General features: G+C 71.1%; 102 protein-coding genes and 3 pseudogenes (2 of these 105 running past the window's edge). 42 read left to right on the top strand and 63 right to left on the bottom strand.

The genetic code is table 11. From position 1 onward, the window contains the following. The 5 genes from RM704_RS18110 to RM704_RS18090 form a co-directional block, all read right to left on the bottom strand. Positions 1-36: the 5' portion of an RNA polymerase sigma factor gene (locus RM704_RS18110; protein WP_033529156.1), read on the bottom strand. The gene continues 573 nt to the left of window position 1, outside the view; only the first 36 of its 609 coding nucleotides appear in the window; the start codon lies at positions 34-36; the stop codon falls past the left edge of the window. 54 nt (positions 37-90) lie between these two features. Next, entirely contained in the window at positions 91-1,140 is a 1,050-nt protein-coding gene (locus RM704_RS18105; RefSeq protein ID WP_033529155.1) for an aminotransferase class V-fold PLP-dependent enzyme, read from the bottom strand. Between the two features lie 110 nt (positions 1,141-1,250). Beyond that, on the bottom strand, positions 1,251-1,967 hold the full coding sequence (locus tag RM704_RS18100) for a DsbA family oxidoreductase (RefSeq protein WP_033529154.1): 717 nt from the start codon (positions 1,965-1,967) through the stop codon (positions 1,251-1,253). A 90-nt stretch (positions 1,968-2,057) separates the two neighbouring features. Beyond that, entirely contained in the window at positions 2,058-2,666 is a 609-nt protein-coding gene (locus tag RM704_RS18095) for a DUF1349 domain-containing protein (protein ID WP_033529153.1), read from the bottom strand. A 79-nt stretch (positions 2,667-2,745) separates the two neighbouring features. Further along, complete coding sequence (locus tag RM704_RS18090) at positions 2,746-4,275, bottom strand: aldehyde dehydrogenase (NADP(+)) (protein ID WP_078937250.1); 1,530 nt, start codon at positions 4,273-4,275, stop codon at positions 2,746-2,748. A gap of 154 nt (positions 4,276-4,429) precedes the next feature. On the opposite strand from RM704_RS18090, the gene RM704_RS18085 reads away from it, so the two are divergent. Beyond that, positions 4,430-5,203, top strand: coding sequence for an IclR family transcriptional regulator (locus RM704_RS18085; protein ID WP_033529151.1), 774 nt, complete (start codon positions 4,430-4,432; stop codon positions 5,201-5,203). A 95-nt stretch (positions 5,204-5,298) separates the two neighbouring features. Next, a complete protein-coding gene (locus tag RM704_RS18080; protein ID WP_033529150.1) occupies positions 5,299-6,750 on the top strand; it encodes a peptidoglycan D,D-transpeptidase FtsI family protein in 1,452 nt (483 codons plus the stop codon). 103 nt (positions 6,751-6,853) lie between these two features. On the opposite strand, the gene RM704_RS18075 is transcribed toward RM704_RS18080, so the two are convergent. Beyond that, positions 6,854-8,305 carry an NCS2 family permease gene (locus tag RM704_RS18075; RefSeq protein ID WP_033529149.1) on the bottom strand — a complete coding sequence of 484 codons (1,452 nt, stop codon included), beginning with the start codon at positions 8,303-8,305 and terminating at the stop codon, positions 6,854-6,856. Positions 8,306-8,575: 270 nt separating this feature from the next. On the opposite strand from RM704_RS18075, the gene RM704_RS18070 reads away from it, so the two are divergent. From RM704_RS18070 to RM704_RS18060, 3 genes are all read left to right on the top strand, one after another. Further along, complete coding sequence (locus RM704_RS18070) at positions 8,576-9,178, top strand: SigE family RNA polymerase sigma factor (RefSeq protein ID WP_033529148.1); 603 nt, start codon at positions 8,576-8,578, stop codon at positions 9,176-9,178. Beyond that, a complete protein-coding gene (locus RM704_RS18065) occupies positions 9,175-10,056 on the top strand; it encodes a hypothetical protein (protein WP_033529147.1) in 882 nt (293 codons plus the stop codon). The genes RM704_RS18070 and RM704_RS18065 overlap by 4 nt, the downstream gene beginning before the upstream one ends. Positions 10,057-10,180: 124 nt before the next feature. Next, complete coding sequence (locus tag RM704_RS18060) at positions 10,181-11,011, top strand: pectate lyase (protein WP_033529146.1); 831 nt, start codon at positions 10,181-10,183, stop codon at positions 11,009-11,011. 379 nt (positions 11,012-11,390) lie between these two features. Here the strand turns inward: RM704_RS18060 and RM704_RS18055 are convergent, their stop codons facing one another. Beyond that, positions 11,391-12,545 carry a right-handed parallel beta-helix repeat-containing protein gene (locus tag RM704_RS18055; RefSeq protein WP_033529145.1) on the bottom strand — a complete coding sequence of 385 codons (1,155 nt, stop codon included), beginning with the start codon at positions 12,543-12,545 and terminating at the stop codon, positions 11,391-11,393. 248 nt (positions 12,546-12,793) lie between these two features. Here RM704_RS18055 and RM704_RS18050 point away from each other — a divergent pair, with 248 nt between their 5' ends. Then, entirely contained in the window at positions 12,794-15,031 is a 2,238-nt protein-coding gene (locus RM704_RS18050) for a family 43 glycosylhydrolase (protein WP_033529144.1), read from the top strand. On the opposite strand, the gene RM704_RS18045 is transcribed toward RM704_RS18050, so the two are convergent. From RM704_RS18045 to RM704_RS17950, 20 genes and pseudogenes are all read right to left on the bottom strand, one after another. Continuing rightward, the gene (locus RM704_RS18045) at positions 15,009-16,628 is read right to left on the bottom strand and encodes a lipase family alpha/beta hydrolase (protein WP_157856731.1); all 1,620 of its coding nucleotides are present in this window, start codon (positions 16,626-16,628) and stop codon (positions 15,009-15,011) included. The genes RM704_RS18050 and RM704_RS18045 overlap by 23 nt on opposite strands. A 118-nt stretch (positions 16,629-16,746) precedes the next feature. Beyond that, the gene (locus RM704_RS18040; protein ID WP_033529143.1) at positions 16,747-17,859 is read right to left on the bottom strand and encodes a right-handed parallel beta-helix repeat-containing protein; all 1,113 of its coding nucleotides are present in this window, start codon (positions 17,857-17,859) and stop codon (positions 16,747-16,749) included. 34 nt (positions 17,860-17,893) lie between these two features. Further along, a complete protein-coding gene (locus RM704_RS18035; RefSeq protein WP_052146205.1) occupies positions 17,894-19,111 on the bottom strand; it encodes a dienelactone hydrolase family protein in 1,218 nt (405 codons plus the stop codon). Then, the gene (locus RM704_RS18030) at positions 19,098-20,126 is read right to left on the bottom strand and encodes a pectinesterase family protein (protein ID WP_033529142.1); all 1,029 of its coding nucleotides are present in this window, start codon (positions 20,124-20,126) and stop codon (positions 19,098-19,100) included. The genes RM704_RS18035 and RM704_RS18030 overlap by 14 nt, the downstream gene beginning before the upstream one ends. A gap of 1 nt (position 20,127) precedes the next feature. Further along, positions 20,128-21,273, bottom strand: a complete 1,146-nt coding sequence (locus tag RM704_RS18025; RefSeq protein WP_033529141.1) for a pectinesterase family protein — start codon at positions 21,271-21,273, stop codon at positions 20,128-20,130. Beyond that, positions 21,273-22,580, bottom strand: coding sequence for a pectate lyase family protein (locus RM704_RS18020; RefSeq protein WP_033529140.1), 1,308 nt, complete (start codon positions 22,578-22,580; stop codon positions 21,273-21,275). The genes RM704_RS18025 and RM704_RS18020 overlap by 1 nt, the downstream gene beginning before the upstream one ends. 85 nt (positions 22,581-22,665) lie before the next feature. After that, complete coding sequence (locus RM704_RS18015) at positions 22,666-23,472, bottom strand: rhamnogalacturonan acetylesterase (RefSeq protein ID WP_033529139.1); 807 nt, start codon at positions 23,470-23,472, stop codon at positions 22,666-22,668. 153 nt (positions 23,473-23,625) lie between these two features. Further along, on the bottom strand, positions 23,626-24,969 hold the full coding sequence (locus RM704_RS18010; protein WP_033529138.1) for an ABC transporter substrate-binding protein: 1,344 nt from the start codon (positions 24,967-24,969) through the stop codon (positions 23,626-23,628). Between the two features lie 71 nt (positions 24,970-25,040). Next, a complete protein-coding gene (locus tag RM704_RS18005; protein ID WP_033529137.1) occupies positions 25,041-27,050 on the bottom strand; it encodes a pectinesterase family protein in 2,010 nt (669 codons plus the stop codon). 32 nt (positions 27,051-27,082) lie between these two features. Further along, entirely contained in the window at positions 27,083-28,645 is a 1,563-nt protein-coding gene (locus RM704_RS18000; protein ID WP_311590814.1) for a glycoside hydrolase family 43 protein, read from the bottom strand. After that, complete coding sequence (locus RM704_RS17995) at positions 28,642-29,490, bottom strand: DUF6807 domain-containing protein (protein ID WP_192829730.1); 849 nt, start codon at positions 29,488-29,490, stop codon at positions 28,642-28,644. The genes RM704_RS18000 and RM704_RS17995 overlap by 4 nt, the downstream gene beginning before the upstream one ends. After that, positions 29,487-30,677 (bottom strand): Gfo/Idh/MocA family protein, encoded by a 1,191-nt coding sequence (locus RM704_RS17990; RefSeq protein WP_033529136.1) that lies wholly within the window; start codon positions 30,675-30,677, stop codon positions 29,487-29,489. The genes RM704_RS17995 and RM704_RS17990 overlap by 4 nt, the downstream gene beginning before the upstream one ends. Then, a complete protein-coding gene (locus RM704_RS17985; RefSeq protein ID WP_033529135.1) occupies positions 30,674-31,999 on the bottom strand; it encodes a pectate lyase family protein in 1,326 nt (441 codons plus the stop codon). The genes RM704_RS17990 and RM704_RS17985 overlap by 4 nt, the downstream gene beginning before the upstream one ends. Then, entirely contained in the window at positions 31,996-32,898 is a 903-nt protein-coding gene (locus tag RM704_RS17980; protein WP_033529134.1) for a carbohydrate ABC transporter permease, read from the bottom strand. Before RM704_RS17980 ends, RM704_RS17985 begins: the two co-directional genes overlap by 4 nt. Next, complete coding sequence (locus RM704_RS17975) at positions 32,895-33,830, bottom strand: carbohydrate ABC transporter permease (protein WP_033529133.1); 936 nt, start codon at positions 33,828-33,830, stop codon at positions 32,895-32,897. The genes RM704_RS17980 and RM704_RS17975 overlap by 4 nt, the downstream gene beginning before the upstream one ends. Before the next feature lie 186 nt (positions 33,831-34,016). Further along, positions 34,017-35,756: an L-arabinonate dehydratase gene (gene araD / locus RM704_RS17970; protein WP_033529132.1), complete on the bottom strand. Its 1,740-nt coding sequence runs from the start codon at positions 35,754-35,756 to the stop codon at positions 34,017-34,019. Continuing rightward, positions 35,753-36,664: a dihydrodipicolinate synthase family protein gene (locus tag RM704_RS17965; RefSeq protein WP_033529131.1), complete on the bottom strand. Its 912-nt coding sequence runs from the start codon at positions 36,662-36,664 to the stop codon at positions 35,753-35,755. The genes araD and RM704_RS17965 overlap by 4 nt, the downstream gene beginning before the upstream one ends. 178 nt (positions 36,665-36,842) lie before the next feature. Then, on the bottom strand, positions 36,843-37,499 hold the full coding sequence (locus RM704_RS17960) for a GntR family transcriptional regulator (protein ID WP_033529130.1): 657 nt from the start codon (positions 37,497-37,499) through the stop codon (positions 36,843-36,845). A gap of 178 nt (positions 37,500-37,677) precedes the next feature. Further along, positions 37,678-38,428, bottom strand: a pseudogene (locus tag RM704_RS17955) (MBL fold metallo-hydrolase). Positions 38,429-38,518: 90 nt separating this feature from the next. Next, positions 38,519-39,112 (bottom strand): TIGR03086 family metal-binding protein, encoded by a 594-nt coding sequence (locus tag RM704_RS17950; RefSeq protein WP_033529239.1) that lies wholly within the window; start codon positions 39,110-39,112, stop codon positions 38,519-38,521. A 155-nt stretch (positions 39,113-39,267) separates the two neighbouring features. Between RM704_RS17950 and RM704_RS17945 the strand changes: the two genes are divergently transcribed. Next, entirely contained in the window at positions 39,268-40,824 is a 1,557-nt protein-coding gene (locus RM704_RS17945; protein ID WP_311590809.1) for an MFS transporter, read from the top strand. A 21-nt stretch (positions 40,825-40,845) separates the two neighbouring features. Then, complete coding sequence (locus RM704_RS17940; RefSeq protein WP_033525857.1) at positions 40,846-41,451, top strand: dihydrofolate reductase family protein; 606 nt, start codon at positions 40,846-40,848, stop codon at positions 41,449-41,451. Positions 41,452-41,484: 33 nt separating this feature from the next. Here the strand turns inward: RM704_RS17940 and RM704_RS17935 are convergent, their stop codons facing one another. Continuing rightward, on the bottom strand, positions 41,485-42,651 hold the full coding sequence (locus tag RM704_RS17935; protein ID WP_033525856.1) for a hypothetical protein: 1,167 nt from the start codon (positions 42,649-42,651) through the stop codon (positions 41,485-41,487). Further along, positions 42,648-43,604, bottom strand: a complete 957-nt coding sequence (locus RM704_RS17930) for a 5-dehydro-4-deoxyglucarate dehydratase (RefSeq protein ID WP_033525855.1) — start codon at positions 43,602-43,604, stop codon at positions 42,648-42,650. The genes RM704_RS17935 and RM704_RS17930 overlap by 4 nt, the downstream gene beginning before the upstream one ends. A 264-nt stretch (positions 43,605-43,868) precedes the next feature. Here RM704_RS17930 and RM704_RS17925 point away from each other — a divergent pair, with 264 nt between their 5' ends. The 6 genes from RM704_RS17925 (at position 43,869) to RM704_RS17900 (ending at position 50,097) form a co-directional block, all read left to right on the top strand. Beyond that, positions 43,869-44,678: an NAD-dependent epimerase/dehydratase family protein gene (locus tag RM704_RS17925; protein WP_033525854.1), complete on the top strand. Its 810-nt coding sequence runs from the start codon at positions 43,869-43,871 to the stop codon at positions 44,676-44,678. A 299-nt stretch (positions 44,679-44,977) separates the two neighbouring features. Continuing rightward, positions 44,978-45,748 (top strand): DeoR/GlpR family DNA-binding transcription regulator, encoded by a 771-nt coding sequence (locus tag RM704_RS17920; RefSeq protein WP_033525853.1) that lies wholly within the window; start codon positions 44,978-44,980, stop codon positions 45,746-45,748. 161 nt (positions 45,749-45,909) lie between these two features. Continuing rightward, positions 45,910-47,277, top strand: a complete 1,368-nt coding sequence (locus tag RM704_RS17915) for an ABC transporter substrate-binding protein (protein ID WP_033525852.1) — start codon at positions 45,910-45,912, stop codon at positions 47,275-47,277. Next, positions 47,274-48,212, top strand: coding sequence for a carbohydrate ABC transporter permease (locus tag RM704_RS17910; RefSeq protein WP_033525851.1), 939 nt, complete (start codon positions 47,274-47,276; stop codon positions 48,210-48,212). Before RM704_RS17915 ends, RM704_RS17910 begins: the two co-directional genes overlap by 4 nt. A gap of 17 nt (positions 48,213-48,229) precedes the next feature. Next, positions 48,230-49,111 (top strand): carbohydrate ABC transporter permease, encoded by an 882-nt coding sequence (locus tag RM704_RS17905; protein ID WP_052145892.1) that lies wholly within the window; start codon positions 48,230-48,232, stop codon positions 49,109-49,111. Then, positions 49,108-50,097: a zinc-dependent alcohol dehydrogenase family protein gene (locus RM704_RS17900; protein WP_033525849.1), complete on the top strand. Its 990-nt coding sequence runs from the start codon at positions 49,108-49,110 to the stop codon at positions 50,095-50,097. Before RM704_RS17905 ends, RM704_RS17900 begins: the two co-directional genes overlap by 4 nt. A gap of 39 nt (positions 50,098-50,136) precedes the next feature. Here the strand turns inward: RM704_RS17900 and RM704_RS17895 are convergent, their stop codons facing one another. Next, positions 50,137-51,015 carry a thermonuclease family protein gene (locus RM704_RS17895; protein ID WP_033525848.1) on the bottom strand — a complete coding sequence of 293 codons (879 nt, stop codon included), beginning with the start codon at positions 51,013-51,015 and terminating at the stop codon, positions 50,137-50,139. Positions 51,016-51,280: 265 nt separating this feature from the next. Here RM704_RS17895 and RM704_RS17890 point away from each other — a divergent pair, with 265 nt between their 5' ends. Further along, entirely contained in the window at positions 51,281-52,498 is a 1,218-nt protein-coding gene (locus RM704_RS17890; RefSeq protein WP_311590837.1) for a TerD family protein, read from the top strand. A gap of 82 nt (positions 52,499-52,580) precedes the next feature. Here RM704_RS17890 and RM704_RS17885 read toward each other — a convergent pair whose 3' ends face one another. The 5 genes and pseudogenes from RM704_RS17885 to RM704_RS17865 all read right to left on the bottom strand — a co-directional run bounded on the left by RM704_RS17885 (position 52,581) and on the right by RM704_RS17865 (position 59,542). Next, positions 52,581-53,600, bottom strand: a complete 1,020-nt coding sequence (locus RM704_RS17885; protein ID WP_033527136.1) for a 1-aminocyclopropane-1-carboxylate deaminase — start codon at positions 53,598-53,600, stop codon at positions 52,581-52,583. A 214-nt stretch (positions 53,601-53,814) separates the two neighbouring features. Continuing rightward, positions 53,815-54,453 (bottom strand): annotated as a pseudogene (locus RM704_RS17880) (GntR family transcriptional regulator); the annotation flags it as partial. Positions 54,454-54,839: 386 nt separating this feature from the next. Then, entirely contained in the window at positions 54,840-56,051 is a 1,212-nt protein-coding gene (locus tag RM704_RS17875) for an LAGLIDADG family homing endonuclease (protein ID WP_157856689.1), read from the bottom strand. Between the two features lie 110 nt (positions 56,052-56,161). After that, positions 56,162-57,646, bottom strand: a complete 1,485-nt coding sequence (locus tag RM704_RS17870; RefSeq protein ID WP_033527137.1) for an alkaline phosphatase PhoX — start codon at positions 57,644-57,646, stop codon at positions 56,162-56,164. A gap of 402 nt (positions 57,647-58,048) precedes the next feature. Further along, on the bottom strand, positions 58,049-59,542 hold the full coding sequence (locus tag RM704_RS17865; RefSeq protein WP_033527138.1) for a hypothetical protein: 1,494 nt from the start codon (positions 59,540-59,542) through the stop codon (positions 58,049-58,051). Positions 59,543-59,936: 394 nt separating this feature from the next. Between RM704_RS17865 and RM704_RS17860 the strand changes: the two genes are divergently transcribed. Further along, a complete protein-coding gene (locus RM704_RS17860) occupies positions 59,937-61,760 on the top strand; it encodes a DUF8508 domain-containing protein (RefSeq protein WP_033527139.1) in 1,824 nt (607 codons plus the stop codon). A 58-nt stretch (positions 61,761-61,818) separates the two neighbouring features. Here the strand turns inward: RM704_RS17860 and RM704_RS17855 are convergent, their stop codons facing one another. The 3 genes from RM704_RS17855 to RM704_RS17845 all read right to left on the bottom strand — a co-directional run bounded on the left by RM704_RS17855 (position 61,819) and on the right by RM704_RS17845 (position 64,010). After that, the gene (locus RM704_RS17855) at positions 61,819-62,562 is read right to left on the bottom strand and encodes an SRPBCC family protein (RefSeq protein ID WP_033527140.1); all 744 of its coding nucleotides are present in this window, start codon (positions 62,560-62,562) and stop codon (positions 61,819-61,821) included. A 20-nt stretch (positions 62,563-62,582) separates the two neighbouring features. Next, positions 62,583-63,227 carry an ArsR/SmtB family transcription factor gene (locus RM704_RS17850; RefSeq protein ID WP_033527141.1) on the bottom strand — a complete coding sequence of 215 codons (645 nt, stop codon included), beginning with the start codon at positions 63,225-63,227 and terminating at the stop codon, positions 62,583-62,585. A gap of 72 nt (positions 63,228-63,299) precedes the next feature. Beyond that, a complete protein-coding gene (locus tag RM704_RS17845) occupies positions 63,300-64,010 on the bottom strand; it encodes an antibiotic biosynthesis monooxygenase (protein WP_033527142.1) in 711 nt (236 codons plus the stop codon). Positions 64,011-64,162: 152 nt separating this feature from the next. On the opposite strand from RM704_RS17845, the gene RM704_RS17840 reads away from it, so the two are divergent. Further along, complete coding sequence (locus RM704_RS17840; protein ID WP_033527143.1) at positions 64,163-65,206, top strand: YihY/virulence factor BrkB family protein; 1,044 nt, start codon at positions 64,163-64,165, stop codon at positions 65,204-65,206. Positions 65,207-65,563: 357 nt separating this feature from the next. Here RM704_RS17840 and RM704_RS17835 read toward each other — a convergent pair. From RM704_RS17835 to RM704_RS17825, 3 genes and pseudogenes are all read right to left on the bottom strand, one after another. Continuing rightward, positions 65,564-66,050, bottom strand: a pseudogene (locus tag RM704_RS17835) (hypothetical protein). Between the two features lie 311 nt (positions 66,051-66,361). Further along, the gene (locus RM704_RS17830; protein ID WP_033527144.1) at positions 66,362-66,628 is read right to left on the bottom strand and encodes a DUF3618 domain-containing protein; all 267 of its coding nucleotides are present in this window, start codon (positions 66,626-66,628) and stop codon (positions 66,362-66,364) included. Beyond that, a complete protein-coding gene (locus tag RM704_RS17825; RefSeq protein ID WP_033527145.1) occupies positions 66,625-67,086 on the bottom strand; it encodes a phage holin family protein in 462 nt (153 codons plus the stop codon). The genes RM704_RS17830 and RM704_RS17825 overlap by 4 nt, the downstream gene beginning before the upstream one ends. Positions 67,087-67,266: 180 nt before the next feature. On the opposite strand from RM704_RS17825, the gene dapA reads away from it, so the two are divergent. Beyond that, positions 67,267-68,175, top strand: coding sequence for a 4-hydroxy-tetrahydrodipicolinate synthase (gene dapA / locus RM704_RS17820; RefSeq protein WP_033527146.1), 909 nt, complete (start codon positions 67,267-67,269; stop codon positions 68,173-68,175). Positions 68,176-68,180: 5 nt separating this feature from the next. On the opposite strand, the gene RM704_RS17815 is transcribed toward dapA, so the two are convergent. The 8 genes from RM704_RS17815 to RM704_RS17780 all read right to left on the bottom strand — a co-directional run bounded on the left by RM704_RS17815 (position 68,181) and on the right by RM704_RS17780 (position 74,276). Beyond that, positions 68,181-69,413 (bottom strand): hypothetical protein, encoded by a 1,233-nt coding sequence (locus RM704_RS17815; RefSeq protein WP_033527147.1) that lies wholly within the window; start codon positions 69,411-69,413, stop codon positions 68,181-68,183. Next, positions 69,410-69,967, bottom strand: coding sequence for a SigE family RNA polymerase sigma factor (locus tag RM704_RS17810; protein WP_033527168.1), 558 nt, complete (start codon positions 69,965-69,967; stop codon positions 69,410-69,412). The genes RM704_RS17815 and RM704_RS17810 overlap by 4 nt, the downstream gene beginning before the upstream one ends. A 174-nt stretch (positions 69,968-70,141) precedes the next feature. Next, positions 70,142-70,366 carry a hypothetical protein gene (locus RM704_RS17805; protein WP_033527148.1) on the bottom strand — a complete coding sequence of 75 codons (225 nt, stop codon included), beginning with the start codon at positions 70,364-70,366 and terminating at the stop codon, positions 70,142-70,144. Between the two features lie 104 nt (positions 70,367-70,470). Next, positions 70,471-71,460, bottom strand: coding sequence for a 2,3,4,5-tetrahydropyridine-2,6-dicarboxylate N-succinyltransferase (gene dapD / locus RM704_RS17800; RefSeq protein WP_033527149.1), 990 nt, complete (start codon positions 71,458-71,460; stop codon positions 70,471-70,473). 150 nt (positions 71,461-71,610) lie between these two features. Continuing rightward, positions 71,611-72,612 (bottom strand): CU044_5270 family protein, encoded by a 1,002-nt coding sequence (locus tag RM704_RS17795; RefSeq protein ID WP_033527150.1) that lies wholly within the window; start codon positions 72,610-72,612, stop codon positions 71,611-71,613. A 1-nt stretch (position 72,613) separates the two neighbouring features. Further along, entirely contained in the window at positions 72,614-73,231 is a 618-nt protein-coding gene (locus tag RM704_RS17790) for an RNA polymerase sigma factor (protein WP_033527151.1), read from the bottom strand. Between the two features lie 188 nt (positions 73,232-73,419). Next, positions 73,420-73,956, bottom strand: a complete 537-nt coding sequence (locus RM704_RS17785) for a TetR/AcrR family transcriptional regulator (RefSeq protein ID WP_033527152.1) — start codon at positions 73,954-73,956, stop codon at positions 73,420-73,422. Next, positions 73,956-74,276 (bottom strand): DMT family transporter, encoded by a 321-nt coding sequence (locus tag RM704_RS17780; protein ID WP_033527153.1) that lies wholly within the window; start codon positions 74,274-74,276, stop codon positions 73,956-73,958. Before RM704_RS17780 ends, RM704_RS17785 begins: the two co-directional genes overlap by 1 nt. A 296-nt stretch (positions 74,277-74,572) precedes the next feature. Between RM704_RS17780 and RM704_RS17775 the strand changes: the two genes are divergently transcribed. Beyond that, positions 74,573-75,499 carry an AbfB domain-containing protein gene (locus RM704_RS17775; protein ID WP_192829649.1) on the top strand — a complete coding sequence of 309 codons (927 nt, stop codon included), beginning with the start codon at positions 74,573-74,575 and terminating at the stop codon, positions 75,497-75,499. 72 nt (positions 75,500-75,571) lie between these two features. On the opposite strand, the gene RM704_RS17770 is transcribed toward RM704_RS17775, so the two are convergent. From RM704_RS17770 to RM704_RS17735, 8 genes are all read right to left on the bottom strand, one after another. Beyond that, complete coding sequence (locus RM704_RS17770; protein WP_020130530.1) at positions 75,572-75,904, bottom strand: metal-sulfur cluster assembly factor; 333 nt, start codon at positions 75,902-75,904, stop codon at positions 75,572-75,574. Further along, a complete protein-coding gene (gene sufU / locus RM704_RS17765; RefSeq protein WP_033527154.1) occupies positions 75,901-76,371 on the bottom strand; it encodes a Fe-S cluster assembly sulfur transfer protein SufU in 471 nt (156 codons plus the stop codon). Before sufU ends, RM704_RS17770 begins: the two co-directional genes overlap by 4 nt. A gap of 16 nt (positions 76,372-76,387) precedes the next feature. Continuing rightward, positions 76,388-77,644, bottom strand: a complete 1,257-nt coding sequence (locus RM704_RS17760; RefSeq protein WP_033527155.1) for a cysteine desulfurase — start codon at positions 77,642-77,644, stop codon at positions 76,388-76,390. Beyond that, positions 77,641-78,405 (bottom strand): Fe-S cluster assembly ATPase SufC, encoded by a 765-nt coding sequence (gene sufC, locus RM704_RS17755; protein ID WP_033527156.1) that lies wholly within the window; start codon positions 78,403-78,405, stop codon positions 77,641-77,643. Before sufC ends, RM704_RS17760 begins: the two co-directional genes overlap by 4 nt. A 7-nt stretch (positions 78,406-78,412) precedes the next feature. Continuing rightward, the gene (locus RM704_RS17750) at positions 78,413-78,733 is read right to left on the bottom strand and encodes a non-heme iron oxygenase ferredoxin subunit (protein WP_033527157.1); all 321 of its coding nucleotides are present in this window, start codon (positions 78,731-78,733) and stop codon (positions 78,413-78,415) included. Next, positions 78,730-79,923, bottom strand: coding sequence for a Fe-S cluster assembly protein SufD (gene sufD / locus RM704_RS17745; RefSeq protein WP_033527158.1), 1,194 nt, complete (start codon positions 79,921-79,923; stop codon positions 78,730-78,732). Before sufD ends, RM704_RS17750 begins: the two co-directional genes overlap by 4 nt. Positions 79,924-79,984: 61 nt before the next feature. Next, on the bottom strand, positions 79,985-81,409 hold the full coding sequence (gene sufB, locus RM704_RS17740; protein WP_033527159.1) for a Fe-S cluster assembly protein SufB: 1,425 nt from the start codon (positions 81,407-81,409) through the stop codon (positions 79,985-79,987). Beyond that, positions 81,406-82,140, bottom strand: coding sequence for a helix-turn-helix transcriptional regulator (locus RM704_RS17735; protein WP_033527160.1), 735 nt, complete (start codon positions 82,138-82,140; stop codon positions 81,406-81,408). Before RM704_RS17735 ends, sufB begins: the two co-directional genes overlap by 4 nt. 160 nt (positions 82,141-82,300) lie before the next feature. On the opposite strand from RM704_RS17735, the gene RM704_RS17730 reads away from it, so the two are divergent. The 4 genes from RM704_RS17730 to RM704_RS17715 all read left to right on the top strand — a co-directional run bounded on the left by RM704_RS17730 (position 82,301) and on the right by RM704_RS17715 (position 85,924). Next, complete coding sequence (locus RM704_RS17730) at positions 82,301-83,134, top strand: AAC(3) family N-acetyltransferase (RefSeq protein ID WP_033527161.1); 834 nt, start codon at positions 82,301-82,303, stop codon at positions 83,132-83,134. Between the two features lie 10 nt (positions 83,135-83,144). Further along, complete coding sequence (locus RM704_RS17725; protein WP_033527162.1) at positions 83,145-84,068, top strand: ABC transporter ATP-binding protein; 924 nt, start codon at positions 83,145-83,147, stop codon at positions 84,066-84,068. Then, positions 84,065-84,844 carry an ABC transporter permease gene (locus RM704_RS17720; RefSeq protein ID WP_033527163.1) on the top strand — a complete coding sequence of 260 codons (780 nt, stop codon included), beginning with the start codon at positions 84,065-84,067 and terminating at the stop codon, positions 84,842-84,844. Before RM704_RS17725 ends, RM704_RS17720 begins: the two co-directional genes overlap by 4 nt. 69 nt (positions 84,845-84,913) lie before the next feature. Then, positions 84,914-85,924, top strand: a complete 1,011-nt coding sequence (locus RM704_RS17715) for a COX15/CtaA family protein (protein WP_033527164.1) — start codon at positions 84,914-84,916, stop codon at positions 85,922-85,924. Position 85,925: 1 nt separating this feature from the next. Here the strand turns inward: RM704_RS17715 and RM704_RS17710 are convergent, their stop codons facing one another. The 4 genes from RM704_RS17710 to RM704_RS17695 form a co-directional block, all read right to left on the bottom strand. Continuing rightward, positions 85,926-86,693 carry a nucleotidyltransferase domain-containing protein gene (locus RM704_RS17710; protein ID WP_033527165.1) on the bottom strand — a complete coding sequence of 256 codons (768 nt, stop codon included), beginning with the start codon at positions 86,691-86,693 and terminating at the stop codon, positions 85,926-85,928. Between the two features lie 45 nt (positions 86,694-86,738). Continuing rightward, a complete protein-coding gene (locus RM704_RS17705; RefSeq protein WP_311590788.1) occupies positions 86,739-87,845 on the bottom strand; it encodes an amidohydrolase family protein in 1,107 nt (368 codons plus the stop codon). A 57-nt stretch (positions 87,846-87,902) separates the two neighbouring features. Further along, positions 87,903-88,265, bottom strand: a complete 363-nt coding sequence (locus tag RM704_RS17700) for a hypothetical protein (RefSeq protein WP_033526600.1) — start codon at positions 88,263-88,265, stop codon at positions 87,903-87,905. A gap of 90 nt (positions 88,266-88,355) precedes the next feature. Next, on the bottom strand, positions 88,356-89,312 hold the full coding sequence (locus RM704_RS17695; RefSeq protein WP_033526601.1) for a heme o synthase: 957 nt from the start codon (positions 89,310-89,312) through the stop codon (positions 88,356-88,358). Positions 89,313-89,685: 373 nt separating this feature from the next. Between RM704_RS17695 and tkt the strand changes: the two genes are divergently transcribed. The 5 genes from tkt to pgl are packed head-to-tail and all read left to right on the top strand — an operon-like array spanning position 89,686 to position 96,546. Next, the gene (gene tkt, locus RM704_RS17690; RefSeq protein WP_033526602.1) at positions 89,686-91,773 is read left to right on the top strand and encodes a transketolase; all 2,088 of its coding nucleotides are present in this window, start codon (positions 89,686-89,688) and stop codon (positions 91,771-91,773) included. A gap of 33 nt (positions 91,774-91,806) precedes the next feature. Further along, complete coding sequence (gene tal / locus RM704_RS17685; RefSeq protein ID WP_033526603.1) at positions 91,807-92,925, top strand: transaldolase; 1,119 nt, start codon at positions 91,807-91,809, stop codon at positions 92,923-92,925. Between the two features lie 5 nt (positions 92,926-92,930). Next, positions 92,931-94,469: a glucose-6-phosphate dehydrogenase gene (zwf, locus tag RM704_RS17680; protein ID WP_033526604.1), complete on the top strand. Its 1,539-nt coding sequence runs from the start codon at positions 92,931-92,933 to the stop codon at positions 94,467-94,469. After that, positions 94,466-95,767 carry a glucose-6-phosphate dehydrogenase assembly protein OpcA gene (gene opcA, locus RM704_RS17675; RefSeq protein WP_033526605.1) on the top strand — a complete coding sequence of 434 codons (1,302 nt, stop codon included), beginning with the start codon at positions 94,466-94,468 and terminating at the stop codon, positions 95,765-95,767. The genes zwf and opcA overlap by 4 nt, the downstream gene beginning before the upstream one ends. Next, complete coding sequence (gene pgl, locus RM704_RS17670; RefSeq protein ID WP_033526606.1) at positions 95,764-96,546, top strand: 6-phosphogluconolactonase; 783 nt, start codon at positions 95,764-95,766, stop codon at positions 96,544-96,546. The genes opcA and pgl overlap by 4 nt, the downstream gene beginning before the upstream one ends. A 143-nt stretch (positions 96,547-96,689) precedes the next feature. Here the strand turns inward: pgl and RM704_RS17665 are convergent, their stop codons facing one another. Then, positions 96,690-98,063, bottom strand: a complete 1,374-nt coding sequence (locus tag RM704_RS17665) for an MFS transporter (RefSeq protein ID WP_033526607.1) — start codon at positions 98,061-98,063, stop codon at positions 96,690-96,692. A 458-nt stretch (positions 98,064-98,521) separates the two neighbouring features. On the opposite strand from RM704_RS17665, the gene RM704_RS17660 reads away from it, so the two are divergent. The 14 genes from RM704_RS17660 (at position 98,522) to fabG (ending at position 114,288) form a co-directional block, all read left to right on the top strand. Then, the gene (locus RM704_RS17660) at positions 98,522-99,346 is read left to right on the top strand and encodes a 2-amino-3,7-dideoxy-D-threo-hept-6-ulosonate synthase (protein WP_192829623.1); all 825 of its coding nucleotides are present in this window, start codon (positions 98,522-98,524) and stop codon (positions 99,344-99,346) included. Beyond that, positions 99,343-100,554 (top strand): 3-dehydroquinate synthase II family protein, encoded by a 1,212-nt coding sequence (locus tag RM704_RS17655; RefSeq protein ID WP_033526609.1) that lies wholly within the window; start codon positions 99,343-99,345, stop codon positions 100,552-100,554. The genes RM704_RS17660 and RM704_RS17655 overlap by 4 nt, the downstream gene beginning before the upstream one ends. Before the next feature lie 6 nt (positions 100,555-100,560). After that, positions 100,561-101,976: a class I adenylate-forming enzyme family protein gene (locus RM704_RS17650; protein ID WP_033526610.1), complete on the top strand. Its 1,416-nt coding sequence runs from the start codon at positions 100,561-100,563 to the stop codon at positions 101,974-101,976. Between the two features lie 62 nt (positions 101,977-102,038). Then, a complete protein-coding gene (locus RM704_RS17645; protein ID WP_177261679.1) occupies positions 102,039-102,323 on the top strand; it encodes an acyl carrier protein in 285 nt (94 codons plus the stop codon). Then, positions 102,320-102,655, top strand: coding sequence for an acyl carrier protein (locus RM704_RS17640; protein ID WP_033526612.1), 336 nt, complete (start codon positions 102,320-102,322; stop codon positions 102,653-102,655). The genes RM704_RS17645 and RM704_RS17640 overlap by 4 nt, the downstream gene beginning before the upstream one ends. Further along, positions 102,645-103,970, top strand: coding sequence for a beta-ketoacyl-[acyl-carrier-protein] synthase family protein (locus RM704_RS17635; RefSeq protein WP_033526661.1), 1,326 nt, complete (start codon positions 102,645-102,647; stop codon positions 103,968-103,970). The genes RM704_RS17640 and RM704_RS17635 overlap by 11 nt, the downstream gene beginning before the upstream one ends. Further along, on the top strand, positions 103,967-104,938 hold the full coding sequence (locus RM704_RS17630; RefSeq protein ID WP_311590785.1) for a hypothetical protein: 972 nt from the start codon (positions 103,967-103,969) through the stop codon (positions 104,936-104,938). The genes RM704_RS17635 and RM704_RS17630 overlap by 4 nt, the downstream gene beginning before the upstream one ends. Then, a complete protein-coding gene (gene avaA6, locus RM704_RS17625; RefSeq protein WP_033526613.1) occupies positions 104,925-106,748 on the top strand; it encodes a 3-aminoavenalumate diazotase in 1,824 nt (607 codons plus the stop codon). The genes RM704_RS17630 and avaA6 overlap by 14 nt, the downstream gene beginning before the upstream one ends. Beyond that, positions 106,745-107,332 (top strand): hypothetical protein, encoded by a 588-nt coding sequence (locus RM704_RS17620; protein WP_052145961.1) that lies wholly within the window; start codon positions 106,745-106,747, stop codon positions 107,330-107,332. Before avaA6 ends, RM704_RS17620 begins: the two co-directional genes overlap by 4 nt. Positions 107,333-107,335: 3 nt before the next feature. Continuing rightward, positions 107,336-108,256 carry a 3-diazoavenalumate denitrifying reductase gene (gene avaA7, locus RM704_RS17615; protein WP_033526614.1) on the top strand — a complete coding sequence of 307 codons (921 nt, stop codon included), beginning with the start codon at positions 107,336-107,338 and terminating at the stop codon, positions 108,254-108,256. Continuing rightward, positions 108,253-110,433, top strand: a complete 2,181-nt coding sequence (locus RM704_RS17610) for an FAD/NAD(P)-binding protein (RefSeq protein ID WP_033526615.1) — start codon at positions 108,253-108,255, stop codon at positions 110,431-110,433. The genes avaA7 and RM704_RS17610 overlap by 4 nt, the downstream gene beginning before the upstream one ends. Positions 110,434-110,435: 2 nt before the next feature. Next, on the top strand, positions 110,436-111,923 hold the full coding sequence (locus RM704_RS17605; RefSeq protein ID WP_052145962.1) for a nitrosuccinate lyase: 1,488 nt from the start codon (positions 110,436-110,438) through the stop codon (positions 111,921-111,923). After that, complete coding sequence (locus tag RM704_RS17600; RefSeq protein ID WP_078937058.1) at positions 111,920-113,575, top strand: MFS transporter; 1,656 nt, start codon at positions 111,920-111,922, stop codon at positions 113,573-113,575. Before RM704_RS17605 ends, RM704_RS17600 begins: the two co-directional genes overlap by 4 nt. Then, on the top strand, positions 113,572-114,288 hold the full coding sequence (gene fabG, locus RM704_RS17595; RefSeq protein WP_033526616.1) for a 3-oxoacyl-ACP reductase FabG: 717 nt from the start codon (positions 113,572-113,574) through the stop codon (positions 114,286-114,288). Before RM704_RS17600 ends, fabG begins: the two co-directional genes overlap by 4 nt. An 88-nt stretch (positions 114,289-114,376) precedes the next feature. On the opposite strand, the gene pgi is transcribed toward fabG, so the two are convergent. Next, positions 114,377-114,390 carry the 3' end of a glucose-6-phosphate isomerase gene (pgi, locus tag RM704_RS17590; protein WP_033526617.1) on the bottom strand. It continues 1,639 nt past the right edge of the window, so only the last 14 of its 1,653 coding nucleotides appear in the window; its start codon lies beyond the right edge, outside the window; the stop codon is at positions 114,377-114,379.

The following is a 114,390-nucleotide window of genomic DNA, read 5'->3' as shown; positions in this document are numbered from 1 at the left end:
CGGCTGTTCGAGCGTCGGCTCCACCGGCACCACCACCTCGTGATGCCTTCCTAGCGTCCTGGCGCGGTCCGCGCCAGTGGGTCGGGGAAGTCAGCCGGACAGGACGTCCAGCAGCCGGTCGACGTCCGTTCGCGTGTTGTACAGGTGGAAGGCGGCACGCAGATTCCCGGCACGGTCGGAGAGCTCCACCCCCGCCCGGCTCAATTCCGCCTGCCGCCGCCCCAGTCCGGGCACCGACACGATCGCCGAGCCGGGCGCGGGCACCGGCTCGTGGCCGAGGCGGGCGAGGCCGGCGCGGAAGCGGTCGGCCAGCGCGAGGTCGTGCTCCCGTACGTTCGCCACGCCCAGCTCCTCGATCAGCCCGAGGGAGTGGCGGGCGCCGGCGTACGAGAACAGACTGGGGCTCTCGTCGAACCGGCGGGCGGAGTGGGCGAGTTCCTCGACCGGGCCGTAGCAGCTGTCCCACGGCTCCTCCCCCGCGACCCAGCCGGCGAAGACGGGCGTGAGACCGCCGAGGTCCTCCGGGACGACGAGGAAGGTCACTCCGCGCGGGCAGACGAGCCACTTGAAGGCGACGGCGACGACGTAGTCGTAGGCGTCCGCCCGGATCGGCGACCAGCCGGCGGACTGCGACGCGTCGACGTAGGTGCGCGCCCCGTGCGTCCGCGCGGCCTCGCGGACCGCGTCCAGGTCGGCGAGGCGGCCGTCGGCGGACTGGACGGCGCTCACCGCGACGAGTGCCGTGCCGGGACGCACCGACTCGGCGACGCGCTCCAGTGGCACCTGACGCACCTTGAGGTCGCCGCGCACATGGAAGGGGTTCACGAGGGACGCGAACTCGCCCTCGGCGGTCAGCACCTCGGCGCCCGCCGGCAGCGCGGCGGCGATCAGCCCGCTGTAGACGGCCACGGAGGCACCGGCCGCCACGCGGCGGTCGGACACCCCGACGATCCGCCCGAACGCGGCGCGCGCGGCCTCCACGTCGGCGAACATGTCCTGCGGCCGGCCGTCCGCCACGGACTGCACACCGGCTTTCATCGCGTCGACCGCGCGGGCGGGCAGCAGCCCGGTGCTGGCGGTGTTCAGGTAGGTGTTCTTCGGGGCGAACTCGGCGCGAACGAGGCTCTCGAAGGTCTCCATGCGACCACTGTGGGGCCGGGCCGACCCCACGTCCATTGAGACGTTGTGCGCCATGCCCCCAAGCAACGCTTATGCATGGGGGCTGACCTGCGCCTCGGCGTCCGGTCCCCCTACTGAGGCACGGCACACCCGTCCGGCCCGCAGGCCTCCGCGTCCTGCCCCGCCACGACCTGCAACGGCGCGGGCCGCTCCCCCCATGCCTGCGCGAGCGCCTTCTCGAAGACCTCCGCGGGCTGGGCCCCGGAGACCCCGTACTTCCGGTCCAGCACGAAGAACGGCACCCCGTTCGCCCCCAGCTCCGCCGCCTCGCGCTCGTCCGCGCGGACGGCGTCCGCGTACGCGTCGGGGTCGGCCAGCACCTTGCGCGCGGCCTGCTCGTCGAGCCCCGCCTCGACGGCCAGCTCGACCAGATACTCGTCCGCGTCGACGTACACGGACCGCTCCTCCGCGAAGTTCGCCCGGTAGAAGGCCTGGAGCAGCTCGCTCTGCCGTCCCTGGTCCTTGGCGAAGTGGATCAGTCGGTGCATGTCGAAGGTGCTGCCGTGGTCGCGGCCCTCGGCCCGGTAGGCGAGCCCCTCGGCCGCCGCCTGCTCCCGGAGGTTGTGCTCACCGGCCTGGGCCTGCGCCATGCTCATCCCGTACTTCTTGGTCAGCATGGTGAGCACGGGCTGCACGTCGTCCTTGGCACGTCCCGGGTCGAGCTCGAAGGAGCGGTGCACCACCTCGACACCGTCGCGGTGCGGGAAGGCCGCGAGCGCCTTCTCGAAGCGGGCCTTGCCCACGTAGCACCAGGGGCAGGCGATGTCGCTCCAGATCTCGACGCGCATGGTGTCAGCTCTCTCCAGGTCGTACGGGTACGGAGGCGCCCTCCGCCTCCTCGGTCGATGAACGTTCAAGCAGCGCGGCTCATTCCCCGGTCAGCTGCCGTTGCGCAGGTCCTTCGGCCAGTTCGGGCGGAACTCGATCTCGTCATAGGTGACCACGCAGCCCTCGCCCATCGGGGACTGCGTCATGAAGCCGACCAGGGCGGCGCCGCTCTCCCGCTCGCCGGCCAGGGTGAAGAGGCGGACGAAGGTCCACCGCTTGCCGTCGCGGGAGGCGTGGAAGGCGAAGGCGCGGCCGGTGCGGCTCACCCTGAGCCAGACCGAACTGCCCTCGACGGTGAAGGAGTTGGCGTCGTCCGAATGCCCACGGGTGACCACCGTGCACACGGTCGGCACGTCGGGTGAGTTCTCCAGGCAGAGCTTGGCCCAGGCCCGCTCCCCCACGTGCACGTACAGCACGCCCGCGTCGAACCCGGCGGCGAAGCCGACGGTGACGCGGGCGATCAGCTGGAAGTCCCCCTCCGGCGCCCCCAACAGCCGGGGCGCGTCCGATTTCGGGTCGAGCCCCTCGTCCGTGGGCGGCACGAAACGGTCCTGCCGGGCACCGGCCCACCCGGTGAGCACGCCGTCCTCGTAGGACCAGTGCCCATCGGGGCCATATGTGCGAAGAGGGAAAGGGAGTTCGGGAATTTCGACGTCCATCGGGGGATTCTCGCAGCTCCCGGCCCCCGCCCGCGCCCCCTTCGGAGGCGCGGGCCCGGGGTGATGTGCGGCTGCGCCGCTACCGCTCCAGAACGCCGTTGAACCGCCGCGGCAGCCCCAGCGGGTTCTCGTCCCGAAGCTCCGGCGGCAGCAGAGCCTCGGGCGCGCCCTGGTACGCCACCGGCCGCAGCCACCGCTCGATCGCCGTACCGCCCACCGAGGTGGACGTGGAGGTCGTCGCCGGGTACGGCCCACCGTGGTGCTGGGCCGCCGCCACGGCCACACCCGTCGGCCAGCCGTTGACGAGGACACGCCCGGCCAGCGGCGTCAGCTCGGCCAGCAGCTCCGGTCCGCGCCCTCCCTCGGCCGCCTCCTCGCCCGACACGTGCACCGTCGCGGTGAGGTTGCCCGGCAGCCGGGACAGCACCGTCTTGGCCTCGTCCTCGTCCTCGTAGCGGGCCACGACCGTGAGCGGCCCGAAGCACTCCTCCAGGAGCAGATCGTGCTCGCCCTCGACCGCCAGCTTGCCCGCGGGGACGGTCAGGAACCCGGGGCTGACCGTGTGGTCGCCGCCCGCGCCCGCGGTCACCGGCGACTCCACGTCCGGCAGTTCGGCACGCTCGGCGACCCCGGCGAGGAAGTTGTCACGCATCCGGTGGTCCAGCAGGACCCCGGAGCCGACGTCGCTGACCGCGTCGGTGAGCGACTTCAGCAGCCGGTCACCGGCGTCGCCGGCGGGCGCCAGCACCAGGCCCGGCTTCACGCAGAACTGGCCGACACCGAGCGTCATCGACCCGGCGAGCCCGGCGCCGATCGTCTCGGCGCGCTCGGCGGCGGCGGCCTCGGTGATGAGGACGGGGTTGAGGGAGCCCAGCTCGCCGTGGAACGGGATCGGCACGGGGCGCGCGGCCGCCGCGTCGAAGAGGGCACGGCCGCCGCGTACCGAACCGGTGAAGCCGGCGGCGCTGACGAGCGGGTGCTTGACCAGCTCGACGCCCGCCTCGAAGCCGTGCACGAGGCCGAGGACGCCCTCGGGGATGCCGTGCTCGGCGGCGGCCCGGCGCAGCACGATCGCGACCAGCTCGGACAGGGCCGGGTGGTCGGGGTGGGCCTTGACGACGACCGGGCAGCCGGCGGCCAGCGCGCTCGCGGTGTCACCGCCGGGGACGGAGAAGGCGAAGGGGAAGTTGGAGGCCGAGTAGACGGCCACGACGCCGAGCGGGACCTTGTAGCGACGCAGGTCCGGGATGGGCGGGGTGGCGGTGTCGTCGGGGTGATTGATCACCACGTCGAGGAAGGCGCCCTCGTCGACGATGTCGGCGAAGGCCCGCAGCTGGTAGCAGGTGCGGGCGAGTTCGCCGGTGAGCCGGACCGGGCCGAGCGCCGTCTCGGCGTCGGCGACCTCGACGAGCTGGTCCTTGGCCGCCTGTAGCTGATCGGCGGCGGTGCGCAGGAAGGCCGCGCGGACCGTGCGGTCGGCCAGGGAGGCGCGGGCGGCGTGCGCCGCCCGGACGGCGGCGTCCACCTCCTGGGCTGTGGCCTCCACCGCAACCTGCTCGCGCTGCTTCCCGGTACGGGGGTCGACACTCCAGACTGGTGCTGCTGCCACCGCGGGTTCCTCCACGTATTTCTGGATCGATTCCCAGGGGTATATCTGGGTCATTCACCAGCGTCGTTCGATATGCTGAACGCCGTCTCTGATGATGAATATTCTGTCGGAGACTATATCTTCAGCTTCTCGCCGAACGAAGGGGTCAAGGGCGATGACGGCAGTGGAGACGGGCGGCGGAGCACAGGTCAAATCGGCGGTAAGGACCGTTGAGCTGCTCGAATACTTCGCCGGACGCCCCGGTATGCATTCCCTGGCGGCGGTCCAGGAAGCCGTCGGATATCCCAAGTCGAGTCTGTACATGTTGCTGCGCACCCTTGTGGAGCTGGGCTGGGTGGAGACCGACGCGACGGGCACGCGGTACGGCATCGGCGTCCGGGCGCTGCTCGTGGGCACGTCGTACATCGACGGCGACGAGGTGGTGGCGCTGGCCCGGCCGACGCTGGACCGGCTGTCGGACGACACCACCGAGACGATCCACCTGGCCCGGCTCGACGGCACCAACGTCGTCTATCTCGCCACCCGCCAGTCGCAGCACTATCTGCGCCCCTTCACCCGGGTCGGCCGCCGGCTGCCCGCCCACTCCACCTCGCTCGGCAAGGCGCTGCTGGCCACCCACACCGACGAGCAGGTCCGCAAGATGCTCCCGGAGACCCTGCCGGCGCTGACCGAGCACACGATCACCGACCGGGAACGGCTCATCGAGGAGCTGCGCCAGATCCGCGAGCAGGGGTTCTCGGTGGACCGCGAGGAGAACACGCTCGGGCTGCGCTGCTTCGGGGTGGCGATCCCCTACCGCACCCCGGCCCGCGACGCGATCAGCTGCTCCGTCCCGGTGGCCCGGCTGACCCCGGCGCACGAGCAGCTGGTCAAGGACGCCCTCTTCGACGCCCGCGACCGGCTGACGCTGGCGACCCGCAGACTCTGATCCGGGCTTGTGGCAACCCCGGCTTCATGAGGACCCCATGAGAAAGCCGGGCCGATGGAACGATCGATCGCATCCCGCTCGTCCTTCCGGGTGCGATGAACAAGACGATCAGGCGCTCCGCCGTCCTCACCCTGCTGCTCGTGCTCGCCCTGCTGGTCAGGGCGACATGGGTGCAGTTCTACGACGGCACGGCACTCGCGGACGACCAGAACAACCGGCGCAACGCGATCAAGACGTACGCGGACCCGCTGGGGAACATCATCGTGGCCGGCGAGTCGATCACCGGCTCCGCCCGCACCAAGGGCAGCGACCTCGCGTACAAGCGCACGTACACGGACGGCGAGCTGTACGCGGCGGTCACCGGATACGCCTCGCAGGCCTACGCGCCCACGCAACTGGAGGGCGTCTACCAGGACCTGCTCGACGGCACTGATCTCCGGCTGCGGACCGTGATGGACACGGTGACCGGTCAGCGCGCCGACCCGGGCAATGTGATCACCACGATCGACCCGGCCGTGCAGAAGGCCGCGTTCGAGGCGCTCGGCGACAAGAAGGGCGCGGCCGTCGCGATCGACCCGGCCACGGGGAAGATCCTCGCGGTGGTGTCGACGCCGTCGTACGACCCCTCCTCCCTCACCGACGCGGGCACCGCCGGTACGGCCTGGAAGAAGCTCAACGCGGACGAGGACAAGCCGCTGACCAACCGGGCGCTGCGCCAGCCGCTGCCGCCGGGGTCGACGTTCAAGCTGGTCGTGGCGGCGGCCGCGCTGGAGGACGGGCTGTACGGGTCGGTGGACGAGAAGACGGTCAGCCCCGACCCGTACACGCTGCCGGAGACCGAGACGGAGCTGTCCAACGAGAACCCGAGCGCGCCCTGCGAGAACGCCACGATCCGTACGGCGCTGCAGTACTCGTGCAACAACGTCTTCGCGAAGATGGCCGTCGACCTCGGGCAGGACAAGGTGCGGGCGACGGCCGAGAAGTTCGGCTTCGACGACGAGACGCAGGACGTGCCGGTGCGGGCGTACGAGAGTGTCTATCCGTCGGACATGAACAAGTCCTCCACGGCCCTGACGGGTATCGGCCAGTACGACGTCACCGCGACGCCGCTGCAGATGGCGATGGTGTCGGCGGCGATCGCGAACGGCGGCAAGCTGGTCTCGCCGCACATGGTGTCGCAGATCACCGACGGCGGCGGTGACGTCCTGGAGGACTACGACTCCGAGGCGGGCACGAAGGAGATCATGAGCTCCGACACGGCCGAGCAGTTGCAGTCGGCGATGCGGACGGTCGTCGAGGACGGAACGGGCACCAACGCGCGGATCGGCGGGGCGACGGTGGGCGGCAAGACCGGTACGGCCCAGCACGGCGAGAACAACAGCAAGACGCCGTACGCCTGGTTCACCTCGTACGCGAAGGCCGACGGCAAGGAGGTCGCCGTCGCGGTCGTCGTCGAGCAGTCGAACGCGGCGCGGTCGGAGGTCAGCGGCAACGGGCTGGCGGCGCCGGTGGCGAAGGCGGTCATGGAGGCCGCGCTGAAGAACTGACGGCCGGAGGACCGAAGAGCCGAAAGGCCGAAGGACCACCTGAATGAGAAGGGCCGCCCTCACTCCCCCCGGAGGGCGGCCCTTCGTCCTCGTCCGCGGGCCGTTACCGCACGCCGAACAGCTGCTGGATCGGGTTGATCGCGAAGTACACCAGGAACAGCGCCGAGGTCGCCCACAGCAGCCAGTGGATCTCCTTCGCCTTGCCCAGGACCGTCTTGATGAGGACGAAGGCGAGGAAGCCGGCGCCGATGCCGTTGGTGATGGAGTAGGTGAACGGCATCACCGCGATGGTGAGGAACGCCGGGATCGCGATCTCGTACCTGTCCCAGTCGATGTTCTTGACCTGGGTCATCATCAGGAAGCCGACGGCGACGAGCGCGGGCGCGGCGGCCTGCATGGGGACGATGGTCAGCAGCGGGGTGAGGAAGAGCGCCACCGCGAAGAGGCCGCCGGTGATCAGGTTGGAGAACCCGGTGCGGGAGCCCTCGCCGACGCCGGCCGCGGACTCGATGTAGGAGGTCGCGGAGGACGAGGAGGCCGCGCCGCCCGCGACGGCGGCGGCGCCGTCGATGAGGAGGACCCGCCCGAGGTTCGGGACCTTGCCCTCCTCGTCGAGCAGGCCCGCCTCGGCGGTGATGCCGACGACCGTGCCCATGGTGTCGAAGAAGTCCGAGAGCAGCAGGGTGAAGATCAGCAGGACGACCGTGATGACGGTGGTCTCGCCGAACGACCCGAAGAGGCTGAAGTCGCCGATCAGTCCGAACTCGGGGGCGGCGACGATGTCGTCGGGGACCTTCGGGGTGGTCAGGCCCCAGCTCTTGATGTCGGCCACCGAGTTGATCACGATCGCAACGACCGTCATCGTCAGGATGCTGATCAGGATCGCACCCTTCACCTTGCGGGCGAGCAGCGCGACGGTCAGCAGGACACCGGCGCAGAAGACCAGGATGGGCCAGCCGGACAGCGCGCCGCCGGCGCCGAGTTGCACCGGCACGGTGGTGTTCGCGATGTCCGGGATACGGGTGACGAACCCGGCGTCGACGAACCCGATGAAGGCGATGAACAGGCCGATGCCGACACTGATCGCCTGCTTCAGCGGCTGCGGAATGGCGTGCATGACGGCCTCGCGCAGGCCGGTCACCACCAGGACGCAGATCAGCAGGCCTTCGAGGACGACCAGGCCCATCGCGTCGGACCAGCTCATCAGCGGGGCTATCTGGAAGGCGACGACGGCGTTGAGGCCGAGGCCCGCGGCGAGGGCGAGCGGGAGGTTCCCTCCGACGCCCATGATGATCGTCATCACGGCGGCCACGAGGGCGGTCGCGGTGACGAGTTCGGCGCCGTCGAGGGTGTGGCCGTACTTGTCCTTCGCGCTGCCGAGGATGATGGGATTCAGGACAAGGATGTACGCCATCGTGAAGAACGTGGCGAAGCCGCCGCGTATCTCACGGGCGAAGGTGGACCCCCGGGCGCTGATCTTGAAGAAGCGATCGACGCTGTTCGCCCCGGGTGGCTCGGCTGCGGGCCGGTCGGCCACCTTCTGTGCGTCGGACATGAACGGTGCTCCTAGTGACATGCGTGGTCTACGCGCGGATGCTGGCTGGATTGTTCCCCTGTTGAACCCGATTCAGGTTTTCACCGTGTTACGGAATCGGAGTTCGCCCTGCAAGACGGCGTTCGAAGCCTCGTACGAACCCCCTTCACGATCACTGCTACTCTTCCGGATCTCGTCGGGGGTCGACCCCGGACGACCACATGTCATTCACATGACACGCACAGTGAGCCGGCTCGGCCGCTGTGGGCCGCAGCGAGAAGAGAGGTCCCCGTGGGCACTGTCGTCGACGACGCAGCCTCCGTGGAGTTCCACGCCTTCTTCGAACGGCACTATGCCGAACTGTCGCGTCTGGCACACCTGTTGACGGGTGAGGCCGACGCCGCCGACGACCTGGCCGCGGACGCGTTGCTCGCGATGTGGCACCGCTGGGACCGGGTCCGAGCGGCGGACCACCCGGTGGCGTACGCCCGTGGCGTCGTCGCCAACCTGGCCCGCACCCGGATCCGCAGCGCGGTCCGTGAGCGCCGCAGGATCACCCTGTTCTGGTCGCAGCGCGAGGAGAAGACCGAGAATCCCGACGTGGCCGGCGTGGTCGACGTCCAGTCGGCGCTGCGCAGGCTGCCGTTCCGCAAGCGGGCCTGTGTGGTCCTGCGTCATGCCTTCGACCTCTCGGAGAAGGACACGGCGCTCGCCCTCGGCGTCTCGGTCGGTACGGTGAAGAGCCAGACGTCCAAGGGGATGGCCGAGCTGCAGAAGCTGCTCGGCACCGAGAACGCGCCGAATCGGATGCACGCGGGCATCACGGGCGCGGGCGTCACGGAGGCACGCGTGACCGGCGCGGGCGTGAGCGGCACCGGAGGAAGGGACCGATGAGGGACGTGCACGAGGAGCTGCGCGCCCGGCTGCGCGAGTCGGCCGAGGCGCACGAGCCCGACCGCGCCCGCATCCTGGCCCGGATCGAACGCGGTATGGCCGCCCCCGAGGAGCGCCGGAGCCGCGAGGCGACCCGGCCGCCGCTGTGGGGCTGGGTGCGGGTGGTCACCGCCACCGCCGGGGTCGCGGGCGTGCTCGCGGTCGGCGGCTACGCGGTCGCCTCCGCGGTGAAGGGCGAGGAGACGACGCCGGCCGACCGGACGGTCGTGGTCTCCCCGACCCCGGTCGACTCCCCCGCCGCCACGAGCCGGGCCCCGAGCCGGCCGGACCGCCCGAGCCCGAGCACCGGCGGGGAACGCGAGGAGAACCCCGGCCCGACGCCGTCGAAGAGCCCGTCGACCGAGGACACGACGGCGCCGAAGCTGCCCACCGCAGGGAACGAGGAGGACGGCCCGCTCTGGTCGGACGGCTCCGTCGACCCGCACAGCAACGACTTCTGGGCGCAGAGCAACCTCACCCTGAAGACCAGTGAGCAACTCACCGAGTTGACCGTCCGGCTGACGATCGCCCAGACCGGCGGGGTCTCCTCGGCCGGCGCCTGGCGGTCGTTGCCGGAGCAGGACTTCGACCTCACGGTCGCGTCCGACGACGGGTTCCTGGTCTACACCTGGGTGCTCAAGGACGGACGCACGGTCCCGAAGGGCGAGTTCGTCTTCGCCGGGCAGTACAACCACGAGCGCGGTGGCCGTGACGCGGGCGACGACCGCTACACGATGACCGCGAGGGCGGGCGGCGAGGACCTCACGGTGGGCGGGGATTTCGAGGGCCAGGGCGACGGCGACGACGACAACGACTCCTCGGACGAGGGCGATTCGTAGCGGATCCTCACGGGAGGGATCCGTGAAGAAGTTCTCGTGAAAAAGATCTGTGGGCGCGGCAACCCTTTCTCCACCGGTGGCGACCAGTAGGCGCAAGAGTCACCATCATCGAGGGATCGGGTACATGACCGCACCTGCAGAACAGCGCGTCCGGCACCGCCGTCGGGTCACGGGCCGGAGGGCCGTGATCGGCTCGGTGGCCGCCCTCGCCCTCACCGGCGGGGCGCTCGTCACGACGTCGCTGCTGTCCCCCGCCGACGCCGCCGCCACCTGGCCGACGGCCAAGGGCAGCAAGGCCGTCTCCTCGACGATCAAGGTGAAGGGCACCTACGACGGCAAGCTGAGGAAGTTCTTCGGCAAGGGCGCGCTCGGCGGCGGCGGCCAGGACGAGGGGCAGGACCCGGTCTTCGAGCTGGCCGACGGCGCCGTCCTCAAGAACGTGATCATCGGTCTTCCGGGGGCGGACGGGGTGCACTGCAAGGGCAGTTGCACCCTGCAGAACGTGTGGTGGCTGGATGTCGGCGAGGACGCGGCCAGCTTCAAGGGCACGTCGTCGAAGGCCGTGTACAAGGTCGTCGGCGGGGGCGCGAAGAAGGCCTCGGACAAGGTGTTCCAGTTCAACGGCGCCGGCAGGCTCAGCATCACCGGTTTCCGGGTGCAGGACTCCGGCAAGCTGGTGCGCTCCTGCGGCAACTGCAAGAAGCAGTACAAGCGCACGATCGTGCTGAGCGACATCGACGTCGTGGCGCCCCTGAAGGCGATCGTCGGCGTGAACGCCAACTACCGCGACACCGCGACGCTCTCGAAGATCCGCATCCACGGTGACCCGAAGAAGAAGGTCAAGACCTGCGTGCGCTTCAAGGGCAACAGCTCGGGCAAGGAGCCGACCCAGATCGGCGTCGGCGCGGACGGGACCACCTGCAAGTTCCCGTCATCCGCCATCACCTACAAGTGAGCCCTTCGCCAAGAAGGGGACGGGGGCGTGCGCGTTCGCGGGCGGGCGGGCGCGGGTATCCATCAAGGACTGGGTCTCGCCGGTACCGGGCGGACAACCACACCCTCCTCCACGGCGTCCCTGCAAGTGCGTGGAAGTCGAACACCAGTGAGGACGACGTACTGACACTCGACATCGTCAGTGGTTCGAGCGGCACGGGCCTCCTCGGTCCGGGCTCCTCGTTCGACTGCGTGGGCCTGCCGGCCCGAGCCCCCCTCGGCCGGCAGCTGGTGCCGACCGGAGCCCCCCTCGGGGTCGGCACGAAGAACGCCCCCCGCCGGTGACGACCGGCGGGGGGCGCCTTCTTCTCGCCCTGCGCGTTCCTTCCTCGCGCGGCGGGTCAGTTCATCGTCGCGCCGATGGCCTTGGAGCCCGTGGTGAGGAACGTCGTGATCGGCAGGGACCCGTCCGTGCGCCGGGCGGCGTAGGCGGTGGCCGCGTCCGTGGAACGGAAGGCCGGCGTGGTGATGCCGCTGTCCCAGTTGTTGGCGGCCGAGACCGTGGCGGAGCCCTGCTTCGCCTTCCCCGTCCCGTTGCCCACCGCGAGGTTCCGCGCCAGCCGGGCCTTGCCGGTGGCGAAGTAGAACCCGTTGGCCTTGTTGCCGTACGCCGTGTTCCGGTTCAGCAGGATCGCGCCGGTGTTGGAGTTCTCGGTGAACCCGTGCAGCGTGTTGTCCCAGGCCGCGTTGTTGTTGACCGCGTGCGCGACCGAGGCCCCGCCGCCGCCGAGCTTGAACCCGTTGCCGTTGCCCTGGAACGCGGAGTCCTTCCAGCGGTTCCTGCCGTTGCCGAAGGCCCAGGAGTGGTCGATGGTGACGGGCGAGGAGAACTGCCAGAGGTCGAGGCCGTCGTCCGCGTTGCCGTGGAGGCGCGCTCCGGTGATCCTGTTGCCGGTGCCGGAGCCGAACTTCACCGCGATGCCGTCGGCGTTCTGGCCGTGGGTGGCGGCGTCGTAGTTGCCGTGACTGTCCAGGTTCCGTACGAGGTTGTCCGTCGTGCCGTCCCCGCGCAGCGTGAAGCCGGAGTCGCCGTTGTTCGCGGTCACCAGGTTCTCGAAGATCCCGCCGACCGAGGACGTGGCGACCAGGCCCTGCGCCGGGGAGTTCTGGAAGGTGATGCCGGAGACCGTCCAGTGGTCGCCGTAGATCCCGGCGAGCCAGGAGCCGGCGGGCAGCGCGGACCCGTCGATCCTGACCTTCTCGCCGCGGTGAGCGGTGAGCGTGATCCGGGCGGTGGGGGTGCCGTTCGCGGTGGACTTCAGGGTCCGCGTCGGCCGGTAGGTGCCGGCGCGGACCTGGATCGTCGTACCCGCCCGGGCGCCGGCCACGGCCGCCTCCAGCGACGCGGTGCTGGAGACGGTGACGGTGGTGGCGGCGGCCTGGGCACCGTCGTGCGTGAGGCCGAGGTGGACGCCGCCGGCCCCCGCGGCGACGGACACGGCGGCGGCGATCGACAGGGTCCGGGTTCTACGGTGGCGTCCATAGGTCTGACGCACGGGTGTTCCTTTCGCAGGGGACGCGTCTTCGGGAGACGAGGAACGAAGCGGGCCGGAGGGGCCGCCCCGGCCCGCTTCTGATCACTGGTCGCCGCCCGCCGGGAAAGGGTTGCCGCGCCCCCGCGAAATCGCTCGAAAGTTTCGCCGGGAGTCTTCACACGCACACCGATTGACGCCCTGAAGCGCACTGATGAGACTCCGAGGGCAACTCGGCAAACAGAATCCATCAGACTCTCACAGGATGTGTCATGCGCCCCACCGCCCGTACGCTCCTGCTTCCCCTCCTGGCCCTCGTCCTCGGCCTCCTGGCCGCCCCACCGGGCGCCGCCCAACCGGCGCCCGACTCCTCCCCACGGCCCGCGCGCTCCGAGAAGAAACCGGAGTACGCCGGTTATCTCTTCGCCTACTTCACCGGCGAGGGCACCGCCGACGGCGAGCAGATCCGCTACGCCCTCAGCCGGGGCAACGACGCCCTGCACTGGCGGGAGCTGAACGCCGGGAAGCCGGTCCTCACCTCGACGATCGGCGAGAAGGGGCTGCGCGACCCGTTCGTGATCCGCGCCCCCGGGGGCGACAAGTTCTACATGATCGCCACCGATCTGCGGATGTACCGCAACAGCAGCGGCAGTTGGGACCAGGTCCAGAGACACGGCAGCAAGTCGATCATGGTCTGGGAGTCCACGGACCTGGTGCACTGGACCGACCAGCGGCTGGTGAAGGTCTCGCCCGACAACGCGGGCAACACCTGGGCGCCGGAGGCCTACTGGGACGACAGCCTGGGTGAGTTCGTCGTCTTCTGGGCGTCGAAGCTGTACGCCGACGACGACCCGGACCACACCGGCTCGACCTACAACAAGATGCTGTACGCGACGACCGAGGACTTCCGCACCTTCAGCGAGCCGAAGGTCTGGGACGACCCGGGCTACTCGGTCATCGACTCGACGGTGGTGAAGCACAAGGGCACCTACTACCGGTACACCAAGGACGAGCGGGATCCCACCTCCTCCAGCCCATGCTCGAAGTTCATCACCGCGGAGAAGTCGACCTCGCTCACCGACACGTCGTACGACTTCGTCTCGGACTGCGTCGGCAGCGGCTCCATCGACCGCGGTGAGGGCCCGACGGTGTTCAAGTCCAACACCGAGGAGAAGTGGTACCTGTTCATCGACGAGTACGGCGGCCGCGGCTACGTCCCCTTCGAGACCACCGACCTCGACTCGGGCAGGTGGACCATGTCGGAGAACTACCAGCTGCCCGCGAGCCCGCGCCACGGCACGGTGATGCCGGTGACGCAGGAGGAGTACGACCGGCTGCTGGCCGCGTACCCGGTGAGCCCCACCTCGGTCGTGGACGCGACGGTGAAGGGCCAGAAGGGGTACGCGATCGTCACGGAGGCCGCGAACAAGGTCGTCCTGCCGATGGGGCCGGACACCGGCGAGGCAGCGCTGCGACGGCTGGCGCCGGAGCTCCGGCTCGGTGAGGGCGCGACGGTGAGCCCGAGGTCGGGCACCCGCCGCGACTTCCGCACGCCGCAGAAGTACACGGTCACCGCCGCCGACGGCACGAAACGCGTCTGGACGGTCGAGGCGGTGCCGACCCGCAGCCCGGTCCTGCCCGGCCTCTACGCCGACCCCGATGTCACGTACATGGACGGCCGCTACTGGATCTACCCGACCACGGACGGCTTCCCCGGCTGGAGCGGCACACGGTTCAAGGCGTTCTCGTCGAAGGACCTCGTCCACTGGAAGGACCACGGCGTCATCCTCGACCTGGGACCCGACGTGTCCTGGGCCGACAGAAACGCCTGGGCCCCGGCGATCGCCGAACGCGACGGCACGTACTACCTCTACTTCTGCGCCGAGCAGCAGATCGGCGTGGCGGTGGCCGACTCCCCCGCCGGTCCCTTCAAGGACGCCCTCGGAAAGCCCCTGGTCGCCAAGGGCGGCGCGTGGAGCGGCCAGATGATCGACCCGGCGGTCTTCACGGACGACGACGGGCGGTCGTACCTGTACTGGGGCAACGGACACGGCTACGTCGTGCCGCTGAACGACGACATGGTGTCGTTCGACGCGAGCAAGGTGAAGGACATCACCCCGGACAACTTCCGGGAGGGCGCCTTCGTCATCGAGCGCAACGGCACGTACTACTTCATGTGGTCCGAGGACGACACCCGCAGCGAGAACTACCACGTGGCCTACGCGACCGGACCGTCCCCGCTGGGCCCCTGGACCGAGCGGGGCACGATCCTGTCCAAGCGTCCCGAGTACGGCATCCTCGCCACCGGTCATCACTCGGTGGTGAACGCACCGGGCACGGACGACTGGTACATGGTGTACCACCGGTTCGCCCTCGACGGCCCCGGCAGGCCCGGCGGGGACGGCACCCACCGGGAGACGACCGTCGATCGCATGGAGTTCGCGGCCGACGGCACGATCCGGCCGGTGGTACCGACCCTGGAGTCGATCAGGCCGGTGCGGCGCCCGTAGTCCGTTCGTCGGTCACCGTCAGCAGCAGGTCCGCCGTGAAGCCGGTCCCACCGACCTGGAAGGTCCAGGTGCCTGGCCCACCCTCGTCGGTGGGCCTCATCGGCCACACCTCCGACACCTGCTCGTCCGCCGCGGCGGCGTGCCCTTCCTCGGTGCTCACCCCCGGCGCCAGGAAGCGCTCGCCGGTGTGGAGGTACAGCGACCACTCCCCCGCGCCGTCGGGCACCGCCTGGACGTAGTAATGCTTGCGGAAGACGAGGTTGTCGGAGAACCCGATGCCGAGGCTGTCCCGTTCGTACACCTGGACGTCGAGCCGGAGCACCACGCTCCGGTCCGCCGCTCCCTCGGGTTTGGCGGCGACGTCGAGCCAGCCCTCCCAGATCAGCCGGTCGCCGTCCGCCCAGCCGGTGGTGGCGTCACCCGACTCCGAGAGCGGCTTGCCCAACTCCTCGGCGAGATCGGGCAGGTCGTCGGTGAAGTCGTCCTTGCGGAAGGGGCCGTAGTAGTTCTCGGCCTCGCTGCTCTGGTGGCACAGGTCGAAGTCGATGAACCGGGGTTTGACGGACACCCCGAAGTAGAACTCGCTGCGGCCGAAGAGGTCCCGGCCCCGTGTCACCTCGGCCCTGTCCAGCCGCAGTTGTACGTGGTGCGTGCCGTGGAAGAAGCGCATGGCGATCTCGTAGGCCTCGCGCGAGGTCACCAGGGAGTCGTCGCCGCCGTGGCATTTGTGGACGAAGGTCCGGGGCGCGCCCGGGATCTGGGCGGAGGACTGTTTGACCAGGCCGTCGCTGCGGTTGTAGGTGAGGGTGCCCTCGTCGATCAGGCCGGCGATGCGATTGCCCAGGGTGGCGAACTTGTTGCTGTAGGAGCGGTGGTCCGTGCCGACCACCGTGAGGATCCGCCTGACGGGGAACGGGATGGCCCGGATGTCCGTGCGGTCCGGGTCGAAGGCGGCGATCTCGTCGGCGACCGCGTCGGGCAGGCATTTCACCAGCGCATCGGGCATGTACTGGAAGGCGATCCCCCGGTGCGGTGTGCCCAGGGTGACGATGCGGTGGACGAGGTCGGCGCCGCTGTCCCCGAGCCGGCTCAGGGCGGCCCGGGTGACGAGGCCGCCCATGCTGTGCGCCACGATGTCCACACCGGTGAACTCCTCGTCCGGCCGCATGCCGTGCCGGATGATCTCGATGAGCCTGACCAGTCCTTCCCCGAAGCGGTCGATCGTCCGGGGAAGAAGGTCGTAGTAGCGGTAGATCCACAGGGTGCCGAGGGCGCCCTGGCCCAGCACCTCGCGCGCCATGGGGACGTCCACCACCATGGTGCCGGTGAGCAGGTGCTCGGGCCATCCGTCGTGCTCTCCCGGTCTGGGCTTCTGCTCCTTCTCGTAGTAGCCGACCACGTTGGTGGCGTCCCGGTACGGGTGGAGCGGCGACTTGAGGGCGCGCAGGACGAATCCCTCGTAGATGTAGTTCTCGCCGTAGCGCTCCGGGTAGACGCTGCCGTTGTTGAATCCCTGATAGGCGTCACGCCGCTCGTCCGACACACCGGGGCCGCCGAATCCGCGAATCAGGATCAGCGGGCGAGGACTACCGACCACGAGGACCACTCCACTCAGATGCGCATGCGCTGTTCGTCGCGCAACACTGTGTGGGGTCGCACCGGCTCCGTGTCGACAGAATCGTTTTGCCTGGCGTGCCGGACGAGCACCGCGCCGGTCAGTTCATCGTCGCGCCGATCGTCGTACTGCCCGTGGTCAGGAAGGTGGTCGCGGGCAGGGTGCCGCTCGACGAACGGGCGTTGTACGTCGAGGAGGCGTCGGTGGAGCGGAACGACGGGGTCGAGACGCCGGAGTCCCAGTTGTTCCCGGACGACACGACGGACGAACCCTTGTTGACCGAGCCGCCGCCGTTGCTCACCGCCAGGTTCTTGCCGAGGCGGGCCGCTCCGGTGGCGAAGTAGTGGCCCCACTTGGCGTTGGCGTAGGCGGTGGTGCGGTTGATGACGATGGCGCCCTTGTTGCTGTTCTCGGTGAAGCCGTTGCCCGCGTTGTCCCAGGCCGCCGAGTTGTTGATGACGTGGGCCACGGTCTCGCCGTCGCCGCCGAGCTTGTAGCCGTTGCCGTCGCCGGCGAACGCGGAGTCCCCCCAGCGGTTCTTGCCGTTGCCCATCGCCCAGGTGTGCTCGACGGTGACGGGCGAGGAGAAGGACCAGAAGTCCAGGCCGTCGTCCGAGTTGTTGTAGAGGCGGGCCCCGGTGATGAGGTTGCCCGAGCCGGAGCCGAACTTCACGGCGATGCCGTCGGCGTTCTCCCCGTGGTTGGCCGGGTCGTAGTGGCCGTAGGAGTCGATGTTGCGGACGGTGTTGTTGGTGGTGCTGTCGCCGGTGAGCGTGAAGCCGGAGTCGCCGCCGTTGATGGTCTTGATGTTGTCCCAGACCGTGGAGGCGCAGGACTGGCAGACGACCGCGCTGTCCGGGGCGTTCTGGAAGGTGATCCCGGAGACGGTCCAGTAGTCGGCGGTCAGCTTGAAGATCCAGCCGCCGTCGGGGAGGTTCGAGCCGTCGATCTTCACGGTCTCCGAGCCGTACGGCTGGAGCTGTATCCGGCTGGAGGAGGTGCCGTTGGCCGTCGACTGGAGGGTCGCCGTCGGGTAGTACGTGCCGCCGCGCACCTGGATGACGGTGCCGGCGGTGGCGTTCTTGATGGCGTTGGCCAGGTCGGTGGAGTTGCTGACGACCACGGTCGCGGCGTGCGCCTGGGTGGGGAGCACGGCCAGACCGGCGCCGAGGACCAGGGCGGTGCCCAGGGCCAGAGTGGTACGACGAGACATGGAGAGCGGTTCCTTTCTCGTGCGGGTGGGGTCTTCACAGGACGGAGTCGAACCAGTCGACGACCTCCGTCTGCAGGGGCGCGGTGAACACATGGCCGAGGTCGGGCCAGGTCTTCAGCCGCAGCCGCTCCTCGGCGTGGCGGGACCGCCAGACGGCGCGCAGCTTGTCGTGGGCCACGCGGACGCCGTCGGCGGGGAACAGCGGATCGAGGCCGCCGTTCAGGAAGAACATCGGCTTGGGGGCGCCGATGCTCGCCACGTCGGGGAAGTCGAGGTGCCGGGCGAGCCCGGGGTGGAGCATGTAGTAGGAGGACTGGCCGCGCAGGATGTTGTTGCCGGGGACCATGACCTCCTTGAGGCCGGTCATCCAGCACACGCTCGCGGCGGCCGCGATGTCGTCGCTGAGCGCGGCCGTCTGCCAGGCCCGGAACGCGCCCATCGAGAACCCGAGGGCCGCGACCCGGCGCCGGTCCACCCGGTCGAGGCCGGCCAGGAAGCCCGCGGCGCGCACGTCCTCCCTGGCCATGAGCCCGGCGAGCGAGGAGCCCAGGTTGTAGAGGTTGCTCGCGATGGCCTGCTGTTCCTCGTAGCCGACCGGTCCCCGGTCGCCCCAGCCGAGCGCGTCGACGGCGAGGACGACATAGCCGCGCCGGGCCAGTTCGTCGCCGACGAACCGGCCGCCGAAGTACCGGTCGGCCCAGGCCCGCGCGGAGGCCAGCCGGCTCTCGTCGGACCACGGCCGGACGAGTTTCTCCTTGCCGATGTCGAACTTGGCGCCGTGGTCGTGCAGGAGGAGGACCGCCGGGAACGGTCCGGTGCCGTGCGGGGTGAGCAGGGCGCCGCGGACGCGGCCGTACCGGGTGAGGGAGAAGGTCACCGACTCACGGACGTAGCCGTCGCCTTCGGCTCGCTGTGCGTCGAACTCGGGGTCGTACGGGGTGTCGTCCCGGGCGACGAGGAGATGGTCCTCGACCTTGGCCCGGGCGACCCTCCTCCAGGTGCGGAAGTCCCGGATCGGGGAGGTGCCCCACGCGAGCGGGAAGCGGAGCTCGTCCTTGAGCAGCGGGTGGAAGTCGGGGAGGGCGCCGGCCAGGGTGGCCCCGGCGACGTCCGAGGACTCCGCCCGGGCCGCCGTCGTCCCCGCTCCCGTGAGGAGCGCCGCCGCCCCCGTGCCCACGACGAAGGCCCGGCGCCCCACGGATCCACGGGTCCCGGGCGGGTCGGGGCCGCCCACCGGTTCACCGGCCGGCATACGGCCTCCAGCCCCCGAGATAGGTCCGCCGGGTGTGCTCCCTCGCCTCGGCCGCCGTCAGCTGGGGCCGGTTCTCCGGCACGGAGACGACCGCGCCCGGGCCGGAGTTGGCGTACTCGCGAAAGCGCATGGTCTGCCAGGGGTAGGTGTCGCGCATGTTGGTGTAGGGCGCGACGGCGTCGATCCCGGGGCCGATCCAGGTGTCCCGCACGACCAGCGAGGGCCAGGCGGTCGTCTCGTACGAGGGCACCCAGGGCCGGGCGATCTTGTACGCGGCGTCCTCGGCGCCGGAGGTGATCCGGCCGCGCAGGGCGAGGAAGCCGTAGGGGTTGGCGCGGGCGGTGGCGGGGGCGAAGACCATGCCCTTGGGGGTGAAGGACACGTCCCGCTGAAGGGTGCGGAAGTGGCAGGAGTCGAAGACGGCGCGGGCACGCCCGAACACGAAGTCGACGTCACCTTCGATGTAGCAGTGCCGGTAGTACTGCCGGTCGAAGGCGTCGAGCGCGGTGGTGTCCGCGAACAGCGTGTCCTGGTGGGCGAGGAAGCGGACGTTCTCGAAGTGCGAGCGGTCCCCGGTGACGTACGCGGCGACCGCCTGGGTTCCGGTGTAGTCCGGGTGGTCCGCACGCAGCCAGTCGTTGGCGAGGGTCAGGTCGCGTACGGTCAGGCCGGGCGCCGCCGAGGTGAAGGTGGCGGAGCCCGCCGTGCCGTACGTGCCGCCCCCGGGCTTCGGGGTGCCGTTGGCCCGGTCGAAGACGACGACGGCGGCGCGCGGATCGCGGGACGCGCCGCGCAGAGTCAACTCCCCTTTTTCTGCTGGGATGTTGACGACCTCGCGGTACGTCCCGGGGTGGACGACGATCGTCCACCCGGAGCCGTCGACGGCGTCCACCGCGGCCTGGACCGATCCGCCGGGCCGGACGTGCAGGACCCGGCGGCCGTGGGCGAGGGCGGGGGCCGCGCCGACGGCCACCAGGCCGCCGGCGATCCCGCCGAGCAGGGTGCGTCGGCGCATCTCAGCACCTCACCCACGGGGTCCAGTCGCCGAGGTAGGCCTCGCGGGTGGCCGCGGCGGCTTGCGCGTCGTCGAGTTGGGGGCGGTTCTCCGGGACGGTGACGACGGCGCCGGGTCCGGTGTTCCGGTACTCGGCGAACCGCTGGTCCTGCCAGGGGAAGCCGGCCGACATGTTGGTGTAGGGCGCGACCGCGTCGATCCCGGCGCCGAGGCGGGTCTCGCGCACGGTGAGCATGGGCCGGGCGGTGGTGTCCGAGCTGGGCACCCAGGGGCGGGCCAGCTTGTAGTAGGCGTCCGGGGCCTCGCTGGTGATCCGGCTCCGGCTGACCAGATAGCCGCGCGGGTTGGCGCCGGCCGTGGAGGGCGCGAACACGAACCCGTACGGGGCGGACCCCAGGTCGGTCCTGGTCAGGGTGTGGAAGTGGCAGCGTTCGAAGACGGCCGTGGCCCGCCCGAAGACGAAGTCCACGTCCCCCTCGGCGTAGCAGTCGCGGAAGTACTGCCGGGCGAAGGTGCCGAGTGCCATCGAGTCGGCGTACAGCGTGTCCTGGTGCCCCAGGAACCTGCACCGCAGGAACGCCGACCGGTCGCCCTGCACCTTGATGGCGACGGCCTGGGTGCCGCTGATCCCGGGGTGGTCGGCGCGCAGCCAGTCGTTGGCGAAGGTGATGTCCCGCGCGGTGAACCCGTCGGCCTGCACCAGGGTCGTGGCGGACCCGGTGGTGCCGTAGGTGCCGCCACCGGGCTTCGGGGTGCCGGCCGCGTTGTCGTACACGACCACGACGTCCCGGGCGTCCCCGGAGGCCCCGATCCAGGTCATCTCCGTACGGGCGGCGCCGACGGCGACGGTCTCCCGGTACACACCGGGCGCGACGACCAGCGTGTGACCGGTACCCCCAGCGGCGGTGACGGCGGCCTGGACGGTGGTGAAGTCACCGGCGCCGCCGGCGTCCACGTACAGGGTCCGGTCGTCGAGGCGGGCGGCCGGCGATCCGTACCGCCCGAAGACCCGGCGGCCACGGGCGGCGCGGTCGGCCCCGGCCGCCGGTGCCGCCTGGGCCATGGGCGCGACGGTGAGCGCGAGTGCGGTCCCGACCCCGGCGACCACGAACGACCGTCTGCTCGGTCCCGGGTGGTGCTCGGCCATCAGCAGACCTTCCCGGCGCCCGCGCGGTTCGCGACGATGCCCGGCACCGCGCGCGGCGAGTCGACCTTGGTCCGCAGGGTGGGCGTCCAGCCGGCGCCGGACCGGAGGAACTCCGAGGGGATCTCGGCGTTGTGGACGGCGATGAGGTCCGTCAGCCTGCCGTTGACGTAGTTGTTCTCGGCGGTGAGCGGGGAGTCGTTCCACCTCTTCAGGGCCTTGCCGACGCTCGCGCCCGCCGGCAGCGTGATCGCGTTGTCGCTGGCGTGCAGCTGCGAGGAGATGCCGACACCGAAGATGTAGTAGTCGTCCTTCTGCTCCTCGGTGACGACGTAGTGGTTGTTGTAGACGTCGACCTGGCCGAACCGCACGCGCGGGGAGCGCTGGAGGATCCCGTCGAAGCGGTTGTGGTGCATGGTGACCTTGAGCTTGCCGGCGTCGAGGGCGGCGGTGCCGTCGCTGTTGCCGATCAGCATGTTCTTGTCGTGGTTCTCGAAGCGGTTCCAGGAGACGGTCACGTAGTTGGAGCCGCGCACGATGTCGGTCAGGCCGTCGTGCTGCTGGAAGACCTTGCCGAAGTAGACGGGCCGCTCGCTGTCGGGGTAGCGCCCGTCGGTGAACGTGTTGTGGTCGAGCCAGACGTGGTCGGTGCCGAAGACGACCACGGCGTCGTACTCGGAGTTCCAGTTGCCGGTGTTGTTGTCGTCGGTGGGGTCCCACTTGGGGAAGCAGTCGAGCGGCGCCTCGATGGTGAGGTTGCGCATGATGACGTTCGAGACGCCCTTGATCTGGAGGCTGCCGCCGAGGATGCCGGAGTTCTTGCCGACGCCGACGATGGTGGTGTTGCTGGGGATGTTGGCCTTGATCGCCGAGTCCTGATTGGCCATGGAGGCGACCCGCGCGTCCTCCTGCGGGCCCTTGGCGACCTGGTCGTTGCCGTAGACGGCCGGGTCGTAGTCCTTGAGGTACTGCTGGAGGTCGTACCCTCCGGTGACGAAGGCCTCGCATCCCTCGGAGACGGCGTCGATCATCCCCTTCACCTTGATGATCTTCGGTGCGTCTCCGCCGGCGGCCAGTGCGGCCTTGAACTCCGCCCAGGTGGTGACGGTGTAGACGTGCTCGGCGTCGGCCGCCGAGCCGCCGGTGGTGCCGCCTTCCGCCGATCCCCACCCGTCTCCGGCACCGAGGACCTGGCGGGCGAGATCACGTCCCTGGGCCTGGGCGACGCCGGAGCCGGCGGCCCCGAGCACGAGCGCGGTACAGCCGACGACGGATGTAATGACATGGGCATGCCAGATACGAGGGCGCATGTGTGTGGTTCCTTTCACAGCAAAGGGGGAGGGAGGTCTTCTCGCGTGGGCGTGCGAGGGCGCGGTGGACCGCGGGGACGGGCGGCTACGCCACGGGCCAGGTGATCCAGGAGTCCGGCACCTCTTCGTCCAGACGGCGCACGTCACGACGCGTGAGGACCCGTCGACGAAGCAGCTCGGAGGCCACCGTCCGCGCGACGGCGATCGCCCCCGGCGGGTTGAAGTGCGTGTTGTCCTGCTCGGTCTCGGTCCAGTTGAAGTACTTCTTGGTCTCCTCGACCCCGAGCCTCTGCCACAACGCGATCGACAGCGCCTGGATGTCGAGGAGGGCGACACCCTCCTCCGCGGCGAGAGCGATCGCCGCTGCCGGATAGTCGCCGTGGGTCGGCAGGGCGTTGCCGTCCGGGTCGAACTTCCTGCGCTCGACGGAGGTGGCGAGCACCGGCCGCGCGCCGCGTGCCCGTGCGCCGTCGATGTACTGGCGCAGATGGTCCTGGTAGGTCGTCCAGGGCTCGGTGTAGCGCGTGGGATCGGCGATCTTGGAGTCGTTGTGCCCGAACTGGACGATCAGGAAGTCCCCGGGGCGAAGGGCTCCGAGGATGACGTCCAGGCGCCCCTCGTCGATGAAGCTCTTCGAACTCCGCCCGTTCACGGCGTGGTTGGAGACGGCCAGCCCTTTTCCGAGGAAGAACGGCAGCGCCATCCCCCAGCCGGTCTCGGGCGCGGCGTCGGCGTACTTCTGGGCGGCGGTGGAATCGCCGGCGATGTAGAGGGTGCGCTCGCGGCGGGCCCCGCCGGGCGAACCCGCGGCGTACGCGGGACCCGTGGCGGCGACGGCGAGCGGAACGGCGGCGAGCGCCGCGCTGGTGACCTGTCTGCGGGTGAGTGACACGTGCGGGGGTGCCTTTCTCAACAGGCGTGCTTAGTGAGGGGGTTGTGCTGTGCCTTTCCCGTGGGGGGTGCCCCCCGCGCCCCTGTCGGGGCGCGGGGGAACCGGCCGCCGGTCACGACGGACCGGCGGCGGAGAGTCGCTGCCGGCTGAGCGTCAGCCCTTCTGCTCCTGCCATTCGGCCTGCGCCTTGTTCAGCTGCTCGGCCAGCGTGTCCAGGAACTCCTTCGCCGTGCTCTGCCCGTCCATCACCTTCTGGAAGGCCGGCTCGTTGTCGGCCTTGGAGATCGTGTTCCAGTCCGGCAGGTAGTACGGCAGCTGCACGATCGTCGTCGACCCGTCGGTCAGCGCATCGGCGGCCAGCTTCGTCGGCTCCGCCTCGGAGATCCACGCGTCCTTCGCGGCGTCGTTGTTCGACGGCACCTGCCCGGCCGACTTGTTGAACTTGGAGTTCTCCTCGTGCGAGGTCGCGAACTCGATGAACTTCCAGGCGGCTTCCTTGTTCTTCGAGCTCTTGAACAAGCCGAGTCCGTCGACCGGGTTGGACACCTGGACCCGCTTGCCGCCGGGGCCGGTCGGCTGCGGGATGCCCCGGAACTTGTCGCCGAACGCCTTCACGTGGTCCTGGTACGAGCCCAGGTTGTGGTTCAGCATCCCGATCGTGCCGGAGTCGAACTGCGCGACCATCTTGGTGAAGTCGTTGTTGAGGTCGGCCGCGGGCGTGACCTTCTTGTAGAGGCCGACGTACTTCTCCAGGGCCTCGACGTTCTTCGGGTCGTTCACGGTGGTCTTCTCACCGCTCGCGTCCCAGAACTCGGTGATCCCGGACTGCCCGTACATCGCGTCCAGCGCCTGCGCGATGGAGCCGGCGCCACCGCGGATGGTGTAGCCGAACTTGTTCTTGTCCTTGTCGGTGAGCTTCTCGGCGGCCTCGTAGAACTTGTCCCAGTCGGTCGGCTCGGCCAGGCCCGCCGCCTTGAACAGGTCGGTGCGGTAGTAGAGGACACCGTTGTTGGCGGAGGTCGGGATCGAGTAGAGGGCGTCGCCGCCGCCGGCGGACTTCAGCGACTCGACCATCGACTCGTTGAGCTTGCCGCTCAGGGAGGACTTGGAGAGCCGGTCGTCCAGCGGCTCCAGCGCGCCCTGGGCGGCGAAGCCGGCGGCCATGGCCGCGCCGACACCGCCGACGTCCGGCAGGCCGCCGCCCTGGATGGCCGTGTCCACCTTGGACTGGTACTCCGTGGAGGCGATCCCGACGTACTCGACGTCGATGTCCGGGTTGGCCTTCTCGAAGTCGGCGATGACCTCCTTCCAGATGTCGGTGCGGACACCGCCGTTGTTGTCCCAGAAGACGATCTCGCCCTTGCCGCTGCCCTCGGAGCCCTTGTCCCCGCCCGCGCCACTGCCGTCGTCACCGCAGGCGGTGGCGGTCAGGGCGAGTACGGATCCCAGGGCGATGGCCGCGGCGGCACGCCTGCTTCTGCGATTGCTGATCTTCATTGAACGGCTCTCTTCTTCTGGATACGAGGGTTATGAAGTTGTGGGGGGTCTGTGCTGTCCCCGGGGCGGACTCAGTGGCCGGCGCGACCGCGATGCGGTGCCCAACCGTCCGTCCCCGCGAGGTACTTGGCGACCGTGTGGGTCGAGGCGGCCGCGGCGTCGAGCTGCGGCCGGTCGGCGGTGACACCGGAGCCCGGGCCGTACGTCCGGTACTCCGCGAACCGCGCGTCCTTCCACGAGAAGCCGCTCATGTCCGTCCACGGCGACGACTTGATCGCGGCGGGCAGTTCGGTCTCCCGGAAGAGCACCTGGGCGACGGCGTTCGGCTCGCCCCCCGGGTGCCAGGGCCTGCCGAGGTGGTACGTCCCGGCGGGCGCGTCGCTGATGACCTTCGACCGGGTGATCAGGAACCCGTAGGGGTTGTCCTTCCAGGTCGAGGCGGCCGTGATGTAGCCGTTGTTGCTGTCCGAGCCCCGGCTGAGCGCCTTGATCAGGGAACGCTCGATGACCGTGGTGGCCCGGCCGTAGATGAAGTCGACATCGCCCTCGATGTACGAGTCGCGGATGTAGACCCGGCTGATGACGTCGAGCTTGGGGCTGTCCGTCATCAGGGTGTCCTGGTTGCCCAGGAAGGCCGTGTTCTCGAAGACGATCCGGTCGCCGGTGGTCTTCATCGCGAGCGCCTGCTCGCCGTTCACCTCGTGCGCGGCCTCGTCGAAGTCGTTGCTGAAGGTGAGGTTGCGGGCGGTCACGTCACTGGCGAGGATCCGCACGGTGGCGCTGCCGTTGGAGCCGCCGTTCGCGGCGGGTGTGTCGTGCACGATGACGGTGTCCGAGCGGTCCTGTCCAGTCCCCTGCAGCACCAGGTTCGGCTTGTTGGCGGGGATCAGGACCTTGGCGCGGTAGGTGCCGGGCGCGATGCGGATCGTGACCGTGCCGTCGTTGCCGGCGGGCACGGCGTCCACGGCGGCCTGGACGGTCGCGTAGTCGCCGGGGACGTGGAGGACGGTGTTCGTGCCGAGCGACTTCTGCGGGCCGGAGAACCGGGTGACCAGCGCGGGCACGGCGGCGGCCGGGTCGAGCCGGTAGGCGTAGAAGTCCCTGGGGTCGAAGGCGGTACCCCACTCCTCCCGGCGCCCGGTGACGTTCTTCAGGACCGAACCGCGCTCCACCAACTCGGCGGTGGTGTCGGCCTGGTGAGGATGCTGGACACCGTCGTAGTAGCTGTTCTCGATGACCATCCTGGTCCTGCCGCGCGCCCAGTTCCCGTACGTCCACACGGGGTCGCCGTCGGCCACCTGGGCCGAGAGGTAGTTGTTGTAGAGGTGGGCGTAGGCGCAGTTGTCGGCGGAGGGGTTGCGCTGCTTGGTGCCGGTGAACCAGTTGTGGTCGATGGTGATCTCGGTCAGGAGGTTGGTCGTCCAGCCGATGCCGAGGGCCTTGTTGTGGTTCCTGAACTGGTTGTGGGAGACGGTGATGTACCGGCTGTCCTTGCGGATGTCGAGCAGCCCGTCGCCCATGTGCTCGAAGCGGTTGTGGTCGATCCAGACGTGGTCGGCGGAGTCCATCTGGATCGCGTCGAAGTCGGTCGTCTTGCCGTCCCAGTCACCCTCGACGTAGGAGTCCCGGATCGTCAGATTGCGGATGACGACGTTGCTGGTCCCGGGGCCGAGGTGCAGTTCGCCGTGGACGATCTCGCCGGTGTCGCCGACGCCGATGATCGTCTTGTTCGAGGTCACGGCGATGTCCGAGCCGAAGGGCTCGACGTCGATCGTCCCGGCCACGCGGATGACGTACGGCTCCTCGGCGGAGGCGTAACGCACCAGTGCGGCCTGGTCGGTGACGGTCACGACCTTGCCGCCCGCGCCGCCGGTGGTGCCGCCGTCGAGGGAGGCGAACCCGTGGGGGCGGTCGCTCCAGCGGGGTGCTGCGAAGGACCCGGCGGCGGCGTCCGCGGGCTGGGCGGACTGCGCGGCCTCCGCCGGGGCGAACGCGCCGACGACGAACGAGGCGATCAGGGCGGTGACTGCGGCGAGGGTTCTCCCCCGGTGGGGCAAGCGCTTGCTACGGAGGTGCGTCATTGCGGCTCCCGACAGGCTTACGTGGACTGGGGTCAGGCGGTGGTGTCCGGCGCGGCGGTGATCCGGAACTGCGTGAACGTGGCCGCCCCGGCGTGGCCCCCGCCGGTGGGCGCGACCGCGAAGAGGCCGAGCAGGGCGCCGACCCAGCGCCAGGGCGTGGCGGCGAAGACCTGTCCCGAGGACTGCCACCCCTCCCCCACGTCGTAGGAGAACCGGCAGCGCGCGCCGGCCGAGGTCTCGATCCGCAGCCGGGCCCGTCCCCCGGGCGCCGGGCGCGCGTGGTCGGCGTCCCGTTCCCGCTCGGCGACGGTCTCGGCGAACCGGTGGACGAGGTGCACGGTCCCGTCGGCACCTCGCTGGAGTCCGATCCAGCGGAACGCGTCCCCGAGCACGGCGAGCCCGGCGCGCGCCCCCGGTTCCTCGCTGTCGAGCCTCAGTTCCACCTCGATGACGGCCGGGGTCCCCGGCAGCCGCTGTGTGAGCACATTCGCCAGTTTCCGCAGGTCGTGCGCGTGCACGGAGCGCACGCACGTGAGCCGCAGCCCGTCCCCGGAGTGCTGGGTGGCCCAGCCGTCCTGCGGGTTCGCGGTCCACTGCCACTGGCGTCCGAAGCGGCCGCCGGGGAAGTCGTCGTCGAGCGCGGGCGCGGCCGGCGGCTGCGCGGGCAGCTCCGGCTTGCGGTGGACGGCGACGGGGGCGCCCTCCTCGCCGAGCACGGGCCAGCCGTCCGGCGCCCAGCGCATCGGCTGCAGGTGGACGACCCTGCCGTACGCGCCCCGCTGCTGGAAGTGCAGGAACCAGTCCTCGCCGGCCGCCGTGCGCACCCAGCCGCCCTGGTGCGGCCCGTTGACGTCGGTGTCCTTCTGCTCCAGGACGATCCGCTCCTCGTACGGGCCGAAGAAGTCGCGGGAGCGGAAGGCGCCCTGCCAGCCGGTCTCCACGCCCCCGGCGGGAGCGAAGATCCAGTACCAGCCGTCGTGCCGGTAGAGCTTGGGCCCCTCCAGGGTGAACCAGCCGGGGAGCCGGTCCGCGTCGACGATGATCTTGCCCTCGTCGAGCAGTCCCGTCCCGTCGGGCCGCATCCGGTGGCCCGTGAGCCGGTTCTTGACGCCGGAGCGGGACTTGGCCCAGGCGTGCACCAGGTACGCCTCGCCGGTCTCCTCGTCCCACAGCGGGCACGGATCGATCAGCCCCTTGCCCTCCTTGACCAGATGCGGCCGGGTCCAAGGGCCGCGGATCCCGGGGGCGTTGACCTGGAAGATGCCCTGGTCGGGGTCGCCCCAGAAGATCCAGAACCGGTCGTCGAAGTGGCGCAGCGAGGGCGCCCACACCCCGCAGTCGTGGCGGGGGGCCTTGAACTCGGCGGCCGGTTCGAGGAGTTGCAGCGCGTGGCCGACGAGCGTCCAGTTGACCAGGTCCCGGGAGTGGAGCAGGGGAAGACCCGGGGCCCGGCCGAAGCTGGAGGCCGTCATGTAGAAGTCGTCGGCCACGCGCAGGACGTCGGGGTCGGACCAGTCGGCGTCGAGGACCGGGTTGCGGTAGGTGCCGTCGCCCCGGTCGGCGGAGAAGGCGGGTGCGCTCACCGAGGTGGTCACGGGCTCACCGCCTTGCGCACGAGGGCCGCCGCCTCGTCCCGGTCGAGGGTGCCGTCGGCGACGACGGTGACGACCCGGCGGACGGCCGTCCCGCCCGGCTCGATCGGGAGGCGGTCGGTGTGGGCGAGGGAGGAGCCGACGCCCGGGTACTCGTCGGCGCGGACGAACCAGGGGTCGCGACGGGTGGTGTCGGTGGCCCCGGCGAAGACGAGCGTCCAGGTGCCGCCGACCAGGGCGAGCCAGTCGGCGCGGCTGCCGTGGACCGCGGCCTCGCCCTCCGCCTCGGCGGTGAGGACACGGGGTGCCGTCGCCTCCTTGCGGGCCCGCCAGAAGAAGCCGCCGTACGCGGCGCCGGGGCGGCCGTTGGTCGCGGGGCTGCCGATCGACAGCGGGGCGTCGGTGATGTTGGTGAGGGAGAAGGTGAAGTCCAACGCCCAGGCGGTGTCGGTGAGTTCGGTGGCCGCGACGGTACGGCGCTCGCGCAGCAGTTCCCGGCCGGACGCCACCCAGCGCAGCTCCTCGACGAAGCCGTCGGGGTCGCGCAGCTGGAAGGCGGTGTGGCGCTGGGAGCCGTGGTTGTCGAGCTCGGTCGGGCCCCGGTCGCGGACATAGGTCCGTCCGCCCCAGAAGTTGTACCCCTCGACGTCGGGAACGGCGACACCGACGCCGAGGTGGTGGAGGTGGTCGGCGGGACTCAGCTCGGTGACCGCCGTACCGGACAGGGTGGTGACGGGATGCAGACAGGGGCGCGGGGAAAGCCGTCCGGGCAGTTCGGGCCGGGTGAGGTACCGGCCCACCGGGCGGCCCGCCACGCGCAGGACCAGGGAGTCGTCGGTGATCGTCACGTGCTCACCTCTTTCGCCGGTGCTTCGGGGTGCGCCCAGGGGGCGCCGAGTTCGGAGTAGAGGGCGAGGCCGTCGGCGGCGGCGGCGACGAGACCGTCGATGCCGTCGACGACCCGGCGGTCCTCGTCGGGCAGCCTGTGCCAGGCGTCGGCCGGGAGCGCGATCGGGTCCGGGGCGACCCGGATCGCCTCGACGACCTTCATGAAGGCGCCGGTCGTCTCCGGCGGGACCAGCAGGTCGGTGCCGTCGACGAGGTGGTCGACGAGGTTCTCCAGCAGGTCCGTGCGGCCGTACTCGATCTCCTCCGGACCGTGTCCGGCGCGCTGGACGAGCACGCGGTCCTGCTTGTACCAGAAGGTGATCCGGCCGCTGGTGCCGTGGACGACGTTGTACGGGTCGTCCGGGTCCGCCGCGCACAGCGTGGCGGCGACGGTGATCCGGCCGCCGTCGGTGGTGGTGATCCGTACGCAGGAGGTGTCGTCGGACTCGATGTCGTTGGCGCGCAGCAGCTCGGTCTCGATCGCGGCGACGTCCTCGGCGCGGCCCGCGTCGGCGAGTGCCAGCCCGGTGGCGACGGCGTGCGCGAGGGGGTTGGTGAGCGCCCCGTCGATCACGTCCACGCCGTTCATGCGCCGCTTCCCGGCCCAGGGCGCGCGCCGGTAGTACGCCTCGGCGCGGGCCCAGGCGCCGGCGCCGCCGATGCCTACGACGTCGCCGATCAGGCCCTCCGCGACCATCTTCCGGATCGCGGGCAGGGCGTGCGAGCCCAGCGACTGGAAGCCGATCTGGCAGACCACTCCGGCCGCCGCCACCCCGTCGGCCATCCGGCGGTACTCGGCGTACGACGGGGCCGGCGGCTTCTCCAGCAGGACGTGGACGCCCCGCTCGGCGGCCGTCAGCGCCAGGTCGGTGTGGGTGGGGATGGGCGTGCAGATCACGGCGATCGCCGCGCCCGTGGAGTCGAGGAGCGCCCCGAAGTCGGCGGACTGCTCGGGCGTGCCGAGGCCGTCCGGGATCTCGTCCGCGCCCAGCGGGGTCAGTTCGCAGATCCCGGCGAGCCGGACGATCCCCTTGTCGGCGAGGCGCCGGATGTTCTCCAGGTGCCAGCGGCCATGGCCCCGGGCGCCCGCGAGGACGAGCGGGAGCGGTGTCTCGTGGACGGTGCCCTGCGGGTTCACGGTGTTCATCGGATCCTCCCTGCGCCCGCGCCGCGTGCCACCTCTCGGTCGGCCTTTCCGGCGCTGTCGATCTTCTGGTGCAGGGTAGGCGTCCAGCCCACGTCGGCCGTGAGATCTCGCTCGCTGCCGGAGTTGTAGGCGTTGTGGATGGCCAGGAGATCCACCGGATAGCCGTTGAAGAGGGTGCCCGTCTGGTGCAGGGCGGTGCCGTTCCAGCTCTTGACCAGGTCGGCGACCTCGATGTGGCCGGGTGTGGTGAACGCGTTGTTCTCGGCGTACACGGCGGACTCGGTGGAGACGCCCAGGGAGTAGCGGTGGTCGTGGGCGTCGGCCGGGACGACGTAGCGGTTGTTGTAGAGGTGCACCTGTCCGAAGCGGACGCGCGGCGCGCGCTGCACGACGTTCTCGAACTGGTTGTGGTGCAGCGTCACCCGGAGCCTGCCCCGGTCGCCGGTGGCCGTGTCGCCGTTGCCGATCAGGATCCCCTTGTCGTGGTCGGCGAAGCGGGACCAGGAGACGGTGACCAGGTCGGAGGCGTTGGTGATGTCGAGCAGGCCGTCGTGGCGGAGGTAGTTGCGGCCGAAGTACGTCGGCTCGTCCTCGTCGGGGTGCCCCTGGTCGGAGATCGTGACGTGGTCGATCCAGACATGGCTGGAGCCGCGCACCCAGATGTTGTCGTACGCCGTCTTCCAGTCGCCGAGGCCGCCGGTGTTGGGCTGCCAGGCGGGGAAGCAGTCGTAGGCGTCGCGGAGTTCGAGGTCGCGGACGATCACGTTGTCCGCGCCCTTGAGCTGGAGGCTGGCCCCCTTGAGCACGGCGCCCTTGAGCCCGACGATCGTGGTGTTGGAGCCGACGGCCAGCTCGACCCGCTCGGCCTGCCTGGCCGCCGACGCCTGGCGGGCCTCCTCCTGGGGGCCGCTGGGCCTCGCGCCACCCCAGGTGCGCGGGTCGTAGGCGGCCAGATACTTCCTCAGGTCGTAGCCGTCGGTGGCGTAGTCGGCGCAGTCGAGCTTCTCGCCGTCGTCGGACGTGTTGGCGTCGATGGTCCCGGCGATCCGGATGATCTTCGGGGTGGCGCTGCCGCCGTCGAGCGCGCGGACCAGCTCGCTCCGGGTGCGTACGGTCAGGACGTGGGCGTCGTCGGCGGTGGAACCCCCCGTGGTACCACCGTCGGCGGCCGCCCAGCCGTCGTCCGCCGCGAGCGTGTCCCGGCTGATGTCCCGGTCGGCGCCCCGGGCCTCGGCCCCGGCCGGGGTGGTGAGCGTGAGGCCCACCACCCCCGCGAGGGCGACCACTCGCACACCCCTCCGCCGAGGGGTCGGCAGACTCATCCCTTCACCGCCCCGGCGCTGAAGCCCGTGATGAGCCACTTCTGGATGAAGGCGAAGACGATGACCACCGGGACGGCGGCGATGATGCCACCGGCCGCCAGCGCGCCCAGGTCGACGCTGTCCGCGCTGAGCAGGGTGTTCAGGCCGACCGGGATGGTCTGCTTCTCCTGGTTGCTGAGGAACATCAGGGCGAAGAGGAAGTGGTTCCAGGAGTGCACGAAGGCGAAGGAGCCGACGGCGATCAGGCCGGGCCGCAGCAGCGGCAGCACGACCACCCGGAACGCGGTGAAGCGGTTGCAGCCGTCCACCCAGGCCGCTTCCTCCAGCGAGTACGGCACGTTCTTGATGAAGTTGCTGATCAGGATGATCGACAGCGGCAGCTGGAAGACCGTCTCGGCGAGGATGACACTGCCGAGCGAGTTGATCATCTGCAGCTCGGCGAAGATCTGGAACAGCGGGACCAGGAGCAGTGCGCCCGGGACGAACTGGGAGCAGAGCAGCGCCAGCATGAACCAGCGCTTGACCTTGAAGTCGAACCGGGCGAGGGCGTAACCGCCGGCCAGGGCGACGAGCGTGGTCATCAGCAGGGTGACGACACCGACCAGCACGCTGTTCTGGAAGTAGGTGCCGAAGCTGCGTTCGTTCCAGACCTTCTCGAAGTGCTCGAAGGTGACGGGCCAGGGCACGAGCGAGGTCGAGCCGGGCTTGCGGAGCGCGAACAGCAGGATCCAGTAGAAGGGGACGAGGGTGAAGACCAGGTAGATCGACAGCGGGAGGTAGATGTGCCAGCGGGGGACCTCGTCCCAGGCGCGGTGGACCTTGCCCGGTCGCTGCGGGGGCTCGTCGGCCGCGGGCGCGGACGTCACCGGTACGGTCCTCTCGGCGTCCTTGGTGATCACTTGGACTCGCCTCCGAACTTGCTCAGCCGCAGATAGACCATCGAGCAGAAGAGCAGGATCACGAACGCGACCGTGGTCAGGGCGGACGCGTAGCCGAAGTTGTGTGCGTCGACGGAGGTGTTGGCGATGTACAGCGGGAGGGTCGTGGTCACTCCGGCCGGTCCGCCGCCCGTCAGGGTGTACAGGAGGTCGACGTTGTTGAACTCCCACACCGCGCGCAGCAGCGTGGAGAGGATGATCGCGTCCTTCAGGTGCGGCAGCGTGATGTGCACGAACTGTCGGACGCGGCTGGCGCCGTCGACCTCGGCGGCCTCGTACAGGTCCTTCGAGATGGACTGGAGGTCGGCGAGGATGAGGATCGCGAAGAAGGGGACTCCGCGCCACAGGTCGGCGACGATCGCCGCCGAGAAGACGGTGGAGGTGTCGGAGAGCCAGCTGGTGCCGTACTCACCGACGCCCATGTCCGCGAGGTACCGGGTGATGCCGGTCTGGGAGTTGTAGAGCAGCACCCAGATCGCGGAGGTCAGCACGCCGGAGACGGCCCACGGGGAGAAGACCAGGGCGCGGCCGAGGGAACGGCCGACGAAGGTCTGGTTGACGATGAGCGCGAGGGCGAGACCGAAGAGCAGCTGCAGCGAGACCTCGACGATCACCCACTTGGCGCTGAAGACGAGGGTGTCCCAGAAGAGGGGGTCCTCGGTGAAGGCGTGGACGAAGTTGTCGAAGCCGGCGAAGCCGTTCCGCCAGGGTTTCGTGGGGTTGTAGTGCTGCAGGCTGTAGTAGAAGACGCTGATGACCGGGTAGGCGATGAAGCCCAGCATGAGCAGGGCGGCCGGCGCGATCAGCAGGTACGGCAGCCTGCGCGGGGTCGCGGAGGCACGGCGCCGCCGGGGTGGCGCGGGCGGTTTCGCCACGGCTGCGGCTTGGGCCATGACTGGGGCTCCGTTTCTGGGTGTGTCGTGGTGCGTCGTCGTGCAGGAAGCGCTTTCTCGCTGTGCATGGGTGTGCTTGATCGCGCGGTACGGGGTGCCTCTCGCTGTTGGGCCGCGGGTGCGGGTGGGTGGGGGCTTGTCACGCGGTTCCCCGCGCCCCTCCCTCCCCACCCGGCGTCACCTCGTTCAGCCCGCGTAGGGGTCCGGGACCTTGCCCGGTCTGGCCAGGAACTCGAAGTCGCAGCCGGTGTCGGCCTGGGTGATCTGGTCGTTGTAGAGGGCGCCGTAGCCGCGTTCGTAGCGGGTGGGCGGTGGGGTCCACTCGGCGCGGCGGCGCTCCAGCTCCTCGTCGTCCACGTTGAGCCGGAGAGCCCGGGCCCCGACGTCGAGGGTGATCGAGTCGCCGGTGCGGACCAGGGCGAGGGGCCCGCCGATGTACGACTCCGGTGCCACGTGCAGGACACAGGCGCCGTAACTCGTCCCGCTCATCCGGGCGTCGGAGATCCGCACCATGTCCCGTACGCCCTGCTTCAGCAGATGGTCGGGGATGGGCAGCATCCCGTACTCGGGCATGCCCGGCCCGCCCTTGGGGCCGGAGTTGCGCAGCACCAGCACGCTGTCGGCGGTGATGCCGAGCGACGGGTCGTTGATCGTCCGCTGCATGGTCCTGTAGTCGTCGAAGACGACCGCGGGGCCGGTGTGCTTCAGCAGGTGCGGCTCGGCCGAGATGTGCTTGATGACCGCGCCGTCCGGACAGAGGTTGCCCCGTAGGACGGCGACCCCGCCCTCGGTGGCGACCGGGTTGTCGCGGGTCCGGATGACGTCGTCGTCGTGCACGAGCGCGCCGTCGAGCTGTTCGCGCATCGTGTCGTGGGAGACGGTCGGCCGGTCCAGGTGCAGCAGGTCGGTGATCCGGGACAGGAACCCGGGAAGACCCCCCGCGAAGTGGAAGTCCTCCATCAGGTACGTCCGACCGCCGGGCCGGACGTTGGCGAGCACCGGGACCGTACGGGCGATGCGGTCGAAGTCGTCGAGGGTGAGCTTGACGCCCGCCCGGCCGGCCATCGCGATGAGGTGGATGACCGCGTTGGTGGAGCCACCGAGGCCGAGGACGGTGGTGACGGCGTCCTCGAAGGCATCGGCGGTGAGGATGTCGCTCAACTTCCGGCCCTTGTGGACCAGTTCGACGATACGCAGACCGGCGGCGGCCGCCATGCGGTCATGGCCCGAGTCGACGGCCGGGATGCTGGACGCGCCGGGAACGGTGACCCCGAGGGCCTCGGCGGCGGCGGTGAGCGTGGAGGCCGTACCCATGGTCATGCAGTGCCCCGGCGAACGCGCGAGACCGGACTCCAGCTCGGTCATCTCGCAGTCGCCGATGAGCCCGGCGCGCTTGTCGTCCCAGTACTTCCACATGTCGGTGCCGGAGCCGAGGACCTCGTTGCGCCAGTGCCCCGGCAGCATGGGCCCGGCGGGCACGAACACGGCCGGCAGGTCGACGGAGGCCGCGCCCATGAGCAGCGCGGGCGTCGACTTGTCGCAGCCGCCCATCAGGACGGCCCCGTCGACCGGGTAGGACCGCAGCAGTTCCTCGGTCTCCATCGCCAGCATGTTGCGGTAGAGCATCGGGGTCGGCTTCTGGAAGGTCTCGGAGAGCGTCGAGACCGGGAACTCCAGCGGGAAACCGCCCGCCTGCCAGACACCCCGCTTGACCGCCTGCGCGCGATCCCGGAGGTGCACATGACAGGGGTTGATGTCCGACCACGTGTTGAGGATCGCGATGACCGGCTTGCCGAGGTGCTCCTCGGGGAGGTAGCCGAGCTGGCGGGTACGGGCTCGGTGGCTGAAGGAACGCAGTCCGTCGGTGCCGTACCACTGGTGGCTTCGGAGTTCTTCGGGCTTCTTCATGTCGGCCGGCTCGCTCATATCGACCACCCGGCCACGATGGCGGCGACCTCGGAGCGTTCTTCCTCGGGCAACTGCTTGCTGGGGGCCCGGACGTCGCGGAGGCAGAGGCCGAGGGAGGCGAGGGCCTCCTTGACGACGGTGACGTTGTTGGCGGAGCCGTTGGCGGCGCGCAGTTCCTCGAAGCGGCGGATCTGCTCCCAGACCTTCATCGCGGCCGGGAAGTCGCCCGATCGAAGCGCTTCGATCATGTTCAGCGAGACGGCCGGGGCGACGTTCACCAGTCCCGACGTGAAGCCCGTGGCGCCGGCCGAGAAGTAGGAGGGCGCGTACGGCTCGGCGAGGCCGGCCACCCAGACGAAGCGCTCCAGGCCGGCGTCGCGGGCGAAGGCGGCGAAGCGCGCGGCGTCCGGCACGGCGTACTTGACGCCGATGACGTTCGGGCAGGCGTCGGCGAGTTCGGCGAGGCGTTCGCCGGTGAGCTGGGCGTTGCGGATGTAGGGCACGACGCCCAGTTCGGGCACGGCCTCCGCGATCGACCGGTGGTAGTCGACCCAGCCGCGCTGCGAGACGTACGGGTGCACCGGCTGATGGACCATCACCATCTGCGCCCCGGCCTCCCGGGCGTGCTCGGCGGAGGCGACGGCGGTCGGCACGTCGTGCCCCACGCCGACCAGGACGACGGCCCGGTCGCCGACCTCGTCCATGGTCAGCTCGGTGACCAGGCGGCGCTCCTCGGGGGTGAGGGCGTAGAACTCACCGGTGTTGCCGTTCGGGGTGAGGGTGGTGATCCCGCCGTCGAGCAGCCGACGCAGCAGGGCCCGGTGGGCGCCCTGGTCGACGGTGCCGTCCTCGGCGAACGGAGTCACCGGGATCGCCACCACGTCGGCCAGAGCCGTCCGTTGGGTCTCGAACGTCACGCTGCTCATGGATGACCTTCCTCTGCAAGGAGCTCTTGGAGGACTGCGGAGGGCTGGCGGGCCGCCGCGTCGTGCGGCTCCGCCGTGCCTCGTGGACTCGGGGGCTTGCTGGTCCTGCGGGCTTGCCGGTCATGCGTGGCTTGCTGGTCCTACGGGCGTACCGGTCGGGCTCACGGGTCGTGCGGGCTCACTGGGCCTGCTGTTCCTCGCGGACCCCCGGGAAGGCCCGTTCCACGAACGAGGCGATGTGCGCGTACAGGGCCGCGGCGGCACCGTCGGCGTCGCCGTCCAGGGCGAGCCGCAGGATCTCCCGGTGCTCGGCGGCCTCCCGCTCCCAGGAGGGGTCGGCGGCCCAGGCGACGGCCGAGACCAGGGCGGCCTGGTCGCGCACCTCGTCGAGCATCCGGCCGAGCAGCGGATTGCCGCACGGCACGTACAGCGCGCGGTGGAACTCACGGTTGGCCAGCGATCGTTCGGCGGTGTCCGTGGCCTCGTCGGCCCTGGTCAGCGCGTCACTCGCCGCGTCCCACGGGACACCGCGCCGCACCGAGCGACGCAGCGCCTCCGGCTCCAGGAGCAGCCGCACGTCGTAGACCTCGCGCGCCATGTCCGCGTCCACCATGCGCACCGTGACGCCCTTGTACTGGCTCATCACGACGAGTCCGGTCCCGGCCAGCGTCTTGAGCGCCTCTCGGACGGGCGTCTTGGACACCCCGAACTGCGCGGCCAGCTCGGTCTCGACCAGGGCCTGACCGGGCGTCAACTGCCCGGTGAGGATGCGGTGCTTGATCCCCTCCAGCACGAACTGCGTGCGGGACGGGATCGGCATGGGCACAGAGGTCATGCGCGCCTCTCGGATCTCACGTATGCGATCTCACGTATGGGATCTCCCATATCGCGTCTCATATATGACGTACGAAGTACGACGCGTTGAAGGTAGGGAGGGCGCCCGTGTTTCGTCAATGCTTCTGACAGAAGAAGATGTGCGCGCCGTCACATGATCTTGGTGTCACACGAGGGATTCACACGGTGTGGGTGTCACCCACGCGCGCGCTCTCGGTCGGGCCACCGAAGACCACCGCCGCCCGCCCGGTCGCCCCCTCCGGGGTGAGCGTGGGCCCCACATGGGTGACCAGCAGCCGGCCGGCGCCCTTGGCGTACCTCCCGGCCTCCTCCGGGGTGAGATGCACCCGGGGTTCGCCTTCGCGATGCGTGTCGATGTCCGCCTCGCACAGGAACAGGTCGGCGCCGGCGGCCAGCGCGCTCAGCTCGTCGCACGGTCCGCTGTCCCCCGAGTAGGCGAGAACCCGCCCCTGGCACTCGGTGCGCAGCCCGTACGCCTCCACGTCGTGGACGACGGCGCGGGCGGTGAGCGTGAGGTTCCAGTGTCTGGCGGTGTGGCCGTCGTACAGGGGTCGGAAGTCGAACACCCCGTTGAGGAAGGAGCTGTCCGACCGCCCGAGGAAGCCCGCGACCCGGGCGGCGCAGTCACCGGGCGCGTAGACCGGCAGCGGCGCCGGCAGGATGAGGCCGCCGTAGGCGAACCCGTAGGCCGCGGCCAGCAGATCCGCGCAGTGGTCCGCGTGCAGATGCGAGATCCAGATCGCCGTGAGCCGAGTGGGATCCGTGTGCCGCTGCAACTCGGCGAACGTACCGAAGCCCGCGTCCACCCATATCTCGGCGCCCCCGCCGCGCAGCAGATACCCGGAAGGCCGGCCGGCCCGGGCCGGGGTGCGGTGAGGCGGTGCCGAGGACGGTGAGGCTCAGGGGCATGCTCGGGAGCGTACGGACGCGGGCGGGGGCGCGCGCCGCGTTTGTACGTTCTTTCGTGGGTTGCTCATGGTGTTGCTCGCCGGGTGGCCGCTATGGCTTCCACTGAGGATCACGTCCGCTCAGACCGATCACCCGGTCCAGCAGCGGCTCGTCGTCCGGGACGGGCACCACGGGGCCGAAGATCTCGCCGCGCGACGGGTCGTCGACCGAGGCTTCGAGGAAGGAGTGCGTCGCGGCGAGGGCCGGCGGATCGGCTTCGTACGGCTGACCGGTCGCGCGAGCGAGGTCCCAGCCGTGCACGACGAGTTCGTCCGTCGCCACGGCCCCGGCGACGTCCCCCGGCAGCGGCACCCCGCCCGCCCTTGTCTCACCGGTCCACGCGGCCGGGTCCCGCCAGACCTCCGCCAACTCGTCGAGCACCCGGGGCAGGGCCTCGCGCCAGTCGGGCCCGATGTCCGGCAGCGCCGCCTGCGGGGCGGTGTCCGTCGTGACCCCCAGCTCCTTGCGGCCCGCGTCCCGGAAGGCGGTGGCGAGCCCGAGCAGATGCCCGAGGAGGTGGCGCACCGCGTACTGCGGGCACGCGGTGGGGCCGGAGAGCTGGTCGTCCCGGACGGCGGCGACGAGCCGGGCGACGATCCGGGCCTGCGGGCCGAGGTCGAGGGAGGTGGGGCCGTGGTCGGTCATGCGGTACTCCTTCACCGGTCTTCGTCGTTCGTGTTCGGTAGACCCCCGGCGCCCCGAGAACTCATCGCCCGCGGACCACCCACCTTTCCGGGTGACGATTCCTAGGGCATCCGCCCGATCCCCGGGCCGGGGCCTTAGCGCCACGCTCACCAGCCATGACTTCCACGACATCCACGACATGGGCGGTGGCACGGGTGCTCCGGGACCGCGACGCGGGGCTGTATCTGGCCGGGGTGGTGGTCTCGGGTCTCGGTTCGTCGGCGATGTGGCTGGTCGCGGGCGTCTGGGTCAAGGACCTCACCGGCTCGGACGCGCTGGCGGCGCTGTGCGCGGTGATGCTGTGGGCGCCGCTGCTCGCCGGGCCCGTGCTGGGCACCCTCGCGGACCGCCCCCGCCGCCGTGCGCTCCTCATCACCACCGATCTCGCCCTGGCCGCCCTCCTCCTCACCCTCTTCGCCGTCGACGCCCCGGGCGACCTGTGGCTCCTCTACGCCGTCCTTCTCGTATACGGGACGGCGGGCGTCGTCCACGACGCGGCGGAGTCGGCCCTCGTCGCCACCACCGTCGCCCCTTGCCTCCTCGGCGACTTCAACGGTCTGCGCATGACGGCGAACGAGGGCATGAAGCTGCTGGCTCCCCTGGCGGGGGCGGGTCTGTACGCGGCGTACGGCGGAGCGACGGTGGCCCTGCTGGACGCGGTGTCGTTCGTCGCGGCCGCGGGGTTGTACGGGCTGGTGCGGGAGCGGGCCGGGCACCGGGAGCGGGGCCCGGGCCGGGCGGCGGACTCCCGCCCCGCTGGACGGACCGCCCCCGGCTCACGCGCCCGCCCTGCCGAAGGCCCCCGCCCTGCCGAAGACGTCCCCACGGCCGAAAGCCCCCGCACCACCGAAGACGCCCCCACGGCCGAAAGCCCCCGCACCGCCGAAGACGTCCCCACGGCCGAAAGCCCCCGCACCGCCGAAAACGTCCCCACGGCCGAAAGCCCCCGCACCACCGAAGACGCCCCCACGGCCGAAAGCCCCCGCACCGCCGAAAACGTCCCCACGGCCGAAAGCCCCCGCACCGCCGAAGACGTCCCCACGGCCGAAAGCCCCCGCACCGCCGAAAGCCCCCGCACCGCCGAAAACGTCCCCACGGCCGAAGGCAGCCGCACCGCCGAAGGCGTCCGCCGTCTTCTCACCGACCCGCGCCTACGCCCCCTCGTGCTGGCAGGCGGCACGACCATGCTGCTGTCGGGGGTCAACGGCTCCCTGATCTTCGCGGTGGTCGAGTCCCTCGGCCGCTCCCCCGCCCACGCCGGCCTCCTCCACGTCGCCCAGGGCGCCGGATCGATCGTCGTCGGCCTGACCACGGGCCTCCTCCTGCGCCGCCTGGGCGAGCGCCGTTTCGCCGCGTACGGGATCGCCCTGACCGGGGTGGCGGTGGCGCTGCGCGCCGTACCCGACGACACGGTGGCCCTCGGGTGCGGCGCGGCCATCGGCGCCGGTCTGCCGTGTGTCCTCGTCGCGACACTCACCGCGGTCCAACGCCACACGCCACCCCACCTGCTGGGCCGGGTCACGGCCACCGCCCACACGCTGCTGTTCGCCCCGACGGCGGTGGGCATGGCGATCGGCGCGGCCCTGGTGGGACCGGTCGACCTCCCGGTGCTGTCGGTGACGGTGGGGGCCGTCTTCCTCCTGCCGGCGGCCGCGCTGCTGCGCCGTCGCTGAGCCGTGCGGGACCCTGTACGCATGGGCAGGGTGATCTGCGACATCACGATCTCGCTCGACGGCTACTCGGCGGGGCACCACCAGACCGAGGAACGCCCGTTCGGCGACGACGGCGGCGACGGCTCGGGCGCCGCGCTGCACGCCTGGATGTTCGACGCCCCCGAGGAGAACCGGGCCGAGATCGACCGGTTGAACACGGCCGGGGCCTTCGTCATGGGGCGCAACATGTTCGGCCCGGTGCGCGGCGCGTGGGACCGGCCGTGGAACGGCTGGTGGGGCGACGATCCGCCGTTCCACGCGCCGGTGTTCGTCCTCACCCACCACCCGCGCACCCCGCGGCCGATGGCCGGCGGCACCACGTTCCACTTCGTGACGGAGGGCATCACCGCCGCGCTGGCCGGGGCCCGCGCGGCGGCCGGCGAGGGCGACGTCACGATCCTCGGTGGGGCGACGACCGTCAACCAGTACCTGACCGCCGGCCTCGTCGACGAACTACGGCTGCACATCGCCGCGTTCACCCTCGGCTCCGGCACCCGGCTCTTCGAGGGCGTCCCCCCGCTGGACCTGAGGCAGCTGACCTCCCGCTCGACGACGCTGGTCACCCACCTGACCTACCGCGTGCTCTGAGCCGGGCGGGCACCGCGATCCGGCCCCGTCGGCTCACCCCACCGCCGTCAACGCCTCCCGCACCGCCGCCAGGTCCTGGTCGGAGGCCAGACCCGCGTGGTACAGCCGGAGTTCGGTCGCGCCCAGCTCCGCCGCCCGGCCCGCGTCCTCGGCCAGGGTGACCGGGCTGCCGCCCATGCCCGACACGATGCCGAAGTTGGCGGCCAGTACGGCGCCCTCCGCGCCGACCTCGGCGAAGGCGGGCAGCAGACCCGGCCCGCCCGCGCACGGGACGACGACGCCGTCCGCCACACGGAGGATGTGCTCGGGGTCGACCCCGGGGTTCGCACCGCAGTGGTACGGCACCGGGTCGGCGTGCAGCAGGATCCGGAACCCCGCGGGCGCGGCGGCGCGCACCGCCTCGACAGCCGTCTCCTGGAGGGAGCGGGCGATCGCGTCCCGCCACGCGCGCGTGGCCGCCGCCCGCTCCGCGCCGAGCAGCTTCTCCACGGCCGGCCAGCCCTCGTCGACGGCGTCGCCCCGCCACAGCGGTTCCAGCGCGCCCCGGACGCCCGCCGCCAGTTCCTCGGGGTCCCGGCCGGCTTCGGCGTAACCGGCGCGGCAGGTCCCGCAGAAGCAGAGCGACATCAGGTACTGCCCGGCGTCCCCGAGACCGACGCCGCCCGTCTTGTCGTGGGCGTGGAGGTGGGAGAACCCGTACCAGCCGAGCGACTCCAGTTCCGTGCCGCGGGCGCCCGGCCGGACCGCCGCCTCCACGGCCAGGTCGACGAGGTACTCCCGGGTCGCCTCCTGCGCGACGCACGGGGCCCACGGATACCGGTCGCCGTAGGCGTTGACCACGGAGGTCGAGGGGTGCTCGGCGCCGAGCCGGGAGTTGTGGGCGAGGACGACCCAGGTGTGCACGTCGAGACCGGCGTGCGCGAGGGCCGTCGCCGCCTCGCCGAACGCGTCACCCGGCGCCCACTCCCCCGCCGTGTACGGCCGCAGCGTACGGCCCTCCCAGCGCGCGCCCGGCGGGTACAGGACGGCCGCGTGCTCGGCGGTGACGATGCGCCGGCGGGGGTGGCGGGGGGTGAGCGCGCGGGTGGAGTGGTACGCGGAGGCGAGCGTCACCTGTCGTACGCCCAGCCCCGCGATGCGCTCCGCGGCGGCCGGGTCCCCGTTGACGTCCCACGGGTAGACGAACGTCGACGCCTTCACTTGCCCTCCTGGCACTCTTCCAGCAGCGCGTGTCCGCGCTCGATCAACTGGCCCAACTGCTTGACGTGTTCCTCGGCCGGCTCGTGCAGCGGCGGCCGTACGCCGCCCACGTCCAGTCCCCGTAGCCGTACCCCGGCCTTGACCAGTGACACGGCATAGCCCCGGCCCTTGGCGCGGAGTTCGACGAAGGGCCGGTAGAACCCGTCGAGCAGTTGTTCCACGATCGCACGGTCACCGGCTTCGAGCGCCCGGTGGAAGGCGAGGGCGATCTCCGGGACGAAGCAGAAGACGGCCGACGAGTACAGGGGGACCCCGACGCCGCGGTACGCGGGCTGGGTCAGCTCGGCGGTCGGCAGGCCGTTGAAGTAGAGGAAGTCACCGGTGGTCGGGGCCTCGGCGCGTACCGCGCTCACGATCCGTGTCATCAGGTCCAGGTCGCCGACGCCGTCCTTGAGGCCGACGATCCCTTCGGTGCGGGCCAGTTCGACGACGGTCTGCGGGGTGAGGACCGCGTTGTCGCGCTGGTAGACGACGACCGGGAGGGAGGTCGCGGCGGCCAGTTCCCGGTAGTGGCGCAGCAGCCCTTCCTGGGCGGCCACGACGAGGTACGGCGGCAGGGCGAGCAGGCCGTCGGCGCCCGCCTCCTCGGCGAGGCGGGCGTAGCGCACGGCGAGGGCGGTGCCGTAGCCCGCGCCGGCCACCACGGGCACCCGGCCGGCCGTCTCCGTGACGGCGGCCCGTACGCAACTCTGGAACTCCTCGGGCGTGAGCGCGTGGAACTCGCCGGTGCCGCAGGCGACGAAGACGGCTGCCGCCCCGGCGTCGACGCCCTGGCGGACGTGCGCGCGACAGGCGTCGAGATCGACGGCGCCGTCCGGGCCGTACGCCGTGACGGGGAAGAACAGCGGTCCGCTGGGGACCCTGAGCCGGGCGGTGAGAGGGGCTGACGTCACGGGGGCTCCCAAGTCCGGGCCGAGGTCGACGGTCCGAGCCGACGTCGACGCGCAGGTCCATGTCGCTGATCAATGTTTACATTTCTGAACAGGAGCACGCTAAGGCGCCCCCGCGGGGCCGGTCAAGCCGAACAACCCCCACCGCACCAGCCATTTCCCGCCCTCGCGTCCCCCTTGACGCGCGCGACCGCACTCCTTAGCGTGTCCATGAATGTGAATACCGGACGCCCATGTGCACGGTTGGCGATGCAAGGAGATCCGCGGATGCCCGCTCCCCGCACCGTTCTGCTCACCGGCGCCGCCGGTGGACTCGGCACCCTGATGCGGGACCTGCTCCCGGCCCACGGCTACGAGCTGCGCCTGTTGGACCTGATGCCCGTCGAGGGCGCGCCGGACGCGATCACGGCCGACCTCGCCGACAAGGAGGCCGTACGCGAGGCCGTACGGGGCGTCGACGCGATCATCCACCTCGCGGGCATCTCGCTGGAAGCCTCCTTCGAGAAGATCCTCAAGGCGAACATCGAGGGAACCTACAACCTGTACGAGGCCGCCCGCGAGGAGGGCGTGCCCCGTGTCGTCTTCGCCTCCTCCAACCACGCGGTGGGCTTCACGCCCCGCCCCGGGGACGGGGGCCCGCTGATCCCGGTCGACACCCCGCACCGCCCCGACACCTTCTACGGCCTGTCCAAGTCCTTCGGCGAGGACCTGGCCCAGCTCTACTGGGACAAGCACGGCCTGGAGACGGTGTCGGTGCGCATCGGCTCCTGCTTCCCCGAACCCACCAGCGTCCGCATGCTCTCCCTGTGGATGAGCCCGGCCGACGGCGCCCGCCTCTTCCACGCGGCCCTGACCGCCGAGCACGTCGGCCACACCGTCGTCTACGGCTCCTCCGCCAACACCCGCCTGTGGTGGGACCTCTCCACCGCCCGCGCCCTCGGCTACGAGCCGAGGGACGACTCCGAGCCGTACGCCGAGAAGCTCATCGCCGAACAGGGCGAGCTGGACCCCCGGAACGAGGCCCACGCCAACCTGGGCGGCCACTTCGTGAACGACCCGCCGATCTGGCCCCACTGACCGGACCGGCGGCGACCCAAGGGTTCGTACGTCGTACGGGAAACGAGGGCCGTACGTCGTGCGGAAGGAGCGGGCGGGCACCGAACGGGCCCGCCCGCTCCCGTATCCGGGCACGCCCGTTGCCCGATCCCCCCTCCCCCGCAGGTCCGCGACGGGCCCCGGTTGCGTGAAACGGTCAGGGGCGGGCAGCATCGGACGTGCAACAGGCCTGGTCGGCGCCGCGCACCCGCTGTAGAACTTCCCCCAGGGCCCGCAGCGGGCCCGAACGGGCAGCAGCACGGCGAGGCGAGGGAGAGCGGGTGTCGGCCATGAGCGCGGAGGAAAGGCAGCGCGAGATCGTCCGGGCCGCCCGCCGCACGGGCGCGGTCGACGTCGCCGAACTCGCCGTCGAACTGGGCGTCGCCAAGGAGACCGTACGGCGTGATCTGCGCGCCCTGGAGGACCACGGACTGGTCCGCCGCACACACGGCGGGGCGTATCCCGTGGAGAGCGCCGGCTTCGAGACGACGCTCGCCTTCCGCGCCACCAGCCACGTGCCCGAGAAACGCCGGATCGCCGCCGCGGCGGCCGAGCTGCTGGGCGACGCGGAGACGGTCTTCGTCGACGAGGGCTTCACCCCACAGCTCATCGCCGAGGCACTGCCCCGGGACCGGCCGCTGACCGTGGTCACCGCCTCGCTCGCCACGGCGGGCACCCTCGCCGAGGCCGGCAACACCACCGTGCTGCTGCTCGGCGGCCGGGTGCGCCCCGGCACCCTCGCCACGGTCGACCACTGGACGACGAGGATGCTGGCCGGCTTCGTCATCGACCTGGCATACATCGGCGCCAACGGCATCACGCGCGACCACGGCCTCACCACCCCCGACCCGGCCGTCAGCGAGGTCAAGGCCCAGGCGATCCGCGCCTCCCGGCGCACGGTCTTCGCGGGCGTCCACACCAAGTTCGGCGCGGTCAGCTTCTGCCGGTTCGCCGAGGTGGGCGACCTGGACGCGATCGTCACCAGCACCCTGCTGCCGACGTCGGAGGCCCACCGTTACTCACTGCTGGGCGCCCAGGTCATCCGCGTCTGAGGACCACCGGCCCACTCCCCACCCCTCCCCCGCCGCGAAGAACCCCCGTCCCGAAACCCTCACCCCGAGGGATCACACGAACCCCACAACCCACGAACCCCCTCATGCACATCCCGCGCCGCGAAGAACCCCTTTTCTCCCCATACGTCCAGGAGCGATCCATGCGAATCCCGAGCCGACGGAGGCCGCGCGCACTCGCCGCGGTCGCCGCAGGGACGCTGCTCGCCCCGCTTCTCTCCGGCTGCTGGACCGGGGCGGGCGGGGCGGGATCCGGCGGCGACGCCATCAATGTGCTGATGGTCAACAACCCCCAGATGCAGGAACTGCAGAAGCTCACGGCCGCGCACTTCACCAAGCGGACCGGCATCGAGGTGAACTTCACCGTGCTGCCGGAGAACGACGTCCGCGACAAGATCAGCCAGGACTTCGCCAACCAGGCGGGCCAGTACGACGTGGCCACGCTCAGCAACTACGAGATACCCATCTACGCCCGCAACGGCTGGCTCGAGGAACTGGACCCCTACGTCGCGAAGGACCCGGCCTTCGACCAGCAGGACATCCTGAAGCCGATGCGCCAGTCCCTGACCGGCGACGACGGCAAGCTCTACGGGCAGCCGTTCTACGGCGAGTCGTCCTTCCTGATGTACCGCAAGGACGTCTTCGCCGAGCGGGGCCTCACCATGCCCGAACACCCCACCTGGCGGCAGGTCGCCGACCTCGCCGCGAAGGCCGACGGGGCCGAGGACGGCATGAAGGGCATCTGTCTGCGCGGCCTGCCCGGCTGGGGCGAGGTCATGGCGCCCCTCACCACCGTCGTCAACACCTTCGGCGGCACCTGGTTCGACAAGGACTGGAAGGCCCGGCTCGACTCCCCCGAGTTCGAGCGCGCGACCAGGTTCTACGTGGATCTCGTGCGCGAGCACGGCGAGTCCGGCGCCGCCCAGGCCGGCTTCGCCGAGTGCCTCAACAACATGACCCAGGGCAAGGTCGCCATGTGGTACGACGCCACGTCCGCGGCCGGTTCCCTGGAGGCGGCCGACTCCCCGGTGAAGGGCAAGGTCGGCTACGTACCGGCGCCGGTCGAGAAGACCGAGTCCTCCGGCTGGCTCTACACCTGGGCCTGGGGCATCCAGCAGGCCTCCCGGAACCCGGACAAGGCCTGGAAGTTCGTCTCCTGGGCGTCGAGCAAGGAGTACGAGGAACTGGTCGGCGACGAGATCGGCTGGTCGAACGTGCCCGCCGGCAAGCGGGAGTCGACGTACGCGAACCCGGACTACCGCGAGGAGGCCGCCGCCTTCCAGGAGATGACCCGCGAGGCCATCGAGGGAGCCCGGCCCACCGACCCCGGGGTGCAGCCGCGCCCCGCGCCCGGCATCCAGTTCGTCGGCATCCCCGAGTTCACCGACCTCGGCACCAAGGTCTCCCTGGAGATCAGCGCGGCCATCGCCGGACGCCAGTCCGTCGCGTCGGCCCTGAGGACGTCGCAGGAGCTCGCCGAGCAGATCTCCGAGGAGTACGAGGGACGATGACCGCGACCACGACAGCGCCGATGGCGGCGAACCCCGTACGCACCCGGGGCACACCGAACGCCCGGCTGCGCGCCTGGGCGACCCGCGCCCCGCTCCTGCCCGCCCTGATCTTCATGATCGTCGTGACCCAGCTCCCGTTCGTGGCCACGCTGGTGATCTCCTTCTTCGACTGGAACTCCCTCTACCCGGACGCCCGCGCCTTCACCGGCCTCGCCAACTACGGCGAGGTCCTCACCGACCCCGACCTGCGCCGCTCGGTGTGGACGACGATCCTGCTCACCGTCGCCGTGGTCCTCGCCAGCCTCGTCCTCGGTCTGGCCCTCGCCCTGCTGCTCGACCGGAGGTTCCGGGGCCGGGGCATCGTCCGCACCCTCCTCATCGCCCCCTTCCTGGTGGTCCCGGTGGCGGCGGCCCTCCTCTGGAAGCATGTGCTCTACAACCCCGAATACGGCCTGTTCAACGGGTTGTTGCACTATGTCGGCGGCCCCCAGCCGGACTGGATCTCGGACACCCCGCTGCTCGCGGTCGAGGCCTCCCTGGTGTGGCAGTGGACGCCGTTCATGATGCTGATCCTGCTGGCGGGACTGCAGTCCCGGGACCACCAGCAGATCGAGGCGGCCCGGGTCGACGGCGCGAGCGACTGGCAGATCTTCCGCCATCTGACGCTCCCGCACCTGCGCCGTTACCTCGAACTGGGCGCGCTGCTGGGCTCGATCTACATCGTGCAGAACTTCGACGCGGTCTTCACGATCACCTCCGGCGGCCTGGGCACCGCGAACCTGCCGTACACCGTCTACCAGACCTTCTACCAGGCACACGAGAACGGCCTCGCCTCGGCCGCGGGCGTCCTGGTCGTCATCGGCTCGATCATCATCGCGACGTTCGCCCTGCGCGTGGTGTCGTCGCTGTTCCGCGAGGAGGTGTCGCGCGGATGAGCGACACGACGACAGACATGTACCGCACGAGGACGGGGGCGCGCGGCACGACCGCGGACACACGCCCGGCGCGTTCCCGCCGGGCCCGGGGCGCCGGCCTCGGCGTGGCCGCCTGGCTGCTCGGCCTCCTCTTCTTCCTCCCCATCGCCTGGATGGTCCTGACCTCGCTGCACTCGGAGCCGGACGCGGCGACCAACCCCCCGTCCTGGGCGGCCTCCCTGACCCTCGACGGCTACCGGGAGTTCTTCGGCGTGGGCGGCGGGGCCAGCCCCTGGCCGGCCCTGATCAACTCGACGGTGGCGTCCCTGGCGTCGACGCTGCTGGTCCTCCTCCTCGCCTTCCCGGCGGCGTACGCGCTGTCGATCCGGCCGGTGAAGAAGTGGACCGACGTCCTGTTCTTCTTCCTCTCCACGAAGATGCTGCCGGTGGTGGCGGGCCTGCTCCCCCTGTACCTCTTCGCGAAGAACACGGGCCTGCTGGACAACATCTGGCTCCTCGTCCTGCTCTACACCTCCATGAACCTGCCGATCGCCGTCTGGATGATGCAGTCCTTCCTGGCGGAGGTCCCGGTGGCGGTGATCGAGGCCGCGCAGTTGGACGGCGCCCGGCTTCCCACGGTGCTGGCCCGGGTGGTGGCGCCGATAGCGGCCCCCGGCATCGCCGCGACCGCTCTGATCTGCTTCATCTTCAGCTGGAACGAACTGCTGTTCGCGAGGGTGCTGACCGGTGTCGTCGCCGAGACCGCCCCCGTCTTCCTGACCGGCTTCATCACCAGCCAGGGCCTGTTCCTGGCCAAGGTGTGCGCCGCGTCGCTCGTCATCTCCCTGCCGGTGCTCGCCGCGGGGTTCGCCGCCCAGGACAAGCTCGTCCAGGGCCTCTCCCTGGGAGCCGTCAAATGAAGGCCGCCGTCATCGAGTCCGTGGGCAAGGCCGTCGTCGCCGAGGTCCCGGACCCGACACCGGGCCCCCGCGAGGTCGTCGTCGAGGTCGCCGCGTGCGGTCTGTGCGGCACCGATCTGCACATCCTCCAGGGCGAGTTCGCCCCGAAGCTGCCGATCGTGCCGGGGCACGAGTTCGCGGGCGAGGTGGTGGGCGTGGGCGGCGGGGTCACGGAGCTCTCCGTGGGCGACCGGGTGGCCGTCGACCCGTCCCTGTACTGCCACGAGTGCCGCTACTGCCGCACCGGCCACAACAACCTCTGCGAGCGGTGGGCCGCGATCGGGGTCACCACGGCGGGAGGCGCGGCGCAGTACGCGGTGGCGCCGGTGGCGAACTGCGTCCGGCTCCCGGAGCACGTCCGTACGCAGGACGCGGCACTCGTGGAGCCGCTGTCCTGCGCGGTACGGGGCTACGACGTCCTGCGCACCCGCCTCGGCGCCCACGTCCTCATCTACGGCTCGGGCACGATGGGCCTGATGATGCTGGAGCTCGCGAAGCGGACGGGCGCGGCGAGCGTGGACGTGGTCGACGTGAACCCCTCCCGCCTGGAGACCGCCCGCCGGCTGGGCGTCTCGGCGTCCGCCGCCGGCCCCGACGAACTGGACCGGCCGCAGGGCTGGGACGTGGTGATCGACGCGACGGGCAACGCCGCCGCCATCCAGGACGGCCTGGACCGGGTGGCCAAGGCCGGCACCTTCCTGCAGTTCGGAGTGGCCGACTACGCGACACGGGTCACGATCGACCCCTACCGCATCTACAACCAGGAGATCACCATCACGGGCTCCATGGCCGTCCTGCACAGCTTCGAACGCGCGGCGGAACTCTTCGCGGGCGGTGTCCTGGACCCGGACGTCTTCATCAGCGACCGTCTCCCTCTGGACGAGTACCCGCAGGCCCTGGACCAGTTCGCCTCGGGCATCGGCCGCAAGATCGTGGTGATCCCCTGAGGGCACCCCGCCCGGCGCGGGTCCGGCGGTGTCGCCCGCTCACTTCTCCACGAAGACGATGTCCTTGCACGGGCGGGTCATCTTCACCGTGTTGTCGGTGGTGACCTCGACGATGTGGTGCAGGCCCCGGTGGAGCCTGCCGGAGTCCGGGAGGCGGTACTCGTCCTGGGCTCCGGCCAGGAAGGCGCGGAAGCAGGCCAGGGAGGGTGCCGGGCCCGCGAAGTCCAGGTAGTCCTTCAGGCGGCGGAACAGCTTCGGCAGGATCACCGCACCGGTCTTGTCGTCCGTCAGGGAAGCCATTCCCAGGACCTTCACGCCGTCGAGAGTCCTGTCGACCTTCCACACACCGATCTCGGACGCTATCGCCTTCTCCGCGGCTTCGGCGAGCAGTTCGCGCAGGGGGAAGGGCAGGCCCGAGTAGAAGGTCGGGTAGGCCAGACCGAGCAGGAGCAGGCGGTGGTTGGCGGTGCGCTTCAGCAGGTCCTCGTCGACGCCCGTCCAGTAGCCGCTGTGGACGGGCGGTGTGCCCTTGCCGACGAAGCCCACGCAGCGGCCGTAGGTGTCGGCGCCCCGGGTGAGGATCCAGCCGGGCACGCTGTCCGGCACGGTGGCGACGGTCTCGTCGTCGTCCCGGAGAACGGTCTTGAAGTCGAGGAACTTCAGCAGTTGGTCGGCGGCCGCGTGAGCGAGACCCCTTGGCTGGTGCTCCACGTGCGGCTCCTCGCCGTAGTGGGTCTCCAGGGCGTCGATCCCTTCGAGCCGGATACTCGCGCGCCCGTCGGCCTTGGGCACGATCGGTGTGTCGCCGGGGACCAGCCTCCAGTCATCCACGTCGTCCGGGATGAAGGGGAGCGTGTCCCCGTCCGGCTTGGCACCCCCCTCGACCTTGAACCTTCCTCTGATCAGCAGCATGGCCATGGCGGCACCTTTCCTCACGGACGTCACTGTGGGTATGCATCCCACGGACAGCGCACACGCGGACGCATGTCCCAAGCTAGGACAAAAGACGCCAACCGGCCCTTTCGGGAGGACTGAGCATGGAAAGGGGGCCTGGCCGGTGGGACCGTGCCGCCCTCCGCGGAGCCCTCGCCGCACCACCCCCACCCACCCCACCCACACGGCCCCAACCTGGACGGTAAGGGAACGGTAAAGCGGCTTGAATCGTTCTCCCGGCATGACCGCTATGACCCCCGGCTCGAACATCCCGCTGCCCGTCACCCGCGTCGCGGTGGACGTCGCCGCGCCCGTGCGGCTCGACGTCTCGGGCCTGCTGCTCACCGCCGACGGCAAGGTCCGCTCGGACGACGACTTCATCTTCTACAACCAGCCGAGCGGCCCGGGCGTGACGTACCGCTCCGGCGGCGGCACGACCCCCGACTCGATCACGGTGGACACCACGGCCGTCCCCCCGGGCATCGAGAAGATCATCGTCACGGCCAGCCCCGACGCGGCCGGCCAGACCTTCCAGGGCGTCGAACCGACGGCCACGATCCGCGACGCGGCGAACGGCTCGGTGATCGCCACGTTCACCCCGCCGCAGCTGGGCACGGAGACGGCCCTGGTGATCGTGGAGGTCTATCTGCGCAACGGTGCCTGGAAGGCCCGCGCGGTGGGCCAGGGGTACGCGAACGGCCTCGCGGGCATCGCGACGGACTTCGGCGTCACCGTGGAGGAGCCCGCCCCGGCTCCGGCACAGCCCGTCGCCCCGCCCGCCCCCGCCATGCAGCCCCCGGCGGCCCCGGCCGCCCCGCCCGTCGACCCCCGCGTCGCCGCCACACCTCCGCCGCCCGCGGCCCCGCCCGCCCCGCCCGCGCCCGGCGCCGGCAAGATCAACCTGGACAAGGGCCGCGTCAGCCTCCAGAAGAATCAGACGGTCTCCCTGGTCAAGGGCGGCCGCCCGCTGCTCTCCCAGGTCAAGATGGGCCTCGGCTGGGAGCCGGCGTTCCGGGGCAAGGACATCGACCTGGACGCGTCGGTCATCGCGTACGGCCCCCAGCGCAACCACATCGACAGTTGCTACTTCGGCAAGCTCTCCATCGTCAACGGCGCGATCAAGCACTCCGGCGACAACCTCACGGGGGAGGGCGGCGGGGACGACGAGGTGATCGTGGTCGACCTCGGCCGGCTTCCCCAGGACGTCACCGGCCTGGTCTTCACCGTCAACTCCTTCTCCGGCCAGAAGTTCACCGAGGTCGCCAAGGCCTACTGCCGCCTCCTCGACGCCGCGACCGGCGAGGAACTGGTCCGCTTCGACCTCACCAACGCCGAGGCCCAGACCGGCGTGATGATGGCCAAGCTGATCAAGCAGTTCTCCGGCGAGTGGGAGATGACCGCGATGGGCGACTTCGTGAAGTCCCGCACGGTCAGGGGCATGGTGAAACCGGCGGCCCAGGCCCTCTGAGGGCCCGCGTACGACACTGGGCGCCCCCGCACACGGAGGGCGCCCGGTGGACGGAGAGGCGGTGGGGCCGCTCCCCCGCTCCCTACTGGATCACGCCGCTGTACGCGTTCAGCGCGGGCTGCCCGCCGAGGTGCGCGTAGAGCACGGTGGACTCCGGCCCGATCTCGCCGCGCTCGATCAGATCGATCATCCCGGCCATGGACTTGCCCTCGTAGACGGGGTCGGTGACCATGCCCTCGGTGCGCGCCGCGAGCTGCATGGCGACGAGGGTGGCGTCGTCCGGGACGCCGTAGATCCCGGCGTGGTACCGGTCGTCCAGCTCCACGTCGGCGAGGGTCAACTCCCGCTTGAGACCGATGAGTTGTCCGGTGTCGTGGGCGATCCGGGCGACCTGCTCACGGGTGGTCTCCGGCTTGGCCGAGGCATCGATGCCGATCACCCGGCGCGACCGTCCACCCGCCTCCTCCAGCGCGGCGAACCCGGCGACCATGCCGGCCTGGGTCGAGCCCGTCACCGAGCACACGATGACCGTGTCGAAGAAGACGCCCAACTCCCTCTCCTGCTCGGCCACTTCGTACGCCCAGCCGGCGAAGCCCAGGCCGCCGAGAGGATGGTCGGAGGCGCCGGCCGGAATGGCGTACGGCTTGCCGCCGCTCTCCTCGACCTCCCTGAGCGCCAGTTCCCAGCTCTCCTTGAAGCCGATGCCGAAGCCGGCCCGGACGAGCCGTACGTCTGCGCCGGCCAGCCGGCTGATCAGGATGTTGCCGACCTTGTCGTACACGGAGTCCGGCCAGTCGACCCAGCTCTCCTGCACCAGCACGCACTTGAGCCCGGTGCGGGCGGCCACGGCGGCGACCTGGCGGGTGTGGTTGGACTGCACGCCGCCGATGGAGACCAGGGTGTCGCAGCCCTGCGCGATCGCGTCGGCGACCAGGTACTCCAGCTTGCGGGTCTTGTTGCCGCCGTACGCGATACCGGAGTTGCAGTCCTCCCGCTTGGCCCAGACCGAGGCCCCGCCCAGATGGGCGGTCAGCCGCTCCAGCGGGTGCACCGGTGAGGGCCCGAAGAGGAGCGGATAGCGCTCGAAGGAAGAAAGGGACACGGGTCCTCCCGGAGTGGGTGGGGCGGGGCGGTACGTGGCGTGGTGGGGCGGGGCGGGGCGAGGTCGTGGGGGCGTCGGGTCAGCGGTCCGCTTCGAGCACGGGCGGGGCGACGGGGAGCCGGTTCGGCCGCTCGCCCAGCTCGTCGACCGCTTCGCCGACCGGTCCGTCGGCAAGCTCGTCAACCGGTCCGTCGGCAGGCTCGTCAGCCGGCTCGTCGACGAGCGCGGCCAGGCCGTGCCAGATCTCCCCCGTCACGCGGACCGCCTCGTCCGTTTCGCCGGCCGCGCAGGCCTCGATCAACTGGTCGTGCAGGCCGGCCGAGCGGCAGTTGCCGCCCTCGCCGAAGCGCCGGCGCTCCAGTCGGCGGATGAGCGGGGTGTAGCGGGCGATGGTGGCGGCGGCCGCGCGGTTGCCGCTGACCCGGACGAGGACGTCGTGGAGTTCGTCGTCGGCGACGAGGGCGGCGTCCACGTCACCGGTGCGGACGGCCGCCGCGAACCGCTCGTTGGCCGAGCGCATCGTCTCGACGTCCGCCGCGAACAGCCGGGGCACGGCGATCCGGGTGGCCAGTTCGTGCATGGCGCCGACCACGGCCGCCGCGTCCCGCACATCGGCGGCCACGACAGCCGTGACCCGTGTGTAGCTCTGCGGCTTGGTCTCCAGCAGCCCCTCGTCGACCAGCCGGGAGAACGCCTCCCGCACCGGCGCCCGCGACAGCCCCAGCAACTCCGCGAGCTCGGCGTCGCGCACCACCGCACCGGGCTCGATCTCCCCGGCCACGATGGCGTCCCGGATGGCTTGGTAGGCACGGTCCCTGAGAAGGGTGCGCCCGACCGGTCGTATGGCCTCCATGAACTGAAATGTTAGATGTCAGTGTGAAGTTCAGACAAGGGGTCGCCGGCTTTGGAGCAGCTCCAGAAGCCGGGCGGCACGGATGTGACTCGTGTTAACGTCGGGTTAATCACCCGTGTTTGGTGCGCAGAGCCTGGCAGGCTCATCTTGATCTCAGACATGGGGACCTCCACCGAGACACCCAGGTAGGTCTCCATGCTCGAACTTCACGTCACGGCATCAGAGAATGTCGCTTACTTCGTCCTCCTGCTGGCAGCGGTTGCAGGAGGCAGCCGCAAGAAGCTGCGGAGGGCGCTCCAGAAGTGGATCTCCGGCGGTAAGTAGCGTGGAGCTGCACGAAGGATGTCGTTCTATGGCTGGTGCGCGGCCATTCCGCGCACCAGCCGTTACCTGGCACCTGCCACAAGGCCGTTAACCACGAACAAGCCGGAGGGGGATGTCAGTACGCCATAAACGCTTTTGACACCGATCGACTCAACAGCCTTCACTCTGTCCAAGGCCACAGCCGCGTCGTAGCCATGCATATCGCTGCACGCCGGGGCTACGTGGCCGACCACCTGAGCCAGTCGCTCCAACTTGCGAGCTTTGTATCCTATACGAAGCTCCAGAAGACCGGCGAGACGGACCAGTGCGGTCGCTCGCGAGACTTCGACGATGCAGATCGGGCGACGGCTCTCAATCCGATAGCCATTGATGGAATGCTTCTCGCTCCGCCGCCGTTTGACGACAGTGAACCGACTGGCAACGCCGAGACGCAACAGGGCATCGGAAACCTGGGCCGCCAACACTGGCGATACTGTGGTGTACTCGACGCAACCATGCGCCGTACCTCGCGGATTGGTTCTCTCCCGCACACAGCCATCGGTGTCGATGAGCCCTGCAAGACACCCGAGCCAGAAATCACGGCTGAATGCATTAGAGGGCAAGGACTTCCGGTCGCACCGCTGGCCCCACACGCCGTAGCGACGAAGGCATTCAGTAATGGGGTTCCGGTACCCTGACCGGAACGGGAATCGCATGCGCACGATCGAACCATTCGGGGTTTCACGCACACCGCATCCATGCTCAGAGGCAAAGTCCCGCATGAACGCTGCAGCTCCGTCATGCGGGTCACCATGGAACTCGGGAGTACACGACGTCATTCCACCATCGCCGAGCATCGCTCCGACGAAATACCCTTCGCGAGCATCTCCCTCGTTTCCGAAGTGAGCAGCAGCCAATGGAAACGGTACCCGGTCACCTGCAGCCAGAGTGTCACTCCGCTTCCATTCCCATGCCTGACGTCCTCTTCGCCGCTGTGTCACCCATGGCTGATCACTACTCACTTCGATGGTGCGACCAGATACGAATCTGATGCTGTACGCCTCGCGCAGAACGCTACCGGACCAAATACTCGGCAAGACTCCGGTAAGTTCGCCGACCGAATGGTCACGTGGCCCTTGATTGGCTCCGTACCGAACCGGTCTGGTGTCCCACTCCTTGTTGTACGACAGCACAGGAAGGCGTTTCGCGACCACTTCCTCGATCGGTCTTGCAGAACCATCTGGAAGCCACACGCGAGAACCTTCGACAATGCCGCCCCGCAGTTCCTTGTCCATGATCCTCTCCATCACGAACGGCCATCAGTACGATGTCCAAACGCTATGTCGAGACGGAGAGGTGCTCAGGGTCTTCGATCAGAGCCACTCGATCGGGGGACCCGAAGCAGTTACCGCTTCTGCCGCTTCCACGGCCCGGTGATCGCGAGCAGAATGCCCGGCGTCTGGATGTTGGCGTACAGGGTCTTTCCATCGGGCGAGAAAGTGACGCCGGCGAACTCGCTGTACTCCGGCTCCTCTTCGGTGCCGATGTTCAGGTCGTTGCGGGCGATCGGGTAGGTACGACCGCTGTCGGTGGCGCCGAACAGGTGTTGGACGCCTTCGCCGTCCTCGGCGAGGATGATGCCGCCGTACGGGGAGACCGTGATGTTGTCCGGGCCGTCGAGGGCGCCGTCGGCGGACGGGTCCGGGTTGACGCCGAGGAGGACCTTCAGGGTGAGGGTGCGGCGCTTGGGGTCGTAGAACCAGACCTGGCCGTCGTGCGCGGCACCGGGGCTCTCGGCCCGGGCGTACGAGGAGACGATGTACGCGCCGCCGTCGCCCCACCACATGCCCTCCAGCTTGCGGGCGCGGGTGATCTCGGTGTCGGTGAACTGCTTGCGCACCGCGACGGTCCTGGCGTCGCGGTCGGGGACGTCGATCCAGTCGACCCCGTAGACCGTGCCGATCCGGGTGGCGCGGGACAGGTCGTCGACGAACCGGCCACCGGAGTCGTAGCACCGCGGGGCCTGGAGGACGCCCGCGTCGTCGGCGAGGGTACGGAACTTCCCCGGGCCGTAGGTGAATCCCTTGGGCGGGGTCCAGCGGAAGAAGAGGCCGTTGGGGGCCGCGGCATCCTCGGTGAGGTAGGCGTGGCCGCGCCTGGGGTCGATGACGACGGCCTCGTGGTCGTAGCGGCCGAAGAACTTCAGCGGCTTCGGGGCGCGGTTGGCGCGGCGGTCGCAGGGGTCGACCTCGAAGACGTAGCCGTGGTCCTTGGTCATGCCGTTGACGCCGGCGCGGTCGGAGTTCTCCTCGCAGGTGAGCCAGGTGTTCCACGGGGTGCTGCCGCCCGCGCAGTTGGTGGAGGTGCCCGCGATGCCGACCCACTCGGCGACCCGTCCGTCGGGCCGTACCTCGACCACCGTGCAGCCGCCGGCCGCCGCCGGGTCGTAGACGAGCCCCTCGGTGAGCGGCACCGGGAACTCCCAGTTGGCCCGGGGGCCCTTCAGTTCGTGGTTGTTGACGAGGAGGGTGGTGCCGCGGGGGCCGGGGAAGGCGGCGGTGCCGTCGTGCTTGCCCGGGGTGAACTCGCCCGACTCCAGCCTGGTCCTGCCGCTGTGGGTGATGATCCGGTAGGTGAAGCCCGCGGGCAGGGCGAGGATGCCGTCGGGGTCCGGCACGAGAGGTCCGTAGCCGACGCCACCGTGGCGGTCCGCCCCGCCTTCGGTGCCGTCCGCTGTCGCGCCGCCGTCCGTCCTGGAGTCCGCCGCGTCCGTGTCCGTCGACGCGAGGGCGTTCGGTGCGGTGGCGAGTGCGCCCACGCTACCGGCCAAAGCGACACCGGTTCCGGTGGCCGCGGATCGTCTGGCGAAATCCCTGCGGGTGAGCGACATGCTGTCTCCTGCGTGGCGTGGGCTGACCGTGGGGGGCGGACCCTGGGTGTCGCGCCACACGGTCGCGCCCCTGCCTGAACACCGGTTGAACGCCCCATGGCTCGGGGGTGCCTGTGCGGAGGCGGGTGCGCCCAGGGGGCGGGGGTGCCTTTCGTCGCCGGGTGCGGGTGCGTGGGGGCTGGTCGCGCAGTTCCCCGCGCCCCTGAGAAGCAGGGGCTGCGCCCCGTGCTTTTCAGGCCCGCAGGGCCTGTGCTTTCAGGGGCGCGGGGAACGGCGCGAGAAGCCCCACGCACCCGCACCCGCACCCGCACCCGCACCCGCACCCGCACCCGCACCCGCCAGACAACCGCAACCACCCGAGCCATCAGGCGCACTCAGACAAACATCACGCGCCCCGAACCATCAGACCCCCGGCCCCATCTGCGACCGCGCCTTGAACGCCGCCTTGCGAGCCTCCTTCGCCACCTTCTTGTCGGGGTGGATCCTCCCCATCGCCTCCAGCACATCCGGCGTAGCCGGATGATCCACCCGCCAGGCCGCCGCGAAGAACGACCCGTGCTGCGCGGCCAACCCCTCCACCAGCCCCCGCAGCTCCGCCGAGTTCCCCTCGGCGGCCAACTGCGCGGCGACCGTGTCGATGGTGAGCCAGAAGACCATCGCCTCGGACGGCGCGGGCACGTCGCCGGCACCGCGCTCGGTCAGCCACACACGGGCGAGCCCACCCAGCTCGGGGTCGTCCAGGACCTCCCGGAGGGCCGGTTCGGCGACGGCCCCCACGAGGGACAGCGCCTGCTGACAGCGCAGCCGCCGCAGCGGAGCACCCGGGTCGGAGCCGCGGGCGGCGGCCAGCAGTTCCCGTGCCGCGGCCAGCGCCTCACGACGGGCGAGCCACTGCTCGGTCTCGGCCTGGGCCGCCGCCGGAGGGAATCCCGCGGTGCCGTCGAGGAGCACGTCCGCGCCCTTGTCGACGAGGTCCCCCACGGCGGGCGCGTCCATGCCGGACTCCAAGAGCCGCGCCCGCACCCCGTACAGCCCCAGCGGGGTGAGCCGGACCATGCCGTACCGGGTGACGTCGGTGTCGTCGACGGCGGGCGCCCCCGGCCCCTCGGCGGCGGCCGCGGCCTCCTCCGCGTCCGTCATCAGCGCCTCGTCCACGGGCTGGTACTCCACCAGCCCGACCGGTTCCAGCACCCGGAACTGGTCGTCGAGCCGCATCATGGCGTCCGAGACCTGTTCCAGGACGTCGTTGGTGGGGTCGCCCATGTCGTCGGGGACGATCATCGACGCGGCGAGGGCGGGCAGCGGCACCGGCCCGTCGGGGCCGTCCTCGCTGACGGTGAGGAGGTAGAGGTTGCCGAGCACCCCGTCGAGGAACTCCGCCTCGGCCTCGGGGTCCCAGTCCAGCTGGGAGAGGTCGATCTCGCCGCCGGAGTCCATCGCCTCGACGAGGCCGTCGAGGTCGGGCACGCTCGCGTCGGCGAGGGTGGTCTGCAGGGCGTTGAGCCAGATGCCGAGCACGTCCTGTGGTCCGCCCGAGGTGAGGAGCGCGAGCTCGTCACCCACGGCGACCGTCCCGGCCTCCTCGTCCACGATCTCGACGAGCCCGGTGTCCACGGCCACCCGCCAGGCCTCGCTCGCCAGGGCCGCGGCGTCGCCGCCGTCCGTACCCGCGACGCCCTCGCCGCTTCCGGTTCCCTCGCCGGTGAGGCCGAGCGCCTCGGCGGCCGCGGGCAGCTGCTCCTCGACGAGTTCGCCCCCGGTGCCCACCCGCGTGTCCGGGCCGGCCCAGCGGGCGAGCCGCGCGGCGCGCGAGAGCAACGGCGTGGCGAGCGCCTCCCGCGCCAGCTCCGCTTCGGGGAGAAGCCGCACCGGCGGCAGTGGCGAGCTGTCTGACATCGGCGGGGATCTCCTCGGAACAAAGGGTGACGAACGGCGGCCGAGCGTTTCGGGGCCGCCGGGAGACGGCGCCCGTGAGCGATACGCGTACGAGTACGCAGCCGCTCAGCCTAGACGGATTTGGACCCATGCCGCCCGGTTCATGTACCTGCCAGGATCCAGGTGTGGCTGAAACCTTGACAACTGGCCTGAGCAGGCAGGAGATTGACGCGCGTAGAAACTCGCGGGTAGCTCTGGGCGGATTCCAGGGCCGCCCCCAGGGGCGACCGTCCGGGTCCACCGAACCCCGTCGGCGCCCGGCGGAGTTCTACGCGCGTCGCACCGCCCCACCGGTCGCAGGCCACCCCCGTCCACTCTCGTCCCGGCGCTCACGTACGTCCCCGGAGGGATCCCCTTGCCGAGCAAGAGAACCGCGCGCATCGGCGCGCTGACCGTCGCCACCATCTGCTCCACGGTGTCCGCCGTGGTCCTGACCTCGCCCGCCGAGGCGGACTCCATACGCATCCACGACATCCAGGGCACGACCCGGACGTCCCCGCTCGCCGGTCAGCAGGTGACCGGGGTGGAGGGGATCGTCACAGGCGTCCGCACCTATGGTTCGCGCGGTTTCTGGATCCAGGACACCCGGGCGGACTCCAACCGGGCCACGAGCGAGGGCGTCTTCGTCTTCACCAGCTCCCGGCCGACCGTTTCCGTGGGTGACGCGGTGACGGTCGCGGGTACGGTCTCCGAGTTCGTACCGGGCGGCACTTCGTCCGGAAACCAGTCCGTGACGCAGATCACCCGTCCGACGATCACGGTGGTCTCCACGGGCAACCCGGTGCCGGCCGCGACCGTCGTCGACGCCGCATCGGTGCCGAGCCGGTACGCCCCGACCGGTGACACCGCCGCCGGCGGCTCGGTCAACGGCCTCGCGCTCGACCCGGCCAAGTACGCCCTGGACTTCTACGAGTCCGTCGAGGGCATGAACGTCCGGGTCGCCGACGCCCGTGTGGTGGGCGCCACCGACCCGTTCACCGAGCTGTGGGTCACCGTGAAGCCCCGGGAGAACGCCAACCGCCGCGGCGGCACGGTGTACGGCTCCTACACCTCGCAGAACACCGGCCGGCTGCAGATCCAGTCGCTCGGCGCGGTCGCCGACTTCCCGAAGGCGAACGTCGGCGACGTCCTGAAGGGCACGACGGCGGGCCCGCTGGACTACAACCAGTTCGGCGGTTACACCCTCGTCGCCAACCAGCTCGGCACCCTGGAGCAGGGCGGTCTGGAGCGCGAGACGACCCGCAAGCAGAAGCGCGGCGAGCTCGCGGTGGCGACGTACAACGTCGAGAACCTGGACCCCTCGGACGCCACCTTCGCGGACCACGCGGCGGCGATCGTGCACAACCTGCAGTCGCCCGACATCGTGACCCTGGAGGAGATCCAGGACAACAACGGTGCCACCAACGACGGTACGGTCGCCGCCGACCAGACGGTGAAGAAGCTGGTCGAGGCGATCGCGGCGGCCGGCGGCCCCACCTACGACTGGCGGTCCATCGATCCGGTGAACCTCGCGGACGGCGGCGAGCCGGGCGGCAACATCCGCCAGGTCTTCCTGTTCAACCCCGAGCGGGTCTCCTTCACCGACCGCGCGGGCGGCGACGCCACGACCGCCGTCGGGGTGACGAAGGCGTACGGCAAGGCACGGCTGACGGTCTCCCCGGGTCGCATCGATCCGGCGAACGCCGCCTGGGCGAACAGCCGCAAGCCGCTCGTCGGTGAGTTCTCCTTCCGCGGCAAGTCCGTCTTCGTGATCGCGAACCACTTCGCGTCCAAGGGCGGCGACCAGTCGCTGCACTCGGAGTTCCAGCCGCCGAAGCGGAGTTCGGAGACCCAGCGCCACCTCCAGGCGACCGCCGTGAACACCTTCGTCAAGGAGATCCTGGCGAAGGAGAAGAACGCGGACGTCATCACCCTCGGCGACATCAACGACTTCGAGTTCTCCGAGACCACCGAGCTGCTGGAGGACGGCGGCGCCCTGTGGTCGGCGGTGAAGTCGCTGCCGAGGAGCGAGCGTTACTCGTACGTCTTCCAGGGCAACACGCAGGTCCTCGACCAGATCCTGATCAGCCCGTCGATCCGCCGCTCGTGCGAGTTCACCTACGACAGCGTGCACACCAACGCGGAGTTCAACGACCAGATCAGCGACCACGACCCGCAGGTGCTGCGCTTCGAGCCGTAGCGGGCGCGGCTGCCGCGTCAGGCGCGACAGCCGTCCGCCGTGGTCCTCGCAGTGCTTCTCAGGGCTGGCTGAACACACCGTTCAGCCAGCCCTTCCACGCGGTCTCGTCGGCCTCCGAGTCGGCGCCCGGCGCGAAGTCGTGGACGCTCATGCCGACGCGGTGGCCCCAGTGGTTGCGGCCGAAGAAGCGGATGAGGGCGTCGTCGGTGCGCAGACCGATGAAGTAGGGGTCGCGATAGTCGACGACGGCCTCGAAGCGCTGCCCGCCGGGCCCCTCGACCTGGACACGGGCGTCCACGGAGGTGTCGTCCGTGAGGCCGAGCGCCCGTTCCACGACGGTGAGCGCGTCGGCGCCGCCGGACGCCTCGGGGCCGTCGAAGGTGGCGAACGCGGTGATCTTCCGGCCCGCGAAGCGCGTCAGGTACTGGCGCAGGGTGTGCAGGTAGAAGCCGGTGTGCTTGGTGGCGCCGTCGTACTGGTTGTCCCAGTCGTCGACGAAGACGCCGCTGTGCACGTACCGCACCCAGGCGCGCCGGCCGTCGTCGCGCGGTTCGACCGTGTAGTCGAGCTGGTTGAGGGTCTGTTCGGAGATCCCCTCCACGTCCTCGACGCGGTTGGTGTAGCGGTGCGGCGGATCCCACACGGTGACCTCGGAGCCGAACGGCCCCTTGCCGCCGACCCGCGGCTCGGGTGCCTCCATCGGCCACAGCCACCCGCCGGTCCCGGCGGTGACGGCCTCCCACACCTCCTCGGGGGTGGCGTCGACCTCGAACTCACGGGCGATCTCGAATTCCTTGGGCATGACGTGCTCCTCAACGGGTCTTACCGGGCGGACGGTTCGGGCTGGACGGGAAGGGCGGACCGGTCGGGCTCGACGGCGGACTGCGGCTTGACCGTCGGGTGGACGGCCAGGACGATCCGGTGGCTCCGGCCACCCTGGGCGTCGGGCGCGTCGTACTTGCGGAGGAGCGCGCTCACCCCGGCTGTCAGCTCCTGGACGAAGGCGGCCCGGTCGGCGGCCGAGGCGAAGGTGACCTCGCCGTCGAGCGCGTAGGTCGCCAGGCGCTTGCGGGCCTTGGCCGCACCGGTGATCAGCGATCCGACGTCCCGGACGAGCCGGGCGCCGAGCGCCAGCATCCACCGCGCGGAGAGCTGGTCCCGGAAACGGTCCGGGTCCGGCTGTACGGCGGCGAGCGCGAGCGGTGAGATCACATACGACGCGGCCGTGGCCCGCATCAGCCGCTCGGTGACATTGCCTTTGCGGCGCTCCCCCGCCAGCTCGACCAGGCCGTGCCGTTCCAGCGCCTTGAGGTGGTAGTTCACCTTCTGGCGCGGCAGCCCGACCTTCCCGGCCAGCATGGCCGCCGACGCGGGCCCGGCCGCCAGTTCGGCGAGCAGCCGGGCGCGTATGGGGTCCAGCGAGACCGCCGCTGCCTCGGGGTCCTCGATCACGGTGACGTCCAACATGACTCCACCGTCTCACCGAACACTTTTTTTGTCCAGACGGTTGGAGTTTTCGGTGAGTCGACCCGGAGTCGCTCAGTCGGGGACGAGGCCGAGCGCGTACTCGTACCGCTTGACCGAGCCGGTCTCCAACAGGCCGGGCCAGGTCTGTACGCGCTGCCAGAGCGGAGACGGCGCGCCGACGCCTTCGCCGGGGGCGGCCATGGCGTCGATGTGGTGCCGGGCGGTCTCCCACTCGGCGTAGTTGAGGACGCGGGTGCCGTCGGTACCGAGATGGAAGTGGGCGGAGATGCCGCCGGGGTGCACGTGCGGCTCGGCGGCGAGCGCCTCCTCCACGGCGTCCACCCAGGCACGCTGCCGCGCCGGGTCCGGCCCGTCGAACTCGATGTCGACGATCACCACGCACCCCGGCACGCGCGCGGCACGGCCCTCGCCGTCGGTGAGGCTGCGGTACCGCCGATAGCGCTCGATCCCCACCCGCTCGATCCCGGGTACGGCGGTGTCGATGGCGTCGTTGCGCTCCTGCCGATGGGTCTTGACGAAGGCCTCGTACGCCTGCTCGTCGGCCCACTGCGAATGGTGCAGCAGACCGGAACCGTCCTCGGCGGTGTAGACGAAGTACCCCAACAGCCCTTTCGCCGGCCAGGGCCGCCGCTCCCAGGTGTCGGCGATGGCCTCGACGGTCCGGCGCTGCCGCTCGGGAGTGCCCACCTCCCAGGTGCTGAAGAGGGACGCCCCGACATCGGGACGGTCGAGGACGGGGTGGATGTTCGTACGCCGGGTCATGACGCTCCTGTGATCGGTGATCGGGGGATCGGTGCTCGCTGATGGCACTGATGGGCCTGATGGGCCTGATGGCACTGACCACCTTCCAACCTCAACCAAGATTCAGGTCAAGTCCGCGATTCGGGGCCCGGTTTCGGGAGACCCGCCGAGTCATGGACGAGAAGCGGCCGGAGGCCGAGCGGGTGGGGAAGGCGCCGGAATCCGGCGCGGAGGGCGGTCCCACCGGACTGCCGAGGCGCTCGTGGTGGGCGGTGGTACGGCGTACGGTCAAGGAGTTCCAGGACGACGAACTCTCCGACCGGGCGGCCGCGTTGACGTACTACGGCGTCCTGTCGCTCTTCCCCGCGCTGCTGGTGCTGGTGTCGATGCTGGGTGTCGTCGGACAGCGCGCGACCGAGAAGATCCTGGACAACATCGGCGATCTGGCCCCGGGCCCCGCGCGGGACATCCTGCGGGACGCGGTCGTCCAACTGGGGGACAGCGGCGGTACGGGCGGGGTGCTGGCGATCGTCGGCCTGCTGGCGGCGCTGTGGTCGGCGTCGGGATACGTGGCGGCGTTCATCCGGACGTCCAACGCGGTGTACGACCTGCCGGAGGGCCGCCCGGTGTGGAAGCTCACGCCGCTGCGGATCGTCCTGACCCTCGTCCTGATGCTGATGCTGGCGGCGAGCGCGCTGATCGTCGTCTTCACGGGTCCGCTGGCCGAACGCGCCGGCACGACGATCGGGCTCGGTGACGCGGCCATCGCGGCGTGGGACATCGCCAAGTGGCCGGTCCTGCTGGTGCTGGTGACGCTGATGATCGCGCTGCTGTACTGGGCCGCGCCCAACGTCCGTGGCCGGGGCTTTCGTTGGGTGAGCCCCGGTGGGGTCCTCGCCACGCTGATCTGGCTCGCCGCGTCCGCCGGCTTCGCCGTCTACGCGGCCAACTTCGGCTCGTACAACAAGACGTACGGCACCCTCGCCGGAGCCGTCATCTTCCTGGTCTGGCTCTGGCTCACCAACCTGGCGATCCTCCTGGGCCTCGAATTCGACGCGGAACTCTCCCGGGAACGCGCCATCGTCGAGGGCCGCTCCCCCACCGACGAGCCCTACGTGGAGCCGCGTGACACCCGCACCTGGCCGCCCCGCCTACGCGCCCTACGGGAGGCCCGCACCCGAGCCGCTGGCGCACCGGGTTCGCTGAGCAAGGAGTGAAGAATGAAGGGAACCGGTCACCACGCCCTCGGTTTCGACGGCGGGCCCGGTTTCCGGTCTCGACGGCGGGTGGCCCCGGCGGATGTCGGCGGCAGGCGCACGAGGCCCGCGCTCTGGCTCATGCGGGCGTCGCCCGCACCACCGCGAACGGAGTACGCCGGGCTCGACCACACTCGTCGATACCGGCGTCTGCGGCACACCCGGCCGGGGCCGCCGCCCCGCCTACGCGCCCTACGGGAGGCCCGCACCCGAGCCGCTGGCGCACCGGGTTCGCTGAGCAAGGAATGAAGAGTGAAGGGAACCGGTCACCACGCCCTCGCTTTCGACGGCGGGCCCCGTCCCAGCCGTCGGACTCAGTCACCTGGCCTGCCGGTCTGCAAGGAGAACGACGCGATCAGCCTCGACGTCGAACCCGAGCACCGGATGGCCGTACTCGCCCTCCGGGTCCATCAGCACCGGCTTGCCCAACCGCCGCCCCGACCTCCCGAAGGAAGCCGCACAACACATCAAGTCGATCCTGGCCCTGCAAATCCCGCAGGTCGACGTCGAAGTCGATTTCGTCGTCGGCATGGGACCTGAAGATCGCCAACACTTCGGCCGTCGGCCAGACCCGCAGGTCCGGGCACTCGGCATCCGCCGGGCGGGACAGCACGGCCTCCGCCCGGGGCACGGGAAGCACCATCTCTCCCTCGGAGTACCGGCACTTCCAGCCCTTCTCCGCGACAAGGTCGAGGACCGACTGCCAATCCTCCACCGAGGCGTCCGGGACACGCACGTCCGGCAACGACCCCATCAGGTCCAGGTCGAAGACGCACGTCACGTCATCCCACAGCAGGTCGGCCACCCCACCATGCTGCCCGGCCCGCCGACCCGTCGCACCCCCGTTTCCGTTGACCAAAGACATGGGGCCCCGGCCGATGTCGGCGGCAGGCGGCAGGCAGCAGGCGCCCGAGGCCCGTGCCGCTCCTCGTGCTGGCGTCGGCCGCATGAGACCGCGAACGGAGTGCACCGGGCTCGACCACACTCGTCGATGTCGGCGTCGGCGCACTCGACCGTCAACCGGGGGTCAGCCCTCGGCTTCGGTCCTCGGGCCGGACGTGTCAGCGAGGCGAGTCGGGTGAGCGGGTGGGCAGGAAAGGGCTGGGCCGGAAGTCACTAGTGGTAGTGGCGCCAGGCCAGCACCCCCGCCGCGGCCACCGCGACGCTCGCGCCGCCCACGACGACCGCCTCCCTCGGCACCCGCTCCCACGCGGAGTGCACCCTCGCCTTCACATCGGCCTTGGCGGCCAGCTCCTCGACCGTGTCGCCGAGCTGCGCCCGGGTCTGCTCGATCTGCCGCCGTAGTTCGTCGGGCCCCTTGGCGCCCACCGAACCATTGGTCGCGCCGCCGGAAGCTCCGGTCGTGCCGGATGTGTGCGTCATCGCCGAGCCCTCCCCTTGATCTCGTCCACGTCGGCCTTGACGCTGTCGAGCGCCAGCTCCGGCCGAGGGGGTGTGGCCCGCCGCAGCTGCGCGCGCCCCATGGCGGCCAGCACTCCGGCGATCACGAACAGCACACCCATGACGATGAGCGCGGCGGCCCACACGTCCAGCACCAGCGACAGCGCCGCGACTCCGGCGCCGGCCAGCGTCATGAACCCCACATAGGCGACGGCGCCGGCCGCGCCGAGGAGCCCACCGCCGCGCCCGGCGCGCCGCCCCTTCTCCGCCAGCTCCTCCTTCGCGAGGGCGACCTCCTGTCGTACGAGCAGGGAGAGCTGTTCGGTGGCCTGCCCCACCAGCTCGCCCACGGAGTGATGATCGTGTTCTACCGGCCCCGGACGCGCGGATCGCACAGAGCGCACGAATCGCGTGGGCCTGGTCTCGGTGGTCCCGGTCACGGTGTCGCCTCCTCACACATCGGGACGCCCCGAGTACCCGCACCGGCCCGCGCTACCCCTGCGTCACCAGCGCGTTCTGCCATGGCCGGGCAGGCGGCACCCCCACCTGTAGCAATGCTTCGCGATACCTCGTAGAAGAATTAAGTGGAGCTTCACAATGAGCCCGCCGAGACTACCCCCATGACACGCATCCACCGCCCCGCCCCCTTCGGCCGCGGCCTCTGCGCGATGGTCACGCCCTTCACCTCGTCCGGCACTCTCGACCTCGACGGGGCGCAGCGGCTGGCCGACCGGCTGGTGCGGGAGGGGTGCGAGGGGCTGGTGCTGTCCGGTACGACGGGTGAGTCGCCGACGACGTCGGACACGGAGAAGACGGAACTGATCCGTGCGGTGCGTGCGGCGGTCGGCGGGCGGGCCACGATCGTGGCGGGGGTGGGCACCGCCGACACCCGGCACACCGTGGAGCTGGCGCTGGCGGCCGAGAAGGCGGGGGCGGACGGCCTGCTGGCGGTCACGCCGTACTACAGCCGACCTCCGCAGGACGCCGTGGAGGCCCACTTCCGCGAGCTGGCCGACGCCTCGGGGCTGCCCGTCGCCCTGTACGACATCCCCGGCCGCACCGGTACCCGTATCGAACCGGAGACCATGATCCGGCTGGCGGACCATCCCCGGATCGTGGCGGTGAAGGACTGCGCGTACGACCTCCTCGGCACCCAGAAGGTGCTGGCGGAGACGGAGTTGGCGTACTACACGGGCTGCGACGAGTACGTCCTCGCGCTGTACGCGCTCGGCGGGTCCGGCTATGTGGGTACGGTCGCGAACGCGGTGCCCCGGCACTTCCGTTCGATCCTCGACGCCTACGACGCGGGCGACACCGGCGAGGCGGCCCGCCTCCAGCGGCTGACCGTCCCGCTCACCGAGCTGATGATGGCCCGCGGCCTCCCCGGCTCCGTCACGGCCAAGGCGCTCCTCGGCCGGCTCGGTCTCCCGTCCGGCCCGGTCCGCGCACCGCTGCGGCCCGCCGGTCAGGAGGTGACCGACGGGCTGCTGGCGGCTTACGAGGAACTCGTCGGCTCCGGCACCCGGTAGGGGGGTCAGTCGGCCCAGCGTTCGGTGAACACCGGGACCCAGCGGCCGGGGTAGTCGGCGGAAGCCTTGCGGAACCCGCTGAGCTGAACGACCTTGTCGCTGCCGATCGTGAGGAGGATGAGCTGGTTGCGGAACTCACCCTTGCCGCTGCACCTCTTGGGGTCGCAGCCCCAGGCGATGATCCGCTCGTCGTCCGCCCAGGCCAGGAGTTGCTGGCCCGGCACCGTCGTGACCCTCTTGCCGGTGCGCGAGTCGACGATCGCGGAGGAGATCTTCTCCCCCTCCCCGGCGAACTCGCCCCCGATCAGTTTCCCGTCGGGCGACAGACCGGCCTCCGCGTAGTTCACGTACTTCTCGGCGGCGGGCACATCGATCTTGTCGCCCTTCAGGTCGTAGTACTGCCGGAACGGCTTCTCCCCGATGTCCGAGAATACGGACCGGCCGTCCTCACTCCACTCCATGTCCTCCCGGCTGTTGTAGAAGAAGCCCCACTCGTCCTTCCACTGCGGTGCCTTGTGCCAGGTCTCCTCACCCGAGTCCACGTCCACGAAGGAGAACCCCGTACGGCTGGGGAGGGGGCCCGGCACTTCCTTCCCGTTGACGCTCTGCGGGTGGTCGGCGAAGTTGCGGTCGGGGTTCTTGGAGTACGTCGTCGCGAGGAGCTTGGTGCCGTCCGGGGAGAATTCGACGGACGCGACGCCGTGGTCCACCGGGATCCAGCGGTCCACCTTGCCTGTGATCATGTCGAGCAGCCCGATCCGCCTGGCGGGCAGTTCGCCCTCCAGTACGGCCGCGGTGCGCATACCGGGTGCGACATCCAGGAAGGCCCACTCGGTCTTGCGGTACTGGGCCGTCTTCTGGTCGAGGAGGCCGTACACGCGGGTGTTGACGATGTCCCCGCCCGGCTGCTTGACCGCCTCGCGCACATAGAACGCGGAGAGCGCGGTGTCGCCCGCCGCGATCATGTTCCGCGGCGGCGACTGGTCGGGGTGACCGATGATGTCGCTCTTGTTCATCTCGCTGGCGGGCCGCACCTCGTCCCCGCCGTCGGTCGTCAGCAGGGGCACGCCCACCGCGACGGCCACGACCGCGGCCGTGGCGGCGGCGGTGCCCGCGATCGCGCGGGTCCGGCGGCGGCGCCGGACGGTCAACACCCGTTCGGCGAAGTCCGCCCCCAGGGGCGGCTGTTCGGCAGCCTGCTCACGCAGGGAGTCACGCACGAGTTCGTCGACGTTCACGGACGCACCTCCACGGGCGAGAAGTCACGGGACGGCTGCTGCTCGGCCGCTGCGGGGCCGAGTCCGGCCAGCTCGGGCGCGAGTTCGCGCAGTCGGGCGAGCGAGCGGTGGGTCGTGGACCGGACCGTCCCCACGGAGCACCCGAGGATCCGCGCCACGTCGCCCTCCGGCAGGTCCTCGAAGTAGCGGAGCACGAGCACGGTCCGCTGCCGGGCGGTCAGCCGGGCCAGCGCCCCGCGCATCACCAGCCGCAGCTCCACACCGGCCACTCCGTCGACGGCACCGCCGCTCTCGGGCGGCTCGGCGACGGTCAGCTCCCGCCGCCGCCACTTCAGCCGCCACCGGCTGACCTGCTGCCGGTAGAGGATCCGCCGTACGTACGCCTCAGGCTCGTCGATCCGCTGCCAGCGCCCGGCTGCCTTGATCAGCGCGTTCTGCAGCAGGTCCTCGGCGGCGTGCCGATCCCCGCCGCTCAGCAGTACGGCCGTCTTCAGCAGTGCCGACGACCGCCCGGCCACGAACTCCCGGAAACTCTCCTGCCCCGCGGCATCCATCGTCACCTTCTCTTCCCCCGGCGGGCCCTGTGTCCGCCCTGTGCCCCATGAGACGCCTCGTCCCGCCCACCGCTATGCCAGCCCGACGAAGAAAGTGCCGGGGAACGGGTCCGGGGCCCGCACGCGTGTGAACGCGTACGGGCCCCGGACCGCGTGACGGCCGTGCCGTGCCGGTCAGCCCCAGCGGTACCCGTCGCCGAACAGCAGGGTGTGCTCCAGCACGTCCTCCATCGGGTCGTCGACCTGCCCGACGTTGACGAGCCCGATCCGGGGGCCGTTGTGCGAGGCCTTGTTGGTCTCGTCGGCGTGCGCGGCTCCGGCCGACACCCCGCACAGCAGCACCGTGGCCAGCCCTGCCATGACCACTCGTGCCACGGTCCCCGCCCGGTCGTTCCTCATGCCTCGGCTCCTCATCTCATCGGTTCGGCCACTGATCGGACACTGCGTCCGACAGTTCATCTGCCTGCACCGGAAGGAGGTCACGCCGAGCAACCCTTACGGGGTCAGTTGTGGCTGTGCAGGATCTCGTTCAGACCGCCCCAGACCGCGTTGTTCGGGCGGGCCTCGACCGTGCCGGTGACCGAGTTGCGGCGGAAGAGGATGTTCGAGGCGCCGGAGAGCTCGCGGGCCTTGACGACCTGGCCGTCGGGCATGGTGACGCGGGTGCCGGCGGTGACGTACAGGCCGGCCTCGACGACGCACTCGTCGCCCAGCGCGATGCCGACGCCCGCCTCGGCGCCGACCAGGCAGCGCTCGCCGATGGAGATGATGACGTTGCCGCCGCCGGAGAGCGTGCCCATGGTGGAGGCACCGCCGCCGATGTCCGAGCCGTCGCCGACGACGACACCGGCGGAGATCCGGCCCTCGACCATCGACGTGCCGAGGGTGCCGGCGTTGAAGTTGACGAAGCCCTCGTGCATGACCGTGGTGCCCTCGGCGAGGTGCGCGCCGAGCCGGACCCGGTCGGCGTCGGCGATCCGGACGCCCTTGGGGGCCACGTAGTCCGTCATCCGCGGGAACTTGTCGACGGACGTGACCTGGAGGTGCAGACCCTCGGCACGCGCGTTGAGTCGCACCTTCTCCAGCTCGTCGACGGCGACCGGGCCGAGCGAGGTCCAGGCGACGTTGGCGAGGAGGCCGAAGATGCCGTCCAGGCTCTGGCCGTGCGGCTTGACCAGGCGGTGGGAGAGCAGGTGGAGACGGAGGTAGGCGTCGTGCGTGTCGATCGGCTTCTCGTCGAGCGAGGAGATGACCGTACGGACCGCGACGACCTCGACGCCCCGGCGGGTGTCCTGACCGATCGCGGCGGTCGCGCCGCCGCCCAGCAGCTCCGTGGCCCGCTCGGCGGTCAGCCGCTCGGTGCCGGCGGGGCCGGGCTCGGCGGTGAGCTCGGGCGCGGGGTACCAGGTGTCGAGAACGGTGCCGTCGGCGGCGATCGTGGCGAGGCCGGCGGCCACGGCGCCGGTGGTACGAGGAGCAGTCGTGTCGGTCATGAGGGCAACCTAACCGGGAGGGGGGCACGCAGGCCAACCCGCGGCGCGGGCGTCTCAGGAGCCGGGCACGTCATGGACGTGCGCCACGGGCCCGTGGTGCCGGGCGGCCCGCCCACCCCCGTGGGGCGGGCCGCCCGTGTCGCGGGGGCGTCAGCCGCGTCGGCCGGGCTCGTCGACGACGGCGGCGGCGGCGGTGAAGGCCTTGCCGGAGACCATCTTCCCGTCCCGGAGCATCCGGTCGCCGAGCACGTCGAACGTCACCGGATCGAGCAGCCACTCCCGCTCGACGCGTTCGTCTCCCGAGTCGTTTCCGCTGTAGCGGAGGGCGATCGCCCGGTGCCCGGCCGCGTCCTCGACCATGTGATCGACCACGTCGAGGTGCGGCAGCGTGGCGAGAGCCCGGTACAGGCCCGCCAGCCCGTCGGGCGGCTTGATCGGGGCGCCCAGCAGGCCGGAGATCTCCCTGTAGTCGCTGTGCGTCCGGTCGCTGTCGTTCTCGTCGGACACCGCGTTCTCGTTCCGGAGCACCCTGAGCGCGCCCTGCGCGTCGGGAGGCAGGGAGTCGAGGAGGCGGTACATCTCGCGCGGGGAGCGCCCGTCGTCCTCCTCGGTGCCGTTCTCGGCCTCGTTCTCCATGTCCGTCCGGTCGACGACGACCGTGGGGTTCTGCTCGTCGACCTCGGCGTCCACCAAGGCCATCTCCCCGCCGTCGTACCGGACCCATCTCTCGTCGGTGAAGTCATTGTCCGAGAGGCTCTTCGCGAGAACCGGCGTGTATTCGAGCGCGTGTCTGGTGTAGATCCACTGCTTGGCCCGCGGCTCGGGGACCGACGGCGCACCCTCCACCGCCCGCGCCGCCCGTTCCAGCAGCTCGGCCGCGCTCATCCCCTTCAGGTCCCCCTCCGTCAGTGTCGCCGGTGTCGTCAGCCCCCGGGTGTCCTCACCGCCCACCAGCAGCGACGCGGTCACCACCACCGCCGTGACGGCCGCCGCGACGCCGATGATCACGAACCTCGGCCGCGCCCACACCCGGTGCCGCCGCCCTTCGGTCCCCGCCACGGCCACCAGCCGGGCCCGGCCAGGGGCGAGGCGGGCCCGGTCGGGGGTCGGCGCCCCGGAACGCAACTGCCGCACCTCGGTCAACTCGTCCACGTCAGACCACCTCCGCCGTGTCGCCGACGAACGCCGGATCGGCCCCCAGCGCCGTACGCACCTTGCGCCGCGCGCGGTTGAGCCGCGAGCGGACCGTTCCCACGGGAATGTCGAGGGCCTGGGCGACCTCCTGGTAGCCGAGGTCGGCCCAGGCGACGAGCAGCAGGACGTGCCGGTCCCCCGCCGGCAGTGCCGCCAACGCCCCGGCGAGCGGCCCCTGCGCCGCCACCCGGTCGTCGGTCCGCTCGACCCAGGTCTCGCTCCAGGACGCGGCGACCGGGTCGTGTCCGGTGCGGGCCAGCGCCTTGAGCGCCCGGACCTCCGTACGGCGGTGCTTGCCGATGAGGTTGCCCGCGATGCCGTACAGCCAGGGGCGGGCGTTGGGGTGGGCCCGGTCGTAGCGGGCCCGGATGCGGAACGCCGTCAGGAAGGTGTCGGCGGTGATGTCGTCGGCGATGGAGTCACCGAGGCGCCGGGCCACGTACCGGTGGATGTCCGGCGCGTAGCGGTCGTAGAGCCGCGCGAACACCTCGGGCTGTTCCAGCGACCGGGCGACGACCTCGGCATCGTCCGCCCCGCGCGCGTCCGCCCCGGCCGCCTGTGGCGGCGGTCCGCTCACCGGGTTCTCTCCCCGCTCGTCACAACCGCTCTCCTCGCCTGTTCACCGTGTTCGCCGTGATCGCCGTGTTCCTGTCACCCCTTGTTGCCCGATGGCCCGAGGAAGGTTCACGGTTCACGCGAAGTCGTGCGGGGAGGTGCGTCGTGGCAGCCGACGGACGACGGTACAGGCACCCGCCGGGGCGTGGTTCAGGGGATGACGCGCGCCAGGACCTCCCGCGCGTACCGTTCGTCGTAGGGCGCCCCGGTCAGCAGGACCTGGAGGCAGATGCCGTCGATGAGGGCGACCAGGGCCCGCGCGGTCACCGGGTCGGTGCGCTCGGCGAGGCAGTCGGCGAAGCCCCGGCCCCATTCGTCGGCGACGGGCCGCAGGGCGGGGCGGCGCAGGGCTGCGAGGTAGAGCTCGTACTCCACCTCCAGGCCCGTGCGGTCGCCGGCGAACCATTCGCCGCCCAGCGCGGCCAGTTCGGCGGCGAGGTCGGTGCCGGGGTCGCGCAGGGCCTCGCGGGCGGCGAAGGTCTTCGCGTAGCGCTCGTTGCCCTGCCGCAGCGCGGCGACCATCAGATCGTCCAGGGTCTTGAAGTGGTACGTCGTCGAACCGAGGGGAACGTCCGCCTCGGCGGCCACGGTGCGGTGGCTCAGCCCGGCGATGCCCTTCTCCCCCACCACCCGGATCGCCGCGTCGATGATCCGCTGCCGCCGCTCGGGGTCGTAGCGCCGGGCCATCAGTGGGCGCCTCCCAGGTTCAGCACCACGACCCCCGCGATGATCAGCACGATCCCGGCGACCTTGGCGAAGCTCAACCCCTCGTCGAAGAGCACCAGTCCGATGGCGGCGACCGCCGCGGTGCCGACGCCGGACCAGATGGCGTACGCCGTGCCGATCGACATCGACTTCAGCGCCTGGGCCAGCAGGACGAAGGAGATGAGGTATCCCACTCCGGTGACCAGCGAGGGCCACAGCTTGCTGAAGCCCTCGCTGTACTTCATGGCGGTGGTGGCGGCCACTTCGGCGGCTATGGCCGTGGCGAGCAACAGATATCCCATGTGTACGATCGTACACATGATGCGTACGCCTGTACACATCGCGCGTCACAGGCGCGCTTATGGGCGGAATTGACCAGCGCGGACGGCCAAGAGGCCCTGCGTTCGGGGCCGTTCCGTTATGGAAGCGCTCTCCGAATGGGCTCCCCGCACACCCCTTGGTCCACTACTGTTTCAACGGTCAATCTCCCGATTGTGTGACGACCGCCAGGGTTTGCACACACGGGTGACACGTACCACCCTCCCTGACCCGCATGACGATTCACGTCCGCCTTGGGCCGACGCCGAAGGAACCGCGCATGCCGCCAAAGAAGCCCGGACCTGATCCGGCCGAGACCACGCCCAACCTTCCGGTGCTCAGATCCGCGAAGGTGTGGGAGACCGGTGTCGCCCCGAACGACACCCGAATACCGGGTACGCGCCGCCTCTGGCTGGCCGGCGCCCTGGCCCTCGCCGTCGTGTCGTCGTGCGTCACCGCGATCACCCTCCAGGGCAGCGGACCTGACGACTCGTCGTCGAAGAACGGGCGCACCACCACCGCCGGTGAGGACCGCGTTCTGCCCTCCCTCTCCCTCCCGCCCGCGTCGCCCCCCGCGACCTCGGCGCCGGACGGCAAGAGCGGGCTGTCGGAGCCCCAGGGCTCCGAGGTCGACTCGAAGAACGGCGACGACGGCGAGAAGGACAAGGACACCGGCTCCAAGGACGAGGACGCGTCCGACGACAAGCAGCAGGGCGGTGCGAACCCGACCAGCGAGCCGTCGAAGGCCCCCGCGCCCACCAAGAAGTCGCCGTCCACCTCGACGACGCGCAAGTCCGTACGGTCCGTCAACTACCCGGACCGCTACTGGCATCTGCGCGACGGGGCGATCCAGCTGGACCAGGTGAGCTCCCGCAGCGGCAGCGAGACCAAGGAGGACTCCTCCTTCAAGGTCGTCTCCGGCCTCGCGAACTCCTCCTGCTACTCCTTCCGCATGACGGACGGCCGCTACGTGCGCCACCAGAACTTCGTGCTCCGCGCGTCCGGCCACGACGGCTCCCGCCTCTTCACGCAGGACGCCACCTTCTGCCCCCGCTCGGGCTATTCGGGCTCGGTCATGCTGGAGTCGGTGAACTATCCCGGCTACTTCGTGCGCCACCGCAATTTCCAGCTCCGCCTGGAACGCGCCGAGCACAGCGGCTACTTCTACGCGGACGCCACGTACAACCTGGTGAAGGGCTTCTCCTGACCGGACGCCACCACCGCGGACATGGGTGTGGCCCCCGGCGAACCGCCGGGGGCCACACCCATGTCACAGCTCTCAGACGTTGAACCCGAGCGCCCGCAGCTGCTCGCGACCGTCGTCGGTGATCTTGTCGGGGCCCCACGGGGGCATCCAGACCCAGTTGATACGGAGTTCGTTGACGAGGCCGTCCGTGGCGGACTTGGCCTGGTCCTCGATGACGTCCGTCAGCGGACAGGCCGCCGAGGTCAGGGTCATGTCGATCGTCGCGATGTTCGCGTCGTCGATGTGGATGCCGTAGATCAGGCCCAGGTTGACGACATCGATGCCCAACTCGGGGTCCACGACGTCGTACAGGGCCTCGCGGACCTCCTCCTCGGAGGCCGGCTTCATCTCCAGGGTCTCGCTCATGCCGTCTTCCTTTCGACGTCGGCGTCGGCGCCCAGCGCCTGGGCCGTCGCGTCCTTCCACGCCATCCAGCTGAGGAGGGCGCACTTGACCCGGGCGGGGTACTTGGAGACACCGGCGAACGCGACCGCGTCCTCCAGCACCTCCTCCATCGCGTCGTCCGGCTCGATCTTCCCCTTGGACTGCATCAGCTCCAGGAAGGTCTCCTGGATCTTCCGCGCGTCCGCGAGGTCCTTGCCGACGAGAAGGTCGTTCAGCACGGAGGCCGAGGCCTGGCTGATCGAGCAGCCCTGGCCCTCGTACGACACGTCCGCGATGGTCGTGCCGTCGTACTTCACTCGCAGGGTGATCTCGTCGCCGCACGTCGGATTCACGTGGTGTACCTCGGCGTCACCGTCCCGCAAGCCCCGCCCGTGGGGGTGCTTGTAGTGGTCCAGGATGACTTCCTGGTACATCGAGTCCAGCTTCATGCGATCGCTCGTCCCCTCAGCCGAAGAAGTTCCGTACGTGCTCCAGGCCGTCGACCAGAGCATCGATCTCGGCCGGCGTGGAGTACAGATAGAACGACGCTCGGGTGGTCGCGGGAATTCCGTACCGCAGGCAGACGGGGCGGGCGCAGTGGTGGCCGACCCGGACCGCGATGCCCTGCTCGTCGAGGACCTGGCCCACGTCGTGCGGGTGGATGTCGCCGAGCGTGAAGGAGATCGCCGCGCCCCGGTCCTCGGCCGTGGCGGGGCCGATGATCCGGAGGTCCGGGACCTCCGTGAGCCGCTTCACCGCGTACTCGGTGATCGCGTGCTCATGGGCGAGGATCTTGTCCATGCCGATGGCGTTCAGGTAGTCGATCGCCGCGCCGAGGCCGACCGCCTGCGCGATCGGCGGGGTGCCCGCCTCGAACTTGTGCGGGGCGGGAGCGTACGTCGACGAGTGCATCGACACCGTCTCGATCATCTCGCCGCCGCCGAGGAACGGGGGCAGGTCCTCCAGGAGCTCCTGGCGGCCCCAGAGCACGCCGATGCCCGTCGGGCCGCACATCTTGTGGCCGGTGAAGGCCACGAAGTCGGCCTGGAGCGCCTGTACGTCCAGCGGCATGTGCGGTGCGGCCTGGGAGGCGTCGATGCAGACCAGGGCACCGACCTCCTGTGCCCGGCGCACTATCGCCTCGACGGGGTTCACGGTGCCGAGGATGTTGGACACCAGCACGAAGGAGACGATCTTCGTCTTCTCCGTGATGACCTCGTCGATGTTGGACAGGTCGAGCCGGCCGTCGTCGGTCAGCCCGAACCACTTCAGCTTCGCGCCCGTGCGCTGCGAGAGCAGCTGCCACGGCACGATGTTGGAGTGGTGCTCCATCTCCGTGATGACGATCTCGGTCTCGGCGTCCACGCGGTAGGGCTCGTCGGCCCAGCCCAGCATGTTCGCCACGAGGTTCAGCGACTCGGAGGCGTTCTTGGTGAAGATCACCTCGTCGCGGCTGGGCGCGTTGACGAACGCGGCGACCTTGTCCCGCGCGCCCTCGTACAGCGCCGTGGCCTCCTCGGCGAGCACATGCACACCGCGGTGGACGTTGGCGTTGTAGCGCTCGTAGTACTCGCTCAGGGCGTCCAGCACCTGGCGCGGCTTCTGCGAGGTCGCCGCGTTGTCCAGGTACACGAGCTTCCGCCCGTCGTGGACCTGACGGTCCAGGATGGGGAAGTCCTTGCGGATCGCCTCGGTGTCGAGGAGGCCCGGCAGCTGTGTCACGCGGATGCGCCACCCTTCGTGTATGCCTCGTAGCCCTCGTTCTCCAGCTTGTCGGCGAGCTCGGGGCCGCCCGACTCCACGATCTTGCCGCCTGCGAAGACATGCACGTGGTCGGGCTTGATGTAGCGCAGGATGCGCGTGTAGTGCGTGATCAGCAGGGTGCCGACCTCGCCGGTCTCGCGGACGCGGTTGACGCCCTCGGAGACGACCCGGAGCGCGTCGACGTCCAGACCGGAGTCCGTCTCGTCGAGGATCGCGACCTTCGGCCGGAGCAGCTCCAGCTGGAGGATCTCGTGACGCTTCTTCTCACCGCCGGAGAAGCCCTCGTTGACGTTGCGCTCGGCGAAGGCGGGGTCCATGTTGAGGCGCTGCATGGCCTCCTTGACCTCCTTCACCCAGGTGCGCAGCTTGGGGGCCTCGCCGCGGATGGCGGTGGCGGAGGTCCGCAGGAAGTTCGACACGGACACGCCCGGGACCTCGACCGGGTACTGCATCGCCAGGAACAGGCCCGCGCGGGCGCGCTCGTCGACGGACATCTCCAGGACGTCCTCGCCGTCGAGCAGCACGGTGCCGCCGGTGATCGTGTACTTCGGGTGACCCGCGAGGGAGTAGGCGAGGGTCGACTTGCCGGAGCCGTTGGGGCCCATGATGGCGTGCGTCTCGCCCTGCTTCACGGTGAGGTCGACGCCCTTGAGGATCTCCTTCGTGGCGTTGTCGGCCTCGACGGTGACGTGCAGGTCTCGGATTTCAAGCGTTGCCATGGGTGCCTCAGGACTCCTGGGTGAGGGAGACGAGCACGTCGTCCCCTTCGATCTTTACGGGGTAAACGGGGACGGGGCGCGTCGCGGGTAGGCCGGACGGCTTGCCGGTTCTGAGGTCGAACGCGGAGCCGTGCAGCCAGCACTCGATCTGACAGTCCTCCACCTCGCCCTCGGAGAGCGAGACGTTCGCGTGGGAGCAGATGTCGTGGATGGCGAACACCTCGCCCTCGGTCCGCACGACCGAGACCGGCGTGCCGTCGAGTTCCACCCGCTTCGGGGTGTCCTCCTCCAGCTCGCTCAGCCCGCAGGCGCGTACGTAGGTGGTCATCGACCCGATCCAGACACGGTCTCCAACTCCTCGTCGATCTTCGCGAGGAGGCGTTCCTGGATGTCGTCCACACCGATCTGCTGGACCAGCTCGGCGAAGAAGCCACGGACGACGAGGCGGCGGGCCTCGTCGGCCGGGATACCGCGGGCCATCAGGTAGAAGAGCTGCTCGTCGTCGAAGCGGCCGGTCGCCGAGGCGTGTCCGGCGCCGACGATCTCGCCGGTCTCGATCTCCAGGTTCGGCACCGAGTCGACCCGGGCACCGTCCGTGAGGACCAGGTTCCGGTTCATCTCGTAGGTGTCGGTGCCCTCGGCCTTGGCCTCGATCAGCACGTCGCCGACCCAGACCGCGTGGGCGCCGTCGCCCTGGAGCGCGCCCTTGTAGACCACGTTCGACTTGCAGTGCGGGGTGTTGTGGTCGACCAGGAGGCGGTGCTCCTGGTGCTGCCCCTTGTCGGTGAAGTAGAGCCCGAACAGCTCGGCCTCGCCGCCGGTTCCGGCGTAGGAGACACGGGGGTGGAGGCGGACGACGTCGCCGCCGAAGGTCACCACGACGGACTTGAAGCTCGCGTCCCGGCCGATGAGGGCGTTGTGCTGGGCCACGTGGACGGCCTTGTCGTCCCAGTCCTGGACGGAGACGACGGTCAGCTTGGCGCCGTCACCGAGGACGTAGTCGACGTTGGCGGCGAGCACGGCGTCACCGGTGTGGTCGATGACGACGACCGCCTCGGCGAAGGCGCCCAGCTCGATCACCTGGTGGGCGAAGGCGGTGTCCCCCTCCCCGTGCACGGCGATGCGGATGGGCTCGGCGAGGACCGTCTCCTTGGGGACGGTGATCACGCCGGCCTTCTCGAACGCCGAGTACGCCTGGGCGGCGACCCGGTCCACCGGGGTGCCGGCCCTGCCGAGGCGCGCGTCGTCACGACCGACGGCCTCGACGGTGACGCCCTCGGGGACCTGGACGTCGACCTTCAGGCCGTCGCCGGTGGCGACGGCGGTGCCGTCGTGCAGCCCGCGCAGGCGCTCCAGCGGGGTGAACCGCCACTCCTCCTCGCGGCCGTGCGGCACGGGGAAGTCCGCCACGTCGAAGGACGGGGGCGCGCTCATGCGCGTGGCGACGGTCGACTCTGCGGCCACCGCGATCTGGCCCGCGGTGGTGGACCCCACGGGGATGTTCTGAGCCTCAGCCATGGCTGTCGGTCTGCTCTCTTTCCTACGTCAGATTTCGCTAGCTGGTGATGGAGGGCAGGCCTTAGCCGACCGCGCCTTCCATCTGCAGCTCGATCAGCCGGTTGAGCTCCAGGGCGTACTCCATGGGCAGTTCCTTCGCGATCGGCTCGACGAAGCCGCGCACGATCATCGCCATCGCCTCGAACTCGCTCAGACCACGGCTCATCAGGTAGAAGAGCTGGTCCTCGGAGACCTTGGAGACGGTCGCCTCGTGGCCCATGGACACGTCGTCCTCACGGACGTCGACGTACGGGTAGGTGTCGGAACGGGAGATGGTGTCGACGAGAAGGGCGTCGCACAGCACGTTCGACTTGGATCCGGCGGCGCCCTCGCCGATCTCTACCAGACCGCGGTAGGAGGTACGGCCACCGCCACGCGCCACGGACTTCGACACGATGTTGGAGGAGGTGTTCGGCGCCATGTGGACCATCTTGGAGCCGGCGTCCTGGTGCTGGCCCTCGCCCGCGAAGGCGATGGAGAGGGTCTCGCCCTTGGCGTGCTCGCCCATCAGGTAGACGGCCGGGTACTTCATGGTGACCTTGGAGCCGATGTTGCCGTCGATCCACTCCATGGTCGCGCCCTCGTACGCCACGGCGCGCTTGGTGACCAGGTTGTAGACGTTGTTCGACCAGTTCTGGATGGTCGTGTAGCGGCAGCGGGCGCCCTTCTTCACGATGATCTCGACCACCGCGGAGTGCAGGGAGTCCGACTTGTAGATCGGAGCCGTGCAGCCCTCGACGTAGTGGACGTAGGCGTCCTCGTCGACGATGATCAGCGTCCGCTCGAACTGGCCCATGTTCTCCGTGTTGATACGGAAGTAGGCCTGGAGCGGGATCTCGACGTGCACACCCTTCGGCACGTAGATGAAGGAGCCGCCGGACCACACCGCGGTGTTCAGCGACGCGAACTTGTTGTCGCCGACCGGGATGACCGTCCCGAAGTACTCCTTGAAGAGCTCCGGGTGCTCCTTGAGCGCGGTGTCGGTGTCGAGGAAGATGACGCCCTGCTCCTCCAGGTCCTCGCGGATCTGGTGGTAGACGACCTCGGACTCGTACTGGGCCGCGACGCCCGCGACGAGGCGCTGCTTCTCCGCCTCGGGGATGCCGAGCTTGTCGTACGTGTTCTTGATGTCCTCGGGCAGGTCCTCCCAGGACTCCGCCTGCTTCTCCGTGGAGCGCACGAAGTACTTGATGTTGTCGAAGTCGATGCCCGACAGGTCCGAGCCCCAGTTCGGCATGGGCTTCTTCTCGAACAGGCGCAGGCCCTTGAGACGGAGCTTGGTCATCCACTCCGGCTCGTTCTTCTTGGCGGAGATGTCGCGGACGACGTCCTCGTTGATACCGCGCTTGGCAGATGCACCGGCCACGTCGGAGTCGGCCCAGCCGTATTCGTAGTTGCCCAGACCCTCGAGCTCGGGGTGGGCAGTCTCCTCGATGGGGAGCGTCATGCGGGGTTCCTCCCGGCGGTACGTGCTGATGCGGTGTCGTTGGCTGTCTTTGGAACTCTGGGGATGAACGTCGTGCAGACGCCGTCGCCGTGGGCGATGGTGGCCAGCCGCTGGACGTGCGTACCGAGCAGTTCACCGAAGAGCTCGGTCTCGGCCTCGCAGAGCTGCGGGAACTGCTCGGCCACATGGGCTACCGGGCAGTGGTGCTGGCAGAGCTGCTCACCCTGGTGGGGGTGGGGGGCACTGCGTGCCGTAGCAGCGTACCCGTCGGCACTCAAGGCCTTGGCCAGGGCTTCGGTCCTCGCTTCGGGGTCCGCGGCCTCGACGGCGGCGCGGTAGGGCCCGGCCTGGGCGGCGACCCGGGCGCGGGCGAAGGCGGCGACCGCCTGCTCCCCGCCCTCCTGGTCGGCGATCCAGCGGAGCGCGTCGGCGGCGAGCTTGTCGTAGGACTGGTCGAAGGCGTCCCGGCCGCAGTCCGTCAGGGCGAACACCTTGGCCGGGCGCCCGCGGGTACGCGTGCCGTAGACACGCTGCTCACGGGGTTGGACGACATCGTCGGAGACCAGTGCGTCGAGGTGCCGACGGACAGCCGCCTGGGTCAGTCCCAGACGCCCGGCGAGGTCGGCCACCGTGGACGGGCCGTGGGACAGGATGGACCGCGCGACCCGGTTGCGGGTGGACCGCTCACCGGTCGCGAGTTCCTCCTGCGGGGCCTCGCCGACGTTTTTCACAACGCCATTGTTGCGTAATTCCTCAGAGCGGGGCAAGCCGCGTCCGGCCGACCGGCGGTGCCGTGCATCACTTAGGCATACCTAAGCTGACCTGGGGAAACGATCACCGATCGATCAAACAGCTGGCGCCGCGAAGGCGGCTCGGGAAGACTGCCACACCATGTCGACAACCCCTCCCACCGGCCCACTTGTCACCCGCGCCGGCTTGGCGGCGGACCTGCGCACCGCCGGTGTCGAGCCCGGCGAGACCCTCCTCGTGCACACCTCGCTCAGCTCGCTCGGCTGGGTCTGCGGAGGCGCGGTGACGGTGGTGCACGCGCTGCTCGACGCACTCGGCCCGGACGGCACCCTGGTCGTTCCGACCCAGTCCGGCGACCTGTCGGATCCCGCGCTCTGGGCGCGTCCACCGGTCCCCGAGGAGTGGTGGGAGACCATCCGCGCCACCATGCCCGGCTACGACCCGGCGATCACCCCCACCCGCGGGGTCGGGGTGGTCCCCGAGACGGTGCGGACCTGGCCGGGCGCCCTGCGCAGCGCACACCCCCAGACGTCCTTCGCGGCGATCGGCCCGGGCGCGGCGGCGATCCTCGCCGACCACGCCCCCGACTGCCGCCTGGGCGAGCGCAGCCCCCTGGCCCGGCTGGAGGCGGCGGGCGCCCGGGTGCTGCTGCTCGGCGCCGGCTACGACGCCTGCACCTGCTTCCACCTGGCCGAGTACCGGATCCCCGCGCCGCTGGTCGAGGTCGGCCGTCCGGGTCCGGACGGCTGGGAGGTGGTGACCGAGGTGTCGATCGACTCGGACCGGTTCGACGAACTCGGGTACGACTTCGAACGCGACCGCGGCATCCCCCGGGCCAGGGCGGGCGCGGCGGACGTACGTCTGTTCCCGGTGGCCGACGCGGTGGCGTACGCCGAGCGCTGGCTCCCCGTGCACCGGCCTCGTGAGGAGGAGATCTCCGGACCCGCCCGCCTCGGCACCCGGCCGCGTACCTAGACTCGGGGCCATGCGAAGTGACCCCGTGGTCCAGGTCCGGTCCCTGGTGATGCGGTACGGCGACAAGACCGCGGTGGACGGCCTGGACCTGGTGGCCGGGGTGGGCGTGACGGCCGTGCTCGGGCCGAACGGCGCGGGCAAGACGACCACGATCGAGACCTGTGAGGGGTACCGGAAGCCGGACTCCGGCTCGGTCCTGGTGCTCGGCCTCGACCCGGTCCGCGAGGCCGCCGCGCTGCGCCCCCGGATAGGTGTGATGCTCCAGTCCGGCGGTGTCTACTCCGGCGCCCGCGCCGACGAGATGCTCCGCCACGTGGCCAAGCTGCACGCCCATCCCCTCGATGTGGACGCCCTCGTCGAGCGCCTGGGCCTCGGCGGCTGCGGCCGTACCACGTACCGGCGGCTCTCCGGCGGTCAGCAGCAGCGGCTCGCCCTCGCGATGGCCGTCGTCGGCCGGCCCGAGCTGGTCTTCCTCGACGAACCCACCGCCGGCCTCGACCCGCAGGCCCGCCGGGCCACCTGGGAGCTGGTCCGGGACCTGCGCGCGGACGGGGTCTCGGTCATCCTCACCACCCACTACATGGACGAGGCCGAACAGCTCGCGGACGACGTCGCGATCATCGACGGCGGCAGGGTCATGGCCCAGGGGTCGCCCGAGGCGCTGTGCCGGGGCGGCGCGGAGAACACCCTGCGCTTCACCGGCCGCCCGGCCCTCGACGTCGCCTCCCTGTTGAAGGCGCTCCCGGCGGACTCCACCGCCGTCGAACTGACGCCCGGTGTGTACCGGGTGACCGGCAAGATCGATCCGCAGCTCCTCGCGACCGTCACCTCCTGGTGCGCCCAGCACGGGGTGATGCCGGACCGGATCTCGGTGGAACGGCACACCCTCGAAGACGTCTTCCTGGAGCTCACGGGCAAGGAGCTGCGTTCATGAGCGCGCGTACGGGCACGGGCGCCTACACGCCGAAGCCGGGGGCCGCGCCGCTCTCCCGCATGATCGCGGCGCAGGCGGCGCTGGAGACGCGGATGCTGCTGCGCAACGGCGAGCAGCTGCTCCTGACGGTCGTCATCCCGACGCTGCTGCTGGTGCTGTTCGGCTCGGTGGACATCGTCGACACGGGTGAGGGCGAGGCGGTCGACTTCCTGGCGCCCGGTGTCCTGGCTCTCGCCGTGATGTCGACGGCGTTCACCGGGCAGGCCATCGCCACCGGCTTCGAGCGGCGCTACGGCGTGCTGAAGCGGCTGGCGGTCTCACCGCTCCCCCGCTGGGGCCTGATGGCGGCGAAGACCCTGTCCGTGCTGGTCACGGAGGCCCTCCAGGTCGTCCTGCTGACGGTGATCGCCTTCGCGATGGGATGGAACCCGCACGGGAACCCCTTCGCCGTGCTGCTCCTGCTGGTCCTCGGCACGGCCGCCTTCTCGGGCCTCGGTCTGCTGATGGCGGGCACGCTGAAGGCGGAGGCGACGCTGGCGGCGGCGAACCTCGTCTTCCTGCTGCTGCTGGTGGGCGGCGGTGTCGTGGTCCCGCTGGAGAAGTTCCCGGACGCGGCGCAGAGCGTGCTCGGGCTGCTGCCGATCGCGGCCCTGTCGGACGGGCTGCGGGACGTCCTGCAGCACGGCGCGGGGGTGCCGTGGGGCGACCTCGGGATCCTCGCCGGGTGGGCGGTGCTCGGGCTGGGCGCGGCGGCACGCTTCTTCCGCTGGGAGTAGCCGCAGGTCACAGGGGTCGGGGGGATGGTCCGACCCCCTCGTGAATACGTGCACAAGCGGCGGCCTACGATGGGGGGCGTGCCGAAAGTGACCCGTGACGACCTCGTCTCCGCCGCGCGCAACCCGCTCGCCTTCATCGCCGAACGCTGGACCCCGGACCCCAGAACGGTCCGGCGCGCGGCCCTCGCCGCCCTCGTCATGGCGGTGGTCATCGTGGTGACCGGCGGTGCCGTGCGGCTCACCGGGTCGGGCCTCGGCTGCCCGACCTGGCCGAAGTGCACGGACGACTCGCTCACCGCGACCCGTGAGATGGGCCTGCACGGATACATCGAGTTCGGCAACCGCCTGCTGACGTACGTGCTGTGCGCGGCGGTCGGCTGGGCGATCGTCGCGGCGCGCTCACAGAAGCCGATGCGACGCAGCCTCACCCGGCTGGGCTGGGCTCAGTTCTGGGTCGTCATGGGCAACGCGGTGCTCGGCGGCATCGTCGTGCTGGTCGGTCTCAACCCGTACACGGTGGCCGCGCACTTCATGCTGTCGACCGCGCTGATCGCCGTCGCCGCCGTGATGTGGCACCGCACCGGCGAGGGCGACTCGGCCCCGCGTCCGCTGGTCGGCCAGGCGGTGCGGCAGCTGGTGTGGGTCCTGGTCGGCGTGACGCTGCTGCTGATCGCGGTGGGCACGGTCGTCACCGGCGCGGGCCCGCACGCGGGTGACTCCAGCGAGGTCGAGCGCATCCCGTTGAACTGGGAGAACGTCACCAAGCTGCACGCCGTGCTGGCCTGGATCGTGGTGACGCTGACCTTCGCCCTGTGGTTCGTGCTCAAGGCCGTGGACGCCCCCGCCGGTCCGCTGCGCCGCACCCGCGACCTGTTCCTGATCCTCCTCGCGCAGGGCCTCCTCGGCTATGTGCAGTACTTCACCGACCTCCCCGAGGTCCTGGTCGGCGCCCATATGTTCGGCTCCTGCCTGGTGTGGATCGCGACCCTCCGGGTGCTGCTGTCGCTGCGGGAACGGCTGGTGGACGAGGTCGACGCGCCCGCTCCGGCGGCACAGACGCCGGTCGCGGCGCGCGGCTGAGTCAGCCGTACGCCGCCACGAGGTCGTCGATCGCGGGTCCGAGGAACAGCCGGGTCAGCTCGGCCCGGTGCGGCACCGCCTCGCTCGGTCCGCCGTCCCGGCGCCGTGCGACGTCCGCGACCACCTCGGCGGGCGCGCCCAGCGTGGGCAGCAGGTCCAGGGCCTCGCGCTTGGAGATCAGGCGGCCGTCGCGCAGGGTGGCGGTGGCGCGGGCGAAGGTGAGCAGTCCGAGGTCGACCCAGACGTCCCGCTCCCAGAGGTCGGCCCTGTCCACCGCGGGGCGCCAGAACTCCTTCTGGTCGCGGACGACGAAGGCGTCCAGCTCGATGTCGGAGACGGGCGGCACCAGGGCCCCGGGCGGTTCGCCGTGCAGGACCAGGCCGAAGGTGTGCAGCTCGCGCCGGGTGACCGGGGTGACCGTCCGCCGGAGCAGGTGCTCGTGGGCCCATGTGAGGTGTCTGCGCTCGGCGTCGGCCGCCGTGGCCGGCGTCAGATAGGTGCAGTGCAGCAGGGCGGCGAGGGGGTGGTGGCGCAGCCGGGCGTGCAGCCGTCCGGCCGTCCACGCGGTGCGGGCGGTGACCGGGCCGTCCAGGACGGCGATCAGGTCCAGATCGCTGCGGCCCTGACGGTAGTCGCCCCCGCCGAGGGAGCCGTGGGCCCAGACGGCGAGCGGGGCGAGTGCGCGGAGTTCGTCGAGGAAGCGGCCGAGCAGAGCCGCCGTGCCGGTGGCGGGGCCGGGTAAGCCGGCGGTCGCGTCGCTGCGTGTCATGCGCCCAGTCTGTACAGCCCGCCCGGACGCCGTACACCCGACGGCTCACTCCAGCCCGTACACCCGTCGCGCGTTGTCGGCCGCGATCAGTCCCGCCACGCGCTGGGCGTCCGCCAGGGACCAGGCGCCCTCCGCCACCCACGTCCCGAGCACTCGCGCCAGCGCCTCGCGGAACAGCCGGGCCCCGACCACGTGCAGCTCGGGCAGACCGCGGGCGCCGCTGGAGAAGAGGAGCTTGCCGAAGGGGGCGAGTTCCAGGATCTCGGCGAGTACGGCGGTGGCCCGGGCGCCGGTGCGGACCAGTTCGGCGCCCAGGTCGGCGTAGACGTGCGGGAAGACGACGGCGAGGTGGGCGGCGTGGCGGTGGTAGGGGTAGCCGTGCAGCAGGATCAGGTCGGTGCCCAGGCCCGCCGTGGCGCGGGCGAAGTCGGCGAGCAGGACGGGGTCGGTGGCGTCGATCCGCAGGCCCGGTTCGCCGAGGCCCGCGTGGAGTTGCAGGGGGCGGCCCGAGGCGACGGCGATCCACAGCAGATGGCGCAGGAGGACCGGGTCGGTGAGCGACCCGCCGACCGGCCGGTGGGCGAGCCAGCGCCCCACCGCGCCGCGCACCTCCCCGGGGCCGGGTGGCTCGGGTGCGAACGCCAGGCCGTGCCGTACGCCCGCGACCGACGCGAAGGCGACGGCGTTCGCGGCGGCGGCGTGCACGGACTCGGCGAGATTGGCCAGGAACGACTCGACGGTGCCGGAGGTGTCGGCGACCTGTTCGGCGAGGAGTTCGAGGCGGACGATCTCGTGGGCGTCCGCGTCGCCGGTGGAGGCCATCTCGCGCGGGCCGGTGAGGTCGCCCGGCAGTCCCGTGTCGACGAGGTAGGTGGTGACGCCGCTGCCGCGCAGGAGTCTGCGGCCGGCTTCGAGGACACCCAGTTCGCGGCGCCGGGCGAGGTAGCGGGCCGGTGAGCAGTGCGGTTCCAGGCCCAGCAGGGGCGGGCACCAGCGGCGTACGGCGAAGCCCGTCTGGGTGTCGAAGAAGGTGGTGCCGGGGGCCGGTGGGCCCTCGCTGCGGGCGAGATGGGCCTCGAAGGTGCCGAGGCCCAGCTCCGTGCGCAGTACGCCGTGGCAGTACTGGTCCACGAGGGACGGCGTGTCGATCATCGGGCTCCCCGAGGCTGGACCTGTGAACTCCCACAGGTCCTAACGGGTGAGCCGGGCTCAGGTGTTGCTGTTGCTGGGGCCGCCGACCTGGATTCCGGCCATCCGGGACCACTCGTACGGGCCGGTCCGCACCTTGGCGGCGAACTCGCCGTCGAAGTCCTCGTGGACGGTGACGCCGGCCTTCTGTACGGCCTGCTCGGCGATGGCGTGGGTGGGAGCCACGAGGTCGCCCCAGCCGCCGTCCTCGCCGACCAGGACGATCCGCGCTCCGAGCTGGCCGATGTAGGCGACCTGGGCCTCGGCTCCGCGGTGCGCCGCCGCGAAGGAGCGGATCTGCTTGGCCAGCTTGGCCGCCTTGCGGTCGGCCTTCGCGGTGGCCTTGGCGTCCTTGGCCTCGTCTGCCTGCTTGGTGTCTGCCATGGGCAGGATGCTACCGATGGGTATGCGCCGGGGCGACGGGCGGGGTGAGTGGGGTTGACCACTCACCCCCGCGCGTGCGACGGGCGCGCCTCAGCGCAGGAAGGGGTCCACCGCGACGGCCACGAACAGCAGGGAGACGTACGTGATCGACCAGTGGAAGAGGCGCATCTCCTTCAGCTTGCCGCCGGTCGCGCCGCTCTTCGCCCGGGTCTGCAGGGCGTGGGCCTCCCAGAGCCACCAGCCGCCGGTCACCAGGGCGACCGCCGTGTAGAACCAGCCCGTGTAGCCGAGGGGGGTGAGGAGGAGGGAGACCGCGACCATCACCCAGCTGTAGAGGACGATCTGGCGGGCCACGACCCTGTTGGAGGCGATGACCGGGAGCATCGGGACGCCGACGCGGGCGTAGTCGTCCTTCACCTTCATGGAGAGGGGCCAGTAGTGCGGCGGCGTCCAGAAGAAGATGACGAGGAAGAGGATGACCGCGGCCCACGACATCGAGTTCGTCACCGCGGACCAGCCGATGAGGACCGGCATGCAGCCGGCGATGCCGCCCCAGACGATGTTCTGCGACGTACGCCGTTTGAGGATCATCGTGTAGACGACGACGTAGAAGAGGAGAGCCCCGAGCGACAGCCAGGCGGACAGCCAGTTGACGAGGAGGCCGAACCAGGCGGTGGAGACGACCGCGAGGGTGATGCCGAAGACCAGACCCTCACGAGGGGTGACCATCCCGGTGACCAGCGGACGCTGGGAGGTGCGCTCCATGAGGGCGTCGATGTCGCGGTCGATGTACATGTTGAGCGCGTTGGCGCCGCCCGCCGAGAGGTAGCCACCGACGCAGGTGGCGAGCACCAGCCAGAGGTCCGGGACGCCCTGCTCCGCGAGGAACATCACCGGAACGGTGGTGATCAGCAGCAGTTCGATGATCCGCGGCTTCGTCAGCGCCACGAACGCCTTGACTCGGGCCCCGATCGGCCGCTGACCCCGGCTGCTGCTCGTGTTGCTCGCGCCCAGCACTCCCGGTGGACGGGATTCGACGGCCGTCACGCACACCCCTGACAGAGACTCCCAGCAAGCCTCCGGATGTGAACTCCCCGTGACGGCTCGCGCGTACCACGCCACTGTAGACGTTGCCCAGAGCGAGCCTTTCAAGGGGGTGGGGTCGTGTTGGTAGGCGCCCGGTGGGGAGCCGAACACACTTCGGTTGAGCAGCCGGATGAGCGGCTCCGTATTCAGATGTCGAACAGCGGAACCCCCTGGTCTCACCATGCGGAACACGGGTCGGGAGGCGGACCGGATCCAGTCCCGTCAGTCTGGAATGACTCGAAAAAATGCGCGTTCCTACGGGGGTAGGCTCGACAACGGCCGGTGCCGTGAAGAACACCGGCACGAGACATGTGGAGAGGAGCCCTGACCCAGGGTGAGCACCAAGCCGACCACTACAGACCTCGCGTGGACCGAATTGGACCAGCGGGCCGTCGACACCGCCCGGATCCTGGCCGCCGACGCCGTCCAGAAGGTCGGCAACGGCCATCCGGGCACGGCGATGAGCCTCGCGCCCGCCGCGTACACGCTCTTCCAGAAGGTGATGCGCCACGACCCCGCCGACCCGGACTGGGTGGGCCGTGACCGGTTCGTCCTGTCCGCCGGCCACTCCTCCCTGACCCTCTACATCCAGCTGTACCTGGGCGGTTTCGGCCTGGAGCTGGCGGATCTGGAGGCCTTCCGCACCTGGGGCTCCCGGACCCCCGGCCACCCCGAGTACGGACACACCAAGGGTGTGGAGACGACGACCGGCCCGCTCGGCCAGGGTGTCGCCAACGCCGTGGGCATGGCGATGGCCGCGCGCTACGAGCGCGGTCTGTTCGACCCGGAGGCCGCCGTCGGCGAGTCGCCGTTCGACCACCACGTGTTCGTGATCGCCGGTGACGGCTGCCTCCAGGAGGGCATCTCCGCCGAGGCCTCGTCGCTCGCGGGTCACCAGAAGCTCGGCAACCTCGTGCTGCTGTGGGACGACAACCACATCTCCATCGAGGGTGACACCGAGACGGCCGTCTCCGAGGACGTCACCAAGCGGTACGAGGCCTACGGCTGGCACGTGCAGCGGGTGGAGCCCAAGGAGAACGGCGACCTCGACCCGGCCGCGCTGTTCGCGGCGATCGAGGCCGCGAAGGCCGTCACCGACCGGCCGTCGTTCATCGCGATGCGTTCGATCATCGCCTGGCCCGCCCCGAACGCGCAGAACACCGAGGCCGCGCACGGCTCGGCGCTCGGCGCGGACGAGGTCGCCGCCACCAAGCGGGTCCTCGGCTTCGACCCGGAGAAGAGCTTCGAGGTCGCCGACGAGGTCCTCGCGCACACGCGTGCCCTCGGCGAGCGCGGCCGTGAGGCCCGTGCCGTCTGGGAGAAGCAGCTGCAGGAGTGGCGTGACGGCAACGCCGAGCGCGCCGCCGAGTTCGACCGGATCAGCGCGGGCGAGCTGCCCGAGGGCTGGGAGTCGCACCTGCCGGAGTTCGAGACGGGCAAGGGTGTCGCGACGCGTGCCGCGTCCGGCAAGGTCCTCCAGGCGCTGGGCGCGGTGATCCCCGAGCTGTGGGGCGGCTCCGCCGACCTCGCCGGGTCGAACAACACCACGATCGACAAGACCAGTTCGTTCCTGCCGGCGGACAACCCGCTGCCGGAGGCGAACCCGTACGGCCGGACCATCCACTTCGGCATCCGTGAGCACTCCATGGCCGCGGAGATGAACGGCATCGCGCTGCACGGCAACACCCGGATCTACGGCGGCACGTTCCTCGTCTTCTCCGACTACATGCGCAACGCCGTGCGGCTGTCCGCGCTGATGCACCTGCCGGTGACGTACGTGTGGACGCACGACTCGATCGGTCTGGGCGAGGACGGTCCCACCCACCAGCCGGTCGAGCACCTCGCCTCGCTGCGCGCGATCCCCGGCCTGAACGTGGTCCGCCCGGCCGACGCCAACGAGACGGCGATCGCCTGGCGCGAGATCCTCAAGCGCTGGACCAAGGAGTTCGGCAAGGGCGCCCCGCACGGTCTGGCGCTGACCCGCCAGGGCGTGCCGACGTACGAAGCCAACGAGGACGCCGCCAAGGGCGGTTACGTCCTGTTCGACGCCGACGGCGGGGAGGCTCAGGTCATCCTGATCGCCACCGGCTCCGAGGTGCACGTGGCCGTGGAGGCCCGGGAGCAGCTGCAGGCGCGGGGGGTGCCCACGCGGGTGGTGTCCATGCCGTCCGTGGAGTGGTTCGAGGAGCAGGACCAGGGGTACCGGGACAGCGTTCTGCCGCCGTCCGTCAAGGCGCGTGTCGCGGTCGAGGCCGGGATCGGGCTGACCTGGCACCGGTACGTCGGCGACGCCGGTCGCATCGTTTCGCTGGAGCACTTCGGCGCTTCGGCCGACGGCAAGGTCCTCTTCCGCGAGTTCGGCTTCACTGCCGAGAACGTGGCCGCGGTCGCGCAGGAATCCCTGGCCGCCGCTCAGCGCTGACGCTTACACACGACACGTAGGAGATGTAATTCCATGACAGACGCACTCAAGCGCCTCTCCGAGGAAGGCGTGGCGATCTGGCTGGACGACCTGTCGCGCAAGCGCATCACGTCCGGCAACCTCGCCGAGCTGCTCGACCAGCAGCACGTCGTGGGCGTCACCACCAACCCGTCGATCTTCCAGAAGGCGATCAGCAGCGGTGACGGCTACGAGCAGCAGGTCTCCGACCTCGCCGCCCGCAAGGTCACCGTCGAAGAGGCCATCCGCATGATCACGACGGCGGACGTCCGCGACGCCGCCGACATCCTGCGCCCGGTCTTCGACGCGACCGGTGGCCAGGACGGCCGGGTCTCCATCGAGGTCGACCCCCGTCTCGCGCACAACACCAAGGCGACGGTCGCCGAGGCCAAGCAGCTGGCGTGGCTGGTGGACCGCCCGAACACCCTGATCAAGATCCCGGCGACGATGGGCGGCCTGCCGGCCATCACCGAGGTCATCGGCCTCGGCATCAGCGTCAACGTGACGCTGATCTTCTCGCTGGAGCGCTACCGCCAGGTCATGGACGCCTACCTGGCCGGTCTGGAGAAGGCCAAGGAGCGCGGCCTGGACCTCTCCAAGATCCACTCGGTGGCGTCCTTCTTCGTGTCCCGCGTGGACACCGAGATCGACAAGCGCCTCGACGCGCTCGGCACCGACGAGGCCAAGGCCGCCCGCGGCAAGGCCGGTGTCGCCAACGCGCGCCTCGCGTACCAGGCGTACGAGGAGGTCTTCTCCGACGGCCGCTGGGCGGCCCTGGAGAGCGCGGGCGCCAACAAGCAGCGTCCGCTGTGGGCCTCGACCGGCGTCAAGGACCCCGCGTACAAGAGCACGCTGTACGTGGACGAGCTGGTCGCGCCCAACACGGTGAACACCATGCCGGAGGCCACGCTGGAGGCCACCGCGGCGAGCGGTGAGATCCGCGGCAACGCGATCGCCGGGACCTACGAGCAGTCGCGTGCCGAGCTGGACGCGGTCGAGAAGCTCGGGATCTCCTACGACGAGGTCGTGCAGCTGCTGGAGGACGAGGGCGTCGAGAAGTTCGAGGCGTCCTGGAACGACCTCCTCAAGTCGACCGAGGCGGAGCTCCAGCGCCTCGCACCCTCGGAGGGCTGAACACCTTGGCACCTCTACCCGTCGCCGGAGCGAATCCGCTTCGTGACGCCGCAGACCGACGGCTCCCGCGCATCGCGGGGCCGTCGGGCCTGGTGATCTTCGGTGTCACTGGCGATTTGTCACGCAAAAAGCTGATGCCTGCCGTGTACGACCTCGCCAACCGCGGACTGCTGCCGCCGGGCTTCTCGCTCGTCGGCTTCGCGCGCCGGGAGTGGGCGAACGAGGACTTCGCGCAGGAGGTGCACGACGCGGTCAAGGAGCACGCGCGGACCCCCTTCCGCGAGGAGGTCTGGCAGCAGCTCATCCAGGGCATGCGGTTCGTCCAGGGCACCTTCGACGACGACGAGTCCTTCGAGCGGCTGCGCGACACCATCGAGGAGCTGGACAAGGCACAGGGCACGGGCGGCAACTTCGCCTTCTACCTCTCCGTGCCGCCGTCCGCGTTCCCGGTCGTCATCCAGCAGCTGAGGAAGCACGGACTGGCCGACCAGAGCAGCGGGTCCTGGCGGCGGGCGGTCATCGAGAAGCCGTTCGGGCACAACCTGGAGTCCGCCGAGGACCTCAACAAGGTCGTCCACGAGGTCTTCGCCCCGGACCAGGTCTTCCGCATCGACCACTACCTGGGCAAGGAGACGGTCCAGAACATCCTGGCGCTCCGCTTCGCCAACACGATGTTCGAGCCGATCTGGAACCGCTCCTTCGTCGACCACGTGCAGATCACGATGGCCGAGGACATCGGCATCGGCGGCCGGGCCGGCTACTACGACGGCATCGGCGCCGCCCGTGACGTCATCCAGAACCACCTGCTGCAGCTGATGGCGCTGACCGCGATGGAGGAGCCCGCCTCCTTCGACGCGGACGCGCTCGCCGCCGAGAAGACCAAGGTGCTCGGCGCGGTGAGGCTGCCGAAGGACCTGGGCCGGGACACCGTGTTCGCGCAGTACGCGGCCGGCTGGCAGGGCGGCGAGAAGGTCATCGGCTACCTCGAAGAGGACGGCATCGACCGCAAGTCGAAGACCGACACCTACGCGGCGATCAAGGTCGAGGTCGACAACCGCCGCTGGGCGGGGGTCCCTTTCTATCTGCGGACGGGCAAGCGCCTCGGCCGCCGGGTGACGGAGATCGCGGTCGTCTTCCAGCGCGCCCCGCACTCCCCCTTCGACTCCACCGCCACCGAGGAACTGGGCCAGAACGCGATCGTCATCCGCGTCCAGCCCGACGAGGGCGTCACGGTCCGCTTCGGCTCCAAGGTGCCCGGCACGTCGATGGAGATCCGGGACGTCTCGATGGACTTCGCGTACGGCGAGTCCTTCACGGAGTCCTCGCCCGAGGCGTACGAGCGTCTGATCCTCGACGTCCTCCTGGGCGACTCGAATCTCTTCCCGCGCACCGAGGAGGTCGAGCTGTCCTGGAAGATCCTCGACCCGATCGAGGAGTTCTGGGACAAGCACGGCAGGCCCGCGCAGTACCAGGCGGGCACGTGGGGTCCCGTCGAGGCGGACGAGATGCTGCAGCGAGACGGACGGAGCTGGCGCCGGCCATGAAGACGGACCTCACGGACACCACGGCCAGCAAGATCAACAAGGCGCTGGTGAAAGCCCGCCGGGCGATAGGCACCCCGGCGGTCGGCATGGTGCTCACGCTGGTCATCGTGACGGACGAGGAGAACGCGTACGACGCGCTCAAGTCCGCCAACGACGCCTCCCGCGAGCACCCCTCGCGCACGATCGTGGTGATCAAGCGCGTCTCCCGCTCCCCGCGCGACCGTACGAAGTCCCGCCTCGACGCCGAGGTACGGGTGGGCGCGGACGCGGGCACCGGCGAGACGGTCGTGCTGCGGCTCTACGGCGAGGTCGCGGACCACGCCCAGTCGGTGGTGCTTCCGCTGCTGCTGCCGGACGCTCCGGTGGTGGTGTGGTGGCCGGTGAACGCGCCGCTCGACCCGGCCCGTGACCCGCTGGGCGCGCTCGCCCAGCGTCGGGTCACCGACAGCTACGCGGCCGAGAAGCCGATCGACGAGCTGCGGACCCGCGCGGACAACTACGAGCCCGGCGACACGGATCTGGCCTGGACCCGGATCACCCCGTGGCGCTCCATGCTGGCCGCCGCGCTCGACCAGGTGGACTGCGAGGTCATCTCCGCGGAGGTGCAGGGCGAGCAGTACAACCCGAGCGTGGAACTGCTGGCCATGTGGCTGGCGGACCGGCTCCATGTGCACGTACGGCGTGGGGTGTCGGCCGGGCCCGGCCTCAACGAGGTGCGGATGCTGACCAGCACCGGCCCCATCCGGCTCTACCGGCCGACCGGCGGACTGGCACTGCTCACGCTGGAGGACCAGCCGGACCGCGCGGTGGCGTTGAAGCGCCGCGAGACGTCCGAGCTGCTGGCGGAGGAACTGCGCAGGCTCGACCCCGACGACACGTACGCCTCGGCGCTGCGGTTCGGGGTGGATCGGCTGGGCGGCGGGCTGAGCGGTGCGCCGGGCAGCGCGCTGTCGGCGGCGACCGCCGCGGGGGCCGGGTCCGCGGGCACCGGGTCGGTGGCCTCGTCCGGTGCGCCGGGGGACGCCTCCGCCTCGCCCGGTGCGCCGGGGAGCGCGTCGGCGTCCGTTCCGGGTGCCGTTTCGGGCTCAGGTCCGGGGCTCGGCGCGGCCGTCGCGTCGGCCGCCTCCGCGGCGCGGGCGGCCGCGGCGTTGCCTCCGGCGGCTCCGTCCGCTCCGTCGGGGACGCCGGGTTCCACGGGTTCGGCCGGGTCGGGCGCCTCCACGGGGTCGGCCGACGACGGTGACTCCGAGCGGCCGACCCCGGCGCAGATGCCGCCCGTGAAGAAGACGACGTCATGAGCACACCGCAGTTGGTCGTGCACCACGACAAGGAGCTGATGGCGCAGGCCGCGGCGGCCCGGCTGATCACCAAGATCGTGGACGCGCAGGCCTCGCGCGGCTACGCCTCGGTCGTCCTCACGGGTGGCCGCAACGGCAACGGGCTGCTCGCCGCGCTGGCGGCGGCGCCCGCCCGGGACGCGATCGACTGGGGCCGGCTGGATCTGTGGTGGGGCGACGAGCGGTTCCTGCCCGAGGGCGACGCCGAGCGCAATGTCACCCAGGCCCGCGAGGCACTGCTGGACTCGGTGCCGCTGGACCCGAAGCGGGTGCACGCCATGCCCGCCTCGGACGGGCCGTGGGGTGCCGATGTGGACGCGGCGGCCGCCTCGTACGCGGAGGAGCTGGCGCGGGCGGCGGGACCGGAGAACCACGGTGCGGTGCCCACGTTCGACGTGCTGATGCTGGGGGTCGGGCCGGACACCCATGTCGCCTCGCTCTTCCCCGAGTTGCCTGCCGTACGGGAGACCGAGCGGACGGTCGTGGGGGTGCGTGGGGCGCCGAAGCCGCCGCCGACGCGGGTCACCCTGACGTTGCCGGCGATTCGGGCGGCGCGTGAGGTGTGGTTGCTCGCGGCCGGGGAGGACAAGGCGGGGGCGGCGGCCATCGCGTTGTCCGGTGCCGGGGAGATCCAGGCCCCGGCGGCTGGGGCTGCCGGAAGGTCGCGGACCTTGTGGCTGCTGGACGCGGCTGCGGCGTCGCGGCTGCCGCGCTCGTTGTATCCGCCGGCGTCGCCGTGAACGACGTTCCCCGCGCCCCTCTTCAGGGGCGCGGGGAACCGCGCGAACGGGGTCCGGGGCGAACCCCGGGTCCGTGACCGTGCGTCGAAGGGGCACGCGGCCCCGTGGACGGAACGGGCGGGTGGAGGCGGCGGCGAGGAGACTCAGGCGGTGAAGTCGTCCTCCCGCGTTTCCGGCAGCGCCCACAGGCACAGCAGGCTGACCAGGCACAGCCCGCCCGTGTAGAACCCCAGCACCAACGGCGACGACCACTGGCTGTTCAGCCACGTCGCCACGAGCGGAGCGAACCCGCCGCCGAGCGTATTGGCCAGGATGAACGCCGCCGACGCCCCGGTGTAGCGCAGCCTCGCCGGGAACAGCTCCGCGAGGAACGCCGCCACCGGCGAGAACATCAGGGCGAGCAGCACGAGGCCCACCGTGTACGCGCCGGTGATGACGTACCCGTTGCCCGTGCTGAGCGAGCCGTACATCGGCACGGCCCAGACCACGCACCCGACCGCGCCCGTCAGCATCAGCGGACGGCGACCGACCCGGTCCGCCAGCCTGGCGACGGGCAGGGTGACCGCGATGCCGGCGGCCGCCCCCACACTCGCCGCCGTGAGCATCGTGTTCTGTGGGATGCCGAGCGACTTCGGCCCGTAGGACAGGCTGTAGACGATCGTCAGGTAGTAGACGGCGGATCCGCCGATCGCCGCGCCGGTGCCGAGCAGCAGTCGGCCGGGGTAGCGCGCGACGAGCGTGCCGAGCGGGAAGCGCGACACCGGCGACGCCGGGGACACCTGGGACGTCCCCGCCGAGGGCGGGTCCTGGAAGACCGGCGACTCCGACACCGTCGACCGCACCCACAGCCCGACCATCACCAGCACCGCGCTGAGCAGGAACGGCACCCGCCAGGCCCAGTCGGTGAAGCCGTCGCGGCCCACGATGTTCAGGGTCGGGAGGATGACGGCGGTGGAGAGCAGGAACCCGAGGGAGGGGCCGATGTTCGGGACGGCGGCGTACAGGGCCCGCCGGCCGGGCGGGGCGTGCTCGGCGGCCAGCAGGACCGCGCCGCCCCACTCGCCGCCCATGCTGACGCCCTGCAGCAGACGGAGGGTCACCAGGAGGACGGGGGCGAGGAGTCCGGCGGTCTCGTAGGTCGGGAGCAGCCCGACGCCGACGGTCGCGAGGCCCATGAGCAGGAGGGAGGCGACCAGGGCGCGTCGCCGGCCCAGCCGGTCGCCGATCGTGCCGAAGAGCACGACGCCGAGGGGGCGGGACAGGAAGGCCGCGGCGAAGGTGAGGAACGCGGCGAGGGAGGAGACGGTCGGGTTGCCGGAGGGGAAGAACGCGGGGCCGAGGACGAGCGCGGAGGCCGTGCCGTAGACCGCGAAGTCGTAGTACTCGATGGTCGTGCCGATGAGGCTGGCGGCGGCGACCTTGGGCGCCTTGCTGGTCCCGGCCGACGGGGAGACCGGTAAGGAGGCGGGTCTGGGATCGGTGGCCTCGGCGACGGTTCTGGACGGGGATTCGGGCATGGGGGGCTCACTTCCGGTACGCCCGGACACGAATGGTCCGGGCCCAGAGGGGGACGGCCACGCATGAAACACGAACCGGAGTGTGGCTGTCACCCTAGGCCGGGAAATTCGAATCCCACAAGGAACCCTCGAGAAAAGGAACCGCCCGCCGACTTCGTCGAATTTTTTCGAAGGAGTAATACGCGTCGATTACGCAGGACAACGACATTCAAAACATGTGATCCCGCTATGCGTGCGGACAGGTCGCCCAAATCTGCCGCGAACACCACCCCTGGGGCCCCGTCAACCCTGGGGATCCTGTCAAGTCTCTGTCAATATTCATGCGTCGGCCCGCATAAAAATTTGCCGACGGTCACGCCTTGCCAACTGCCGATCACGCACGGAATGCTGACGCCCGGCTGAACTTGAAACTTCTACGACCATCGTTTTTCGGACATGGATCGGAAGGCGCTTTTCCCATGCTGAAAAGTGGCAAGCCATTACGTTGGAGAAGACTTTCCCTGGTCGGCGACGACCGGCATTTGCTGATACCGCTCGACCACAGCGTTTCGGACGGTCCGGTCGCTCCTCCGGGTCGGTGGGAAGAGTTGTTGAAGGCGTTGGTGGCCGGCGGTGCCGACGGGATCATCGTCCACAAGGGGCGGGCCCGCACGCTCGATCCGGCCCTCCTGCGGAACTGCGCACTGGTGGTGCACCTGAGCGCCAGCACGGCCTGCTCCGCCGATGTCGACGCCAAAGTGCTGGTCGGCGACGTGGAGGAGGCAGTGGGCCTCGGCGCCGACGCGGTCAGCGTCCATGTGAACATCGGCTCGGACACCGAGGGGCGCCAGCTCGCCGACCTCGGCGCGGTGGCCCGCTCCTGCGACATCTGGGGCATGCCGCTGATCGCGATGGTCTACCCGCGAGGCCCCCGGATCGAGAACCCGCACGATCCCGCGCTCCTCGCGCACATCGTGAACGTCGCCGCCGACCTGGGCGCCGACATGGTGAAGACCTCGGTGGCCCTGCCGCTCGACCGTATGGCCGAGGTGGTGGCCCACAGCCCCATCCCCGTCCTCGCGGCCGGCGGTCCGCCCGACGGCTCCGACCTCATCGAGTACGGCACCGCCGTGATGGCCGCGGGCTGCCGGGGACTGGCCGTCGGCCGCCGGATCTTCTCCTCCCCCTCCCCCGCCTCCCTGGTGTCCCGGCTCGCCACCGTGGTGCACGGCGACGGGGTCACTGATGACATGAGCATGACTACCCCTCCCCATTACTCGACGATCGTGGCAGGTGTCGCATGAGGTTCGCGTGGATCGATCTCCGTGAAGTCCCCCGTCCGCAGCTCCAGGCGGTGGTGGACGCGGCCGTCCACGCCCGGATGGCCGGGGTGGTCTCCGCCGACGCCGAGCTGTTGGGGACACTGCCGCCGACGGTGACCCGGGTACTGGTCGGCGGGGCCCCGGCCGCCGCTCCTCCGAAGAAGTCCGCCGACAAGGGCGACAGGGGCGACAAAGAGGCTGTGGTCGCGGCCGGGGGCAAGGCCGATGCCAAAGCCGAGGGCAAGGCCCCGGCCGGCGCCGGACCCGACCTGCTGCTGCGCAGGTTCACCACCCAGGACGAGCTGGAAGCCCTCGCCGCGGAGAACCGGGCCGGCGTCGACGCACCGGTCGCCGGCTTCGTCGACGTACGGGACGACCGCACCCTCCAGCTGTCGTGCGCGGGCGCGATGGCGCTGCCGTACACGGTGATCCACTTCGCCGATCCGACGAAGATCCCGCTGGAGATCGTGCTCGCGGCGGCGGAGTCGGCCGAGGGGAAGCTGGTGACCGTCGTCGGGGACCTGGAGGAGGCGGCCATCGTCTTCGACGTGCTCGAACGAGGGTCGGACGGCATCCTGTTCACGCCCCGCGGCGCGGACGACGTGTTCGCGCTGGCCCGGCTGCTGGAGGCGACCACCCCGCAGCTGGAGCTGTCCACGCTCACCGTCGAGAGCATCCGGCACGTCGGGCTCGGCGACCGGGTCTGCGTGGACACCTGCTCGCACTTCGAGGAGGACGAGGGCATCCTCGTCGGCTCGTACTCCTCCGGGTTCGTGCTCTGCTGCAGCGAGACCCACCCGCTGCCGTACATGCCGACCCGGCCGTTCCGGGTCAACGCCGGTGCCCTGCACTCGTACACGCTGGGCCCCGACAACCGCACCAACTACCTCAGCGAGGTCGGCTCCGGCAGCGCCCTGCTGGCGGTCGGCGCCGACGGCCGCACCCGGCGGGTGGTGGTCGGGCGGGCCAAGCTGGAGTCCCGGCCGCTGCTGGAGATCCGCACCCACGCGGAGGACGGGCGGCTGGTGAGCCTCACCGTGCAGGACGACTGGCATGTGCGGGTCCTCGGCCCCGGGGGCAAGGTCCTCAATGTCACCGAACTGCGGACCGGAGACGAGCTGCTCGGTTACCTGGCCCAGGACAAGCGCCATGTGGGCCTTCCCATCGGCGAGTTCTGCAAGGAGGTCTGAGACCTCATGGGCTCACTCGTGGCGGCCGCGGCGGGCGAGGACGGGATGAGCGTCCTGGTCCAGCGGCTGTTCGACGCGCGGGACGACGGCCTGCCCTATCTGACGCATCAGCGGGAGACCGTCACACGCGGGGAGTTACGGGAGCGGGTCGCCAAGCAGGCCGCCGTCTTCGCCGGTTACGACATCGGGCCCGGCAGCACGGTGGGGCTGCGGACGCCGCCCAGCTTCACCCAGGTCGAGGTCCTGCTCGCGCTGTGGCGGTTGGGCGCGCAGGTGATGCTCTTCGACTTCCGGCTGAAGCCCGCCGAGGTCGACGCGCTGTGCGCCGTCTGCAAGCCGCAGTTCATGGTCCGGGCCGGTGCCAACGTCCGGGCCGCGTTCGGCTTCCGGTCCGAGTACGAGGTCGCCACCGAGTGCCGCAGGGCGGGGCGGGCCGCCGAGGGCGGGCACCGGCTGGTCCAGTTCAGCTCGGGCTCGACCGGACGGCCCAAGGTGATCGGCCGGAGCGCCGGGTCGATCGCCGCAGAGGTCGAGGCGTTCGCGGCGGTCCCCGGGATGCCGGTCGAGGGAGACCGGTTGCTGCTGCTCAGCTCCACCGCGCACAGCTTCGGCCTGCTCGGCGGGCTGCTGCACGCGCTGGCGGCCGGGGTGTCCGTCGTCTTCGCGCCCCGGGTCTCGGCCCGCGACATCCTGCGGACCTCCCTCGACCACCGCATCACCACCCTGTTCGGCGTGCCGATGCACTACGAGCTGCTCGCGGCCGCCCTCGATCCGCCCGCGCTGCCCGCGCTGCGGACCGCCGTCTCCGGCGGCGAGCTGATGCCTCCCGAGGTCGCCGCGCGGTTCGCCGAGCGGTACGGCGTCACGGTCGGCGAGGCCTACGGCACCACCGAGACCGGCATCGTCGCCATCGACGTCGGCGGCACGCTCCGGCCCTCCGTCGGCCGGCCCGCACCGGGTGTGGTGGTCCGGGAGCACAAGGGCGAACTGGACGTCGCGCTCGCCGAGTCGCCGTACCTCTTCGACTCCGGCGGCACGCAGTACACCGACGGCTGGCTGCACACCCGGGACCGGGCCGCGCTCGCCGCCGACGGAACGGTCACCGTCGGCGGCCGTGCCGACTCCCTCGTCGTCATCGGCGGCCTCAAGGTCGACCTCACCGAGGTCGAGCACGTGCTGCGCGCGCACCCGGGAGTCGAGCAGGCGGTCCTGGTCCACGAGGACGTCACCGAGGCGTACGTGGCCGTCGCCGCCGGGGCCGAGAGCCCGTCGGCGGAGGAACTGCTGCGCTGGTGCCGGGAGCGGCTGGCCGACTACAAGCTGCCCCGGGTGATCCGGCTGATGGAGTCCCTGCCCCGCACGTCGAACGGGAAGCTGGTCCGCCAGGCGGCGACGCTCCAGGCGGCGGCGAGCGGCGCGTAGCGGCCAACCGGTCTCCCACCACCACCTTTCGCATGACCTTCTCACGACATTCCCCCATGGAGATGGCGATCATGAGCACGTCCACCCTGGACAACGAGATCCGCGAGTTCGTCCTGACCACGGTCATCGACGAGATGAACATCCTGCTCAGCCGCGACGGCATCACGGACGAGAGCCCGGTGACCGTCGGCGGGCTGGAGCTGGACTCCCTGAGCCTGATCGAACTGACGCTGCGCCTGGAGTCGCGGTTCGGTGTGGAGATCCCGGACACCGACATCGAGCCGTTGGCCTCGCTGACCCTCGGCGGGCTCGTCGCCGAGGTCGTCGGGCGCGGGGCGAAGGCATGAGCGCGGAGACCTCCGCACCGTCCGTCACGGAAGCCGCCGCGCAGGACGGCGCCCCTCCGACCGTCCTCACCACGGGGCTCGTGCGGGAGCTGCTGTCCGACCGCAAGATCTTCCCCGGCGTCCCGGACGACCTCGACGAGGACGCCGAACTGGTCCTGGACTCCCTGGGCCTGGTGTGGCTGCTGCATGTGGTGGAGGAGCGGTACGGCGTGGTCGTGGAGCCCGGCGACGAGGACATCGCGGGTCTGACCTCGCTGCGGCGGCTCACGGAGTTCCTGGGCGCGGCCGGCGCGCCGGGGGCGGTGGAGGGGGGTGAGCGCGTTGACCGGTGAGGTGACGGTGACCGGGTTCGGCGTGCGCACCGCCTTCGGCACCGGTGCGGACGCCCTGCGACGCGGTGTCTTCGCCGGTGTCCCCTCCTTCGCCCCCACCACCCGGTTCGACACCGGCCCCTACCGCACGCCGATGGCCGGCGCCGCCCCCGAGGGCCCCGACGCGATGGAGCACTGGGCGCTGCGCCCCGCCCTCGCGCGCTGCGGCGCGGAGGCCCTCGACATGGCCGGCCTGCCCAGGGGCACCGAGGCGGCGGTCCTGCTGGGTATCGCGGGCGACTGCACGAGCATCACGCGGTACTGGCGGGAGGCGGCGGCACCCGCGGCCGACGGGAACGGCGGCGGTGCGGGCCGGGGCACGCCCCGAGCCCGGGCGCTCGACGAGACCGACGCGGGCGACCGCCCCGACGCGGGGCACGCCCTCGCCGGCGACGGGCCGCCCGTCGGGGCGGCGGGGCTCGCCGCGGAACCGGCCGGCCCGGCGGCCGCCCGGCTCGCCGACGCCGTCCCCGCGTATCTCGCCGAGTCGCTGGCCGCGGGCCTCGGGCTGACCGGGCCCCGGCTCACCTTCACCAACGCCTGTGTGGCCTCCGCCGCCGCGATCATCCACGCCTGTCGACTGATCTCCTCCGGGCGGATCGATGTCGCGGTGTGCGCCGGCGGCTATCTCGTGGAGGAGGAGACGTTCGGGAAGTTCGACTCGGGGCGGGCGCTGTCGCGTGACGGCACGGTGCGGCCGTTCAGCGCGGACCGCACCGGGCTGCTGCTCGGCGACGGCGTCGCGGCGGTCGTGCTGGAGTCCGCCGAGCACGCGCGGCGGCGCGGGGCCCGGCCGCTGGCGGGTGTGGTCGGCTGGGGTGCGGCGACCGACGCCCACCACATCGCGCAGCCGCACCCGGACGGCGTCGGCCTGGCCCGCGCGACCCGGCAGGCGCTGCGGCTGGCCGGGGACCCCGACGGGTCGAGCCTCGGCTACGTCAACGCCCATGGCACCGGCACCAAGTACAACGACGGCGCCGAGACCCGGGGGCTGCGCGCCGCCCTCCGGGAGCGGGCCGGGGCGATCCCGGTCAGCTCCACCAAGAGCACCACCGGCCACCTCCTGGAGGCCGCCGGGGTCGTGGAGTTCGTGATCACGATGCTGGCGCTGACGGAGGGCGTGCTGCCGCCCACGGCCAACTTCACACGGGCGGACCCGGAGTGCGACCTGGACTACGTGCCGAACACGCCCCGACAGGCCGACCTCCGCCGGGCCCTCACCATCAACGCCGCCTTCGGGGGCGCCAACACCGCACTCGTGCTGGAGCGACCGTGACGACGACGGACAAGCACAGGAAAGCCACGTCGGCGAGGGGGGCCGAGACCCGCTCGGCGGGCACGAGCGAACCCACGTCGACGGGCGAGAGCGAACCCACGGCGGCCGGCGGAAGCGGACCCGCGTCGGCGAGCCGTGACGAGCCCGAGCCGGCCGGCAAGGTGACGCCGCGTGCGCCGCTCGCGGTCCTGGCCGGCGCCACCGCGACCCACGGCACCGGGCGGGACGGCGACATCCCGCTGCCGCGCCTGCCCGGGTTCGTGGAGTCGGCGTTCAGCCCGCTGGTGTACGAGGTCGCCGCGCGGTGTCTGACCGGGCGGCCCGGTGGGGGCACCTCCCGCTGCGAAGCCGAGAGCGGGGAAGGCTCCCGCACGGCCGTCGTGCTCGTGAGCCTGATGGGCGACACCACCACGGCCGACCTGGCGAGCCGGCGCGTGGTCTCGGGCCGGGTCCACAACCCGCTGCTGTTCATGCAGGCCACCGCCAACTCCGTGCTGGGGCACCTCAGCCGGGAGTTCGGGATCACCGGGCAGATGTTCAGCCTGTCGACCCTCGACGACCCGGTGACCGAACTGCTGGCCATGGCCGACCTCCTCCTGGAGGACCCGGAACTGGACCAGGTCCTGGTGGTGGGCGTGGAACTGGGCGGCGGCGAGCGATGGGCCGCCGTGCACCGGGAGCTGTCCGCCGGCAACGGCCGCGCGGTCCCGGACCTGCCCGCGTCCGCCGCCCTGGCGGCGGCCGTCCTGCTCGGCCGCCCGGATGCCGGCGCGGGCCCCGATGCCGGCGCGCATCCCGGTTCCGGCGCCCTCATGCCCATCCGCTCGCCGGAGACGTACGCAGGGGAGCGCTCGGCGGCTGCTCCGCACAACGGCAGCATCCAAGGCCTGTTCGACCTGGCCGCCGCCCACCGGCGGCTGTCCCGGGACGGGGAACGAGACGAGACGGAGAGCCATGCTCATCAGTAGGCAGGAGCGGGCGCGGATCTGCTCCGACACGGAACTCGGCGCCGGCAACGTCCTGCAGCGACTGCGCGCGTACGAACGACCGCTCGACGAACCGGTGTTGCACACCGACGGCACCTGGCGCGCACCGGACGGCAGCCGACCCGAGGTGCTCACGCTCGGACAGTTGTACGAGGTGGTCGAGGCCTACGCGGGCTGGTACGCGGCCCACGGTGTGCGCCCCCGCGACCCGGTGGCCATCCACTCCTTCTCCGCCGTCGAGTTCGCGGTGAACTTCCTGGCGCTGACGTCGATCGGAGCCGTGCCGTCGTTCGTCAACGGCAACCTCGCGCCGGAGATCGCCCGGGAGTACGTCCGCCGCCAGGGCGCGGTGGGCGCCTTCACGGACGCGGCGCACCGCGCGGTACTGGCCGGGGATGCGGGAGGGGCCGGGGGCGCGGAAGGCGCGGAGGGCGCGGGAGGCTCGGGGGGTGACGGCCTCGGGCTCGGTTTCCACCTCACCGCCGCCGACGTCCGCCCGGAGCACCGCGCGTCGCTTCCGGCGTCGTACCCCTACCGGCACGACCTCACCGACCCGGTGCTCATCTCCCACTCCTCCGGCACGACCGGCCTGCCGAAAGGGGTGCCGCACACCCATCGGACGCTGATGTACGCCCAGGTGCACCGGCTGCGGTTCTCCACCGGCGCCGACATGGAGCGCACGCTGGTGGGACTGCCGGGCGCGCACAACGCGATGGTGGCGACGCTGCTGTACTGCCTGCTGCTGCGCACGGACCTCAAGCTGCTCTCCAGCCAGCGCGGCACGGACGTGCTGGACGCGGTCGAGGACTTCCGGCCGACGACCGTGCTGGCCTTCGCCGGCACCTTCGGCGAGATGGCGGCGGAGGACCTGACGGCGCGCGATCTGTCCAGCGTGCAGGTGTGGTTCAACACGGGGGACGCGGCGCACGAGGCGCACATCCGGGCGCTCGTCCGGCACGGGACCCGGGTCGAGATCCGGCGCGACCTGAGCCGCGTCCGCGTCGAGGGGTCGGTCTTCGTGGACGGGCTCGGTTCGTCGGAGGCCGGCTACTCGGTCTTCCACAACCGGCACACCAAGGACACCTCCGCCTACTCCCGCTGCGTCGGCAAGCCGATCAGCTTCGCCGAGGCCGCCGTGCTCGCCGAGGACGGCACCCCGCTGCCGCCCGGACGGATCGGCCGTCTGGGCCTCAAGTCGCCCACGTTGACGCCCGGTTACTGGAACGACTCGCTGACCTGGAACCGGATGCGGCTCGGCGGCTACTGGCTCACCGGGGACCTCGCCCACCGGGACGAGGAGGGCAACTTCTACCACCTCGACCGGGCGCCGGACGCCATCCGCACCCCGGCGGGGATCGTCTTCAGCACCCGCACCGAGGAACTGCTCCTGGCCGCGCTGCCGGAGCTCGGCGACTGCACGGTGGTCGGGGTCGCCCCCGACGGCGTACGGGCGGACTGGGACGGCGACGGCGTGGCGGAGGCGTACGCGCTGCTCCAACTCGCCGACGGGAGCGGCGCCGACGAGGAGCGGAGCAGGACGGGAGTCGACGACGAGCGGAGCGGGCCCCGGGACGACGAGCAGCGGCCCGGGACGGAAGTCGACGAGGAGTGGACCGGGCGGGTCAACGCGGTGCTGACGGCCGCCGGGTTCCCGCCGGTGACCCGGGCCCTGCGGATGAGGCCCGATGACGTGGCCAAGGGCGCCACCGGCAAGGTTCTCAAACGAGTGATGCGCGACCGGTTCGCCGCCGACAGGGCTGACGCGGTCGCCGCCGAGGAGCAGCACGTATGAGCACGCACACCGACGCCGAGGGCGTCAACCACCGCGCCCGCGCCGGTGAGGCGTACCGGCTGTGGTGGCAGCACGACGCCAACTGGTACCAGGGGGTGGCCGCGCGGTTCGGGCAGGAGGTCGCGAACGAGATCAACGCGGAGGCGATGGGGAAGGTCGCCCTGCACGTCGGGCAGCGGGTCGCCCGGCTGCACGGCCCCCTCCCCGACACCGGCGACGGCCGCAAGGACCTGGAGGAGCTGCGCCGCCGTTACGACGACTGCGGTGACCGGATGTTCCCGCCGGAGCTGCGCAACGCCGCCACCGAGGTCGAGGACGACGACCTGATCGTCCTCACCCTCAAGCGGAACTTCGCGATCACCATGGTCCGGATGGCGGGTTCGCTGGAGGGCTACCGCTGCCCGTGCACCGCCGTCCACGCCGGCTGGTCCGAGGGGCTCGGCGTGACCCTCACGGAGAACAGGGCCGAGTCGTGCCTGCGCGACGGCGCCAAGGCGTGCCGTCTGCTCATCCGGGTCGCCCCGACCGCCGCAGCCACCACGCCCACCGCACCCACCGCTGTCGTCCCCGGTTCGGAGGGCTGAGCCATGCGTGTACTCGTCGCCGGGGCCACCGGCGTGGTCGGACATCCGCTGGTGGGCGCCTTGCGGGCGCGGGGCCATCGGGTGAGCGCCCTGGTTCGGCAGGGGTCACGGGGCCGGGCCCCGGAGGCGGACGAGGTGGTGGTCGCCGACGCCCTGGACCGCGAGGCCGTGCTGTCGGCGGTGTCGGCCGCCCGGCCCGAGGTGGTCGTCCACCAGATGTCCGCCCTGCGGCTGCTGCGGGACGACCCGCCGGAGGCCTTCGTCCGCACGGCCCGCCTGCGCGTCGAGGGCACCGCCCACCTGATCGAGGCGGCCCGCGCGGCCGGCACGCGCCGACTGGTCGCCCAGTCCATCGCCTTCGCCGCCGCCCCGGCCGGCGGCCCGGTCCTCGACGAGGGGGCGCCCCTGTACGTCGACGCCCCCGACCCCGGCTGGGCCTCGACCGTACGGGCCGTCGCCGAGCTGGAACGGCAGGTGACGGCCGGCGCCCTGGAGGGTGTGGTGCTGCGCTACGGCACCCTGTACGGCCGCCGCACGGCGTACGCCCGCACCGGCGCCACCGCGCGATCCGTGCAGGCCGGCCGGCTGCCGCTGCCGGGCGGCGGGGCCGGGATCATGTCGTTCCTGCACGTCGAGGACGCGGTGGGAGCGGCCGTGACGGCCGTCGAGTCCGAGGCCACCGGGGTGTTCCATGTGACGGACGACGATCCGGCCCCCGCCGCGCAGTGGCTGCCGCACCTCGCCCGGATGCTCGCCGCTCCCTCCCCGCGCACGGTCCCGGCGGACCTCGCGCCCCGGCTCCTCGGCTGGTTCATGGCCCACCAGCTCACCTCCGCGCGCGGCGCCGCCAACGACAGGGCCCGTACCGTCCTGGGCTGGAAGCCGGCCAGACCGAGCTGGCGTGACGGGCTGGGCCAGGAATGACCCGTGCCGAGGACGCCCTCGCCGTCTGTGTGATCGGCGCCGGTCCGCGCGGGCTGTCCGTGCTGGAGCGGATCTGCGCCAACGCGGGCGGGGTCGGGCGGCCGGTCGAGGTCCACCTCGTCGATCCGTACCCGCCGGGCGCGGGCGCGGTCTGGCGCACGGACCAGCCGGGCGAGCTGCTGATGAACACGGTCGCCTCCCAGGTGACCCTGTTCACCGACGACAGCGTGGACTGCGCGGGACCGTCGGTGCCGGGACCGAGTCTGTACGCCTGGGCGTGCGCGATCCGCGACCGGGCCGCCGGGGAGGACCGCGCGTACGACCACGGTCAGGAGGTCGGCCGGGACGTCGTACGGGCGCTGCCCGCGCGGGTCGTGGAGGAGGCCCGGCGGCTCGGCCCCGACACCTATCCGACCCGCGCGTTCCACGGCCACTACCTGGAATGGGTCTTCCGGCACCTGTTACGCACGGCTCCCGCCCATGTGACGGTCCGCACCCACCGGACGACGGCGGTCGCGCTGACCGACGACCCCGCGACCGTGCGGAACGAGGACACCTCGGGCCGGCGGGGCGAGGCGGTCGCGGGCCGGCGGAGCGAGGCGGTCGCGGGCCGTTCGCAGCGGGTGACGCTGGCGAACGGCGACCGGCTGTCGGGGCTCGACGCGGTGGTGCTGGCCCTCGGTCACGGCGCTCTCACGCCGTCGACGGAGGAGCGCGCGCTGCGCTCCTTCGCCGACCGCCACGGCCTCGCCTACGTGGCCCCGGCCAACCCGGCCGACGCCGACCTGAGCGGGATCGCGCCGGGTACCCCGGTCGCCCTGCGGGGACTGGGCCTGAACTTCTTCGACTGCGTGGCCCTGCTCACCGAGGGCCGCGGCGGCACGTTCAAGGAGGGCGAGGCCGGTCTCGTGTACCTCCCGAGCGGCAACGAGCCCGTGCTGTACGCCGGTTCGCGGCGTGGCGTCCCGTACCACGCCCGGGGCGAGAACGAGAAGGGCGCGCTCGGGCGCCACGAGCCGCGTTTCCTGACCCCGGACGTCATCGCGGGGCTGCGCCGCCGGGTGGCCGACGGGCACCCCCTGGGCTTCCGCCAGGACCTCTGGCCGCTCGTCGACCGCGAGGTACGGACCGTCTACCACGAGGCGTGGATCCGCGCAGCCCGGGGACCGCAGGAGGCAGAGGAGTTCGTACGGTCGTGCCGCGCGGACGCGGACGGACGGGGCGAGGCGGCCCTGCTCGACCGTCACGCGGTCCCGCCCGGCGAGCGATGGGACTGGACGCGGATCGAACACCCCTACGGCGAGCGGAGGTTCACCGGCCGGGCCGACTTCCGCGGCTGGCTGCTGACGTATCTGCGCCGGGACGTCGCCGAGGCCCGCCGCGGCAATGTGCACGGCCCGTTGAAGGCGGCGCTGGACGCCCTGCGGGACCTGCGCAACGAGATCCGGCTCGTCGTCGACCACGGCGGAGTCTCCGGCGATTCGTACCGCGCCGAACTCGACGGCTGGTACACCCCGTTGAACGCCTTCACCTCGATCGGCCCGCCCGCCTTCCGTGTCGAGCAGCTGATCGCGCTGATCGAGGCGGAGGTCGTGCAGGTGCTCGGCCCGGGGATGCGCGTACGGGCGTGGGCGCCCGGCGCCCAGGTGGCGGAGGGCGCCGGCGAGGGCGGTTTCCTCGTGGACGCCGAGTCGGTGGACGACCCTCCGGTGCGGGTCGCCGCCCTGGTCGAGGCCCGGCTGCCCGCCGTGGACCTGCGGCGGAGCACCGACCCGCTGCTCCGCGGGCTGCTCGCGTCCGGCGCGTGCGGCCCCTACCGGCTGCCGGGCGGGACGGGTCACGAGCCCGGCGGGCTGGCGGTCACCGCCGGCCCGCCACGGCTGGTGGACGCGGCGGGCCGGCCGCATCCGCACCGGTTCGCCTTCGGGGTGCCGGTGGAGGGGGTGCGCTGGGTGACGGCGGTCGGCATCAGGCCCGGCGTCGGCTCGGTGACGCTGGAGGACTCGGACGCGATCGCCCGGGCGGCGCTGGGGCTCGAACCGGTACCGGAGCGGGGGCCGGGGTCGGAGCGAGGGCCGGCGCCGGGGCCGGAGCGGGGGCCGGGGCCGAGGTCCGGGAGCCACGAGGTCCCCGTCGTTCCACCCCCACCACGGACATCCGGCACGAGGAGTCGATGAGCATGAACGCGATGTCCGCGGGCACCGACGCGGGCCTGCTCGCCCCCACGTGGGCGGGCACACCCGTCGCGGCCGAGGTGACCGACGAGGCGTGGCTGCAGGCCATGCTGGACGCCGAAGTGGCCCTCGCCCGCGCCCAGCACGCGGTCGGGCTGACGCCCGCCGCCGCCGTGCGGACCATCGCCGAGGCGGCCCGCGCGGAACGGCTCGACCTGGTCGCGCTGGCCCACGCCGCCCGGGCGGCCGCCAACCCGGTGGTGGCCCTGGTCACCGTCTTCGGCGAAGCCGTCGCCGCGAGGGATCCGGCCGCCGCGGAGTATGTGCACCGGGGCTCCACCAGCCAGGACATCCTGGACTCGGCGGCGATGCTGATCGGCCGTCGGGTGCTCGATCTGATCGCGGCGGACCTGCGCCGCGTGATGGCCGCCCTCGCCTCCCTCGCCGACGCCCACCGTCACACCGTTCTCGCCGGCCGCACCCTCGCCCGGCACGCGGTGCCGACGACCTTCGGGCTGAAGGCGGCGGGGTGGCTGGAACTGGTCGCCGACGCGTCGGTACGGGTCCGGGCGGTCGCCGCGCGGCTTCCGGCGCAGCTGGGAGGAGCGGGCGGGACATTGGCCGCTTATCGGGAGTACGCGGTGATGGACCGCGGGGGCCTGGCCGGAACGGACGGCGGAACGGACCACGGAACAGACGGCGGCGACCCCGGCGAGGGCGGGCTGGAGCTGCTCAAGCCGTTCGCCGAAGCGCTGGGCCTCGCCGAGCCCACGCTCCCCTGGCACACCGTCCGGACTCCCGTCGCCGAACTCGGGGCCGCGCTCCAGCTCGTCACCGGGGCGCTCGGGAAGTTCGCGCTCGACGTGCAGACGCTGTCCCGGACGGAGATCGGTGAGCTGTCCGAGCCGGCGGGGGCCGGGCGCGGCGCCTCCTCGGCCATGCCGCAGAAGCGGAACCCCGCGCTGGCCACGCTGATCGTGTCGGCCGCCCGGCAGGTCCCCGCGCACGCCCTCGTGCTGGCGCAGTGTCTGCTCGCCGAGGACGAGCGGCCCGCCGGGGCGTGGCACGCCGAGTGGCAGCCGTTGCGGGAGGCGCTGCGGCTGACGGGCGGTGCCACGCACACCGCCGTCGAGCTCGCGGAAGGGCTGATCGTCCACCCGGAGCGCATGCGGGCCAACCTCGACCTGACCGGCGGCGCCATCGTCACCGAACGCCTGAACGTGGCGCTGGCCCCGGTGCTCGGCAAGGTCCGCGCGAAGAAGCTCCTGAGCGCCGCCTCGGCCGAGGCCGCCGACACCGGCCGCCCCCTGAGCGCGGTGCTGGCCGCCGACCCGGAACTGTCCGCCCGGTTCTCCCCCGACCGGCTCTCCGAACTGCTCGACCCCGCCCGGTACACGGGCGCGGCCGAGGCCCTGATCGACCGGGCCCTGCGCAGATACGACGAGCTGGGCGCGGAGCCGCGCGATCACGAGAAGAACGGAGGCACGCGGTGAGCACCGTGAGCCGGACGACCGCGGCACCGACCGCCCCACCCGCCCGCTCCTGGCCCGTCCTCCTGGTCGTGGTCTGCGCCCAGATGCTGATCTGGCTGGACACCTCGATCCTCAACGTCGCCGTCACCACCCTCGCCGACCCGGTGGAGGGCCTGGGCGCCACCCCCGGCGAACTGGAGTGGGTGGCGAGCGCGTACACCCTGGTCGTCGCCGGCACCCTGTTCGCGGGTGGCGCGCTGGCCGACCGTTTCGGCCCCCGGAACACACTGGTCGCGGGGCTAGCGCTGATCGGCGTGGCCTCCGGCGCGGGCGCGTTCGTGGACAGCCCGGCGTGGCTGATCGTGGCGCGGGCCTTCATGGGAGCGGGCAGCGGTCTGCTCATGCCCGCGACGCTGACGGTCATCGTGCAGAGCACCCCGGAGGAGAAACGCACCCGGGCGATCGCGATCTGGAGTTCGTCGAGCGGTCTCGGCGTGGCCGTCGGCCCCGTCGCGGGCGGGGCACTGCTCAGCCACTTCTGGTGGGGCTCGGTGTTCCTGGTCAACGTACCGATCGTGGCCCTGTGCCTGCTGGCGGTCCTGGCCGTCGTCCCCGACCTCGGCGGCTCCCGTCGCCGGGTGCTCGACCTGCCGGGCCTCGCCCTGTCGGTGCTCGGCCTGGGCGGCGTCGTCTACGGGGTCATCGAACTCGGCGGCGGCAGCTCCTGGTACGGCCCGCGCGTCCTGCTGCCCCTGGTGCTGGGCGGTGTGCTCCTGGCCGCGTTCGTCGCCGGTCAGCGCAGGTCCACGACGCCCAGTCTGGACCTGCGGCTGTTCCGGCAGCCCGGCTTCACGGCGGGCAGCGCGGTCCTGCTGATCGCCTTCATGGCACTGGCCGGTCACCTGTTCTACGCGGCCTTCTACCTCCAGGGGCCCCGGGGCCTCTCCCCCGCCGACGCGGGGACGGTGATGATCGCCGCCGCCGTCGGCATCGTCCTGGGCAGTCAGGCCTCCCCGGCGCTGAGCCGCCTGTGGTCGGCCCGCTGGACGGTCGCTTCCGGCGTCCTGGCCACCGCCCTCACCTACGTCGCCTACGCATGGCTCGACGGGCACACCCCCCTCTGGGTCGTCGCCGTCCTGCTGTGGATCCAGGGCTTCGGCATGGGCCTGGTCGGCACGCCGGTCACGGCCGTGATGATGCGCGGGGTGCCGCCGCAGCTCGCGGGTGCCGGTTCCGCCGTCAACAGCGTCACCCGGCAGGTCGGCGGCACCCTCGGTGTGGCGCTGGCCGGCTCGATCCTCTCCGGCGTCTACCGGCGGCGGATGGCCGACGCCGAACTGCCCGGCGCCACACCGGGCCTGTCCCCGGCAGCCGAGGAACAGGCCCGCTCCTCCCCCGAGGCGGCCCGCTCCCTGTCCCGTTCCCTGGACCTGCCCGGCCTGGCCACCACCGCCGACCGCGCCTTCCTCGACGCCATGGACGCCGCCACGCTCTCCGTCGCCGCCCTCGCGCTCGTCGGATGCGCGGTCGCCGTCGTGGGCCTGCGCACCCGGGCGCCGGACCCGGCACAGAACACCCCACACTCGGCAACGATCCCGTCGGACTCGGCGGAGACCCCGTCAGGCTCGACGGAGACCCCGTCGGGCTCGACGGAGAAAAGGACAGCGCGATGACACAGGCCACGGCCCGTTCGGTCTTCGTCACCGGCGGGAACAGGGGCATCGGGCTCGCCGTCGCCCGCCGTTTCGCGGCGGCCGGGGACCGGGTCACCGTGACCCACCGGGGCGAGGGACCTCCTGCCTCCGAGGGTCTCCTCGCCGTGCGGTGCGACGTGACGGACAGCGGTCAGATCGACCAGGCCTTCAAGGAGGCGGAGACCGCCCACGGCCCGGTCTCCGTCCTGGTCGCAGGCGCCGGCGCCGCCCAGGACCGGCTGCTGGTCCGGATGACCGAGGCGGACTTCACCTCGGTCGTCGACACCAACCTCACCGGGGCCTTCCGTGTCGCCCAGCGCGCGGTGCGGGGCATGCTGCGCGCGGGCCACGGCCGTATCGTCCTGATCTCCTCCACGGCCGCCCTGCGCGGCGCCCCCGGCCAGACCAACTACGCCGCGGCGAAGGCCGGTCTGGTCGGCTTCGCCCGCTCCCTCACCCAGGAACTCGGCCCCCGCGACATCACCTGCAACGTCGTCGCCCCCGGCCTCACCGAGACCGACATGAGCCGCGCCCTCACCGCGGAGCAGCGCAGCGCACTGCTGCGGACCACCCCCGCCGGACGCCTGGGCACCCCCGAGGAGGTCGCCGAGGCGGTGGCCTTCCTGGCCGACGCCGGGTACGTACGCGGCGCCGTGATCCCCGTCGACGGGGGCGCCGGACTGGGCCACTGAGGCCCGGCGAGGCCCTGGACCGCCGGGCCCCGCGGACCGGGTGGGGAAGTGGACGTCGCGCGGCCGCCCGCCTCCCCACCCCGTACGGCTACCGTCCGCGCA

Origin of the sequence: Streptomyces gottesmaniae (assembly GCF_031845845.1) — a bacterium.
In the GTDB taxonomy this organism is placed as follows: domain Bacteria; phylum Actinomycetota; class Actinomycetes; order Streptomycetales; family Streptomycetaceae; genus Streptomyces; species Streptomyces akebiae.
This window is presented reverse-complemented; position numbering and strand designations above follow the sequence as displayed.

Coding starts and splice junctions, on each gene's coding strand:
- RM704_RS17770 (WP_020130530.1), bottom strand. CDS start 75,904: ATGAGCGAGACCCTGGAGATGAAGCCGGCCTCCGAGGAGGAGGTCCGC.
- fabG (WP_033526616.1), top strand. CDS start 113,572: ATGACACAGGCCACGGCCCGTTCGGTCTTCGTCACCGGCGGGAACAGG.
- RM704_RS17855 (WP_033527140.1), bottom strand. CDS start 62,562: ATGCCCAAGGAATTCGAGATCGCCCGTGAGTTCGAGGTCGACGCCACC.
- RM704_RS17775 (WP_192829649.1), top strand. CDS start 74,573: ATGCCGCCAAAGAAGCCCGGACCTGATCCGGCCGAGACCACGCCCAAC.
- RM704_RS17985 (WP_033529135.1), bottom strand. CDS start 31,999: ATGAGTCTGCCGACCCCTCGGCGGAGGGGTGTGCGAGTGGTCGCCCTC.
- RM704_RS17780 (WP_033527153.1), bottom strand. CDS start 74,276: ATGGGATATCTGTTGCTCGCCACGGCCATAGCCGCCGAAGTGGCCGCC.
- RM704_RS17640 (WP_033526612.1), top strand. CDS start 102,320: ATGAGCGCGGAGACCTCCGCACCGTCCGTCACGGAAGCCGCCGCGCAG.
- RM704_RS17950 (WP_033529239.1), bottom strand. CDS start 39,112: ATGACCGACCACGGCCCCACCTCCCTCGACCTCGGCCCGCAGGCCCGG.
- RM704_RS18105 (WP_033529155.1), bottom strand. CDS start 1,140: ATGGAGACCTTCGAGAGCCTCGTTCGCGCCGAGTTCGCCCCGAAGAAC.
- tal (WP_033526603.1), top strand. CDS start 91,807: ATGACAGACGCACTCAAGCGCCTCTCCGAGGAAGGCGTGGCGATCTGG.
- RM704_RS18100 (WP_033529154.1), bottom strand. CDS start 1,967: ATGCGCGTCGAGATCTGGAGCGACATCGCCTGCCCCTGGTGCTACGTG.
- RM704_RS17905 (WP_052145892.1), top strand. CDS start 48,230: ATGTACCGCACGAGGACGGGGGCGCGCGGCACGACCGCGGACACACGC.
- RM704_RS17895 (WP_033525848.1), bottom strand. CDS start 51,015: ATGGCCATGCTGCTGATCAGAGGAAGGTTCAAGGTCGAGGGGGGTGCC.
- RM704_RS17845 (WP_033527142.1), bottom strand. CDS start 64,010: ATGACCCGGCGTACGAACATCCACCCCGTCCTCGACCGTCCCGATGTC.
- RM704_RS18030 (WP_033529142.1), bottom strand. CDS start 20,126: ATGCGCCGACGCACCCTGCTCGGCGGGATCGCCGGCGGCCTGGTGGCC.
- RM704_RS17750 (WP_033527157.1), bottom strand. CDS start 78,733: ATGACCACCTACGTACGCGCCTGCGGGCTGAGCGAGCTGGAGGAGGAC.
- RM704_RS17805 (WP_033527148.1), bottom strand. CDS start 70,366: ATGAGGAACGACCGGGCGGGGACCGTGGCACGAGTGGTCATGGCAGGG.
- RM704_RS18065 (WP_033529147.1), top strand. CDS start 9,175: ATGAGGGACGTGCACGAGGAGCTGCGCGCCCGGCTGCGCGAGTCGGCC.
- RM704_RS17975 (WP_033529133.1), bottom strand. CDS start 33,830: ATGGCCCAAGCCGCAGCCGTGGCGAAACCGCCCGCGCCACCCCGGCGG.
- sufU (WP_033527154.1), bottom strand. CDS start 76,371: ATGAAGCTGGACTCGATGTACCAGGAAGTCATCCTGGACCACTACAAG.
- RM704_RS17665 (WP_033526607.1), bottom strand. CDS start 98,063: ATGCCCGAATCCCCGTCCAGAACCGTCGCCGAGGCCACCGATCCCAGA.
- RM704_RS17840 (WP_033527143.1), top strand. CDS start 64,163: ATGGACGAGAAGCGGCCGGAGGCCGAGCGGGTGGGGAAGGCGCCGGAA.
- RM704_RS17655 (WP_033526609.1), top strand. CDS start 99,343: ATGAGGTTCGCGTGGATCGATCTCCGTGAAGTCCCCCGTCCGCAGCTC.
- RM704_RS17785 (WP_033527152.1), bottom strand. CDS start 73,956: ATGGCCCGGCGCTACGACCCCGAGCGGCGGCAGCGGATCATCGACGCG.
- RM704_RS17620 (WP_052145961.1), top strand. CDS start 106,745: ATGAGCACGCACACCGACGCCGAGGGCGTCAACCACCGCGCCCGCGCC.
- sufB (WP_033527159.1), bottom strand. CDS start 81,409: ATGACGCTCCCCATCGAGGAGACTGCCCACCCCGAGCTCGAGGGTCTG.
- RM704_RS17610 (WP_033526615.1), top strand. CDS start 108,253: ATGACCCGTGCCGAGGACGCCCTCGCCGTCTGTGTGATCGGCGCCGGT.
- RM704_RS18005 (WP_033529137.1), bottom strand. CDS start 27,050: ATGACGCACCTCCGTAGCAAGCGCTTGCCCCACCGGGGGAGAACCCTC.
- RM704_RS18060 (WP_033529146.1), top strand. CDS start 10,181: ATGACCGCACCTGCAGAACAGCGCGTCCGGCACCGCCGTCGGGTCACG.
- RM704_RS17700 (WP_033526600.1), bottom strand. CDS start 88,265: ATGGCAGACACCAAGCAGGCAGACGAGGCCAAGGACGCCAAGGCCACC.
- RM704_RS17990 (WP_033529136.1), bottom strand. CDS start 30,677: ATGAACACCGTGAACCCGCAGGGCACCGTCCACGAGACACCGCTCCCG.
- RM704_RS17915 (WP_033525852.1), top strand. CDS start 45,910: ATGCGAATCCCGAGCCGACGGAGGCCGCGCGCACTCGCCGCGGTCGCC.
- RM704_RS17945 (WP_311590809.1), top strand. CDS start 39,268: ATGACTTCCACGACATCCACGACATGGGCGGTGGCACGGGTGCTCCGG.
- RM704_RS17660 (WP_192829623.1), top strand. CDS start 98,522: ATGCTGAAAAGTGGCAAGCCATTACGTTGGAGAAGACTTTCCCTGGTC.
- sufD (WP_033527158.1), bottom strand. CDS start 79,923: ATGGCTGAGGCTCAGAACATCCCCGTGGGGTCCACCACCGCGGGCCAG.
- RM704_RS18080 (WP_033529150.1), top strand. CDS start 5,299: ATGAACAAGACGATCAGGCGCTCCGCCGTCCTCACCCTGCTGCTCGTG.
- RM704_RS17605 (WP_052145962.1), top strand. CDS start 110,436: ATGAACGCGATGTCCGCGGGCACCGACGCGGGCCTGCTCGCCCCCACG.
- RM704_RS18025 (WP_033529141.1), bottom strand. CDS start 21,273: ATGGCCGAGCACCACCCGGGACCGAGCAGACGGTCGTTCGTGGTCGCC.
- RM704_RS17650 (WP_033526610.1), top strand. CDS start 100,561: ATGGGCTCACTCGTGGCGGCCGCGGCGGGCGAGGACGGGATGAGCGTC.
- RM704_RS17705 (WP_311590788.1), bottom strand. CDS start 87,845: ATGATCGACACGCCGTCCCTCGTGGACCAGTACTGCCACGGCGTACTG.
- RM704_RS17715 (WP_033527164.1), top strand. CDS start 84,914: ATGGGGGGCGTGCCGAAAGTGACCCGTGACGACCTCGTCTCCGCCGCG.
- opcA (WP_033526605.1), top strand. CDS start 94,466: ATGAAGACGGACCTCACGGACACCACGGCCAGCAAGATCAACAAGGCG.
- RM704_RS18010 (WP_033529138.1), bottom strand. CDS start 24,969: ATGAAGATCAGCAATCGCAGAAGCAGGCGTGCCGCCGCGGCCATCGCC.
- RM704_RS17870 (WP_033527137.1), bottom strand. CDS start 57,646: ATGTCGCTCACCCGCAGGGATTTCGCCAGACGATCCGCGGCCACCGGA.
- araD (WP_033529132.1), bottom strand. CDS start 35,756: ATGAGCGAGCCGGCCGACATGAAGAAGCCCGAAGAACTCCGAAGCCAC.
- RM704_RS17865 (WP_033527138.1), bottom strand. CDS start 59,542: ATGTCAGACAGCTCGCCACTGCCGCCGGTGCGGCTTCTCCCCGAAGCG.
- RM704_RS18095 (WP_033529153.1), bottom strand. CDS start 2,666: ATGGACGTCGAAATTCCCGAACTCCCTTTCCCTCTTCGCACATATGGC.
- RM704_RS17710 (WP_033527165.1), bottom strand. CDS start 86,693: ATGACACGCAGCGACGCGACCGCCGGCTTACCCGGCCCCGCCACCGGC.
- RM704_RS17925 (WP_033525854.1), top strand. CDS start 43,869: ATGCCCGCTCCCCGCACCGTTCTGCTCACCGGCGCCGCCGGTGGACTC.
- RM704_RS18020 (WP_033529140.1), bottom strand. CDS start 22,580: ATGCGCCCTCGTATCTGGCATGCCCATGTCATTACATCCGTCGTCGGC.
- avaA6 (WP_033526613.1), top strand. CDS start 104,925: ATGCTCATCAGTAGGCAGGAGCGGGCGCGGATCTGCTCCGACACGGAA.
- RM704_RS17725 (WP_033527162.1), top strand. CDS start 83,145: ATGCGAAGTGACCCCGTGGTCCAGGTCCGGTCCCTGGTGATGCGGTAC.
- RM704_RS17830 (WP_033527144.1), bottom strand. CDS start 66,628: ATGACGCACACATCCGGCACGACCGGAGCTTCCGGCGGCGCGACCAAT.
- RM704_RS17960 (WP_033529130.1), bottom strand. CDS start 37,499: ATGACCTCTGTGCCCATGCCGATCCCGTCCCGCACGCAGTTCGTGCTG.
- dapD (WP_033527149.1), bottom strand. CDS start 71,460: ATGACCGACACGACTGCTCCTCGTACCACCGGCGCCGTGGCCGCCGGC.
- RM704_RS17875 (WP_157856689.1), bottom strand. CDS start 56,051: ATGGACAAGGAACTGCGGGGCGGCATTGTCGAAGGTTCTCGCGTGTGG.
- RM704_RS17720 (WP_033527163.1), top strand. CDS start 84,065: ATGAGCGCGCGTACGGGCACGGGCGCCTACACGCCGAAGCCGGGGGCC.
- RM704_RS17910 (WP_033525851.1), top strand. CDS start 47,274: ATGACCGCGACCACGACAGCGCCGATGGCGGCGAACCCCGTACGCACC.
- pgl (WP_033526606.1), top strand. CDS start 95,764: ATGAGCACACCGCAGTTGGTCGTGCACCACGACAAGGAGCTGATGGCG.
- avaA7 (WP_033526614.1), top strand. CDS start 107,336: ATGCGTGTACTCGTCGCCGGGGCCACCGGCGTGGTCGGACATCCGCTG.
- RM704_RS18075 (WP_033529149.1), bottom strand. CDS start 8,305: ATGTCCGACGCACAGAAGGTGGCCGACCGGCCCGCAGCCGAGCCACCC.
- RM704_RS17850 (WP_033527141.1), bottom strand. CDS start 63,227: ATGTTGGACGTCACCGTGATCGAGGACCCCGAGGCAGCGGCGGTCTCG.
- RM704_RS17940 (WP_033525857.1), top strand. CDS start 40,846: ATGGGCAGGGTGATCTGCGACATCACGATCTCGCTCGACGGCTACTCG.
- RM704_RS18050 (WP_033529144.1), top strand. CDS start 12,794: ATGCGCCCCACCGCCCGTACGCTCCTGCTTCCCCTCCTGGCCCTCGTC.
- RM704_RS18035 (WP_052146205.1), bottom strand. CDS start 19,111: ATGCCGGCCGGTGAACCGGTGGGCGGCCCCGACCCGCCCGGGACCCGT.
- RM704_RS17730 (WP_033527161.1), top strand. CDS start 82,301: ATGTCGACAACCCCTCCCACCGGCCCACTTGTCACCCGCGCCGGCTTG.
- RM704_RS17810 (WP_033527168.1), bottom strand. CDS start 69,967: ATGGATGCCGCGGGGCAGGAGAGTTTCCGGGAGTTCGTGGCCGGGCGG.
- RM704_RS17965 (WP_033529131.1), bottom strand. CDS start 36,664: ATGAGCAGCGTGACGTTCGAGACCCAACGGACGGCTCTGGCCGACGTG.
- RM704_RS17645 (WP_177261679.1), top strand. CDS start 102,039: ATGGCGATCATGAGCACGTCCACCCTGGACAACGAGATCCGCGAGTTC.
- RM704_RS17900 (WP_033525849.1), top strand. CDS start 49,108: ATGAAGGCCGCCGTCATCGAGTCCGTGGGCAAGGCCGTCGTCGCCGAG.
- dapA (WP_033527146.1), top strand. CDS start 67,267: ATGACACGCATCCACCGCCCCGCCCCCTTCGGCCGCGGCCTCTGCGCG.
- sufC (WP_033527156.1), bottom strand. CDS start 78,405: ATGGCAACGCTTGAAATCCGAGACCTGCACGTCACCGTCGAGGCCGAC.
- RM704_RS17890 (WP_311590837.1), top strand. CDS start 51,281: ATGACCCCCGGCTCGAACATCCCGCTGCCCGTCACCCGCGTCGCGGTG.
- RM704_RS18040 (WP_033529143.1), bottom strand. CDS start 17,859: ATGTCTCGTCGTACCACTCTGGCCCTGGGCACCGCCCTGGTCCTCGGC.
- RM704_RS18085 (WP_033529151.1), top strand. CDS start 4,430: ATGACGGCAGTGGAGACGGGCGGCGGAGCACAGGTCAAATCGGCGGTA.